A 109,569-nucleotide genomic window follows, 5' to 3' on the forward strand; every position below is an offset into this window, starting at 1 on the left:
CTCTACGGTGAAGGCCAGTATGTTGGAGATGTTCTGCGGCGAAAGGAAGTCGGGATTGATGCCCCAGAAGACGACCAGCTCGATGACGAGCAGGACGAATGGCCCGAATTCCGGCCTGCTGACCAGGCTTTGGACGAGGGAACGATTTTCCACGAGCAACCCGCGACATGAAAGGAATGGGCTGAGACCTGCACCGCAGACGCGGCGGGCTCCGGCGACGATAGTCCAGTGCCGCGCGTCGAAAGAAACGCGGCACTGGTAGTCGTGGGTTTATTTGCCGGACAGGATCTTGTCGTACACTTCGGCGGTGTCCTTTTCGTAGAGCGCGCCGGTGATGACGTTGAAGCCCGGAGGAATGCCGCTCGCAGCCATGTTGGCCAGCGAAAGCGCGACATAGCTGGTCGCCTGCGGATCCTGCCACTGGCCGGCATTGACGTAGCCGTTGAGCACTTCCTGGGTGGTGTCGAGCGAGTTGCCCCAACCGACGACCGGAATTTCGCCCGGCTTGACGCCGACCTGGTCGAACACCCGCTTGATCGAGCCGGTGACGAGGTCGCCGAGGCCGATGATCGCCTTGACCTTGGCCTTGTTGGCGGTGAGGTAGTCGACCATGCGGCTGATCACTTCGGCCTGGTCAAGCGTCGCTTCGGTGATTTCATAGGTGATGCCGAGTGGGCCGAAGACGCTCTTGATGCCTTCCTCTTCCTGAACGCCATAGGTGGCGCCGGGAACTTCGACCGGCATCCAGACGAAATCGCCCTTCTTCACCAAGCCCTTGTCGACCAGATACTGCGCCCAGTGCTTGCCGAAAGTGACGTTGTCACCGCCGACATAGGCGTTGAAGTTGGCCTTCGGGTCAGGCGTGTTGAAGTTGATGATCGGGATGTTGGCGGCGCGCGCTTCCTTGACGATCTCGACCAGGCTGCCCGGGTCGGGGCTGGTGGTGACGATGCCGTCGGCCTTGGCCGAGATGGCGGCGCGCACCGCCTCCTGCTGCGAGGCCACGTCACCATTGTGAAACGAGGTGTTGACGGTGTTGCCGGTGTCAGTCGCCCATTGCTTGGCACCGGCCAGGAAGTAGGTCCAGACCGGGTCGGCCGGGCCGCCATGCGAAATCCAGTAGAACGTCTTGGCTTGCGCCATCGCCGGAATGGCAACGAGCGCGATCAAGCCAAGCACGAGCAGTCTTAGCCTCGACAGCATTTGATTTCCTCCCATGTTGAAAACGACCTTCCCATCAGGCGCGAAGCGGTCAACAGACCGCATCTCCTGCCAGCGCCGACCGGACGCTCCCAGCGCATTCCCTTTTTCGGGGACTGGCAAGCCTCCACCAGCCAATGGACGTTGGCGCACGACGCTGCGCCATCAGCAATCCCATCAGATCGCATCAGTTGCGGTGATATTTTCCGGGCAACCGGAGCTTCATCGGATTGGCCTGTCGTCCTCGCCGCCGAAGCGTCCGGCATTCAACAATGAAAGGGGTGAGACGCTCCCGGTCGCAGCGGGCGGCTAGATCAAACCGGCCTTGGCGAGGTCGCGCATCAAATGGCTGGCGCCATAGGTCCAGTGCGGACAGTCGGGCGACAGCCGGACACGGTTGACCAGCGCGCCGAATTTCTCTGACGAGATGGTGACGATGTCGCCAACCTTGTGGGTAAAACCCTTGCCCTTCTCGCCGCGATCCTTCGACGGCACGAACATGGTGCCGAGATAGAGCGCCAACCCATCCGGGTACTGGTGGTGCGGCCCCATTGCGGCGGCGACCAGCTCTTCCGGCGAACGGCTGATCTCGGCCATCGAACTGGCGCCCTCCAGTGAAAACCCGTCCTCGCCCTCGACCTTCAGGCGCACGATGGCCTGCTTCACGTCGTCGATGGAGAAGGTGTCGTCGAACAGCCGAATGAGCGGGCCGAGCGAGGCCGAGGCGTTGTTGTCCTTGGCCTTGCCGAGCAACAGCGCCGAGCGTCCCTCGACATCGCGCAGATTGACGTCGTTGCCGATGGTGGCGCCGACGATCTTGCCGCTGCTGGCGGCGATCATGGCGATCTCCGGCTCCGGATTGTTCCAGGTCGACACCGGATGCAGGCCGACATCGGCGCCGAAACCCACCGAGGCCATCGGCTGGCACTTGGTGAAGATCTCGGCATCCGGGCCGATGCCCACCTCCAGATATTGCGACCAGGCACCGCGCTGGATGAGTTTGGCCTTGATCTCCATCGCTTCGGGCGAACCAGGCTTCAGCTTGGACAGATCGTGGCCGATCAGCCCGGCAATGTCGGCACGGATGGCATCGGCCTTTTCCGCCGAGCCGCGCGCCTGCTCTTCTATGACGCGTTCGAGCAGGCTGACGACGAAGGTGACGCCCGACGCCTTGACCGCCTGCAGGTCGACCGGGGAGAGCAGATAGGCTTTTGCAGGATCGCGCGTGGCCGCGAAACTGTTGGCGGCAATCGCGTCGAGCGAACCTATCGGCTTGCCGTTGGCGGCGCGAACATGGCCGGCCGGGTCAGCCAGCTCGCAAATGTCACGCACCGTCGGGGCCGCGCTCGAGGTGATGTCGAAGACCATGCCGTCGCGCACCGTGACCACCAGCGGATAGGACGCGTCGCCTGCCCTGGCGCGGCCGATGAAGAGGCCGTCGGCGGGCAGGTGGCTTGGATTGGTCATGACTTGTGGTCCTCTGTTTGCTTGTCCTGCCGCCAGCACGCAGACGGAGGGTCAACCGTGGCCTGGCCGGCGGCGCGGCACTTTCAACGGATTCCTGTCAAAGGTCTATCCCATCCTGGAACCGAGCTTTCTCGATTTCTCCGGCGCCGGCGCACTGGACCCCCACACGCTCATCGCGTGCCCCAATCGCAAGGCGAATGCGCCTCTTTCAAATCAATGAAATCGTCACTAGGATTTTCATTTTCAAGCGCGTTCAGGTGAGCCTTGCCCTTTTCCGATCCGATCTGGCAAAAGCCCAAAGCGATAAGCGCATTCCCGTCACTTTTCCCGGCCGGCAGCCCTGTCGATGTCGTCATCGTCGGCGGCGGCATCATGGGTCTGTCGACCGCCTTGCACGCCGCGCGCCTCGGTCTCGCCGTTCAGGTGCTGGAGGCCGGCGCGATCGGGGAGGGCGCGTCGGGGCTGAATGGCGGCCAGGTCATCCCCGGCCTCAAATACGATCCGGAATGGCTCGTCGAGCATTTCGGTCCGGCGCGCGGTGCGGCACTGGTCAATTTTGCCGCCTCGACGGCCGATGCGGTGTTCAGCCTGATCCGCGACGAAAAGCTGGCGGTGCCGTTCACGCGCAACGGCTGGATCCAGGCCGCGCACACCGAGACCGCGCTGAAGGCGGCCGCCAGCAGGGACCGGCAGTGGCGGGCACGCGGCGCCGATGTCCAGCTTCTGAGCCAGACGGAAATCGCGGCGATGACCGGCGCGCAAGGTTATCTCGGCGGCTGGCTCGACCGCCGCGCCGGAATCATCGACCCGCTCGCCTATACGTCGGAACTGGCGCGGGTCGCCACGGCCGCCGGCGCCCGGATCGCCGAACGCCAGAAAGTGGTGAAACTCGCCAAGGACGCCGGACTTTGGCGCGTCTCGACGGGAAATGGCGCCGAATTGCGGGCGAAGGCGGTTGTCCTTGCAACCAACGCCTATACCGGCGGACTGCTTCCCGGCCTCGCTCAGACGATCGTGCCGCTGCATTCCTTCCAGATCGCGACGGCGCCGCTGTCGTCCAATCTCGCAGCCACGATCCTGCCGGAAGGCCAAGCAGTGTCGGATTCGCGCCGCATCCTCGTCTATTACCGCAAGAGCGCCGACGGCCGGCTGGTGCTCGGCGGCCGTGGCCGTATGGCGCTGCCGACCAGTGAGGGTGACTGGGCGCATCTCGAACGGGCGCTGGTCAGGCTCTATCCAGTGCTTGCCGGCGTCGCGATAGAAAAACGCTGGTTCGGCCGTGTGGCGATGACGCCGGACCATCTGCCGCATATCCACGAGCCGGAGCCGGGCTTGCTCGCCGTGGTCGGCTGCCAGGGCCGCGGTGTCGGCCTGATGACCGCGCTAGGTGGGCGGATGGCGAGCTATCTTGCGAATGGCGACATCAGCCAGTTACCGTTCCCGCTGTCGCCGATCCGGCCGATCCCGTTCCACGCCTTCCGCCAGATTGGCGTCGCCGCGACGATCGCCTGGTACCGGATGTTGGACGCCTTCGAGCGCTGATTTTGACGTCGGCGGTTCTGGCGCCTCGCGATTCAGCTTGACAGTTTCATGAATATGAAAAAAGCTAAGTCGATTTCATAATTCCGTTGGACAGTTCGATGTCGACCATCGCAGCAGGGCAGTCGCTGCCGGAATCCCGGTCTTCACCGGCTTTCCGTTTCGCGATGTTGCTGCCGGGCGGACTGGTCACTTTCTTCCTCATCCTGTTCGCCCTCGGCCTCGTGCTCTTCCTCGCCTTTCGCGGCAATAACGGCTCGCTGCTCGGTGCCGGCCTCACCGTGGCGAACTTCGCCACCGTGGCGTCCGATCCGCTCTACTGGACGGTGACGCTGCGCTCGCTGGCAATCGCCGGCCTGGTGACGCTTGCGACGGTTGTGACCGCTTATCCGGTCGCCTATTATCTCGCCTTCCATGCCGGGCGGCGGCGCGGCCTGCTGCTGTTCCTGGTGACGCTTCCGTTCTGGACCAGCTATCTGCTGCGCGTCTTCGCCTGGAAGATCGTGCTTGCCTATAATGGTGTGCTCAACTCGGCGCTGATCGAAAGCGGCATCTGGTCGGAGCCGACGCTGGCCTTCCTCAACACGCCGGCGGCCGTTGTTGTCACGCTCGCCCATGCCTATGCGCCCTTCGCCATCCTGCCCATCTATGTGGCGCTGGACACTATTCCAAAATCGCTGCTCGAAGCTGCGTCCGACCTTGGCGCAAAACCTTTCACCAGCTTCCGCCGCGTCGTGCTGCCGAACTCGATGCCGGGCGTGCTGGCGGCAGCGCTCGTTGTCTTCGTGCCGACGGTCGGCGACTATGTCACCCCGGCCATGGTCGGCGGTCCGGCCAGCACCATGATCGGCTCGCTGATCCAGTCCGAGTTCGGCAAGGCCAATGACTGGCCGTTCGGGGCGGCACTGTCGGTCTGCGTCATGCTGGTCATCCTGTGCGTGGTTCTGGTCGCGCGCGACGCCGACCGCCGATTTGGCAGCCGCACATGAGCGCGGCGCGCTCCGAGGCCAATGCAGGCGGCAGCTGGCTCGGCCTCTACGTGCTTGCCTATCTGGTCTTCCTCTATCTGCCGATCCTTCTGATCCCGCTGTTTTCCTTCAATGATTCGATCCAGGCGGCGTTTCCGCTGCAAGGCTTCACGCTGCAATGGTACGCGACGCTCTACGGCAATCCGGCGCTCTCAAGCGCACTCGCCAACAGCCTCGTCATCGCGGCAATAGCCGCTTCCGGCGCCACGCTCTGCGGCATCACCGTGTCCTACATGGACCTCTACGGCCGTTCGCCGCTGGCCGCCACCATCAGCGCCATCGCCCGGCTGCCGATCCTCATTCCCGGCGTCATCGTTGGCATTTCGCTGCTGATCCTGGTCAATCTCGTCGGCTTCGGCCCGTCGCGCCTCGCCATCGTGCTCGGCCACATATTGGTGGCGCTGCCGACGACCGTGGTCGTCATGCGCAGCCGCTTCGCCGCTATCCCGAAAACCATCCGCGAGGCGGCGCTCGACCTCGGCGCCTCCGACTGGACGACGTTCCGGCGCGTCATGCTGCCGCTCAGCCTGCCGGCCGTGCTGTCGGCCTTCATGCTGGCTTTCCTGACGTCCTTCGACGAGTTCATCGTCGTCTTCTTCCTGGCCGGCACCGAGCCGACGCTGCCGCTCTACATCTGGAGCCAGCTGCGCTTCCCGCGGTCGCTGCCAACCGTCATGGCGCTGGGCACGGCGATCCTGGTCGTGTCCTTCGTCATCGCCGGCCTGGCTGAAATTTTGCGCCACCGCGGGCTCGGTGCCTCCCGCCGGACAGCCGCCGTCAATCCAGCCTGACATAACAACGAAGAGGAGAACGAAAATGGCATTCGACCTGAAATTGATAACCGGAACCAAGGCACGGGCCGGCCTCGCCGCTCTCGCGCTGGCACTGTCGTCGACCGTCACCTTCGCTGCCGACAAGCTGCAATACTTCACCTGGTCGGGCTATGAACTGCCCGACTTCAACAAGAGCTTCCTTGCCGCCCATCCGGATGGCGTCGAGGCCTCGATCTTCGGCGATGACGACGACGCCTTCACCAAGGTCAAGGCCGGTTTCCGCCCCGACATTGCGCATCCCTGCTACGACAAGGTGGCGCGCTGGAACAAGGAGGGCCTGCTGCAGCCGATCGACACCAAGCGCATCAAGAACTGGGACTCGATCTTCCCGGTCTTCAAGAACCTGCCTGATTTGCAGGCCGGCGACGGCAAGGTCTGGATGGTGCCATGGGACTGGGGCAACACCTCGATCCTCTACCGCACCGATCTGGTGAAGAATCCCGAAGCGAGCTGGAACCTTTTGTGGGACAAGCAATATGCCGGCCGCATGGCGACGATCGACGCCGTGCATGACACGCCCGTCGTGGCGGCACTTCTCGCCGGCGTCAATCCGTTCGACATGACGCCGGAACAAATGGACAAGGTGGCGGAAAAGCTGCGCGAACAGCGCCCGCTGCTCTCCAATTACACCACCGACATGACCTCGGTGGAGCAGGCGCTGGCCAGCGGCCAGCTGGTCGCCGCGATGACCTGGAACGCGTCGGCCACCTCGCTGAAGAAGCAGGGCGTGCCGGTCGAGTTCATGAAGCCGAAGGAAGGCATGCTGACCTGGGCCTGCGGCTTCGTCATGCTGAAGGACGCCAAGAACGTCGACCTCGCCTATGATTTCATCAACAGCCGGCTGGAGACGGATTCGGGCAAATACCTGATCCAGGCCTATGGTTATGGCAGTTCGACCAGCTCGGCCTTTGCCGCCGTGCCGAAGGAGGAACTGGACAAGCTGCAGCTGCCGTCCGATCCGGAGGTCATGCTGAAGACCACCGTCTTCACCGGACCGATGAAACAGAATGACGACCTCGCCAAGATGTTCGAGAAGGTCAAGGCGGGTGGGTGAGGCCGGTCTTCCCTTCTCCCCTTGTGGGGCCCGAAGGGCGGGCGAGACAAGTGACTCGCCCCGGGCGGTGGATCGGCGCGCAGCGCCGAGACGGTTGAGGGGTGCGTGACGGAGTGCCGTCATCGCCAAGCTGGAACACCCCTCATCCGTCGCCTTCGGCGACACCTTCTCCCACAAGGGGAGGGGGAGCCCTACAGGGCAGTGCCGATATCGAGACTGCAACGAGGACCGATTGATGGACATGCTGGACGAGGCGGCCGACAGGCCGAAGGACGATGCCGACGTGCGGGTCGGCCGGCGCGTGCGGGCGCTGCGGCTGGAGCGCAAGCTGTCGCTTGCCGAGCTGGCCGCCAAGGCAGGCGTGTCGATCGGGGCGCTGAGCCAGATCGAGCGCGGCATGTCCTCACTCAGGGTCAAAGTGATCTGGCCGCTCGCCGCCGCTTTGGACATCGAACCGTCGGCGCTGATCGCCGACGGCCATGATGCGGGGAACGATCTCTACTGCGTGCGCGCCGACAAGCGGCGGCAGATCCCGGTCAAGTCGGAAGGCATCGCCAAGGCGCTGCTGTCGCCACCGGCCGCCACGCTCACCGGCATGCTGGTGACCGTCGAGGCCGGCGGCGGTACCGCCGAGGCCTATGCCCATGCCGGCCACGAGTTCGGCTACGTCCTGTCGGGCGAGGTCGAGCTGGTGGTGGATTCGACCACCTACGGGCTGAAGACCGGCGACAGTTTTGCGTTCAAGAGCACGCTTCCGCACGCCTTCCGCAATCCGGGTGCCGAGCGCTGCCAGATCCTCTGGGTCAACACGACAAAACCGTCCGAGGTGCGCGATGGCGCCTGATCCACTCGTCCGGCTGGATGCAGTGTCGAAGATTTTCCCCGGCGGCATCGTCGGGCTCGACACTGTCGATCTCGACATCGCTCGCGGCGAGTTCCTGACCTTGCTTGGGCCCTCCGGCTGCGGCAAGACCACCAGCCTGCGCGTCATCGCCGGTTTCGAAAGTCCGTCGAGCGGCAAGGTGCTGCTCGAAAGTCGCGACATCACCGCGCTCCGGCCGTTCGACCGGCCGGTCAACACCGTATTCCAGGACTACGCGCTGTTCCCGCACATGAACGTCGCCGAAAATGTCGGCTTCGGCCTGTCGCTGCGCAAGCTGTCCGGAACCGAGCAGGCCAAGCGCGTCGGCGAAGCGCTCGACATGGTCGGCCTCGGCGACAAGATCGGCGCCCGCGTGTCAGAGCTGTCGGGCGGCCAGCGCCAGCGCGTTGCGCTCGCCCGCGCCATCGTCTGCGAACCGCGCGTGCTTCTGCTCGACGAGCCGCTGTCGGCGCTCGACGCACATCTGCGCGAACAGATGCAGGTCGAACTGAAGCGCCTTCAGTCAAGGCTCGGCACCACCTTCGTCATGGTCACCCACGACCAGACCGAGGCGCTGTCGATTTCAGACCGCATCGTCGTCATGAACAAGGGCCGCATCGAGCAGATCGCCCCGCCGGCGACACTCTACGACCGGCCCGCCACCAAATTCGTCGCCAGCTTCATCGGTACGATGAACCTGCTGCAGTCGCGCTTTGTCGGCCGCGATGGCGATCGCCTGCGCTTCACCGCAGGCCCCTTGCCGCTGGAGGCCGTGTCGGAAACCGGCGAGGCACCCGGCGAAGGTTCTGTGCGCACCATCGGCGTGCGTCCGGAAGACCTGCTGGTGGCGACCGAGGCCGAACCCGGCACCGCGCCGGCGCGGGTCAACAGCATCGTCTTCCACGGCCGCACCTTGCGTCTGCATGCCGAACTGGGGCAGGGGATGCCGGTGGTGATCGACGCGCCGCGCCGGGCCGAGGGTTTTCAATTCAGCGTCGGCGACGTGGCGTATATCAGCCTGCGCCGTGGCGCCAACTGCCCTATGCTCTCCAGCTAATTTCCTCGCCATTTCCAGATAACGGAGCCCTATCATGAGCAATCACCTGAACTTTTTCATCGACGGCAAATGGGTGGCGCCCGTGGCGCCGGCGACGCTGGATGTCATCGATCCGTCGACCGAAGAGGCCTACACGAAGATCTCGGTCGGTTCGAAGGCCGATGTCGACAAGGCGGTCGCTGCCGCCAAGGCCGCCTTCCCGTCCTTCTCGCAGACCAGCAAGGCCGAACGCCTGAAGCTTCTGAAGCGCATCCTCGAAGTCTACAACGAGCGCTACGAGGACATTGCCCAGGCTGTCTCGCAGGAGATGGGCGCGCCGATCACCTGGGCGCGCGAAGCACAGGCCTGGGCGGGCAAGGCGCATATGGAAGCCACCATCAAGGCGCTGGAGGACTACGATTTCTCGGAGAAGCGCGGCGGCACCATGGTGGTCAAGGAGCCGATCGGCGTCTGCGCGCTGATCACGCCATGGAACTGGCCGCTCAACCAGATCGTCTGCAAGGTAGCCCCCGCCATCGCCGCCGGCTGCACCGTGGTGCTGAAGCCGTCCGAGATCGCACCGATCAGCGGCATCGTCTTCTCGGAAGTGATGGAGGCAGCCGGCACGCCGAAGGGCGTCTACAACATGATCAACGGCACCGGCCCCGATGTCGGCCAGATCATGGCCGGCCATCCCGATGTCGACATGGTATCGTTTACGGGTTCCACCCGCGCCGGCATTATCGTCGCCAAGACGGCGGCCGAAACGGTCAAGCGCGTGGCGCAGGAGCTGGGCGGCAAGTCGGCCAACATCGTGCTGCCGGATGCCGATTTCGAGGCCGCCGTGCGCCAGGGCGTCAACGCCTGTTTCGGCAACAGCGGCCAGTCCTGCGATGCGCCGACGCGCATGCTGGTGCCGGCCGGCCGCCATGACGAGGCGCTGGCCATCGCCAAGACAGCAGCCGAAGCCCACAAGGTCGGCGATCCGCGCTCGGAAGAGACCAAGCTCGGACCGGTCGTCTCCAACATCCAGTTCGACAAGATCCAGCGGCTGATCGAGGCCGGCATCAAGGAAGGCGCCACGCTTGTCACCGGCGGTCCCGGCCGGCCCGAGCATCTCAACCGCGGCTATTATGTGCGTCCGACCGTGTTCGGCCACGTCACGCCGGGCATGACCGTCGAGAAGGAAGAGATCTTCGGCCCTGTGCTCTCGGTCATTTCCTACAATGACGAGGACGAGGCGGTGAAGATCGCCAACGACACCGTCTACGGCCTTGCCGCCTATGTGCAGTCGCTGGACATCGAGCGTGCGCGCAAAGTGGCCGCACGCCTGCGTGCCGGACAGGTGTCGATCAACTATCCGGAGTGGGACACGTTCGCGCCGTTCGGCGGCTACAAGCAGTCGGGCAACGGCCGCGAATATGCCGACTGGGCCATCCACGATTTCCTCGAGGTCAAGGGCATCGTCGGCTGCGGCGCCTGACATCGACCAGTTGGTTCTCCCACCGTCAGGACGCCTTGGCGAAAAACCCCTGATAGTCTGATTTGGCCTGCAGCAGGCGCAGGATGTTTTCGCGAGACCCGCGCACATGCGCGCGGGCGCGCTCGCCTGCCAGCGCGACGTCCCCCGCGCAGATCGCATCGACGATGCCGGTGTGTTCCTCGCGGGTGAGCTGCCACTCGTCGAGCCACAAAAGTTCCGTCCACACATATTGCTGGCACTTGTCGAGGATGCCGCAGAGCATGCCGTGCAGCATCTCGTTGCCGCCGATCTCGGCGATGACGCGATGCAGGTCGATGCCGACCTGCAGCTCCTCGAATTGCTCCCTGGTGCTGCGGTCGGGGATCGCCGCCAGCCGCTCGCATTCGGCCAGCATGTCGCGCAGCCGCGCCTTGTCGGCCGCGGTCGCATTGGCCGCGGCGAGTTCGGTCGCGCGGCCATCCAGCATTTCGCGAATGTCGAAGGCTTCGCGGAACATGGTGAGGTTGAATTCCGTCACCACATAGCCCTGGCGCGGCCGGCCAACCACCAGCCCGTCGCGCTCGAGCCGGTTGAAGGCTTCGCGCACCGGGGTGCGGCTGACGTTGAGGCGCGCCGCCATGTCGTTTTCCGTCACCCGGGCGCCGGGCGGAATTTGCCCGGTGATGATCAACGCCTTCAGCGACTCGAAGACCGAGTCGCGCAGCGTGTTCTTCCTCTCCTTGCTCAAGCGTCCCGCCTCCAACGGTCTGTCATGGATTCGCAATCTAGAGCCTTTTAGCAAACGTTTCGAGAAGGGCTAAAAGCTCTGAACTGACGCTCCCATTTCTGCCGCGAAAAAACGTATGCCGTGTTGACATCGGCCTTCGGCGGGCTACACTCAAAATTGTATACAAATTCGCATACCAAATCAACGATAATGGGAACACCGGTTGGAGAAGCGAAAATGACCAGGATATCTTGCATTCACAGCCTTGCGCTCGCGGGGTTGCTGGCGTCGACGGCCGTTCCGGCATTGGCGGCCGATACGATCACAGTCGCCTCATGGGGCGGCACCTACCAGGAGGCGCAGACCAAGGCCTTCTTCAAGCCGACGGCCGACGCACTCGGCATCACCATCAAGGAAGACACCACCAACGGCCTCGACGATGTCCGCCTGCAGGTCACCGGCAATGCAGTCAAATGGGACATCACCGAACTCGGCGCCGACGAATGCGCGCGCGGCTCCAAGGAGGGCCTGTTCGAGAAGCTCGACTACAGCGTCATCGACAAGAGCGGCATCAACCCGAAGCTCGTCCATGACGACTGGGTCGGCATCTCTTACACATCCGTCGTGCTGATCTACCGTACCGACGTTTTTGGCGACAAGGGGCCGAAGACATGGGCCGATTTCTGGAACGTCGATAAATTCCCGGGCCGCCGCGCGCTGAGCGGCGCCCAGGCGACCGAGACGCTGAGCGTGGCAGCGCTCGCCGAGGGAATCCCGATCGACAAGGTCTACCCGGTCGACATCGACGGCGCGCTCAAATCCGTCGACAAGATCCGCGGCCATGTCGATGCCTGGTGGACCTCGGGCGCGCAGGCGATGCAGCTGGTCAAGGACGGCGAAGTCGACATGGCAAGCATCTGGAACGGCCGTGCGGGCACCTTGAAGAAAGAGGGCGCTCCCGTGAGCTTCTCCTTCGATCAGGGCGTTCTCACCGCCGACTGCATGGTCATACCCAAGGGCTCGAAGAACAAGGACATCGCCATGAAGGCGCTGGCCAAATTCGTCAGCCCCGATCTGCAGGCGAACCTGCCGCTCTATGTCGACAACGGGCCGGCCAACGAGAAGGCCTTCGAGACCGGCAAGATCCCGCCGGAGCGCATCAAGGACATCAATTCATCTCCCGAGAACGTCAAGAAGCAGGTTCTGCAGGATCCCGAATTCTGGCGCGACACTCTGGTCGAGGCGACGGAGAAGTTCAACAATCTGGTCCAGCAATAGACAGCCAGCCCGATGGAACGGAGCGGCGCGCCAAAGGCGCTGCTCCATTCCGTCTGCGCCACGAAGGATCCGGAGCCCAGGGAGATGCTTTTGTCCATTGCGCCGTCCGCGCTTCCCATCGGTATCAGCGGCATCGAAAAACGCTTCGGCGGCGTCTCGGTGCTGCGCGACCTCTCGCTCGATGTTGCCGCCGGCGAATTCCTGACGCTGCTCGGTCCTTCCGGCTCTGGAAAGACGACGCTGCTGATGATCCTGGCCGGCTTCGTCAGGGCGAATTCCGGAAGCATCAAGGTCGGCGGCGAGGAGATCATCACCACGCCGCCGCACAGGCGCAACATCGGCATGGTGTTCCAGAATTACGCGCTGTTCCCGCATATGAACGTCTTCCACAACATCGCCTTTCCGCTGAAGCAGCGCCGCGTGTCCGCTGCCGACACGGCTGAGCGTGTCGAAAGGGCGCTCGATCTCGTGCAGTTGAAAGGCCTCGGCGAGCGTCGCGTCGACCAGCTTTCGGGCGGCCAGCGGCAGCGTGTGGCACTCGCCCGCGCCATCGTCTTCGAGCCGCGCATCGTGCTGATGGACGAGCCCCTGTCGGCGCTCGACAAGAGCCTGCGCGAACATATGCAGATCGAATTGCGCAACCTGCACCGCCGGCTCGGCATGACGACCGTCTATGTCACGCACGACCAGCGTGAGGCGATCACCATGTCGGACCGCATCGCGGTCATGAATGTCGGGCGCATCGAGCAGATCGACCGCCCCGAAGTGCTCTACGCCAAGCCGCAGACCCGGTTCGTCGCCGGCTTTATCGGCGACTCCAATTTCATTCCGGTCGAATGCCGCAATGGCAGCGTCTGGTACGAGGACAGGAAGATCCGCATGGCGGCAGTAGCGCCGTCATCCGGCAGTCACCTGATGGTGGTGCGGCCGGAAAAGCTGCGCCTGGTCACCGACGCCGAACCGGCGGGCAGCATCAACGTGATCCCGGCGACGGTCGGAGACGTCATCTATCAGGGCGACAGTTTCGTCTGCTACGCGGTGCTCGAGGACGGGCAACAGGTGACGCTGCGCGACTATTGCCGCAGCGACGTGCTGGCGAAGCTGCCAAGGCCCGGCGAGCCGGTCAATCTCGGCATCGATGCCGAGGACGTGGTGCTGGTGGCGGCGGACTGATGAGCATGCAATCCGCACGTTTGGGAGATTTCGGCGCCGGCCAGGACGGGACGTTGAACGCGACGGCGTTACGTGCCGATGCACGTCGGGAATCGTTCGGCCTGCTGGCCTTGCTGTCGCCCGGCCTGCTGCTCGTCTTCACGGTCATCATCATCCCGATCGGCTGGCTGTTCTGGCTGTCGCTGTTCGATGAGGGCGGCGCGTTCAGCGCCGCCAACTATGCGCGCTTCTTCGAGCAGGCCTCCTACATCAGGACTTTCATCACCACCTTCAAGGTCGCCTTCTTCGTCACCGGCGCCTGCGTGCTGCTGGGTTATCCTTTGGCCTACATGCTGTCGCAGTTGCCGCGCCGGGTGGCATCGATCTGCCTGATCTTCGTCATCCTGCCGTTCTGGACCTCCGTGCTGGTGCGCACCTATGCCTGGCTGGTCATCCTGCAGCGTAAGGGCCTGATCAACAGCTGGCTCATCGACCTCGGCGTCATCAGCCAGCCGCTGTCGCTCGCCAACAATTTCGCCGGCGTCGTCATCGGCATGACGCACATCATGCTGCCGTTCCTGGTGCTGCCGCTCTATGCCTCGATGAAGACCATCGACACCGATTGCCTGCGCGCCGGGATGAATCTCGGCGCCAGTCCGGCCGCCACCTTCCGGCAGATATTCTTCCCGCTGTCGCTTCCAGGCCTCGCCTCCGGCGTGGTCATCGTCTTCGTGCTCTGCCTTGGCTTCTTCGTCACCCCCGCGCTGATGGGTGGCGGCAAGGTCATCATGTGGGCGATGCGCATGGAGCAGACCACGAGCCTCTATTCGAATTGGGGAGCAGGTGCCGCCCTCGGCGTCGTGCTGCTCGCCGTCACGCTGGCGCTGCTCGGTCTTTTCCAGTGGCTTCTCGGCGCGCGCGCCACCGGCGTGTGGAGCTCGCGATGAGTTCGGAAACCAGCCTGCCCATCTCGCACCGGCAACGCCTCTGGCTCTATGGGCTCGGTACCCTTGTGCTGCTGTTCCTGATCGCGCCGTCGGTCATCATCGTCATCATGTCCTTTTCCGGCTCGACGCTGCTGCAATTCCCACCGCAGCAATGGTCACTGCGCTGGTACGAGAGCTATTTCGGATCGGTGGAATGGCGCGACGCCACCATCGTCTCGGTCAAGGTAGCGGTCATGACGATGATCGTGGCGACGCCGCTCGGCACCGCCGCCGCCTATGCCATCAACATCGGCACGCTGCGAATGACCGGCGCCATCAACGCGCTGCTGACCGCTTCGCTGATCATTCCGGTGATCCTCATCGGCATCGGCACCTTCTTCCTCTATGCCCGTATCGGTCTCACCAACACGCTGACCGGCCTCGTCATCGCGCACACCGTGCAGGCTCTGCCGCTGGTGGTGCTGACAGTGCTTTCCGGCCTGAGGTCCTACGACATGAACCAGGAGAAGGTGGCGCGCAGCCTTGGCGCCAATCGCTTCTCGGCCTTTCGCCAGGTGACGATGCCGCAGATACGCTTTTCGATCGTGTCGGGCGCGCTGTTTGCCTTCATCACCTCCTTCGACGAGGTGGTGGTGTCGCTGTTCATCTCGGGTGGCGAGACCACGACGCTGACGCGCCGCATGTTCAATGCGTTGCGCGACCAGATCGATCCGACCATCGCCGCCATTTCGACTTGCCTGATCGTGCTATCGATCGTTTTGTTGTCCGCCGCGCAGATCTTCGGCCGCGGGCGTTAAGCAGGGATATCCAGAAAGCATGCGTGATTTCCAGTTTCCAGGCCGCTCGCCGGTCCGTGCCACCGAAGCGATGGCCGCGACCTCGCATCCCCTCGCGACGCTTGCCGCCATCGACATGCTGCGCTCCGGCGGCAACGCCATGGACGCCGCCGTCTGCGCCGCCGCCGTACAGGCCGTGGTCGAGCCGCAGTCGACCGGCATCGGCGGCGACTGTTTTGTCCTCTACTGCCCGAAAGGGCAGGGCGAGGTGCTGGCCTTCAACGGTTCCGGCCGCGCACCGGCCGCCGCAACTGTCGAGTGGTATCTGGAGAACGGCTTCAGCGAGCTTCCCAAGCAAGGCCCGCACGCGGTCACCATTCCCGGCGCCGTCGACGCCTGGTGCCGGCTGCTGGAAGATCATGGCCGCAAGGGCATTGCCGACGCGCTGGCGCCTGCCAGCCACTACGCCGAGAACGGCTATGTCGTGCACGATCGCGTTGCTTTCGACTGGGAAGATCCGGAGACGGACCTTTCTCTGGACGAGGCGGCCGCACGCATCTTCCTGCCCGGCGGCAAGCCGCCCAGGGCGGGCGACGTCCACCGTCAGCCGGAGCTCGCCGAAACGCTGCGCATCATCGCCAGGAGCGGCCGCGCCGGTTTTTATGAAGGGGCGGTGGCCGAGGACATTGTCGGCCGGCTTCGCCATCTTGGCGGGCTGCATACGCTCGATGATTTCGCCGCGACAAAGGGCGACTACAAGACGCCGGTCGGCATCTCCTATGGCGGCTACGGCATCCATCAGATGCCGCCGAACAATCAGGGCCTGACGGCGCTGCTGATGCTGAACGTGCTCTCCGGCTTCGAGCTCAGCGCGCTCGATCCCAATGGCGCCGAGCGCCTGCATCTGGAGATCGAGGCGGGGCGGCTGGCTTACCGCGATCGCGACAATCTCATCGGCGATCAGGACCATGTCGCCGTGCCGGTGAAGGAGCTTCTGTCCGGCGCCTATGCTGACAGGCTGCGCGCCGCGATCGACCGCGAGCGCGCCATGACGAATCTGCCGCGCCTCGAACTGCCGGGCAGCGACACCGTCTACATCTCCGTTGTCGACCGCGACCGTAACGCGGTGAGCTTCATCAACTCTACCTACTATTCGTTCGGCAGCGGCGTGGTTGGCCCGAAGACCGGCGTCGTGATGCAGAACCGTGGCTCCAGCTTCCGGCTCGATCCGAACCACCCCAACAGCATCGCGCCCGGCAAGCGGCCGATGCACACCATCATGCCCGGTATGATGACCAAGAATGGCCGCGCGGTGATGCCGTTCGGCGTCATGGGCGGCGGCTACCAGCCCTTCGGCCACGTTCACCTGCTCACCAACATGATCGACTTCGGCATGGATCCGCAGCAGGCGCTGGACGCGCCGCGCGTGTTCTACAACAACGATGTCGTCGAGACGGAGCGAAATGTCCGCGCCGATGCGGTCGAGGGTCTGCGCAGCCGCGGCCACCAACTGGTGGAACCACATCACCCGCTGGGCGGCGGGCAGGCGGTGCTGATCGATTGGGAAAAGGGAACGCTGACCGGCGCGTCCGACCCGCGCAAGGACGGACTGGCGCTCGGCTATTGAGGCCATACGATTCTGGCGCCCGACAGGATCACGCTCACCCCATGACGGGCTGAGCCGACTGATCGTCGAAACGGCAGCGCAGTTACTATTCAGCCGCCTCATGTGCCGGAATCAAACGCCGACCAACCTGCACCAGATGCAGGCGCATCGCGGCCGCGGCGCCCGCAAGATCGCGGTCGGCAATCGCCGCCACGATCTTCTCGTGGTCGGCGAAACTGTGATGGTCGGCCGGGGGGCGCGTGCCATCGGCACGCAGACGGCCCCAGACCACGGTACGCCGCACCGCGTTCAGCACGTCGAACAGGCCGAGCAGCACGTTGTTGCTGCTCGCCTCAGCGATCTGGCGGTGGAGCAGATTGTCGATGTTTTCATACTGCCGCCACGTCGCCGCTTCGCGGGTCTGAGCGAGGGATTTCCGCATCGCGGCTATATCGTCAAGCGTGGCGTGCAGGGCTGCCTCGCGCGCGATTTCCGGCTCGATGATAAGGCGCGCGCGCATCACATCGGCGGGGTTGGTGCGCCCGGCGATTTCCGAAATGCCAATCGTCTCTTCGATCGGGCCGCTTCCGACGAAGGTGCCCTTGCCGACGTGACGCCAGATGCGGCCGTCCTTCTCAAGCACCGCCAGAGCTTTGCGCAAATCGCCCCGCGAAACGCCGAGACTTTCGCAAAGCTCCCGTTCGGCCGGCAGCCGCGTCTCGCCGGAAAGGTCCATCTGCGCCAGATAGGCCTGAAGCTGTACCAGCGCTGCGTGACCGCCGTCTCCGACAATGTCCATTGGTTTAACCAATTCGTCGATTGATTCCTATCCTTGGTGATAAATCGATAGCGTGAGGCCGTCAATATCTGAACTGCGAACCGCGGATCGTGTGTTAACTCGGTCGAATGCGAATTATTGCTTGACCAATCTGACCAAAATCCTTAACCATTTGCAATATTGGTTACAAGAAAAACGGGAGGAATCAACATGACCAAGCTGTCCAGACGTGCCGTCCTTGCAACAGCGCTCGCCGCGGCGATCGGCAGTGCAATGTCGATCGAGGCTGCCAGCGCCGGCGATATGCGGATCGCGTTCGGGGATTTGCCGGGAATCGAATCCATCCAGACGCTCACCGCCATCGAACGCGCGAAGGAACGCGGAGTAAACGTCGAACTGATCGTGCTCAACGATGAAGACCTGGCCGCCCAAGCCATCGTCGGCAACCAGGCAGATGTCGGCATCGGTGCACCCTACACGCTGATCCAGAAGGCGGGCGTGCCTATTCGCCTGTTCGCGCAGATTTCGACGCTGCGCTTTTTCCCGGTGGTCAACAGTGAGTTCTACAAGGAGTGGAAGGATCTGGACGGACAGGACGTGGCGGTGCAGGCGCGCGGCTCCGGCACCGAGGCCGTCATGCTGCTAATGGCCAAGACCCACGGCATCAAGCTCGGCACTGTCAGCTACGTCCCCGGCTCCGAGGTCCGGCGCAATGCGCTTATCCAGGGCACCCTGAAAGCCTCGATCGTCGACGCAGCCAATCGGCGCGCGCTCGAGGCCGAAGCGCCCGGCAAGTTCATCGTGCTGCCGGTCGATGACCTCAGCGCCACCGACGAAGGTCTGTTCGCCACCGCCGACTATCTGAAGAACAATGCCGCCGATGTCGATATCCTCGTCGAGGAACTGATGAAGACGGGGCGCGAGATCACCGAGAACCCCGCGGTCGCAGTCGAGTTTCGCAACAAGTACAAGCTGCTGCCCGACCTTGGCGCAGACGCTGACGCGGAAATTTCCGAGTACTACAAGGAATCGGCCACCGCCGGCAGCCTGGTGCTGAACGGCGGCGGAGCGGAGGCCGCTGCCGACGATTTTGCTTTCTTCAGCCTTGCCGGCCAGATCGAAGGCGAGCCGGCCTCGCTCAAGGTCGAGGATTTCTGGGATGTCGCTGCTATCGACCGCGCCGTCGCCAAGCTCGGCAAGAAATAGGTCTGGCGGATGGCGACCGGCATCAGGACGGAGAGCGAGGCCGTCGGCCTCGCGACCCGTTCGACACGCGGCGAAGTGGGTGGATGGCGGGACCAGCCAGTTCTCTTGAGGCTGGTCTCGATCGCCCTTTTTGCGGGCATCTGGGAAATCGCCGGCCGCATACCGGTGAGCTTTGCGTTTCCAACCTTCTCGGCCACTTTCACCGCATTCATCGGGCTGATCGCCGACGGCAGCCTGCCGTTGGCGTATGTCTCGACGCTGCAACCCTTGCTGCTCGGTATAGTGCTGTCGGCTTTCCTCGGCGTCGGCCTCGGAACGCTGTGCGGCTTGTGGCGCACCGGTGAATGGCTGCTGATCCCGGTGTTTATCGTGCTCCAGGCCGCGCCCGTCGCCGCCTTCATCCCGATGGTGACTTTCGTCTACGGCATCGGCATGACCGCCAAGACGCTTGCTGTGATGATACTGGCTTTGCCGGTCATCGTGCTCAACACCTATAAGGCGGTGCGAAACGTCAACGAGTCGCTCGTCGTCATGTGCCGCTCGTTCCTCGGAACGCGCTGGCAAGTGGTCACACAGATCGTCCTTCCTGACGCCAGCCCGGTCATTTTCGCGGGTCTGCGCCTGGGTGTGGCGGCGGGCTTCGTCGGCGTCGTGCTGGCCGAACTGCTGATCACACCGACCGGAATCGGCGACCTGATCACCTTTCACCGCTCACGCGCCGACTATGCCGAAATGTATGCAACGATTGCCTCGATTATCGCGCTTTCGACCCTGACGCTGATTGTGCTGCAGTGGATCGAGGTCCGTGTTTTCAGGCCCGAGACAAGAGGAGCCTGAGATGCGCGCTGCTGTACTGCGAAAGGAACCGTCATCGATGCCCGCACCAATCGATCCGATCGTCGAGGTGAGGGGAATCTCCAAGAGCTACGGGAGTACCGAAGCTTTGCGCGGCATAGACCTCGACTTTCCGCGTGGCAAGCTGAGTAGCCTGCTCGGCCCGAGCGGCTGCGGAAAGACGACGCTTCTCAAGATCATCGCCGGGCTGATCAAGGCCAATGCCGGCTCGATCGCGGTCGACGGCAAGGTGGTCACCGCGCCGGGCCCCGAGCGTGCCTTCGTATTCCAGGATTTTGCGCTGATGCCGTGGGCAACCGCGCTCCGCAACGTCGCCTTCGGGCTCGAACTGCGCGGCAAGGCAAGAGCCGAGCGCGAGGAGATCGCCCGCCACTACATTGCCGAGGTCGGGCTCGCCGGGTTCGAGGATAAATATCCACATCAGCTTTCGGGCGGCATGCGCCAGCGCGTCGGTCTGGCGCGCGCCTTGTCGGTCGATGCCGACGTGCTGCTTCTCGACGAACCGTTCTCGGCTGTTGACGAGCAGAACCGGCGGAAATTTCAGGAAGACCTGATCAGGTTGCGCAGCAACCAGAACAAGACCTTCATCTTCGTCACGCACTCGATCGAGGAGGCGGTTTATATATCCGATCGCATCGTGCTGCTGTCGCCCCGGCCGGGCAGGGTTTCGCAGATCATCGAACCTGAGATCGACCGCTCCGGCGACCCGGACCTCATCCACCGCGACAAGCACTATCTCGATACGGTCCAGGAAATCTGGCAGGGGTTGAAGCAATATGCCGAATGAGGCCCTGAGATGACCCTGTTCGGCTACCGCGTCCCGATGATGGCATCGCTGCTCGTCTGGTGCGTGCTGTGGGAGATCGTCGGCAGGCTCGACCTGGTCTTCCTGCTGCCGCCACTAAGCGAAGTGCTGAGCGCGGCTGTAGGTCTGGTGCAGACTCCGTCCTGGCAGAGCGCGACGGTCACGACGCTGCGCGCCTTTTTCACCGGAATGGTCCTGTCGATCGTTATCGGCGTGCCGCTCGGCATTCTCATGGGCCGCGTGAAGATCGCCGACGACCTGCTCGGCATGTGGGTCAACATCTTTTCCAGCGCCCCGCTCTCGGCCCTGGTGCCGGTGCTGATGATCCTGTTCGGCTTCGGCGAAAGGACGATCGTCGCGGCGGTGTTCCTGTTTGCGATCTGGATCATCGTCCTTGATACCCGCGCCGGCGTACGGCACATCTCGCCGTCGCTCATCGAGATGGCGCGATCCTATGGCGCCTCGCGACGGGCGCTGTACCTGAAAATCATCCTCTGGGCGGCGCTGCCGGAAATCCTCGCCGGCATAAGGCTCGGCCTCATCCGCGGCGTGAAGGGCGTTGTGATCGGCCAACTTCTGGTCGCCATCGTCGGCTATGGCGCACTCTTCGAGACCTTCTCGCGGAACTTCCGCATGGCCGAGTTCTGGGCCCTCACCATCATCCTTTTCGCCTTCGCCCTCCTGATCGCCGAACTGATCGAGCGGGCCGAAGCCAAAGTCGAATACTACGCAGGAGCAAGATAATGAACATTCACGGCGCAGACTACGCAATCGAACCGACCACGATCCCGGCCATCCCGGTCGCTCAGTCCGACAAGCTGTTTCCGGTGCATCGGGTCTATTGCGTCGGCCGCAACTATGCGGCGCACGCCGTCGAAATGGGCCACGATCCGAACAAGGAGCCGCCTTTCTTCTTCCAGAAGAACCCCGACAACCTCAACACATCCGGAGAATTTCCCTATCCGCCGGCTTCCAGCGACGTCCACTATGAGATCGAGATGGTCGTGGCGTTGAAAAGCGGCGGCAAGGACATTCCGGTGGACAAAGCGCTCGACTGCGTTTTCGGCTACGGCGTCGGCCTCGACATGACGCGGCGCGACCTGCAGGCCGTGGCCAAGGATCTCGGTCGGCCCTGGGAGGTCGGCAAGGCCTTCGAGGCGTCGGCGCCATGCACCCCGCTGGTTCCTGCAAGCGCGATCGGCCATCCCGCCCAAGGTGCGATCTGGCTGGACCTGAACGGGCAGCGCAAGCAGACGGGCGATCTCAACCAGATGATCTGGAAGGTGCCTGAAATGATCAGTTACCTGTCTGGCCTATTTACGCTCATGCCCGGAGACATTATCCTTTCGGGGACGCCGTCCGGCGTCGGCGCCGTCCAGCGCGGCGACATTCTCACCGGCCATATCGACAGTGTTGGCGACATCGAGGTCAGGGTTGTCTGAAACGAATTCGATCATCGCGCGGATCGCCGCAGGTACAGACGGCGCGCCGGCGATTTCGGCACCCGACCGGACAACCCTCACGCATGGCGGATTGCGCCGCCTGATCCGCGAGACGGCGGCGCGGCTCAACGCGCTGGGTCTCGGCCGTGGCGATCGAGTTGCCATCGTCCTGCCCAACGGACCGGAGATGGCGACGGCCTTCGTCGCGGTGGCGGCCGCCGCTTCGACCGCGCCGCTCAACCCGGCCTACCGGGCCGACGAGCTCGATTTTTATCTCTCCGACATCGGCGCCAAGGCGATCCTCGTCGCCGCGGATGAAAGCGGTCCGGCGGTCGGCGTTGCCGAGCGCCTCGGCATCCGCGTGCTGCGGCTCGTTTCGTTGTCCGATGCGCCGGCCGGCAGCTTCACCATCGAGGGCGAACCGGTCGGTCCGTCTGTTTCGTCCGGGCTGGCGGAGGATGGCGACATCGCGCTGTTGCTGCACACCTCGGGCACCACGTCGCGCCCCAAGCTGGTGCCGCTCAGCCAAGCCAACCTTGCTGCGTCCGCCGCCCATATCGGCGCGACGCTCGGCCTGGCCGCCGACGACCGCTGCCTCAACATCATGCCCCTGTTCCACATCCATGGGCTGATCGCCGCGGTGCTGTCATCGCTCGCCGCCGGCGGCAGTGTGTTCTGCACGCCGGGCTTCAACGCCCTGCGCTTCTTCCATTGGCTGAACGAGGCAAAACCGAGCTGGTACACGGCGGTGCCGACCATGCACCAGGCGATCCTGCCGCGCGCCGCGCGCAACGCCGATGCGCTGGCGACTGCACCCTTGCGCTTCATCCGCTCGTCTTCGGCATCGCTGCCGGCGCAGGTGATGGCCGAGCTCGAATCGACCTTCTCTTGCCCGGTGATCGAATCCTACGGCATGACCGAGGCCGCGCACCAGATGGCGTCCAACCGCCTGCCGCCTGGCCAGCGCAAGCCGGGCAGCGTCGGCGCAGCCGCCGGGCCGCAGCTCGCGGTCATGGCTCTCGACGGGCGCTTGCTCGAAGCCGGCGAGACCGGCGAGATCGTCGTTCGCGGCCCCAACGTCTCTGCCGGCTATGAGAAGAACCCGGACGCCAATGCCAGTGCCTTCGCGCATGGCTGGTTCCACACCGGCGATCAGGGCGTGCTGGACGAGGACGGCTATCTGCGCGTCACCGGCCGGTTGAAGGAGATCATCAACCGCGGCGGCGAGAAGATTTCGCCGCTCGAGGTCGACGGCGTGCTGATGGACCATCCGGCGGTAGCGCAGGTCGTCACTTTCGCCATGCCGCATGACAAGCTCGGCGAAGATGTCGCGGCCGCCGTCGTGCTGCGCGAAGGTTTGAGCGCAAGTGAAGCCGACATCCGCTCTTTTGCCGCCACGCGGCTCGCCGATTTCAAGGTGCCGCGCAAGGTTCTCATCCTCGACGAAATCCCCAAGGGCGCGACCGGCAAGTTGCAGCGCATCGGCCTTGCCGCCAAGCTCGGTCTCGGCTGATGCGCGCTACCGTTTTCGGCGCCGGCGCCATAGGCGGCTACCTCGCCGCGAAGCTTGCGATCGCCGGCAAGGTCGATCTCTCGATCGTGGCGCGCGGCGCGCATCTCGATGCGATCAAGGCTGATGGCCTTCGGCTGATTGAGGACGGCCACGAATCCGTTGCTCCGGTTAGGGCCGCTGCGCGCGCCGAAGAACTCGGCATGCAGGATTATGTCGTGCTGGCGTTGAAGGCGCATTCGGTTGCTCCGGCGCTCGACCAGATCTCGCCGCTGCTTGGGCCTGACACCGCCATCGTCACCATGCAGAATGGCGTGCCATGGTGGTATTTCTACAAGGCGGGCGGACCGCTTGAAGGCACCCGCATTCAAGCCGTCGATCCCGGCGGCACGATCTGGGACCGGCTCGGACCGGAGCGCGTCATCGGCTCCGTCGTCTACCCCGCCGCCGAGGTCGATGCGCCCGGGCTGATCCGCCATGTCGAGGGCGCGCGCTTTTCGCTCGGCGAACCTTCGGGCGAAAAGAGCGAGCGCGTCACGCGGCTCGCCAAGGAATTGGTCGCGGCGGGCTTGCAGGCGCCGGTCCGCGACGACATCCGCAGCGAGATTTGGGTCAAGCTCTGGGGCAATCTCTCCTTCAACCCGATTTCGGCGCTGACCGGCAGCACGCTGGCGTCCATCGTCGCCGACGAGGCGACGCGCACGCTGGCCCGCGCCATGATGCTGGAAGCGCAGGCGATCGGCGAAAGCCTCGGCGTGCGCTTCCCCGTCGCCGTCGATCGGCGCATCAAGGGCGCCGGCGATGTCGGCGAGCACAAGACCTCGATGCTGCAGGATCTCGAGCGCGGCCGCCCGATGGAGATCGACGCGCTGGTCACGGCGGTACAGGAACTCGGCCGGCTGACCGGCCAACCAACACCCACCATCGACAGCGTGCTGGCGCTGGTGCGCCGCCTCGCGATCGAACGCGGCTGCTATCAGGCATAGCGGAGCCGGTTGCTCCAAAACGGATCGCAACTGATAGGCCGGCAACATATCAACGACATCGTGTGAAAAGGCCGGTGCAGCACCCTAGCCAAGACCCCAACTGCACCGGCCCTGCGAGACGAGCAACCCGCTCTGAAGCCATTTTATAGCAGATTAGCAATCTCTCAAATGAGACTGAGGGCCCAAGGTCGCTGGGCACAAAGACGCAAGGCGAGCCAGCAGCCGTAGGAATGGCCGGTGCAACGGGGGCTCCTTGGGGGCGCGCCGCACCGGCCACTGCGGGTGGTGGCAACCAATTCCCCGCGCTGATCAATTTATGAGCGCACATTAGAACTCGCTCAATTAAGACTGAGTGCCTAGTTCGCCGGGCCTAAGGGCTCCACCGGGCTTGTCCCGTTACAGCGGATGAACGCCGCATCCTTGCCGGTGATGTCTTTCACCGTCTTCAACAGCGCCTCATGCAGTGTCCGCGTAGACAGATAATCCGCAGATAGTCCGTCCATGCTGGCATGAGTTGTCAGCTATCGGCTGGCCGGCGGTGGAAGGCCAGCAACGGGCTCCCTACTTGGAAAGCGTCTGAACAGGAGGAACACATATGATCACCGCGGAAATTGCCAAGGATTTCACAGAGCTCCTTAAGCAAGGCAGCAACGAAGCCGCTGCTGAGAAGTACAACGCAGACAACATCGCCAGCTACGAAGCCATGGAAGGGCCGATGGCCGTCTGCGAAGGCAAGGACGCCGTCAAGCAGAAGGGCCAGTGGTGGCAAGAAAACAACGAAGTCCATGGCGGCTCGGTCGAGGGTCCCTACGTCAACGGCGACCAGTTCGCGGTCCGCTTCAAGTTTGACATAACGCCCAAGGCTACCGGCGAGCGTGTCACCATGGATGAGGTTGGCCTGTACACGGTCAAGAACGGCAAGATTACCGAAGAGCGCTTCTATTATTGAAGCCGGAACACCACCGGCTTGCTGATGGTCGATCTAAAGTTAGGCGGCCAGGACGGTTGCCCTGGCCGCCATATGTCAACCTCAGATCGTCTTCACAAAGTCCGCAAGCTGGTCGAGCACCGTGCCCCAGCCATCGTAAAAACCCATCTCTTCGTGGTTCTTGCGCGTCGCCTCGTCCCGGTGGATGGCGGTCGCGGTGTAGCGCGTCGCCTTGCCCTCCGGCTGCAAGGATATCACTGCGGTGATGAAAGGCTTGCCCGAAGGCCGGTAGCCGGGCAGCAGCGCATCGGTCCACACCAGCCGCTCGTTCGGCACGATCTCGAGATAGCAGCAATGGCGGTCGTTGACTTCCTTGCCGTCAGGCGACTGCATGCGCGTCCTGAAAAGTCCGCCGGGCCGAAGGTCGATCTCGCAGTCGGTGATGACCCATGGCTTCGGCGTGAACCATTGCTTGACGTGCTGCGGCTGTGTCCAGGCGGTCCACAACAATTCGCGCGGCGCATCGACAACGCGCTCCAGCATGAGGTCCAGTCTCGGGTCCAGCTTGAACGGATAGCTCACTTTTCTTTCTCCTTGAGGGTCATGACATAGGCGTCGAACTGGTCGAGGCGGCGCTCCCACAGCGTGCGCTGCTCGGATAGCCAGTTTTCAACCAGCTTCAGCGGTTCGGGCGAAAGCCGGTAGGTCCGGACGCGGCCGGCCTTTTCCGAATGCACCAGCCCGCTCCCTTCCAGCACCTTGAGGTGCTCGATGAAGGAGGGCAGGGCCATGTCGAAGGGCTCGGCAAGCTCGCTGACCGAGGCCGGGCTCCGGTTCAGCCGCTCCATCACAAGGCGGCGCGTCGGATCGGCGAGCGCGCGGAAAATGCCGTCGATCGGTGGCGAGCTGGGGCTGGCGATTTGCAGGCTCATGACCTCTTCTTTCCGGCGTGTATCGCGCCGCCACAGGCGTTTCGCAAAATTACTTAGGTAAAAACCTTAGTGTTGGCAAGTCCGAAATTCGAAGGCGTGGGCAAAGCCGTTGGCAAAGCGGGCAGGGCGGGCCTAGCCTGCCGCCAGATTCGTAATCCATCAGTTCGAGGGTTCTGCTTTGACGATCACCATGTACGGCATCACCAACTGCGACACGATCAAGAAGGCGCGCGTCTGGCTGGAGCGGCATGATGTTGCCTACCGCTTTCATGACTACCGAGCCGAAGGGCTGGAGGCGGACCGGCTCAATGGCTGGGTGGGCAAGGTCGGCTGGGAAGTCCTGCTGAACAAGGCAAGCACGACGTTCCGCGAACTGGCGGACAACGAAAAACAATCGCTCGACGAGAAGAGGGCCAAGGCGCTGATGCTGGCCAAGCCGACGATGATCAAGCGGCCGGTGCTGGAGGTTGGCGACCGCATTCTCGTAGGGTTCAAGGCGGATGTTTATCAGGCGGCGGTGGGTAGGGTGCCCTAAGCCCGCTCTCACTTCGTCGTCCTAGTGGTTGGGATCTATCGCTTGGTACCCGATCGTGAGCGGCGCGATGTCTGACGTCAGATGGCCGCAAATGTTATATCTATCGATCCGTCCCTTGATCGAAGAAGGATCGCACCGGTGGATGACTGGAGAATCGGGGATATTTGGGTAACCAGAATTCTGGAGATGTGCGACCCTCTGCGGACGCCATCGGAATGGTTCCCCGACTGCACCGATGAAGCACTCGAACCGCATCTTCATTGGCTCACGCCCAGATCGATATCGCCGGCAACCGGTCGGATTATTCTTCCCATCCAGAGTTTTCTGGTTCGTACCGGACGCCACACCATTCTGGTCGACGGTTGCGTCGGCAACGACAAGACGATCGCAGACTTCCCGCATTGGCATCGCCGCAATGACGGCACCTTTTTGAAGCGGCTGGCAAATGCCGGTGTTGCTCCCGAGCAGATCGACTATGTGCTGTGCACCCATCTTCACGTCGACCATTGCGGCTGGAACACACGATTGGTGGACGGACGTTGGATACCGACATTCCCCAACGCCCGCTACATCATGGCGCGGCGCGAGTACGAGGCCGCACAGGCGGCCTCCGGCGATGCCACACGGACCTATGAGGACAATGTACTGCCAATCGTCGAGGCTGGTCGGGCTGTGCTTGTCGATATGGACCATGAACTCGATGACGAAGTGTGGCTGGAGCCGACCCCGGGCCACACCCTGGGGCACGTAGCCATCGGACTGAGATCTCAGGGCGTAGGGGCAGTGTTTTCCGGCGATCTCATGCATTGGCCGATGCAGTGCATTTACCCCGACTGGAACTTTCGGTACGACACGGACCCTGACCAGGCACGTCGGACGCGGTGGGCATTCCTGGAGGCTTGCTCGGACAATGGCCGCATCGTCATGACGTCGCATTTTCCCTTGCCGTCGGTGGGAACTATCTCGCGACGCCACTCATCATTCTGGTTCGATGATTATCAGCCGCGGTAATCGCCGAGGACGCCGACCACGCCAACCCGAACGGCGGGGACGATCGCGCCCGGCTGCTCGGCATGTCCGACGCGCGAACCGCCAGAAGGCCGCCTGGAGGCTCAGCGAACGCCAGGCTGGCGCTCGCTATGGCGTGCATCAAGCCCGAGGATGACGAAGTAGGTACCCCGCCAGCGCCACCGCATTGTTGTGCGCCTCATCATGCGCACCAAACAGCAGCGTCACCCGACCCTTGTCGAGCAAGGCGCGCAGTTTCGCTACCACGTCCTCATTCCCATCAAGCTCGGCGCCATATCGCTTCTGGAACTCTGTCCAGCGCGCCGGCTCATGCCCGAACCATTTGCGTAGTTCGTCGCTCGGCGCGATCTCCTTCAGCCAAAGCGTCAGCGCCGCGTCCTTCTTGGCAACTCCGCGTGGCCAGACGCGGTCTACCAGCACCCGCTGGCCGTCGCTCTTCTCTGGCGCTTCGTAAATGCGCTTGACCGCGATATCGAAGGCCATGGCAACCTCCGCAGTGCGATCCGCTCAGGCCCATTCGCCCTTGCGCATCACCGGCACGCGGCTGCCGTCCTTGCCGACGCCGTCTATGTCGATCTTGTCCGAGCCGATCATCCAGTCGATGTGGATGAAACTCTTGTTGCCGCCGCGCTGGGCGATCTCGTCCTGGCTGAGCGAGGCGCCGTCGACGAAGCATTTCGAATAGCATTGCCCGAGCGCAATGTGGCAGGCGGCGTTCTCGTCGAACAGCGTGTTGAAGAACAACAGGCCGCTCGCCGAGATCGGCGAGGAATGCGGAACCAGCGCCACTTCGCCGAGACGGCGCGCGCCCTCGTCGGTGTCGAGCACCTTCTTCAGCACGTCTTCGCCCTTCGAGGCCTTGGCCTCGACGATCCTGCCCTCCTCGAAGCGCACCGAGATCTCGTCGATCAGCGTGCCCTGGTAGGACAGCGGTTTGGTCGAGGAGACGTGGCCCGAGACGCGCCTTGCATGCGGCGTGGTGAACACCTCTTCGGTCGGGATGTTCGGGTTGCAGGTGACGCCGTTCTTGGCGGTCGAGGCGCCGCCCATCCATTCATGGCCGTCGGCCAGTCCGACGGTGAGGTCAGTGCCCGGCCCGGTGAAATGCAGCGCATGGAAATCATGGCCGTTCAACCATTCGGTGCGGCTGCGCAAGGCCGCATTGTGCGCCGTCCAGTTGCCGATCGGGTCTTCCACGTCGACGCGCGAGGCGGCGAAGATGGCGTCGGCGAGTTTTACCACCGCGACGTCGTCGGCGTCATCGGGAAACACCTGCTTGGCCCAGGCGAGATCGGGATAGGCAACGATGTTCCAGTTGATGTCGAAGCCGGTGATCTTCTCCAACGCCGGCTGGTAGGCCATCGAATTCGCCTTGTTGGCCCGCGCTACCTTCGAAGGATCCTGCGCCGACAAAAGCGACGGGTCCTCGCCGCGCACGGCGAGCCGCGCCGCGTTGCCGGCGAAGGCCTTGGCCATGCCTTCATAGAGCCAGCCGGTTGCGCGGTCGAAACCGGCATCGGCGCCGTAGCGGAAGCGCGCCAGCGTGATTTCGTCGTCGTTGAAGATCGGCGTCACCAGCCCGGCGCCGGCCTTGTAGGCATGCTCGACGATGCGCCGCGTCAAGGGCAGGGCCGCGATCGACGAGGTCAGCACCAGGTCCTGTCCAGGCTGCAACTGCAGCCCGACCTTGATGGCGACCTCGGCCAGCCTGTCGAGCTTCACCGGGTCGATCGTTGCGGAAACGCCGCGCGAATGTGTGGTCATGATCCTGCCTGCCGTGATGTGGGGTCTGATCCATACATAGACCGCTGCCGCCATCCTTTCCACCGCATTGCGGTGGACCAGGCTCAGGCCGCGCTGTCGAGCGACTGGAATTGCGCCATCGTCGCCTCGATCTCTTCGCGGATCCAGGCCTTGAAATCGCGCACCTTGCGGCTTTCGGCCTTGGTTGCCGAGGTCACCATCCAATAACCCAGCCCGCTCTCGGCGCGCACGCCGAAGGGCGCCACCAGCCTTCCGTCGGTGAGAGCGTCGGCCGTCAGCAATTGCCAGGCCAGCATAACGCCATGGCCGGCGATCGCCGATTCCAGGCAAAGCATCGGGTCGGTGAAGCGCGCGCCCTTGAGGAAGGTCACAGGCTCGACGCCCGCCGCTTCGAACCAGCTGTCCCAATTGATCATCGACCGCTCGTCGGTGATCGCGCAGGTCTGCGCCAGATCCTCAATCGAGCTGAGCTTGGCCGCGATCGACGGCGCGCAGACCGGGAAGACCTCCTGCGCCAGCAGCAGTTCCGCGCGCACGCCCGGCCATTTGCCGTCACCCATCCGAATGCCGATGTCGATGTCGGAATGGTCGAGATCGGCGATCCGACCCGAAGCGTCGATGCGCAGCAGCACTTTCGGATGCCGGGCAAAATGCCGCGACAGCCTGGGCAGCAGCCATTTCGAGGCAAAGGCCGGCGCAACCGAAACCACCAGCGTGCACTGGCTCGCCTCGTCGGCCAGCGCCACTGCCTGGGCAAGCTCGCGGAAGCCCGTACCCAGTCGGGCCGTAAAGACAGCCCCGAACTCCGTTGGAACCAGTCCGCCCGGTGTCCGTTCGAACAGCGTCTGGCCGAGCTGCTTTTCGGTGCGCTTGATCTGCTGGCTGACGGCGCTGACGGAAACGTTGAGCTCGGAAGCCGCCGCAGCGAGCGATCCCAGCCGAGCGACAGTTTCCACGGCGCGCAGGCCATTCAGATGGACGCGGTTGAGCAGAACCATGAAGTTTTTCTAAACTGAAATGGCCGAAATCTCAATTGAAATACCGGGTAGAAAGGCAGATTTTATGGAGGCAAGCCAGACGTTGGAGGCAAAGACGATGAAGATTTTATCATTGCTAAAAGTCTTTTCCGTTTCCGGTACAGGGCAAAACCCGCGCCATGACGAGATCGCCCGCTGGGTTATCGACCCGTTGTCGCACCCGGTGCTCGACACCATGTCGGAGCGTGAACTGGGCGACGTGCCGTTCCGCCTGACAGCGCGGCGCACGGCCTACGAGACGGTGACGGCAGGCTGCGGCTAAAGCCTTCGTGGTGGATGCGTGGGCCAAACGGCTGGCGGCCGCTTACCGTTAGCAGTCTGCGGTCGCGCTGGCCCAAGGCAAGCAGATTGTCTCACCGGCGCATGCACCTATTGTGCCTGCAATGAAAATCGCTTCGCCCTTGCGCCTCGCCATCGCCGGCATGCTTGCGCTTGCTGTCGCCATGGGCATCGGCCGTTTCGTCTACACGCCGATCCTGCCCGGCATGATGGACGAGCTTGGCCTGACGCCGGCGGATGCCGGCTGGATCGCGTCCGCCAACTATCTTGGCTACCTCGTCGGCGCGCTGGCTGCGGCCGGCGGCTGGGCGCATGGGCGCGAGCGCCTGCTGATGCTGTCGAGCCTCGCCGCCAGCACCGTGCTTGCCGGGCTGATGGGGTTCAGCGAAACCATGGCCGCTTTCCTTGTCATCCGCCTTCTTGCCGGTCTCGCCAGCGCCTTCGTCATGGTGTTCATGTCGAGCATCGTCTTCAGCCATCTCATCCGGGCCGACCGCCACGATCTGCAGGCCCTGCATTTCGGCGGTGTCGGCTTGGGCATCGCGGCCTCCTCGGCGCTGATGGCGGTTCTCGTCACCGACCATGCCGGCTGGGCGGCGGGCTGGCTATGGTCGGCGGTACTCCGCTTGCGGGCTGGTGGTCGTCGCCTGGCTGGTCGGCTCTACTTCTACCGCCAATGGCGTCGCCGGTCGCGAGCCGCCGCTGCCGAAGGACAGGCCGCTGCTGAAGATGATCGTCGCTTATGGCCTGTTCGGTTTCGGCTATGTGGTGACGGCAACGTTCCTGGTCGCCATCGTCCGCCAGGGCGGCGGCGGGCGCGTCTTCGAGGCAGCGGTCTGGATGGTCACCGGCCTTGCCGGTCTTCCCTCGCTCTGGCTCTGGCAGAAGGTTGCTGCAAGGGTTGGCCTTTACGCGGCCTACGCTCTGGCCTGCCTCGTCGAGGTGGTCGGCGTCACCGCCAGTGTCGCCGTCGGCGGCCATGCCGGGCCGCTGCTGGCCGGCGTTCTGTTCGGCGGCACCTTCATAGCTCTCACCGCGCTCGGCCTGCAGACGGCAAGACAACTGGTTCCCCAGGCGCCTCGCCGTGTCCTGGCGATGATGACTGCCGCCTTCGGCATTGGCCAGATCATCGGCCCGATCGCCGCTGGCCTGCTCGCCCAGGCCTCCGGCAATTACGTGCTCGCTTCGATCATGGCGGCCCTCATCCTTTTGGCGTCCGGTTTGATTGCGTGGTCGGCTGCGCCAAAATCGCCATGATTTGTGGGCTTGCTCGGTGCCGGGCATCGGGCACGGGCATTTTCTTTCCCCCTAATGTGTGAACTTATGCCCGCTGACAGCAACCTCGCTGATTTGCGATTCGACCGAGGAACCCGCCACAGTGTTCGTATCCTTTTTCCCGCAGCCGAAGCTCTTTTTCACCTCGGCTGCCGTCTGGAGCCTTGCCGCGATCCTGTTCTGGTTCTTCGGTGGCGAGCAAGTTGGCGCCATGCTTGGCCTGCCACCTGCTGCCGCCGGTGCTCCGCCCATCATCGGCATCGCCGTGCTCTGGTCCAAGCCATTCCTATGGTTCTACATCTACTTCGTACTTTGTGTCGCTGCCTTCTACGCCTTCTGGGCCTGGTATTCTCCGCATCCCTGGCAGAACTGGTCGATCCTGATGACGGCCGTCATCCTGTTCTTCATCTATTTCAACGTTCAGGTCAGCGTCGCGGTCAATGCCTGGTATGGCCCATTCTTCGACTACGTGCAGGGACTGATGTCGGGTACGGGAAAGTCGACCGATAGCGAGTTCTATCTCGGATTGGCCGATTTTTCGTGGCTGGCGCTGGTCGGTATGAATGTGCAGGTGGTCAATGCCTTCATCGTCAGCCACTGGATCTTCCGCTGGCGCACGGCGATGAACAACTATTTCGTCGAGAATTGGAGCAGGCTGCGCCACATCGAAGGTGCCTCACAACGTATCCAGGAAGATACGATGCGGTTCTCGCAGATCATGGAGGATCTGGGTTCCAGCTTCGTCCAGTCGATCATGACCTTGATCGCCTTCCTGCCGGTCATGATCCAGTTGCAGGCCCACATCACTGAGTTGCCGATTGTCGGAGCAGTCCCCCAGCCGCTTGTTGTCGCAGCACTTGCCTGGTGTCTGTTCGGAACGATTTCAGTGATGGTTGCGGGTCTGAAGTTGCCGGGATTGCAGTTCCGCAACCAGCGCGTCGAGGCCGCCTATCGCAAGGAACTTGTCTACGGCGAGGATTATGCCGACAGGGCTCAGCCGGCGACCACCGCCGAGCTGTTCGCCAATGTTCGTCACAACTACTTCAGGCTCTATTTCCACTACATCTATTTCAATGTGGTCCGGTACACCTACCTGCAGGCCGACAACATCTTCTCCCTGCTGATCCTCGGCCCCTCGCTCGTGGCGCACAAGATTACCTTCGGAGCCCTGAACCAGATATCGAACGCATTCGGCAAGGTGACGGGGTCGCTGCAGTTCCTGCTCAGCTCGTGGTCGACCATCGTCGAGCTTCAGTCGGTGCACAAGCGACTGCGTGCCTTCGAAGCGACGCTGGAAGGCGAACCGCTGCCTGAAATCGATCAGCGCTACCTTGAACGTCAGGGCGCAGAAGACCCGGCCTGATCACATTTTGGTTAGGAGAAGCGTGGGCGGTTCAGCCGCCCACCACCGCCTGTCTGTCGCCGGCGCGTTGCCGCGCGACATAGTCGCGAAAGCTGATGCATTCGACATCCGCTTTGACGCAGACGTCGCCGGCAAAGCGCTCCAGCGCATTCCAGTAGGCGCCGCCATTCATCAGCGTGAAGTGGAAGCCGAGTTCCAGCGGGATACGCTTGCCCTGGTATTGCCTGTCGAAGGCGGCGCGGAACGCTTGATAGGTTCGGTCAGCGAATTCGCCCGCCATGCTCGGCCGCTCGAAGCCGCCGGAATGGCGGACATAGAGATTGTAGTCCATGGCGATCACCGGCCTTGCCTTCGGGCCCTCCGGTATCTGCGGCAGCGAAAAACGCGTTATGCCGTTTCTCTCCGTTGGCTGGGCCGGGCCTTTCGAGACTCCGCTGGCGTCGAACTCGAAGCCGGCCGCGGGAAGTGCCTCGTAAAGCGCCTTGTTCGCTGACAGATAGGGCGCGCGAAAGCCGACCACCGCATGCCGCGCGAAAGCGCGCCAGCTTGATGGCTCGGGCGCAATGCCGTTGATCGAATAGGCATTCTCGAGGATGTGTTCGAACGAGCCGAACTCGGCGAGCCAGTCGGCCTTGCTCCAGCCCTTGCCGTCGAAATGACCGCAGCCATGGCTGCCTATGTCGTGGCCTTCCGAAGCGGCCAGCCCGATCTGCTCGAGCCGATCGGCCACGTCCTGCTTCGAGGCGGCAAAGCCGATATTCGATTTGCCGGCGCTCTTGCCCGGCGCAGTGTATTCCGTGCGCGTTTGTGGCGAGAGCAGGAAGACGCAGGACAGAAAATAGGTGAAATGCGCGCCGGTGCGCTCAGCCAGCGCCCGGCTGCGTTTCCATTGCGAAATGTCGCGGGCGCTGTCGAAGGAGATGATGATGACCTGCTTCGGCCTTGCCGGCGCCGCGGGCGGATCGGCGATAGCCGTGCCGGCCATTGCCAGCAAGGCAAGAGAAGACGCAACAACGCGGGACAGAAGGGGCATCGGCTCTGGTCTGGACATCGGAAGGTTCGAGGACCGGCTACCGGCGAAATGTGGCGCGGGTACGGTCACCTGCACGGGGCGTCTTTGCCGAGCCTGGACCTCTATCCGCCGATTTTCCTGCCAAGCCCCTTCCATGCCGACAAAATTTCGCTAAAACGCGGGCTCAAGAAGCGCCCCGGCCGGGGCTGCAATGGTTTTGATGATGTCGGACGACAGTTTTATCCGCGAAGTCAACGAAGAGATTCGTCGCGAACAGGCGCACGCGCTGTGGGACCGTTTCGGTCCGGCCCTGCTTGTCCTTGCCATCCTGGTGGTGCTCGGCACCGCCGCCGTCGTCGGCTACCGCTATTGGGACGAGAGGCGCGCCAACCGCTCGGGTGACGCTTTCTCGCAGGCGCTGAAGCTCGCCAATGACGGCAAGAGCGACGAGGCGCTGGCCGCGCTGGATTCACTGGAGAAGGACGGCTACGGCGCCTATCCGCTGCTCGCCCGCATGCGCGCCGCGACCGTCAAGGCCGACAAGGGCGATGTCGATGCGGCTGTCAAGGATTTCGACGACGTTGCCGCCGACACCGCCATTCCCTCGGGCATCCGCGACATGGCGCGCCTCAGAGCAGCACTCCTGCTCGTCGATCACGGCACGTTCGCCGACGTCTCCAGCCGCGTCGAGGCGCTGACCGCAGACACCAACACGCTGCGCCACACCGCGCGCGAAGCGCTCGGTCTTGCCGCCTGGAAGGAAGGCAAGTCTCAGGATGCGCTGAAACTGTTCGACCAGATCGCCTCGGATGACGGTGCCCCGCGCAATGCGCGCCAGCGGGCGACTTTGATGTCCGAGCTGATCCGCGGGTCGGGCAGCGCGTCGTGATGCATGAGTTTCAAAGTCGCCATCATCGGCCGGCCTAACGTCGGCAAATCGACTCTTTTCAATCGGCTGGTGGGAAGGAAGCTGGCGCTTGTCGACGACACGCCGGGCGTCACCCGCGATCGACGCGTCCATGCGGCCAAGCTCTACGACCTGCATTTCGACGTCATCGACACCGCCGGCTTCGAGGACGCGGCGGCCTCGACGCTGCCTGGCCGCATGCGCGCGCAGACCGAGATCGCCATCCGCGAAGCCGATCTGATCTTCTTCACCATCGACGCCAAGTCCGGCCTGCTGCCTGACGACAGGACCTTTGCCGAAATCGTGCGCAAATCCGGCAAGCCGGTCGTGCTGGTTGCCAACAAGGCCGAGGCGAAGGGCGCCCAGGGCGGCATGCTGGAAGCCTGGGAGCTCGGTCTCGGCGAGCCGATCCCGGTCTCGGCCGAGCACGGCCAGGGCATGCCTGATTTGCGCGACGCCGTGATCGCGGCGCTTGGCGAGGAGCGCGCCTTCGGCGAGGAAGAAGAAGATGACGAAGAGGTCGCCGCCAGCGAGGTGCTGATCGGCGAGGATATCGCCGATCCGGATGCCGAGCCGAGCTACGACGACACCAAGCCGATGCGCATCGCCGTCGTCGGCCGCCCGAACGCCGGCAAGTCGACGCTGATCAATGCGCTGATCGGCGAAGAGCGGCTTTTGACCGGGCCGGAAGCCGGTATCACCCGCGATTCCATCTCCGTCGACTGGGACTGGCGCGGCCGCCGGCTAAAACTGTTCGACACCGCCGGTATGCGCCGCAAGGCCAGGATCCACGAGAAGCTGGAAGTAATGTCGGTGCAGGACGGCCTGCGCGCCATCCGTTTCGCCGAGATCGTCATCATCGTTCTCGACGCCACCATCCCCTTCGAGAAGCAGGATCTGCAGATCGCCGACCTGATCATCCGCGAGGGCCGCGCGCCGGTGATCGCCTTCAACAAATGGGACCTGATCGACAGACCGCAGGAACTCCTGGCGGAACTGCGTGAGAAGACCGAGCGGTTGCTGCCGCAGGCACGCGGCATGCAGGCGGTGACGGTCTCGGCCGAGACCGGGCGCGGCCTCGACAAGCTGATGGATGCGGTCATCAGGACGCACAAGGTGTGGAACAGCCGCGTCTCGACCGGCAAGCTCAACCGCTGGCTGGAAGGCATTTTGGCGCATCATCCGCCGCCCGCCGTCGCCGGCCGTCGGCTCAAGATCAAATATGTCACCCAGGCGAAGACCCGCCCGCCGGGCTTTGTCGTACAGTGCTCGCGGCCTGATGCGATGCCGCAATCCTATGTACGCTATCTCTCGAACAGCCTGCGCGAAGCCTTCGACATGCCGGGCGTGCCGATTCGCATCGCCTTGCGCACCTCGGACAATCCCTTTGCCGGCAGGGCCAAGAAGCGCTGAGCGGCAGCGCCTTGGCGATTAGCGGAAACGCCCATCGCTTCGTCATCCTGGGGCGGAGCAAGGAGCGCAGCGACGCCGCAGATCCCAGGATCCATGCCGTAACTTCAGAGCGCTGCTGCGGTGCAGAATTCTGCTCCGCTCATTCTTCGACCCAGGTCACGGAATGGATCCCAGGTCTCCGCGACGTCGCTTTGCTCCTGCTTGGCCCTGGGATGACGAAGCTGAAGGCTAAGCGACATTCCTCAGGCCTTCATCGGCCTCGGCGCTTTCGGGCAGCGCCTGCAACGCCGCCTGCAACAATATGTCGGCAAGGCGCGCCGCCACCGGGTCCAGCTCGGCCTCTTTCTGGTGCAGGACCAGCGCCATTTTTGGCAGCGCGGGCAGCCCAAGCACCTGCGGCGCCATTGCCCTGACACTGGCGGGCAGGCCGATATCGGTGCGGATCGTCAGGCCGAGCCCGGCGGCGACCGCCGCCCAGATGCCGCCAAGGCTGGGGCTTGAGAAGGCCATCCGCCACGACAGGCCGGCGCGGTCGAGCGTCTCCGTCGCCACCGTGCGCAGCAGGCAAGGCGCTTCCAGCGCCACCAGCGGCAGCGGCTCGCCTTGGCGCAGTCCGGCCTCGATCAGCCTTGCCGGGCCGACCCAGCGCATCTGCACGTCGGCGACATGCCGGCTGTAGGGCAGCGTCGCGCCATTGTGCCAGGCCAGCGCGATGTCGAGGCTGCCCGCCGTGATCCGTTCGGCAAGCTCATGGCTGCGCGCGATCCGCGCCTCGATCTTGACCTTGGGATGGGCGCGGGCAAAACGCCCCAGCACCTCCGGCAGCACCGCTTCGCCGAAATCCTCCTGCAGCCCGAGCCTTACCCAGCCTTCCAGCTCGACGTCGTGGATGGCGGACGCCGCCTCGTCGTTGAGCTCGATCAGCCGGCGGGCATATCCAAGCATCGTCTCGCCGGCTTCGGTCAGCGCCAGGCCGCGGCCAGCCTTGCGGAAGATTGGCGTCGCCGCCTGTTCCTCCAGCTTCTTCAATTGCGCGCTGACCGCCGAGGTCGAGCGCCCCAGCCGGTCGGCCGCCTTGGCGAAGCTGCCCAGCTCCATGCCGGTGACGAAGCTTCTGAGGACGTCGAGGTCGAAGGTTACGCGTCGCATGATAATAATCCTGTTTTTCGGGAATGAATGTTAAAAACTTCCCAATATTCAGGATGAATCTATGGCGGTAGAGACGGTGCGTCAAGGTCCCAGTCCATCGCAGGAGCCGAGCCATGTCGGTCATCGTCACACACGCAAATCGCCTCCCGGGCCGGTCCCGGCCGGGGATCGCCACGTCTCCCGAGGCGGCTTCTCCCAATAGGCATCACCGCTGGAAGGTGCTCGGCATCGGCGTCGCCGCCAACGCCAGCTTCTCCACCATCTTCAGCGGCATTCCGGCAACGGCGGTGTTCATGCGCCAGGGCTATCACCTGGGCAACGGCCAGCTCGGCCTCGCACTTGGCCTTCTCGGGCTGGGTGTCGCGCTGAGCGAACTGCCCTGGGGCCTGCTCACCGATCGCTGGGGCGATCGCGGCGTGCTGCTGACCGGGCTTGGTGCGACCGCGGCCTGGCTCCTGCTCATGGCGTTCTTCATTGTGCCGTCGGCATCGCATGTTCCCGACGTTGCCGTGCTTGCCGCCAGCCTGCTGGTTGCAGGTCTGCTTGGCGGCAGCGTCAATGGCTCCAGCGGCCGCGCCATCATGGCCTGGTTTCAAGAGGGCGAGCGCGGCTTTGCCATGAGCATCAGGCAGACCGCGGTGCCGCTGGGCGGTGGGCTCGGCGCGCTTGTCCTGCCGTCGCTGGCGTCGGCCTACGGCTTTGCCGTGGTCTTTGGTCTTTTGGCGTCGGCGTCGGCGGTCTCGGCTTTCTTCGCCTGGCTTTGGTTGCATCAGCCGCCGGCGGGAGACGATGCCGGCAATGCGGTCGCGGCAAGACCAGCCGGTCCGGCGCCGCTGCGCAACCTCGAGGTCTGGCGCCTCGCGACGGCCATCGGCCTGCTCTGCTTTCCGCAGGTGGCGGTGCTTACCTTCGCGTCCGTCTTCCTGCACGATTTCGCCGGCATGGGCACGCTGGTGATCAGCGCCAGCCTCGCCGCCGTTCAGGTCGGCGCCATGGTCCTGCGCGTCTGGAGCGGCCGCTTCACCGACCGCCACCGCAACCGCCGCCCGTTCCTGCGGCTCTGCAGCGCGTTGAGCGCGTTTGCCTTCGCCGGTCTTGGCCTGCTGGTCCTGGCGGCCGCCGCCACGCCCGGCTGGCAGCCCGTGCTGATGCCGGCGGTTGCGGTGGTGCTGGTCGTTGCCGGCATCTCGGTCTCCGCCTGGCATGGTGTCGCCTATACCGAGCTCGCCACGCTTGCCGGCGCCAGCCGTGCCGGAACGGCGCTCGGCCTCGCCAACAGCTTCGTCTTCATCGCCTTCTTCCTGGTGCCGGCGGGCATTCCGGGATTGCTGCTGCTCTCGTCATGGGCGGGCGTATGGCTGGCGGCGGCCGTCTGCGCACTGATCGCCTGGCCGATCTTTCTCCGACCGCCTGGTTGAGGGGGGCGGACACGTCCCTTTTCGGATCAACATCAAAAAAACACGATCGAACTCGTTAACGCCCCATCAAGGTTAATGCATCATTTTGACTCTCCAGAGGGTCAGTTGCGTTTCTGGAGAGTTCCGTGCATCGACGTGTCTTGAAGCGGCTGGCCGCCGTCGCCGGTGAGAAAAGACGTTCGTTCCTGTCTCCGCTGATCATCGGGCTCGGCATCTGGGTCGGCTTCCCGACCGTCATTGCCTATCAGGACATGACCAGCCTGGTCTCCGGCCTGGAGAAACCGAACGCCCGCTGGAACGCCTATGTCGAGAAATCCGTCGCCGGTTCTGTGCATGCCGCCGAAATGCCGTTCGTCGATTCCGTCTCCACCGGCTCGATCTCCGGGTCGGGCGTCAAGTTGCCCGGCATTGGCGCCGTATCGTTTCGCGGCAAGGGCAACGTCGCCGGCACGATGCCAGACGAGGATCGTATCATGCGCGCCGACAAGAAGGGCCGCATCGTCCATATCTCGCCGGTGGCGCCTCCAAAGAACTTCAACGCCGGCTCGATCTTCGAGCGCACCTCCTCGCTGCTGCGCCCGAGCATGGACAGCGGCCTGAAGCTCGCCTTCGCTAAGCCTGGCATCAAGGGCAAGGAGATCCAGATCGCCCAGGCCTTCCACGTCCGCGAGGACGAGAAGCCAGATCCTGGCGTCCCAGCCATGCTCGCGGCTCTCGTCAACAATGACAAACCGGATGTACTGGCCACCGCCTATGCGCAGGCCGAACCCGATTACGCCAAGGCCTCGCCCTTCGAGGCCCTGCTGCAGGACGAACAGCCGAACAGCGGCCGCTTCATCCCGCCGATGAGCAAGGGCGATCACTCGTGGATCCAGAACCCGCTGCCGGCCAGCGTCTTTTCCAAGCCGGAGCAGGCATGCCTTGCCAACGGCATCTACTTCGAGGCGCGCGGCGAATCCGTGCGCGGCCAGGCCGCCGTCGCCCAGGTCATCCTCAATCGCGTCCGCAACCCGGCCTATCCGAATTCGATCTGCGGCGTCGTCTACCAGAACGACCATTGGTACAATCGCTGCCAGTTCTCCTTCGCCTGCGACGGCCGCAAGAAGCGCATCGAAAATCCTGTCGCCTACAAGACCGCCCAGGATGTCGCCATGGCCGTCACCGCCGGCAAGATCTTCATTCCGGAAGTCGGCTCCTCGACCCATTATTACGCTAACTATGTCCATCCGGGCTGGGCGCGCACGATGAAGAAGATGACCAAAATCGGCCTGCATATCTTCTATCGCACCTATGGCGGCGGCTGGAGCTGAGCGGTCACCGGCCGGGCGTTTCCGGCGAGCCGGAAAGGCTTCAGGGCCCGGCAGCCAAAGACCCGTCACCGCAAGGATTCGGCAGGTACATGCCCGCAACTGCGGCGGGCACGATGTCGCACCTAAATAAGTGATTGATTTAACTAGGAAAAATACATCACATTGAAGTTCGGCCCGTGGCTTGACGGGCGCGGACCCTCTAACTATGTTGCCGGCGACTTTGGTAGCGGACGGACGGCGACGATCTGACCGGGCAGGGGGGTTGCGATGGCCGACAAAAACGGGCCAGACGGAACCGGAGAAACCGGCCGCGGCAAACAGCACGAAGCCGACATCCGCGACGACGATCTTGAGCGCCGCCGGCGCGATCTTGAAGCATCGCTTGCGACAAGACGGCCGGACCGGCTCGAGGGGAAAGACGCGAAAGTGGGCAGTGTGGCCGGATATGGCCAGGCGCTCAAACTATCCAGCGAGTTCATCGCCGGCATAGTGGTGGGCGTCGGCCTTGGCTGGTTCTTGGACCGTATGGCGGGAACATCGCCATGGGGTCTTATCATCGGTCTGCTGCTGGGTTTTGGCGCCGGCGTGCTCAATGTCCTGCGCTCGGCGGGAATGATGGCGGAATTCGGACAGGGCGATAAAACGCGCGATCCGAAAGACTAAGACGAGGCGCTGTCAAAGGCGCGAAAACAGGACACTGAAGCCGCACGCGGCTTTGACGGGGATGTAAAGTGGCTGCTGACAAGGTCGATCCGATCCACCAGTTCCATATCGTCAAGTTGATTCCGATCAACATCGGCGGCTACGACCTGTCCTTCACCAATTCGGCGCTGTTCATGGTCGCGACGGTCGCCGTCGCATCGGCGTTCCTCTATCTGACCACCGCGAGCCGCAGCCTTGTTCCGGGCCGCCTGCAGTCGGTTTCGGAGATGGCTTACGAGTTCGTCTCCAACATGCTGAGGGACGCTGCGGGAACGCAGGGGTTGAAGTTCTTCCCCTTCGTGTTTTCGCTGTTCATGTTCGTGCTGGTCGCCAACCTGCTCGGCCTGTTTCCCTATTTCTTCACCGTCACCAGCCACATCATCGTCACCTTCGGCCTCGCCGCGCTGGTCATCGGAACCGTGGTCGTCTACGGCTTCATGAAGCATGGCCTCGGCTTCCTGAAGCTGTTCGTGCCGCATGGCGTGCCGGTGTTCCTGCTGCCATTGGTGGTGCTGATCGAAGTGATCTCCTTCGTGTCGCGCCCGGTCAGCCTCTCGGTTCGTCTGTTCGCCAACATGCTGGCCGGCCACATCACGCTCAAGGTGTTCTCCGGCTTCGTCGTCAGCCTCAGCGCGCTCGGCGCGGTCGGCGTCGCCGGTTCGGTTCTGCCGCTGGCCATGGCCGTGGCGCTGACGGCGCTTGAACTGCTGGTCGCCTTCCTGCAGGCCTACGTGTTTGCCGTGCTGACCTGCATGTATCTCAACGACGCCCTGCATCCCGGGCACTGACAACAAGTTTCCGGCATTGCCGCCGGATGGAAATGCAACGGAATTATAGATCCAAAGGAGTTTGAAATGGACGCAGAAGCAGCAAAGTACATCGGCGCTGGTATCGCTTGCCTCGGCATGGGCGGCGCGGGCATTGGCCTCGGCAACATCTTCGGCAGCTACCTGGCGGGCGCTCTGCGCAACCCGTCGGCCGCCGATGGCCAGTTCGGCCGCCTGATCTTCGGCTTCGCCGTGACCGAAGCTCTGGGCATCTTCTCCCTTCTCATCGCGCTTCTGGCCCTGTTCGGCTGAGCACTCGGGAAGATTGGGCAGGCCGGCCGCGATCCTGCGGCAGGCCTGATATCAGGGGATAGTCCATGTTCGTGACATCTGCCTTTGCAGAAGAGTCAGCGCCGGCTGCCGAAGGCACCGCCGGTGCGGGAGCCGAAACGCATGCCGGCACCGCGGTGCCCGGAGAGGCGCACGGCACGTTCCCGCCATTCGATCCGGCGACGTTCCCGTCGCAGCTTCTGTGGCTGGCGATCACCTTCGGGCTGTTCTACCTGTTCCTGAAGCGGGTGGTGATGCCGCGTCTCGGCGGCATCATCGATGTCCGCAACGACCGCATCACCCAGGACCTTGACCACGCCGCCAAGCTGAAGGGCGAGGCCGACGCCGCCGTTGCTGCTTACGAGCAGGAACTGGCGGAAGCCAAGACCAAGGCCAACGCCATCGGCCAGCAGGCCAACGACGCCGCCAAGGCCGAAGCCGAGATCGCGCGCAAGAAGGTCGAGGCTGCCCTCGACAAGAAGCTCGGCGAGGCCGAAGCCAGCATCGCTTCCATCAAGGCCAATGCCATGAAGGAAGTCGGTTCGATCGCCGAGGACACCGCTTCGGCCATCGTCGAGGCGCTTGTCGGCGGTAAGGCCAGCAAGGCCGAGATCGCGGCCGCGGTCAAATCCGTGGCCCGGTGAGGAGCGCATCATGGACGCCACATCTCTCGCGACAGTCTGGGCCACGGTTGCCCTGTTCATCTTCCTCGGCGTTGCCGTCTACATCAAGGTGCCGCGCCTGATCGCCAAGGCACTCGACGCCCGCGCCGCCAAGATCAGCAACGAGCTCGAGGAAGCCCGCCGGTTGCGCGAAGAGGCCCAGCAGCTGCTCGGCCAGTACCAGAAGAAGCGCAAGGAAGCCGAGCAGGAGGCCGCCGACATCGTCGCCGCCGCCAAGCGCGAGGCCGACCTGCTCGCCGCCGAGGCGCATAAGAAGACCGAGGACTATGTCACCCGGCGCACCGCGTTGGCCGAGCAGAAGATCGGCCAGGCCGAGCGCGAGGCAGTCGCCGAAGTGCGCGCCAGCGCCGTCGACATCGCCGTCGAGGCAGCGCGTACGCTGCTTGCCGGCAAGATCGACGCCAAGGCCGGCGCCGACCTGTTCAAGGCCTCGCTGCAGGACGTGAAGGCCAAGCTGAACTAAGTCACAGCAGCAAGCACATCATCGAAAGCCGCCCGGGCAACCTGGCGGCTTTTTTGTTGTCTCGTCGATCGTCATCCTAGGGCGAAGCAAGGAGCGAAGCGACGCGGCGCAGACCCTAGGATCCATGCGTGACCTGCGTACGCCGCAACGATGCAGAAACTCTGATGGGTCGCATTCCTCGGCGACCGTCACGGCATGGATCCTCGGGTCAAGCCCAAGGATGACGAAGTGCCGCCCCTTCAATCCAGCCCTGCTAGCCCCTCTTCGTCGGCCACCTCAGCTCCGCCCAGCCGGAACGGCGCGAACGACACGCGGTGCAGCCGCGCCACCGGGCCGTGCGCTTCGATCGCGGTGCGATGGCGGGCCGTGGCATAGCCCATATGGACCTCGAAGCCGTAGCTGTCGTGGTGGTTGCCGCAGCCGCACATCATGCGGTCGCGCATCACCTTGGCGACGATGGAGGCGGCGGCGATCGACTGCGAGCGCTGGTCGCCCTTGATCAGCGCGCGCCCGGCGCAGGTGAGGCCCGGCGGCACGTCGCGGCCGTCGGCTAGCGCCAGCTTCGGCTGCACGGAAAGACCGGCGACAGCGCGGCGCATCGCCTCCAGGCTGGCTTTGAGGATGTTGCTGCCGTCGATGCCTTCGGCGCTGATCGAGGCCATCGAGACGGCAAAGGCCGATCCCAGGATCCTGGCGAACAACGCCTCTCGCTGCAGGTGGGTCAGGCGCTTGGAATCGTCGAGACCTTCCGGGATGTTGGCTGGATTGAGCACCACCGCTGCCGCAACGACCGGTCCGGCCAGCGGGCCGCGCCCGGCCTCGTCCATCCCCGCCACAGGCCATAGGCCTTCGGCCATCGCCTTCGTCTCGAAGGAGAAGTCGGGCTTCTCGACGATTTCGAAAAGAAGCGGAGAATCGGAACGCGCGCGAGCCATATTGCGGCGAGGTTCGCATCGGCTCCGATTCTCCGCAAGTCCCTCCGGGTCGGGTGGGGCACCTGGACCGGGAGGGCACCGTCTGCAGGCCGGGGGGACAGGGCCGGACGGGATTCTTTTCTCATGCACCGGCCAGCGAAGGCCGGTGCCCGATCTTCCTAAAGCAGCATCAACTGCTCCGTGGCATTGGCAGCGGCGACGAACTGGTCTGTCCTGAGCGTCCGCCGCTCGGCGTTGAGGCCGAGCCGCTTGGCGGTGATCTCGAAGCGGCGGCCGATCTGCCAGGCATAGGGTCCAGCACCCTTCATGCGCTTGCCCCATTCCGAATCGTAGTCCTTGCCGTCGCGCATCGAACGGATCAGCGACATGACGTGCCGGTAGCGGTCGGGATAATGCCGCAGCAGCCAGTCCTTGAAGATCGGGGCCACCTCCAGCGGCAGGCGAAGTATGACATAGCCGGCCTCACGCGCGCCGGCGGCGCGTGCCGAATCGAGGATGCGCTCCATCTCCGGATCGGTAAGGCCGGGTATGATCGGCGCCACCATGACGGAAGCCGGAATGCCTGCGTCCGAAAGTTGCCGGATCGCTTCCAGCCGCTTGGTCGGCGTCGACGCGCGTGGTTCCATGGTGCGCGCCAGCATGCGGTCGAGCGTCGTCACCGACAGCGCCACCTTGGCCAAGCCCCGTTCGGCCATGCGCGACAATATGTCGATGTCGCGCGTCACCAGCGCCGACTTGGTGACGATGCCGACCGGATGGCCGCGCGCCTCCAGCACTTCGAGGATCTCGCGCATGATCCGGTACTGCTTCTCGATCGGCTGGTAGGGATCTGTGTTGGTGCCGATGGCGATGGTGCGCGGCTGGTAGCCGGGCTTCGACAATTCCTTGTCGAGCATCCGTGCCGCGTCCGGCTTGGCGAACAGCTTCGATTCGAAGTCGAGCCCCGGCGACAGGCCCATGAAGGCGTGCGTCGGCCTGGCGAAGCAATAGACGCAGCCATGTTCGCAGCCGCGATAGGGGTTGATCGAGCGGTCGAAGGAAATGTCGGGCGACTCGTTGCGGGTGATAATCGTGCGCGGCTTCTCGACCTGCACCTCGGTCTTGAACGGCGGCAGGTCCTCCAGCGAATTCCAGCCGTCGTCGAAGACATGCCGGCTGACCGGCTCGAAGCGGCCGGACGGATTGATGCCGGCAGAGCGGCCGCGATTGCGGTCCGGCCGCACGCGCATGCCGCTCTGCTCGATCATCGCATTCGCCATCTCGGCCCTCCCGGCCCCGAAGGCTGCAATGTCGGCACGCACGATCTGTTCCATCTTTGCCCTCTCCCAGGGACTGTCGGCAGGCTGTCGAATCGCTCTATTCATGAAACTATTCCTATTTTGTCGACGAGAACAAAGCAAGAACTTTCTATGCTGCGATGCAAAAACTGGCGCGGCGTGCGGCTTTCCGCTATTCGGCTAAACATGCTCAGCGTTCTCATCGAAACCCTGAATGACGAAGAGGGCCTTGCCCGCACGCTCGCCTCGCTGATCGGCGGCGCGGTCGAGGGCGTGGTGCGCGATGTCATCGTCTGCGACAACGGTTCGACCGACCAGACGCACCGTGTCGCCGAGCATGCCGGCTGCCACTATGTCGTCGGCGGCATCGCGGCCGGCATCAGGCAAGCCAAGGGCGACTGGCTGCTGTTGCTGGAGCCCGGCGCGCGGCTTTCGGAAGGCTGGATCGACGAGCTTGTCGCCCACACCGCGAGGCAAACCATGCCGGCGCGGTTTGCGCGGGCGCGGGGCAGCCGTACGCCGTTCCTGGCACGGGTCTTTTCGGGCAACCGGGCACTGGCCGAGGGGCTGGTGATCAGCAAGCGCCAGGCCGCCGCCCTCTCGAAAAGCGCCCGCAGCGCCGAGGCCATTGCGCGCGGCCTTGCGACCAGGAGGCTCAACGCGGAGATCTGGGTCGCGCCATCGAAATGAGGCCCTTTGCCCCGCCTTCGCGAACGGACGGAGCTTCACTCGTTCCCACGGCCAGGTGAATTTGTTGCCGGTGCGTTGTCTATTGTGCATTGCACAAAATATGACGGGGGCGTAGCATTCCCTCCACGCGGGACAATCGGGTTTGGGTAATGCCGGAGCGGTGAGCAACCGACGCTGCGTCGGCGCCGCATTCATACCCGAGGACCCGATGACCTTTACAAGCCCAGACAAATCCGGCGCCGCCAGCTTGGAGGCAATTGCGCGAAATGGCAGCATGTTGCGCCGCATGGCAGCGCGCATCCCGACCTATCTGACCGATCTTCGCGAAAATCCCGCCTGGTTGCCGATGTTCGTCCTCGCCCGCACCATGCCGGGTCGGCGCCTGCACTGGCTCGGCGCCAAACAGGCCAAGCCGACACGCAACGAGGATACGATGTTTGCCGGCGTCGACCGCGCCGCGGTTGTCGGCGCATTGAAAGCGGACGGGTTGTTTTCAGGGCTGGTGCTGCCGCAGGCCATTCACGAGGAAATTGCCAGCTTCGCCGAGCGCACGCCTTGCTTCGGCAATTTCGACCGTCGTCTCGAGTTCATGCCAGGCGAGCATGCCGAGGCCGAAAAGCGTTTTGGCCGCCCGTTGCTCAGCGGCCATTTCTTCGAGCGTATCCTCGATTGCGATGCCGCTTTGGCCATTCAGCACGACCCGCTGCTGCTTGATATCGCCGCGCACTATCTCGGCGGCCAGGCGAAATTGATCACGACGCGCGTCTGGTGGAGCTTTCCGACTGGTGCGGCCTCGGATGCCGACAAGAACCTTGCCTCGCTCGGCAAATACCACTTCGACCTGGACGACTGGCGGATGCTGAAATTCTTCTTCTATCTCAAGCCCGTCGATGCCGACACCGGTCCGCATGTCTATGTCCGCGGCAGCCATAACCGCCGCGCCGTGAAACACCAGCTGACGCTGCTCGTCGGCCATCCGGCGCCGGATGTGCTCGGCGTCTACGGCGACGACAGCCCGGTGACGCTGACCGGCGAAGCCGGTCTCGGCTTCGTCGAGGATCCGTTCGGCTTCCACATGGGCACCGTGCCGACGCGCACGCCGAGGCTGATGATGGAAGTCGGTTTCGGCGTCTCGTCACCGTCACGCCGCCGCTTCCACGGGGAACCGGTCATTCGCTGAAACGCATCTCGATCGGCATCCAGAACGAGCGCCGCCGGGCGAGGCGGCTCTCCCTGCTTTCGGCATCGAAATTCACGGCGACAGGCTCGCGGCTGAACTGCATCCGGCCGTCCAGCGCGTTGATGTTGACGATCGCCCTAGCGTCGCTCTTATCTCCGGCAATGGCGGCGACATAGACGCCGCATTCCCGGCAGATCAGGTAATCGGCGGTCCGCAGTCCGAACTGGTATTTCCGCAATCGCGTTTCGTCCTTCACCGCGATGATCAGCCTGCCGGCCGGATCGGCGGCGGCGCGCGAGCCATGTCTGGTACAGAAGGAGCATTGGCAGGCGCGAACCTCGATTTGCGGCGGTTCGATCTCGCTTTCGAATGTCAGGTGTATATTGCCGCAATGGCAGCCGCCGGTGTGTCGGTTCATCGCATGTCTCGCTCACGAAGGTCGTGGCGCAGACTATTTTTCCGGCGTCCGATTGGGAATGGCGCTTCGAAGGCGCAAGCGCGGTTCTGCCTGGCAAACCAAAAGTCGCGGCAACGAATTGCCTGCGACCTGGCCATCCTTCATCCGCGCCTGAGATGCTCGTCCAGGCGCGGCATGATCTCGACGAAGTTGCAGGGCATGTGGCGGTAGTCGAGCTGCGGCTTCAGGATGCCGTCCCAGGCGTCCTTGCAGGCGCCGGGTGATCCCGGCAGCACGAAGACGAAGGTGGCGTTGACGACGCCGCCGGTCGCCCGGCTCTGGATCGTCGAGGTGCCGATCTTGTCGTAGGAGATGCGGTGGAACACTTCGGAAAAGCCGTCCATTCGCTTTTCGAAGATCGGCTCCAGCGCCTCCGGCGTCACGTCGCGGCCGGTGAAGCCGGTGCCGCCGGTGGTGATGACGACATCGATGTCCTTGTCCTGCGACCAGCCAAGCACCTTGTCGCGGACCTTGTCACGGTCGTCGGTGACGATATCGCGGGCGGCAAGGATGTGGCCGGCCTCCGTGATGCGGTCGGCCAGCGTCTGGCCGGACTTGTCGTCGGCAAGGCTGCGCGTATCGGAAACGGTCAGAACCGCAATGCGCACGGGAATGAAGGGACGGCTTTCGTCAATCCTGGCCATGGGCGTCAGCCTCCATGCTTCGTGTCGCGGCGACGAACCAGTCGGGATGGCGGCTGCGTATGTCGAGTGCGGCACGCTTGGCGACATTGCCGGTCTCGAACAGCCCGAAGCAGGTGGCGCCGGAGCCCGACATCCGGGCAAATCCCGCTCCAGCCTTGTTCAGCACCGACAATGTCTTGCCGATGGCCGGCTGGATCGCGCGCGCCGCCGGTTCGAGATCGTTGCGGGTGATCTCCAGCCAGTTGCGGACGCTGTGGAAGTCGATTCTGCTGGGCAGCGGCGGCAGCCCGTTATTGTCGCGGCTGGCGAGCGCTTTGAACACCTCGGCCGTCGAGACGGCGGTGCCGGGATTGACCAGCACCAGGCCGAGCGCCGGAAAATCCGGTACGCTCGACAACTCGTCACCGATACCGCGCGCGACGAGGGGTTTTGCCGCCAGGCACATGGGAATGTCGGCGCCAAGCGTAAGCCCGATGCGCGCCAGTTCGGCCTCATCGATATCCAGCCTCCAGGCATCCACGAGCCCGCGCAGTACCGCCGCCGCATCGCTCGATCCGCCGCCGACGCCTGAGGCAACCGGCAGGTTCTTTTCCAGCCTGATGGCGACAGGCGGCGTCCGCTGCGGGCCGGCTTCCCGCCGCAGCGCCTCGCGCGCCTTCACCACCAGATTGCTGTCGTCGAGTGGGACCGCGGACGCGTACTTGCCGGAAGCGGAAAAAAGATCGCTGTCGGCGCGCTCGATCTCGACCCTGTCGCCGAAGCGGGTGAAGACGGCGAGGCTCTCGATCAGGTGATAGCCGTCGGCGCGCCTGCCGGTGACATGCAGCGCCAGATTGATCTTGGCGGGCGCAAGCCAAGTCCGGGCCGCTGCCTCGGAGTTCAATGTGTCGGTTGCAAGGGAAATGCTGTCAGTCCTTGGCCAAGCGGTATTCGCCGGTCTTGGGGTCCTTGACCAGTGTTCCCATCGTACCGTTGGCCGCCTGCTTTTCGGTGCGCCGGATCTTGGCCGTCACGCGTTCGGCTTCCCTGACGAAGGAGCGGTAGCCGACATAGGCAAGCACGCCAATGGTGACGAAGAAAATGATCTGCGGCATCTCAAACTCCTCCCTCGAAAAGGCGGCGAAGGCGGCCGGTCGGGTCGGTCAAGGCGATATGCTAGACGGTTTCACTGTTTTTTCAAAGCCCGAAGCGCGCCCACAGCGCGCGCTCTTCCGCCGCATCGATGATGCCACTGGCAGCCGCTGCGGCAATGTCGGGCGCCGAAAAGCCTTTGCTCGAGCCGAACAGGCCAAAACGGCCGAACAGGCCGCGCGGCGCCGTGATCAACTTGAGCTGTGTCTTTGGCCCGAACCGGGTCTTGAGCACCGTGCGCATATCGCCCAGCGCGTCGACAAGGCCGAGCTCAAGACCCTTCTTTGCCGTCCAGAACAGGCCGGTGAACAGATCCGGGTCGTCCTTGAGCCTGGTGCCGCGCCGTTCCTTGACGAGATCGATGAAGGTCTCGTGCACCTCGAGTTGCAGGGCTTTCAGCCGCTCGACGTCTTCCTTCTTCTCCGGCTTGAACGGGTCCAGTACCGCCTTGTTCTGGCCGGCCGTGTGCACGCGGCGCTCGACGCCGATCTTTTTCATCAATTCGGGAAAGCCGAACGAGGCCGACACCACGCCGATCGAGCCGACGATGGAGGAAGGATCGGCAAAAATCTCGTCGCCGGCAACGGCGATCATGTAGCCGCCCGATGCCGCCACGTCCTCGACGAAGACCAGCACCTTCTTGTTCTTTTCCGTCGCCAGGTCGCGGATGCGCTTGAAGATCAGCCGCGACTGCACTGGCGAGCCGCCCGGTGAATTGATCGAGATGGCAACCGCCGGCGCATCGAAGGAAAACGCCTTTTCGATCAGGCCGGCGGTCGACGCCAGCGAGAGGCTCGGCCGGAACTGGCCGCCGCCTGCCATGATGATCCCCTGCAGCCGGATGACCGGAACGGTGACGACGGTGGAGCGCCAGGATTTCGGCAGCAGGCGGTTCAAGAGGCGTTTCACGAGGGCGTTGTCTCCGGTCAATGTGCAAAGAGCAGGATCAGGTCAGGTTTGGTCTTATGTTTCTGGGACGGCGCAGCGAACTTGCTCCGGGCATGTAGGGATTTTCCAGCCAACAGCAATGCTATGTGGCCGGCGGATCAGTCGCCGAACAGCGACGCCAGTCCGTTGTTGATCATCTCGGTCCGCTCCGCTGGTCCGTTGCCCGATTGCGCATGCAGCATCAGCGGCGGGCGGATCGACAGTTTTCCGCGCGCGCCGAGTGCCGCCCTGACGACGATGCGGATCGCCGATGCCTCGGGGCGCGGGTGGACCGAGAGCAGTTCGGCGTCGCCGAAGCGGCCCTCGATCGCATCGAGAAGCGCGCCGAGCTGCTCCGGCCGGGCAATGACGGCGAGCCCGCCGCGCGGCCTCACGACCGCGGCGGCACTGCGGATCCAGCTCTCGAACAGCCCGTCCTCCATCACGTGGGCCTGCTTGCGCAGCGGATCTGGTGTGGCGCGATCCTCGGCGGCGTTGAAGGGCGGATTCATGATGACGAAATCGAAGGAATTGTCGGCAAGGCCGGCGTCGCCTCTCGCCTTGCCCGACAGCGTGACGTCGGCGGCCAGCACCGAGGCGCGATCGCCGAGATGGGCGTTGCCGGGATGGGCAAGCGTGGTCGCAGCGAATCCCGCCATTTCCTCGGAGCGTTCGACCAGCACGGCCCGGGCAGACGAACAGCGCGACAGCACCGCCAGGCCCGCGGCGCCGGCACCGGCGCCGAAATCGGCAAGCCGGCCGGCAAAGGCGGACGGCACGGCGGCGGCCAGCATCATGGCATCCATGCCGGCGCGGTGGCCGCCCGCCTGGGGCTGCACCAGCCAGAAGCGACCGCGATGGAAGGCATCGACCGTGTGGGCGGGCGTATCCGGAACAAGGGCGGCGGGCGAAGCGGACATTATTTTTGGCGGATCTCGTTGGCGATGCCGGCATCCGTCAGGATGCGCCGCGCCGCATCCGCCTGGTCGGCGTCGACCATGACGCGCCGGGGCAGGATGCCGATCGAACCGTCGAGCACGCTCATGTTCTGGTCGGCGACGAAACAGGCAATGCCGGCATCGCGCATCAGCGATTCGACAAAGGAGATGATCACGGCATCGTTGGTGCGAATGAGCTCTATCATCGGACGAAAATCGCAGGTTGCGGCGTTCCTGTAAACGTGGGCGGTCGCCTTGCCGGTTGCAACCGCGCCAATTCGCCTCTTGCCGTGCCCGTGGGTGCCGCCCTAGAGTCCATCAGGGACAGGGTGCCGTCGTGCGCATGGAATAGACGGGAGTGTTTGTGGTGGGTGTCGTTCTCAATATCGAAAACGGGAAGCGGGAAGCCGCCTCCATCAAGGACCTGATCGACCTGACGGCGGCCGATATGGGGCGCGTCAACGAACTCATCCTGTCGAAGGCCGGTTCCGACGTCGAAATGATCCCGGAAGTCGCCAACCATTTGATCTCGTCCGGCGGCAAAAGGCTGCGGCCGATGTTGACGTTGGCGGCCGCGCAGATGTTCGGCTATTCTGGCGAGGGCCACGTCAAGCTCGCCACGTCGGTCGAATTCATGCACACGGCAACGCTCCTGCACGACGATGTCGTCGACGAGAGCGGCATGCGCCGCGGCAAGAAGACCGCACGCATGATCTGGGGCAACCAGGCCAGCGTGCTGGTCGGCGATTTCCTGCTCGGCCAGGCTTTTCGCATGATGGTCGATGTCGGCTCGCTGGAAGCGCTCGACATCCTGTCGAGCGCCGCCTCCATCATCGCCGAGGGCGAGGTGATGCAGCTTGCCGCCGCCAAGAACTTAGAGACCACCGAGGACGAGCATTTCGCCGTCATCAAGGCCAAGACCGCGGCGCTGTTTTCGGCCGCCGCCGAAGTCGGCCCGGTCATCGCCCAGGCAACACGCAACGATCGCGCCGCACTGCGCTCCTACGGCATGAATCTCGGCCTTGCCTTCCAGCTCATCGACGACGTGCTGGATTATGGCGGCTCCAGCAAGGAGCTGGGCAAAAATGTCGGCGACGATTTCCGCGAAGGCAAAGTGACGCTGCCGGTCATCCTCGCCTACCGGCGCGGCACCAAGGCCGAACGCACCTTCTGGAAGCGCGCCATCGAGGACAATGTCACCGACGATGCCGGGCTGGAAAAGGCGATCGGCCTGATGAGCCGCCATGGCGCCATCGCCGACACGATCGGCCGTGCTCGCCATTTCGGCGAGATCGCCCGCGACGCGCTGGCGCCGCTGGAGGCGACGCCGCAGAAATCGGCGCTGATCGACGTCATCGATTTCTGCATCAGCCGGGTGAACTGAAAGGCAACTTTGCCGCGAAATCACGCGACCGCCGTCTCGACAAGCCGTCGCGATGCAAATTATCTACAAATCATGGCAAAAACCGCAGACGACACCATCGCCGTCCGTATCAGCAAGGTGCTGGCGGACCGCATCATATCGGGCGCGATCGAACCGGGTGCCCGGCTGCGGCAGGACCATATCGCCGAGGAATTCCAGACCAGCCATGTCCCGGTGCGCGAAGCGTTCCGGCGTCTGGAGGCGCAAGGCCTGGCGATCGGCGAGCCGCGCCGCGGCGTGCGTGTCGCGTCTTTCGACCTCGGCGAGGTCAGGGAAGTCGCCGAAATGCGGGCGGCACTCGAAGTGTTGGCGCTGCGCCATGCGGCGCCGCACCTGACCGTAGCCATTCTCGATCTCGCCGAGGAGGCGACCAAGGCCGGCGACAAATCCCGTGACGTCCGCTCCTGGGAGGAGGCTAACCGCACCTTCCACCGGCTGATCCTTCAGCCATGCGGCATGCCGCGCCTTCTCGCCACCATCGACGATTTGCACGCGGCAAGCGCCCGCTTCCTGTTCGCCGCCTGGCGCTCAGAATGGGAAATCCGCACCGATCAGGATCACCGGGCGATCCTAGGCGCGCTCCGGCAAGGCAATGTCGAATCCGCAGCGGCCACCCTTGGCCGGCATGTGCAATGGATCGGCCAGAAGCCGGTCAAGACGGCCTCCGGCAGGACCCGCGACGCCTTCGCCATCGTCGGCTAGGGATCTAAAAATCAGCTGAAGGCCTGCGCCAGGCGTAAATGCCCCAATGCGATCTCGGAGCTTTTTCGGGACGAGGGGGTTGTCATTGGCTCGGAAATATGGATTCGATAATAGATCGAATGCAGAAATTATCTATAATTTCAAACCAGTCAGGGAAGCCGGCGTGACCGACATCGCTTTTTCGTCCTCAAAGCCGTCCTTCAGCCCGCTGCGCCTGCAAGGCCGCTCGCTTGGCTGGCAGGCCGTCGCCGTCGTCCTCGGCACGCTGTTTCTGGCGCTGTCGTCCTATATCGAAGTGCCGATGGTTCCGGTGCCGGTGACCATGCAGACCTTCGCGGTGACGCTGATCGGCGCGCTCTACGGCTGGCGGCTTGGCGCCATCACCATCACCGCCTGGCTTGTCGAAGGCGCGGTCGGCTTCCCGGTATTGGCTGGCGGCGCTGCCGGCGTGCAGCATTTCCTCGGGCCGACTGGCGGCTATATCTTCGCCTTCCCGCTCACCGGCGCACTGGTCGGCTGGCTGGCCGAACGCGGCTGGAACGGCCACCGGGTCATGCTCGCCTTCGCCGCCATGGTGCTCGGCAATCTCGCCTGCCTGGTTCTCGGCACGGCGTGGCTTGCCGTCATGATCGGCGCCGAACAGGCCATCACCTTCGGCTTCCTGCCCTTCATCGTTGGCGGCTTGCTGAAGTCGGCGCTCGGCGCCGCCACGCTGAAGCTGTTTTCCGGCAACAAGGCGAACCCGGCCAAAACCGCATCATAACCGGCGATGACCGTCAGGCTGCGCGCCCATCATCTGCTTTGCCTGCTGACCTATGTCGGCAAGGGATACAGCGCCGCCTTCATCGCCAATTATGACGGCATCGCAGAGCGTCTTCGCCGGGGCGAGGACATCCTGATCGTCTCGGGCCCCGACGACATCTGCGCCCCGCTGCTCGGCGAACCGGAACCGCACTGCCTGCGCGAAAGTGCTGCCGAGCGGGACCGGCTCGCGGCACGCGACGTTGGCAAATTGCTGGCCCGGCCGATCCGAGTCGGCGCCCGCCTGAGCCTCGACACGGCAACCCTGGCCAGCATGCGCACCGCCTTTTCAGCCGGGTTGACGCGTGAGGCCTGCCAGGACTGCGAGTGGGCCGGCCTGTGCACCACTGTTGCCATCAACACCTATCGCGATACCAGGGTGTAGGGTCCGCAGCCGCAATCTGCTATAATCCGCCGTCGCCATGGTTTGTTGATCGGGTGACCCGATTGTGAATTCGGCCCGGATTGAAGCCTGACCCCAAAAAGGCCATGCTTTACCCGGAAAAGTGCGAGTCTATGGCGGTCCCACCGACTTGGGGATTGCGTCTGGCTGAAAGGGATACGATGCGGCAAGGACGTGCGCGCTGGCTCACAGGGCTGGCAATTGTGGCGGGCATGGCGATCTCGGCTCTGCCGTCGCATGCCAAGGCAACCACCGAGCCGGTCAAGATCACATCCTTCTCGGGAGCCTATCTCGCCGCGCGGATCGCCGAGGGCGACAACGACCTCGACAGCGCCATCGCCTATTACAAGCAGGCGCTAGCCTTCGCGCCCGGCGACACGGCACTGCAGCAGAGCCTGATGCTGTCGCTGATCGCGCAAGGCCGCTTCGAGGAATCCCTTGTCTATGCCGACAAGCTCAAGGAAGTGCCCGATGTCGAGCGCTTCTCGCGGCTGGCGCTGGCCGTCGATTCCTTCCACAAGAAGGATTTCACCAAGGCGCAATACTGGCTGAAGCTGTCTCTCGAATCCGACCTCGATCGGCTTCTGTCCGGGGTCATGAGCGGCTGGGCCCAGGAAGGCGCTGGTGAGGCCAGCGACGCCATGGCGTCCATCGACAAGCTGCAGGGGCCGGACTGGTTCGGCCTGTTCAAATCATACCACCGCGCCTTGATCGCCGATGCCGCGGGCCTGCCCGAAAAGGCCGATCAAATCTATTCCGCGACCTTGGCAGACACTGCCGCCGGTGGTGCGGCGCCCGAAACATGGATGCGCAACGCGCAGGCCTATGCCTCCTTCCTGTCCCGCAAGGGCGACAAGGCCAAGGCGGTTTCCGTGCTCGACCAGGCCGAGGCGTTTGCGCCGGGCAAGCTGGAAATCACGACGCTTCGCGACAGGATCAACAAGGGCGACAAGATCGAGCCTCTCGTTGCCGGCCCGTCCGAGGGCGCCTCCGAGATCCTGCTTGATCTGGCCACCGCGCTCAACCGCGGCGGCGGCGAGCCGTTCGTGCGTCTCTATCTGCAATATGCGCTGGCGCTGAAGCCCAACAGCGATGCTGCCCTGGTACAGCTCGCCGCCGTAGCCGAGCAGTTGAAGGACGGCGAGGGCGCGATCGCGCTCTATCGCCGTATTCCCGATTCTTCGCCGCTGAAGGAGCTTTCCGATCTGCAGCTCGGCCTTAACCTCGCCGATCTCGACCGCCATGAGGAGGCGATCGCCCATCTGAAGGCGTTCGTCGACAAGCATCCCAACGATATGCGCGCCTATCTGGCGCTTGGCGGCGTCTATTCTTCCAAGGACGATTTCCGTTCTGCCGCCAATCTCTACGACAAGGCGGTCGAGGTGCTGAAGACGCCGACCAGCGCCAACTGGAACATTTTCTACCAGCGCGGCATCGCCTATGAGCGGCTCAAGGAATGGCCGAAGGCGGAGCCGAATTTCCGCAAGGCGCTGGAACTGCTCCCCGACCAGCCGCAGGTTCTGAACTATCTCGGCTATTCCTGGGTCGACATGAACATGAACCTCAAGGAAGGCCTGGCAATGATCCAGAAGGCCGTCGACCTGCGGCCAAGCGACGGCTACATCGTCGACTCGCTGGGTTGGGCCTATTTCCGTCTCGGCAGGTTCGACGACGCCGTGCGCGAAATGGAGCGTGCCGTGTCGCTTAAGCCGGAAGATCCGGTGCTGAACGACCATCTCGGCGACGCCTACTGGCGCGTTGGCCGCAAGCTGGAAGCCACCTTCCAGTGGAACCAGGCGCGCGACCTGAAGCCGGATCCCGATGTGCTTGCCGCCGTGCAGCAGAAGCTGCTGAAAGGCCTGCCGCCGATCGAATCCAACACGGCGCAGGAGACTCCGAAGGTCAAGCCGGAGCCGACGCCGGCGCCGAAGGGGTAAAGAATCTCAATATTGGCTGCAAAAACGGGGCTCGCTAGGCCCCGTTTTCGTTTTCAGAACAGCTTCCGATAAACCACAAACCCCGACCGCTCACCGATCTTGTCGTAGAGCTGGATCGCCGTGTGATTGGTCTCATGCGTCAGCCAATAGACACGGCCCGAGCCGGCCGCCTTGGCGCGCTCGTAGACAGCGTTGATAAGCGCCCGGCCGACGCCTTTGCCACGTGCGGCCTCGGTGGTGAAAAGGTCCTGCAGATAGCAGTTCGGCGCGATCGCCGTCGTGCTCCGGTGGTAGAGATAGTGCACCAGGCCGAGCAGGCGTCCCTCGCTCTCGGCCACCAGCGCGTGCACCGGCTCGTAGGCATCGAAGAAGCGCGACCAGGTCATCTGGGTGATCTCGCCGGCGAGCGCGGTCTCGCCCGACCGTCCGTAAAAGGCATTGTAGCCATCCCAGAGCGGCAACCATTCCTCGTAGTCCTGTTGCTCGATAGGGCGCACGATGGTCTGGCCGGGCATGGCTGAATCCTTGTCGTTGAAGCTGCGGGTGAGCAAACGGCCCGTGGACCGTGATCGGCAATGGGCCAGCCGATCGCAATGCGTTCAACCTCCCGGCGGTCAAGACGGCAGTGTCTTACTGAGACACTACGGTCAAGGCACCCCGCCTTGACGCTCGCCGGCCCGGCAACTAGGGAATGCTTCATTCCGCGCTTTCCGAGGCCGCCGTGACGATCGACATCCCAGCCCATATGCATCCCAGCCGCTCCTTCCAGGGGCTGATTCTGACCTTGCACAATTACTGGGCGGATTATGGCTGCGTCATCCTCCAGCCTTACGACATGGAAGTCGGCGCCGGCACCTTCCATCCGGCAACGACGCTGCGCGCACTGGGGCCAAAGCGCTGGAACGCCGCCTATGTGCAACCCTCGCGCCGGCCCAAGGATGGGCGCTACGGCGAGAACCCGAACCGGCTGCAGCACTACTACCAGTACCAGGTGATCCTGAAGCCCAACCCGCCCAATTTGCAGGAGCTCTACCTCGGTTCGCTCAAGGCGATCGGCGTCGACCCGCTGCTGCACGACATCCGCTTCGTCGAAGACGATTGGGAAAGCCCGACACTGGGCGCCTGGGGGCTCGGCTGGGAGTGCTGGTGCGATGGCATGGAAGTCTCGCAGTTCACCTATTTCCAGCAGGTCTGCGGCATCGAATGCGCGCCGGTGGCGGGCGAGCTCACCTACGGGCTGGAGCGGCTGGCCATGTATGTGCAGGGCGTCGACAATGTCTACGACCTCAACTTCAACGGCCGCGACGGCGCCGAGAAGGTCACCTATGGCGATGTCTTCCTGCAGGCCGAGCAGGAATATTCGCGCCACAATTTCGAACATGCCAACACGGCGATGCTGCTGAGACACTTCGAAGACGCCGAGGCCGAGTGCAAGGCGCTGCTCGATGCCGGCGCGCCTGCGTCGAACGACAGTCTTGCGATGCACCGCATGGTCTTGCCGGCCTACGACCAGTGCATCAAGGCCAGCCACGTCTTCAACCTGCTCGACGCGCGCGGCGTAATTTCCGTGACCGAGCGGCAAGGCTACATCCTGCGGGTGCGCAATCTGGCCAAGGCCTGCGGTGAGGCGTTTTTGCTGACGCAGGCCGGCGGGCTGGCAGCCTAGTTCAAGGCGCTTTGCGCAATTTCGAGCGAGGCGGTGATCGGCGGCATGCTCTGGCTGCTCGCGCCGTCGATTGTCCGCAGCGCTTGCCTGACACCCGGCATCGAGAAAGCACCGTGAGCCTGCGCGGCGAAGCAGGCGCTAAGTGCGAGGATCTGCAGTAATCTTGATGCCGTTTTCATCGTCGTTCAGCCAATAGTTCCCTGCCTGAGCGTTGGTCGCTTCAGCGCTGTGTTTGGTTCATGGGAATTTCTGCCCTAAGGACGGGCGGGTTCCCTCCGTCCCGACAACAGCCATGAAAATTTCCGGAAATAGGTCGAACAGGCGATCGGCATGCAGGGTGACAGCGGCCAGCCGAGTTGCTATGCCCGCCCAACCCCTTCGCCAGCATGAGCTGACCCTATGCCCGACTTGCTCTTAGAACTTCGCTCCGAGGAAATCCCTGCCCAGCCGCGCGCCCGCAGTGCCGAAGGCGCGAGGAAACAGGAAAACGGCATGCGGGTGGAGAAACTCTGATGCCGGACCTATTGCTCGAACTTCGCTCCGAGGAAATCCCCGCGCGCATGCAGCGCAAGGCGGCGGATGACCTCAGGAAGATGCTGACCGACGGTCTGGTCGAGTCTGGCCTGACCTATGAGGCGGCGCGCGAGTACTGGACGCCGCGGCGGCTGGCGCTCGACATCCGCGGCCTGACCGCGCGCTCGAAGGACATCCACGAAGAGATCAAAGGTCCCGCGACCTCGGCGCCGGAACAGGCGGTGCAGGGTTTTCTGCGCAAGGCCGGCCTTGCCTCGGTTGCCGAGGCGCATGTCCACTCCGATCCGAAGAAGGGCGATTTTTATGTCGCCCACATTTCGAAGCCGGGCCGGGCGGCGGAGGAGATCATCGCCGAACTGGTGCCGGGCATCATCCGCGGCTTCCCCTGGCCGAAATCGATGCGCTGGGGGCCGGCCTCGGCAAAGCCCGGCTCCTTGCGCTGGGTGCGGCCGCTGCAGTCGATCCTCTGCACCTTCGGCCCAGAGACCGAAGAGCCGGTGGTCGTCGATTTCGAGATCGACGGCATCCGCTCCGGCAATGTCACCTATGGCCACCGCTTCCATGCGCCGGGCGAAATCACCGTGCGCCGCTTCGACGACTATGTGTCCAAGCTGGAGGCGGCCAAGGTCGTGCTCGATGCCGACCGCCGCAGGGAGATCATCCTGGCCGACGCGCGCAACCTCGCCTTCGCCAACGGGCTCGACCTGGTCGAGGACGAGGGACTGCTGGAGGAAGTGTCCGGCCTGGTCGAATGGCCGGTCGTATTGATGGGCGAGTTCGAGCAGGATTTCCTCGCCATTCCCGCCGAGGTGATCCGGCTCACCATTCGCGCCAACCAGAAGTGCTTCGTCAGCCGGCCGCAGGGCGCCGTCGAGGATCTTTCCAACCGCTTCATCCTTACTGCCAACATCGAGGCGAAGGACGGCGGCAAGGAGATCGCCTACGGCAACGGTAAGGTGGTGCGCGCGCGCCTCTCCGACGCGCTGTATTTCTGGAAGACCGATCAAGGCGATCTGCCAGATCTCGACCAGCTCAAGTCATCGGCGGAAAAGTTCGGGCTTGATCCCAAAAAGCCGCTCGACCAGCGCATGGCCCGCCTCGACCATCTCGGCGTCACGTTCCATGCCAAGCTCGGCACGCAGGGCGAGCGGGTCGAGCGGATCAAGAAGCTGGCCGAAGAACTGGCGCCGGTCGTCGGCGCCGATCCCGCGCTCGCCGCTCGTGCCGCGGTGCTGGCCAAGGCCGATCTGCAGACCGAGGTCGTCGGCGAATTTCCGGAACTGCAGGGCGCCATGGGCCGCAAATATGCGCTGTTGCAGGGCGAGCATCCTTCCGTCGCCGCTGCCATCGAGGAGCACTACAAGCCACAAGGCCCATCCGACCGCGTGCCGACCGACTCTGTTTCGATTGCCGTGGCGCTCGCCGACAAGCTCGACACGCTGGTCGGATTCTGGGCCATCGACGAAAAGCCGACCGGGTCGAAGGATCCCTATGCGCTGCGCCGCGCAGCCTTGGGGGTCGTGAGGGTCGTCCTCGAAAACAAGATCAAACTCTCCTTCAGTAAGGCCATTGCCGCGACGGTCGCGGCAGCACTTTTTGCCTATGAACGTTTGGGTGAAGGCGCTGAGAGTCGTGGCGTCGTGGCAATGCTGGATGCCCGAATTCAAGACTACCGAGGGGAAAGTCGTCTGCTTCCGGAAGCGGGTCTTGTCGCCGAGTTGATGAAGCAAGGTCTTCAAAAGGCAATATCCGAAACCTCTGGCGCTGCTGACTCGGAACGGGAGTTCTTCGACGGGCAGCGTATAATGGAACTGCAAGCCTCTTTGGCTCCGTTCACAGATGACCTCCTGTCGTTCTTCCATGACCGCCTGAAAGTCTACCTGCGCGACCAGGGCGCTCGGCATGACCTGATCGACGCAGTCATCACGCCGCAGTCCGACGACCTCTTGCAGATCGTCCGCCGGGTCGAAGCGCTGGGCTCCTTCCTCGATACCGACAATGGAAAAAACCTGCTCGCCGGGACCAAGCGCGCGGCGAACATTCTGGCCGCCGAGGAGAAGAAGAGAACGGCGATAGCCGAGACTGTTGAGCAGGCACTGTTTCGCGAGGATGCCGAGAAATTGCTGTTTGCCGCGGTGAATCAGGCCGAGAAGGAAGCCGGCGAAGCGATTCAAAACGAAGACTTTTCCGCAGCCATGCTGGCGCTTAGCGTGTTGCGTGAGCCGGTTGATTCATTCTTTGAACGCGTTCTCGTGAATGATGAGGACCAGGCCGTGCGCGCCAACCGCCTGGCGCTGCTGGCCCGCATCCGCGCTGCGACCGGTAAGGTCGCGGATTTCTCCAGGATCGCCGGCTAGAGCATGATCCCGAACCCTCGGTTCGGACAAAGATCATTCTCAACAAAGCAGCTGAAAAATTTCTGATCTGCCGGCCATTCGAGCCGGCTTACAGTCATATGACGATGATCTCCCCGTGGCAAAACGGACACGTTCCCCAACCCACGGAGGCTTCCATGAATTCCGATCACGAAATCGAAGTGATTGAAGAGACTCCGGTTGCCACCGAGGCGACCGAATCCGCTTCCGAAAACATCCTCGATCAGGCTGCCGCCGCCGCGGTCGAAGCCGCCGATCCGTCCGACGACGATGAGGAAGGCGACGACGAAGACGGCGACGACGCCGACAAGGAAGCCACCCTCTCGGACCACGACGAGGATGAAGACGGCGAGGACGACCAAGAAGACGACGAGGACGAAGACGAAGACAGCGTGAAGGCCGAAGGCGGCGGCGCTGGCGAAAAAGACGAGTCCGAGGACGAAGACGACGAAGAGGACGACGACAAGGAAGAGGCGGCCTGAGCCATTTCCGCAGGCCGAGTTGCGAAGAGGGCGGCGCTTGTGCGCCGCCCTCTCTGCGTTAGTCTTCCAGAAGTTGACTTGGTCAATCTTCCAGGATGCTGACGCGTACGCTGCGTGAATAGACATCGACCTGGATCAGCGGCTCGCCATTGACGATGGCGCGCCGTGTCGAGGAACTCATCGCGCCGCCGCGCTCCAGCATGCGTTGCAGATCCGCGCGGTTGTCATTGCTCCTGAACCAGTCGTCGCCCTCATCGTCGCTGTCGCGCCGGTGGAACTTGTGCCAGTTGGCGCGGTCCTGCCGCACCATCTGCGCCGCACTGTCCAGCGCAAAACCGTCACTGGCGTGATGGTCGCGTTCGGAAATGCGCGCGACATAGGATCCGAGCATGTCGTCGGCCTTCGCCGCACTTGTGCCCAGCGCCGACGCCAGCAACAGCCCGGCGACGGCAAACGCTCTTGCCTTGTTCATGATGCCCCCTTTGAAAAATCCGATTTCTCCTGCCGGAGCCGCTCGAGCAAATTCGAGCGGGCCGCGACAAAAAGACTGGAGAAGAGGATCGCACTCCGGATACCTGCACCGGACAATCGACCCGCCTCCGCCGGCAGCTTACATGGCTTTTCCGACAGGGGCTATCGGTGACGGCTGCGCTGCTGCCGGCTCTGGCTGCGACGCGGGCTGTTGCTCGGGTGAGCCGTTCGAGGCGGTTGCCGTCGCCGGCTTGCCGTCGGCCGCGGCTGTGGTGTCTCCCGCTGCCGGTTCGGTGGCGGCAGTAGCTTTGGCCGGTGCGGTAGCGGGCGTTGCAAAGGCGCCGCCGACGATGCCGCCGCGAATGATCATCGGGCTCTGCATGTGCTTTTGTTCGGGCTTTTCGGGTATCGCCGCCACCTTCTCATCGGTGACGTCCGGCACCGCCTCTCCCAGCGCCACGATCGATGGCGCCGAGGCGACCTTCATCGGCTCAGGCGCACCGAGCTTGACGACGGATGGCGTCGAGGTCGACGCGCCGAGGACGAGAATGGACGAGGCCTGCGCCCCGCCGGCCGTTGCCGCCAGACTGATGCCAAGCATTGCAAGCATACGCATCGACACGATGAAAACTCCCCAACCCATGGAGCCGACATCCTATTCCCGGGGGATTGATGCCCGCTTGCGCGAAAACATAGCATTTTAGGGATTGATAATTCGCCAACGCCCGGACTTGCCCCGTGGACGCCGCCGTACTACGCAGCCCGGCATCTGTAGAGGTGACGAGATTGGCTGAGATACTTGCCGTGGGCGAGGCGATGGAGCGGGCGCTGGCTCTGCTTGAAGGCGGCGATGTCGTCGCCATCCCGACCGAGACCGTCTACGGGCTGGCCGCCGATGCCACCAACGGCATCGGCGTCGCGCGCATTTTCGAGGCCAAGGGCCGCCCGCGCTTCAACCCGCTGATCGCCCATGTCGCTGACATCCCCATAGCCGAGCGCATCGCGCTGTTCGACCCCCTGTCGAAAAGGCTGGCTAAGGCATTCTGGCCGGGGCCGCTGACGCTGGTGCTGACGCAGCGGTCCAGCAACGGCATCCATCCGCTGGTCACGGCAGGGCTGGACACGATCGCGCTGCGCATGCCCAGGGGTTTTGGTGGCGAGCTGATCGCGCGACTTGGCCGCCCGCTGGCCGCGCCCAGCGCCAATTCCTCGGGCCGGATCAGCGCCACCACGGCCGAGGCCGTGGCTGCCGACCTCGGCGCGAAAATCAGGTTGGTCGTCGATGGCGGTGCGACGCCGGTCGGGCTGGAATCGACCATCGTCAAGGTCGAGGGCGAAGGCTTGCGCTTGCTGAGGCCCGGCGGCGTTGCCGCCGAGGAGATCGAGGCGGTGGCCGGCGTCAAGCTGCTGCGTGGCGTGGCCGCAGGAATCGAGGCGCCTGGCATGCTCGCCTCGCACTATGCGCCTTGCGCCGCGGTGCGGCTGAATGCCGGACAAGTCGCCAGCGGCGAAGCGCTGCTCGCCTTCGGCAGTCGCCGCGCCGGCGGCTGGCAGGATGCCGCGGCCCTGCGCAACCTGTCGGAGAGCGGCGACCTGCGCGAAGCGGCCACCAACCTGTTTGCCCATCTGCAGGCGCTCGACCAGAGCGGTGCCGCGACGATTGCCGTCGAGCCGATCCCGTTCGACGGGCTGGGCGAGGCGATCAACGACCGGCTCTTTCGCGCCGCCGCCCCACGTGACAAGGCCGATTGAGGGCCATAGTTTCTGCCCATGAACGATGCCCCTCCCGATCTCGCTCCCGCCCTCATCGACCGCTTCGCGGCGATCGTTGGCGAGAAATACGCCCTGCGCGACCAACAGGACATCGCGCCCTACCTCACTGAGCGCCGCGGCCTTTGGCACGGCCGGACGGCGCTGGTGCTGCGGCCGGGCAGCGTCGAGGAGGTGAGCCGTATCATGCGGCTGGCGACCGAGACCGCCACGCCGGTCGTGCCGCAGAGCGGCAACACCGGGCTGGTCGGCGCCCAGGTGCCCGATGCCTCCGGCCGCGAGATCCTGTTGTCTCTGTCGCGGCTGAACCGCATCCGCGAGATCGACGTGCTCTCCAACACGGTAACTGTCGAGGCCGGCGTCATCCTGCAGACGCTGCAGGAAGCGGCCGACGCTGCCGGCCGGCTGTTTCCGCTGTCGCTGGCAGCACAAGGCTCCTGCCAGATCGGCGGCAATCTGTCGTCCAACGCCGGCGGCACCGGCGTGCTTGCCTACGGCAACGCGCGCGAGCTCTGCCTTGGTGTCGAAGTGGTGTTGCCGACCGGCGAGGTGTTCGACGATCTGCGCAAATTGAAGAAGGACAACACCGGCTACGATTTGAAGAACCTGTTCGTCGGCGCCGAAGGCACGTTGGGCATCATCACCGCCGCCGTGCTGAAACTCTTCCCCAAGCCGAAAGGTAGGGAAGTGGCCTTTGCCGGCCTGTCGTCGCCCGAGGCAGCGCTTTCCCTGTTCAGCCTGGCGATGGACCGGGCCGGTGCTTCGCTCACCGCGTTCGAGCTGATCGCCAAAAGACCCTACGACTACACGCTGAAGCATGCGCAAGGCGTGACCCGGCCGCTGGCCGAGGACTGGCCCTGGTATGTGCTGATGCAGGTGTCCTCGGGCCGTTCGGAAGCGGACGGCAGGGCGCTGATCGAGGAGGTGCTGTCGGCCGGGCTGGAGCAAGGCGTCGTCGGCGATGCGGTGATCGCGGCAAGCCTGGCCCAGGGCGACGCCTTCTGGAATTTCCGCGAGGTGCTGCCCGAGTGCCAGAAACCCGAGGGCGCCTCGATCAAGCACGACATTTCCGTGCCGATATCATCGATCCCCGAATTCATTGGCAAAGCCGCCGGCGCGGTCGCTTCGGTCAGTCCCGATGCGCGCGTCGTCTGCTTCGGCCACATGGGGGACGGCAACCTCCACTACAACATCTCCCGGCCGGAAGGTGGCGACGACGAGGCCTTCCTCGGCCTCTACCACACCATGAACAAGGCCGTGCACGACGTGGTGCGCTCCTTCCACGGTTCTATCTCTGCCGAGCATGGCATCGGCCAGCTGAAGCGGGATGAACTGATCGCGACGGCGCCGCCGATGGCTATCGATCTGATGCGCCGCGTCAAGGCGGCCCTCGATCCGGCCGGCATCATGAATCCCGGTAAGGTTATCTGATCCTTCCAACATGTTGCTGTTGGTCGCATTCCGATAACCATCGCCTGAGATCAGCAAAATTTAACCGACTTTCTTAAGCGCGGCGGTAAGAAGCCCGCGCTAATGTTCCTGCACAAACGAGGTCGGAAAAACCGGCCCGGAGAGAACCGGAAAACGGCCCTCAGGAGTAACAGGAAGGCATTCGATGAACACTGGACTGAAGCCAGTCTGGGCCGGGCGTAACATGCGTCTCGACCCATTCCGCCTGCCGCAAATGGTGAGCTATGCGACACGCGACGACTATGGCGACGTTAGCTTCACCATCGATCAGCGTGGCGCCGTCATTCGCCGCATGCTGGAGATGAGCGGCGTGCCGGCGATCATCGCGCTGCCCGCCAACGCGTTTCGCGGCGTCGCCGCCCGCGCGATGGAGGATCCGGATGGCAACGTCACGGTGACGCTCGAGCTTCTTCACAATGATCCGATGCTGTCGGTGCCCCTGTTGGTGGCCGACGATCTCGACGACGTTGCCGCCGACTGGCGCGCCTGGGCCGACGCCTACCGTCTGCCGATGCTTCTGATCGAAGCCGACGGCATCGCCCGCACGCTGGAGGAATCGCTCGGCGCCGCCATCAAGGCGCTGCCGCCGCAGGATCGCCGCAAGGGCCGCGTCTCGACCATGCGCCGCCCGCGCTTCCTCGCCCGCCGCCGGGCCGGCGATCTCGGCCTCAGGCTGATCATCGACGGCCAGGAGATTATTGCGCGCGAATAGAACGGGCCTTCCTTCTCCCACAGGAGAAGGAAACGAGCCCCCTACACCAGCGGCTTCAGCGCCACCCAGAGCGAACCGCCGATCAGGCCGAGGAAGATCAGCCAGCCGACCTGGTTGTTCGACCTGAACAACCGCAGGCATTGGTCAGGATTGTCGATGTCGAGCACGGCGATCTGTCGTGCCATATGCGCGCCGGCGGCGATCAGCCCGGCCAGCGCCGGCACCGGCGCCTGCGCCGAGGCGAAGGCGATGGCGAAGCAGATCAGCGCCCCCCCGTAGAGCCCAACCAGCCAGATCTTGGTGTTGTCGCCGAACAGCCGCGCGGTCGAGCGCACGCCGACGATGGCGTCGTCTTCCTTGTCCTGATGCGCATAGATCGTGTCATAGCCGATCACCCACAGGATCGAGCCGATATAGAGCATGATGGCGGGGCCATCGAGGTCCCCGAATTCGACCGCCCAGCCCATCAGCGCTCCCCAGGAGAAGGCGAGGCCAAGTACGAATTGCGGCCAGTTGGTGAAGCGCTTCATGAACGGATAGATGGCGATGACGGCGAGCGAGGCGATGCCGAGCGGAATGGCAAAGCTGTTGAACTGCAGGAGTACTGCCAGCCCGATCAGCGCCTGGATGACCAGGAACACCCAGGCCTGCTTGCGCGTCACCTTGCCTGCCGGCAGCGGCCGCGACCGCGTGCGCTCGACCTGGTTGTCGATGTCCTCGTCGACAATGTCATTATAAGTGCAGCCGGCGCCGCGCATGGCGATGGCGCCGATCAGGAACAGCAGCAGGTACCAAGGCGCCGGCAGTAGCGTCAGCAGCGGATCGGTGGGACGGGGATAGGCGCTCGCGGCAAGCGCGGCGGACCACCAGCACGGCCATAACAGCAGCTGCCAGCCGATCGGCCGATCCCAGCGGGCAAGCTGCGCGTAGGGCCAGAGCCAGCGCGGCAACACCCGATAGGCCCAATGGCCGCTCGGCGCATCGGCGACACGACCCTGGGCTGCTTTCGACTGGATGGGTTCCATGCTGCTGGAGTGGCAGCCGCGGTGGGCGCCGTCAAGCGTCAGGCGAAGCCATCACCCGGTGAAAACATCGTGACTAGAAAACCATTCCTTCGCCACCTCGGTGAACGCCAGTGCCGCCTTCGACAGCCGCTGGCGCGTGTCGTGGGCAAGGATGATGCGCTGCATGGGCAGCGCATCGGACAGCGGCTTGCAGACCAGCGGCAGGCCGTCGTAACTCAGGTCGCCATGCGGCCTGGTATAGCTGACGGCGACGCCGAAACCGTTGGCCACCATGCTGCGCTGCAGTTCGAACGAGATCGTCCTGGATTGGGTGACGGGTGACAGGCCGCGGCTGAGGAACAAGTCCAGCATATGCTGCCAGCTATGCGGCTGGTCGGTAGTGATCAGCGGATGGGCTGCAAGGTCGGCGAGGCTGACCGTCGCCTGGCTGGCCAGCACGTGGCCTTGCGGCAGAAGCGCATGCGGCCGCAGCTCATGCAGCGGGATGCGGGCGAAATGCGCCGGCAGGCCGAGATCATAGGTGAGACCGAGATCGATGGCGGAATCGCCGAGCCGTCGCGCCAGCGTCTCGAAGGTCTCGTCGCGGACGATGACGGTGACGGCGGGGCAGCGCTGCGAAAACGAGCGGATCAGCGCCGGCGCGAAATGGGGCGCGAGATCCTCGAAACAGCCAAGCACCAACTCGCCGGCGACATCGTCGTCACGCGTCCCAAGTCCCATCAGTTCGTCTGCCTCGGCGAGCACCTGTTTCGCCTTGGCGACAGCGCCACGGCCGAACGAGGTCAGCGCAATGCCGCTGCCGCGCTGGCGCACGAACAGTTTCTGGCCAAGCGTCGCTTCGACATTGTCGATCGCCACCGAGATCGACGGCTGTGAGACGTTGAGCATCCTTGCGGCCGCGGTGACGCTGCCATGGCGCGCCACGGCGACGAGGTAACGCAGCTGGGTGAGGGTCACGGTCATAGGCCGAACCTATAAGTGAAATGATAAGTTATTATTTTACGCGATGTTCTGGGGCTGCGATAGTCGGGCCATCAACCAAGGAGAATTGCGGTGGCCGCCCAGATCGATGCTGAGACAATCGCCAATTACCAGCGCGATGGCGCGGTCTGCATCCGCGGCGCCTTCAAGGACTGGGTCGACACGATCGCGGCCGGCATCGAGCGCAACCTCCAGAACCGCAGCACCACCGCCTCCGACATCGCCAATGGCCGCGGCAGCTTCTTCGACGACTATTGCAATTGGGAGCGTATTCCCGAATTCGTCGATGTGGTGCGGAACTCGCCGGCCGCCGAACTGGCGGCGGCTGTGATGCAATCGCGCAGCGCCCAGTTCTTCCACGACCACGTGCTGGTCAAGGAGCCGGGCACGCAGAAACCGACGCCCTGGCACCAGGACATTCCCTATTATTTCGTCGACGGAAGGCAGACCGTAAGCTTCTGGATTCCGATCGATCCCGTGAAGGAAGCGACCTTGCGGCTGATCGCCGGCTCGCACAAATGGGACAAGATGATCCTGCCGGTGCGCTGGCTCGACGACAGCAATTTCTACACCGGCGAGGGCGACTATCTGCCGGGGCCCGATCCCGACAAGGATTCCTCGATGAATGTCCTCGAATGGGAGATGGAGCCGGGCGACGCCATCCTGTTCGACTTTAGAACGGCGCATGGCGCGCGCGGCAATTTGACCGCGGCCCGCCGCCGGGCACTCTCGCTGCGCTGGGTCGGCGACGACGCGCGCTATGTCGAGCGTCCCGGCCGCACGTCTCCGCCCTATCCCGGTCATGACATGAAGCCTGGACAGAAACTGCGCGAGGACTGGTTCCCAGTCGTCTTCCAGAGCTGATTGCAACCTGCAAACCACATCCGGCGGCATCTCGTGCTGCTGGATGCGTGCCATGTTCCCGTGCGCAACTGCCTTCGAGCCAGCCAAAAGTCTTGACCCGCCGCCATCAGGGCAATAGCGCAGTGCCTGTCGTGAAATGACAAGGGACATCGGCATGCGCGTTTTGTTGATCGGATCCGGCGGCCGCGAACATGCCCTGGCCTGGAAGATCGCCGCCTCGCCGCTGCTGACAAAACTCTACGCGTCGCCTGGCAATCCGGGCATTGGCCGTGAAGCCGAACTGGTCAAGCTCGATATCGCCGACCACTCCGCTGTCGCCGCCTTCTGCCAAGAGCAAAAGATCGACCTGGTCGTCGTCGGGCCGGAAGGCCCGCTGGTGGCCGGCATTGCCGACGATTTACGCGCCTGGGGCATCCGCGTCTTCGGTCCGTCCAAGGCGGCGGCGCGGCTCGAAGGTTCGAAGGGTTTCACCAAGGACCTTTGTGCCAAATACGACATCCCAACCGCCGCCTATGGCCGCTTTGGCGACCTGGCTTCGGCCAAAGCCTATGTCGAGAAGATGGGCGCGCCGATTGTCATCAAGGCCGATGGGCTGGCCGCCGGCAAGGGCGTCACCGTGGCCATGACGCTGGAGGAGGCGCTTGCCGCACTCGACGCCTGTTTCGACGGCTCCTTTGGCGCCGCCGGCGCCGAGGTCGTGGTCGAGGAGTTTTTGACCGGCGAGGAGGCGAGCTTCTTCTGCCTGTGCGACGGCACCACCGCGCTGCCCTTCGGCACCGCGCAGGATCACAAGCGCGTCGGCGAGGGCGACACCGGCCCCAACACCGGCGGCATGGGCGCCTATTCGCCGGCACCGGTGATGACGCCCGAGATGGTCGAGCGCACCATGCGCGAGATCATCGAGCCGACGATGCGCGGCATGGCCGAACTCGGCGCGCCGTTTGCCGGCGTTCTCTTTGCCGGGCTGATGATCACGGACAAGGGGCCGAAGCTGATCGAATACAACACTCGTTTCGGCGATCCGGAATGCCAGGTGCTGATGATGCGGCTGAAGGACGATCTGCTGGTGCTGCTCAACGCCGCTGTCGATGGCCAGCTTGCGCATAGTTCGGCGCGCTGGCGCGACGAGGCGGCGCTTACCGTGGTGATGGCGGCGAGGGGCTATCCTGGCACGCCGGAAAAAGGCTCGGTCATCCGTGGCCTCGATGAAGCCGCCGCCGACGGCGCCCAGATATTCCACGCCGGCACCGCCATCAATGGCGGCGCGCTGGTTGCCAATGGCGGCCGCGTGCTCAATGTCACGGCGACCGGCGCCACGGTGGGTGAGGCGCAGAGCCAAGCCTACGCCGCGCTCGACCGCATTGACTGGCCGCAAGGTTTCTGCCGCCGCGACATCGGCTGGCAGGCGGTTGCACGCGGAAAGGTTGGCGCCAGCTAGGTTCGGCGCCCTGCGGGCGGAGCCTTCAACGCTGGCTGCGGTCGATTTCGGTTGAGGCGGTGCTGACCGGGTCGGCCGCCACGGCGAAGGCGGCCTCGAGCTGCGCGGTTGAACGCTGGTCTGTCCGCTTCCAGGCGACATAGTCAGCAATGCCGAAGCGCGGGCGCCGCGGCACCGTCTTCACCACGGGCATGCGGAAGCCGTCGCGGAATTTTTCCCAGCGCGCCCCTAACACCGCGACCATTTCCTCGACCGTCGGCGGCGTCGCCACATCGGCATAAATGATGGTGAATTTGCCGGCGAGCCCAGCCTCGCGCGAGACCGGCACAGGGATCGAAGCGAGATAGTCCGTCGGCACATCGATCAGGCTGCCGAAGGCCCATTGCGCACGCAACTGGTCGCCGTTCATCGCTGCGACATTGACGTCGATGTCATTCGGCGTGCCCGCGACCCGGTAGGGACAGCGGAAGCGCCCGCAATTGGCTTGCGCCGAGAATTGCCAGAGTGCATAGCCCTGCCAGTTGCCCATCGGAAAATGCACGTCGATGTCCGGCTTATAGCGCGCATACCAGAGCGGCAGCCGCGACAGCAGCCGGTATTGGTAGCGGTTGTCGGCGATGTACTGGGCGGTCTTGCCGTTGGTGTAGAGCACCGGGAAGCGGCCAACACGCCGATGCACCTGGCGCACGAACTCCTCGGCATCCACCAGCGACATCCACTGCGTCGGGTCATTGCCCTCGAGGTCGAGGGCCATTAGCTCGTCCGGCGCCGGCTCGGCGAAATCGATGAAATTGTTGGCCTGCTCGACCGGATTGCCGGGACGCGCAAGATGATAGGCGCCCCATTTCAGGCCGAGCGCCTTGGCCACCACCTTGCGCGTCTGGAACAGTTCGCGCGTTACCGCATGACGCTTCCACAGCGCCTTGCAGAGCCGCACCTCCGTCTCGTCGCCCGAGCAGAAATAGGGCGGCGGCAGCCCGTCGGAGGCCTTGTTGATGAAGCCGACGACGCGCTTGTCGGTGGCAAGCTCAGCCCAGTCGATGGAATTGTATTCGTAGGCGTCGATCACCAGCGCGCGGTCGGCATTCTTCCACGGCTCGGAGAAATCCGAGGCCTTTGCTGCCGTGCCCAGCACCATCGCCATCGCGAGGAGTGCCAGGCGGCGAAGAGGGCGCGCCGGCGTTTTCAATCAGGGTGTCCCCACTGACCAGGGATCGATCCTGAACCGCTATGGTTAAGGAAGTGCTTTAATGCCTGGCGGTTCTGTGGCGAGTAATTGCCTAGGTGGGCACCGCCCCTCATTGCCCTGCCAGGCATTTCTCCCCGTGAACGGGGAGAAAGAAGCTGGCCGCAGCCTTGGCGTTCGTTCTGCAACGCTGGAGATTGGCGAAATCTTCGATGACAGCGTCCTTCTCCCCGTCACTAAACGGGGAGAAGATGCCGGCAGGCAGATGAGAGGCAGCGCCAGCGGTTAGAATGGGCGAATTCAAACCTTGACGGCTCCCGTCACCTGCCCAAGAGCGATCGCATCTCGAACGGATCGGGCGCCGGCTCTTGCGGCAACGTGCCCTCGGCCGCGCGCTTGCGATGGTGGGCGAGAGAGCATTGTGGCGAGCACAATATGCCGCGATCCGACCAGTAGGCGGCGCCGTTCTCCAGTCTGCCATGATGATACCAGAATCCCGCAGCCCGGTAGGGCAGGTCGCATTCGATGCAGCGATAGGCGTCCGGTCTGGCAAGCATTGTTGGGTTCCGATCCGGTCTGTCACCCGCTGAATGTCGGGCTGGCCGAAATCTAATACGCCCCGCCGCGATTGCAAAATCCGCGTGACAAAGTTTGACGTTTACGTAAAAAGAAGATGGGAGACAGCCCGAAGGGCGAATGGTTTTGCGGCCGCGCCGGCCCTAGGGTCGGCTGGCGGAAGCTGAGGAGGATAGCGGCATGTATCGGGCACCGGTCGAGGACATCGCCTTCACGCTCAAGCACGTGGCCGGCCTAAAGCCGGCTCTGGACGCCGGCACGTTCGGCGATCTCGGCGAGGATCTGGTCGATGCCATCCTAGCCGAGGCCGGCCGCTTCGCCAGCGACGAAGTGGCGCCGCTCTACAAGGTCGGCGACGAGCAGGGCGCGGTACTGAAAGATGCCGCCGTCACCATGCCGCCCGGTTGGAAGGATCTCTACCGGCGTTGGATCGAGGGCGGTTGGAATGCGCTGTCCGGACCGGAAGAGTTCGGCGGCCAGGGCTTGCCGACCATGCTCGGCGTCGCCGCGCTCGAAATGTGGAACTCCGCCGCCATGGCCTTTGGCATCGGCCCGACGCTGACCATGGGAGCGGTCGAGGCGCTCGACAAGCACGCCTCCGAAGCGCTCAAGGCAAAGTACCTGGCAAAGCTCGTTTCCGGCGAGTGGATGGGCACGATGAATCTGACCGAGCCGCAGGCGGGCTCCGACCTCGCCGCCCTGCGCAGCCGCGCCGAGCCGGCCGGCGACGGCACCTACCGCATCTTCGGCCAGAAGATTTTCATCACCTATGGCGAGCACGATTTCACCGACAACATCATCCATCTGGTGCTGGCGAGGCTGCCCGACGCACCAGCCGGCACGCGCGGCATCTCGCTGTTCCTGGTGCCGAAATTCCTGGTCGGCGACGATGGCGCGCTCGGCGCACGCAACGATGTTTTCTGCTCGGGCATGGAGCACAAGCTCGGCATCCATGCCTCGCCAACCTGCACCATGATCTATGGCGACGGTTTCCAGGACACGACCCCTGGTGCCATCGGCTGGCTGGTCGGCGAGGAGAACAAGGGCCTGGCCTGCATGTTCACCATGATGAACAATGCCCGCCTCTGCGTCGGCATGCAGGGCGTGGCGGTGGCCGAGACGGCGACGCAGAAGGCGATCGCCTATGCCAATGAGCGCCGGCAGGGCAAGGCCGCCGACTACGCCGGCGCCGGCATGGCGCCGATCGTCCATCACCCAGACGTGCAGCGCAACCTTTTGACCATGCAGGCGCTGACCCAGATCGCGCGCGCCATCAGCTATTGCTGCGCCCATGCCATCGACCGCGCCCGTGTTGCCGAGGGCGAGGCCGCCGCCAACTGGCGCGACCGCGCCAATCTGCTGACGCCACTCGCCAAGGCCTTTTCAACCGATGTCGGCGTCGATGTCGCGTCGCTCGGCGTCCAGGTGCATGGCGGCATGGGCTTCATCGAGGAGACGGGCGCGGCAGCACTCTATCGCGACGCCCGCATCGCGCCGATCTACGAAGGCACCAACGGCATCCAGGCGATCGATCTCGTGGCGCGCAAGCTGCCGCTCTGCGGCGGCGAGCATGTGCATCGCTACATCGGCGAGCTGAAGGCTGTGGCCGATGCAGTGCGGATCTCCAATGTCGCGGGCTTTGGCCGCACCGCCGACAATCTCGACCGGGCGTTCGCCGATCTCGATGAGGCGACGCGCTTCCTGCAGCGGCTGCTGGCGGAAGGACGTTCGGACGAGGCATTGGCCGGCGCCACGCCCTATCTCAGGCTGATCTCCCTTGCCGCCGGCGGCGCCTATCTGGCGCAAGGCGGCCTCGCCGACCATGGCCGCGTCGCGCTCTGTCGCTTCTTCGCCGAGAACCTGCTTGGCGAGGTGCGTGCCTTGAAGGAACGCGTCGTCGGTGGCGCCGAAAGCCTTGCCACCGCCGGCAAGGTGCTGATCTCAGCCTGACGTTCACAAGGAAAAAACCGTGACAGACCATATCCTCGTCGAGCGCCAGGGCGCCATCCAGATCATCCGCATGAACCGTCCGGACAAGAAGAACGCGCTGACGCGCGCCATGTACGCGACAATGTCGGCCGCTCTCGCCGAAGGCGACGCCGATCCGGCGGTCCGCGTGCATGTCTTTCTCGGCGTGCCCGGCGCCTTCTCCTCCGGCAACGACCTCGCCGATTTCATGGTCATCGCCACCGGCGGCGAGGGCGGGACGGAGGTCTGGGATTTCCTGATGGCCCTGGCCAAAGTGGAAAAGCCCATAGTGTCGGGCGTCGACGGCATAGCGGTCGGCATCGGCACCACGATCAACTTGCATTGCGACCTGACCTTCGCCACCCCGCGCACCGTCTTCCGCACGCCTTTCGTCGATCTAGGCCTTGTGCCGGAGGCGGGGTCGAGCCTGCTCGCGCCACGGATACTGGGGCAGCAAGGCGCTTTCGCGCTGCTTGGTCTCGGCGAGGGCCTTTCCGCCGAGCGGGCGAAGGCCGCCGGGCTGATCTATGAGGTAGTCGAGGAGGGCGCGTTGGAAGCCGCCGTGCTGGAAGCGGCCGGGCAGATCGCAGCCAAGCCACCACAGGCGCTGAAGATCGCGCGCGACCTGATGCGCGGCTCGCGCGAGGATCTCGTCGCCCGCATCGGGGTGGAGAGCGAACACTTCCGCGAGCGCCTGAAATCCGATGAGGCCCGCGCCGCTCTCACCGCCTTCATGATGCGCAAGAAGGCGGGCTGAGCGAGCTATCGCCGCGTGGCCCTCTGGCATCACGAGGGCACGGCAGAGTTGCGTCCTATCTGGGGAAACTCGCGCATGGCGTGATTTTGGCCTGTACATGCAACGCCTCGCGCCCTATCTGACAAGCGGGCGGTTGGGGTGTCCTGCGAGGTGGAGAGGACATGACCCAAGACGTTGCCATCAATGCGCGATCTGCCGAAATGACTGCCGGCGCCCTTTGACGCGTTGAACGCCTCGATATGCTTGCCGATGCCGTAAAGCCGCTCGGGCTGACGTTGAAGCTCTGGTGGCGCTTCTGGCCGCAATTGGTCGCCACCGTGCTGCTGGGAATTGTGTTCGGTGACCTGTTCATGCAGGTCGCCGCGCGCATTGCCTTTCTCAACCACATGGCAGGGCTGGCCTTGCTGACGCTCGTCGCCTTGACGCAGCTCATCGTCACGGTCGCCATGTTCCAGACATTGCTGCCGGCACTGCCCGCGACACGTGCCGCGCAACAGGCGGTACGCGACGAAAGCTCGGGCGAGGCGCGCGGCGGCAGCGCCCGGCTGGCACGCATGGTGACCGTCGCGCTGCTGCCCTTCTTCGCCTACTATGCCGCCTGGGGTTTTCTAGGCGATACGGTGCGGCAATATTCGCGCGTCACGCTCGACATGGCGCCGTTCGGTGAAAGCGCAGGCAACGTGCTCGATGTCCTCGATTCGCGATGGCTGGCCTTTTCCGTTGCGATCTCCTGGCTGATCCGGCGTTTCGCCACCACGATGCAGAAGCGCGGCGGCGGGCGATCCTTCTGGCAGATCGTCGTGGTGATCTGCGAGACCAACTGGATCTTTATCGGTCTCTACGTGATCTCGCGCTGGAAGGACGAAATCCTCGGCTGGATCATGAGCCGCAACATCTTTTCCGTCCTGCAGGCCACGGCGGACAGCATGGCCAACCCAATCGCAAGCGCCTTCGCCAAACCGATGGTTCCCGTCGAGGTCACCTCCATCGACACGACGACCAAGCTGATCAACCTGTTCTTTTTCATGCTGTTGCCGGTGATCTGGCTGGTGCTGGCCGCGCTCATCTACGGCTACGATGTCCGCGACGACAAGGAGCTGATGCGCGTGCACCAGCGCGTCGAACGTCTCGGTGAGCGTTACCGCGCCATCCCGAAATTCCTGCGCGATTTCGCCGAGCACTTCATCTCCGGCTATCGCTCGCGCTACCTGCCGATTGCCAATGGCGTGCGCATCACGCTGAGCTCCGGCCTCGTGCTCATCGTCACGCTGGTCGTCGGTTATCGGCTGATCGACTGGCTGGCGGCCTGGGCTTGGCTGGGCATGACGCGCCTCATCGGCCCGCATGATCTCGACACCTGGCAGGTGCTTTCCGAGGGCGTCTCGTTGCTGTTCGGCAGCCCGTTCCAGGACAGCTCGACCGGCATCCTCGTCGAGCCGCTTCGCATCTGCTTCCTCGCCGCGATCCTCGAAACCGCATTCGCGCTGCCAAAGCGCCAGACCGATGATCGCGCGCAACCGTCCGATCCGAAGGGCAGGGTCGAGGCTCACAATGTTTGAGAACGCCGGTTCCCGCCTGAAAGCCTGGCTGGTGGCCGGCATCGGCACCGCGGCTGCGTTGGCCCTCGCCGGTGTGCTGGGCGCGTTCGGCGCGAAGCATGAGCCGATGCAGCTCCTGGCGCCGACCGGCCGGATCGAAACGGGCCAGTGGCTGCTGCGGCCGCTCCGGGCCTATACCGCCGAAGGCGAGAACCTCTATAGCGCGCCACTCAAGCCTGGTGCCAAGGCGCTGGTCTTCGAGGTCGAAATGACGAACCGCACGGCGAAGTCCAGCAAGGATTATTTCGATATCCTGCAGGCGAGCCAGGCCACAGTCGATCCCTCGTCCAAGCCTTTCATAGTGCTAACCCGCGATTCCACGCTCTCGCCGGAATTGCACCCCGGCATGCCGGAGCGCATGGCCTATATTTGGGAGCTACCGGGCGGGTCGGCTCCGCCGGCGAGCCTCGACCTTAGGGTGATTGGCAAGACCTACAAGCAGCGAGACAACCTCTACGGCTTGCCAGGCTGGTTCAATCCGGCGCCGGTCGGCACGCTGACGCTTCCCGTCGGCGCCGGGTCTGACACTGCGAACATCCAGCCATGATGCGCAAGACAGCCAACATCGTCCTGCTGCTTGTTGCGGTGGCGTTTTGCTACGGGCTGCAATTGTCGAAGCCGCATTATGGTGACCTGATCGGACCGATCCCCACACGCGGCAGGACGGGTGAGACGATCGTTGGGCGGAACTTCGAGGCGCGTGCCGAAAAGGTAGTATTCGCCCGGAACCTCAAGGCGGATCGGTACGGTGAGACCAAGATACTGACGACCGGCGGCGTCTGGGCCGTGGTGACGGTGGAGTTTGCGGCGCGGGCGCAATCGACGTCCGTTGCGGTCGCGTCCTGGCGCGGTCCGACTGGCCTTGCCTATGACCAGACCGAGCGGATGTCCTTTGCCGACGGGCTTCTTCCCGTAACCATCGACCCCGGCCTGCCGAAGAAGGCAAGGCTGGTCTTCGAGTTGCGGCCGGACGAGGTCAGCAACGCGATCTTGCTGATTTCGGAGAAGCTGATGTCGGCGCTCGATTCGCAGGCCGAGATTTCGCTCGGGCCGGTCGCCACCGCATCCGACAGTCTGCCCGCTGGTACCGTCGACACGCTCGATCTGACACAACCGATGTGAATGACAGGCATCCGATGACAGCACGGGATCTGGTTCAGCAAAGTGGGCTCGGCGAGCGGAAATGGCGACGCCGCAGCCTTTGGGCGCTGCTTTTGCTGATCCCCTTGACCTTGGCCGTCGAGGCCTATGACAGCATCAAGGCGCTGCTGGCCGACAATGACCTGTTTGCGCGCCGCGTCGCCTGGGGCCAGAGCGTGCATTTCGGCGGCAGCGACTGGAAACTGACTAATCTGCGCGGTGCCTTCGGCATGGCGAACCTGCCGCCGGATTCCGTGCCCGTGCTGGCTGACTTCTCGGTAAAAGTCGGCGATCCCGATCTGCAAAAACTCTGGCTTGGCTGCAAGGTGATGCTGATCGACGCCGCCGGCCGGCGCTGGTCGCCGACATCGGCGGTGACGCTGAAGGCGCCGGCCGACGTGCAGACCTGCACGTCGGCGATCTTCTCCGGCGCCAAGAGCGGCGACACGCTCAATTTACGCGAGACCTTCCTGGTGCCGAAGGACGTAGCGAAGTCGATACGGCCGGCGGTCGGCCTCGCCAGCGAGCGGCCGCATTTCCTGCTGTTCCAGCTGGAGCGGGATTGACGGTCAGGGATAAAGCCGCGTCTTATCCCAGTCGCCCTTGGCGTTGCGCGAAAACACGAGGCGATCATGCAGCCGGAACGGCCGGTCGTGCCAGAACTCGATCGTCTGCGGCACGATGCGGAAACCCGACCAATGTTTCGGGCGCGGAATCTCGCCGATCGGATAGCGCGCCGTGTATTCGGCGACCGCCTTTTCCAGCGCGAAGCGGCTTTCCAGCGGCCGCGACTGTTTGGAGGCCCAGGCGCCGATGCGGCTGCCGCGCGGCCGCGTCGCGTAATAAGCATCCGCCTCCGCGTCGCTGACGATCTCCACCGGTCCGCGCACGCGCACCTGCCGGCGCAGCGATTTCCAGTGGAAGCACATCGCCGCCTTCATGCTGCCAAGAATCTCGCGGCCCTTGGCGCTCTCGAAATTCGTGTAGAAAACAAACCCGCCTTCATCGAACCCTTTGAGCAGCACCATCCGCACATCCGGCATGCCATCGGCATCGACGGTCGCCAGCGCCACGCCGTTGGCGTCGTTGATCTCGCCCTTCGTCGCGTCGTCGAGCCATGCCCCAAACAGTCGGAACGGCTCGGAGGCCTCGGTAAAGTCACCGGTTGTTAACTCAGTTTCGCTCATAGTTTTTCTCAAATTGTCACGATGGCTGGGGAGGTTGCCGATTGTTGCGTATCGCGCAAGCTTTTGACAGCAGGCAATGGGGCGTTATCGCTTCGGCCAGCGCCAAGGCTGCGCTCGTGTTGGTCGCCTTGCCACTTGCGGCGTGTGGCGCCGGCGGCTTCAGCCTGGAAAAGGCCGAGGTCGACCGTTCGATCCTGACCAGCAGCACACCTGCTTCCGCCACTCCGACCGATCAGGACCGCGATTCGGACCAGACCACGATCGGCAATGCGGTGTCTTCCGCCGACATCGAGGGGCTCGGCGGCCAGGCGGTGCCATGGGCCAACGCCGGCACCGGATCGCGCGGCTCCATCACCGAACTGGTCGAACTGAAGGACGCAGGCCAGACCTGCCGCCGCTTCACCGCCTCGCGCGAAAGCTTCGACGGCGTCTCGATGTTCAAGGGCGAATTGTGCATGTCCGGCGCCGGCGGTTGGCACATGCAGGACTTCAAGGCGCTCTGATTTTCCACCGCCATTTCTCTCCTTGCGCCACTGGAATTTCTTCCTATGCGGGCGCATATAGGGGGCAACTATGGACTCACTCCTTCTCCAGGGCAGGAAGCATGCGCGACCCCTATGAGGTCCTGGGCGTTGCCAAGAACGCATCGGCCAAGGACATAAAATCGGCGTACCGCAAACTCGCCAAAAAACATCATCCGGACCAGAATCCGAATGATCCCAAGGCGAAGGACCGTTTTGCCGCCGCCAACCAGGCTTACGAGATCGTCGGCGACGAGAAGACCCGCGCCGCCTTCGATCGCGGCGAGATCGACGCCGACGGCAAGCCGCGCTTCCAGGGTTTCGAAGGCGCGGCCGGCGGTGCCGATCCTTTCGCAGGCTTTCGCCGCCAGCAGGGAGCCGGCGGCTCGCGCTTCGAGTTTCGCTCGGGCCGTCCAGGCGGCGATCCGTTCGACGGCAACAGCGACATCTTCAGCCAGATCTTCGGCGACGCCTTCTCCGGCGCGCGCGGGCCCGGTGCGGGCGACCGCCGCCAGCCGGCGGCAGGCGCCGACCTAAACGTGACGCTCGACGTCACCATCGAGGAGGCGGCCACCGCCGAGAAGGTGACGGCGATGTTCCCCGACGGCCGCAAGGTGGCGGTCAAGCTACCGGCCTATGTCGAGGACGGCCAAACAATCCGCCTGAAAGGGCAGGGCGAGCAGGGGTCGGGACAGCCGGGCGACGCGCTGGTCAAGATCCGTTTCCGCCGCCATCCGCGCTACCGTCTCGAGGGCCGCGACCTGCATGCCGATCTGCCGGTGGCGTTGGCCGATGCCGTGCTGGGGGCCAAGGTGGCGGTCGAAACGCCGACCGGCCGGCTGGCGGTCAATATTCCGGCATGGTCGAGCTCGGACAAGGTGCTGCGGCTGAAGGGCAGGGGCCTGCCGGAAAAAACCGGTGGCCATGGCGATCTCTATGCCCATGTCAGGCTGATGCTGCCCGAGGGCGGTGACAGCGAGCTCGAGGCGCTGATGCGCCGTCGAAAAGGTTGATCGAGAGACTTTTCTCCCCTGAACTGTCCGTTTTGAACGCTTGATGGGACTCTGTGCCTGTGCGATAGGGCTCTCCACAAAGCAGACATTCTTGCGGAGAGTGCTCACATGGCGGGTGGACAGGGCCTGATGGCCGGCAAGCGCGGGCTGATCCTCGGCGTCGCGAACAATCGGTCGATCGCCTATGGCATCGCCAAGGCCTGCGTCGATCACGGCGCCGAAATCGCGCTGACCTATCAGGGCGAAGCCTTCAAGAAGCGCGTCGAGCCGCTGGCAGCGGAATTGGGCGCCTTCGTCGCCGGCCATTGCGACGTGACCGATCCGGCGAGCCTCGACGAGGTGTTTGCCAATGTCGCCAAGCACTGGGGCAAGCTCGACTTCCTCGTTCACGCCATCGCCTTTTCCGACAAGGACGAGCTGACCGGCCGCTATGTCGAGACGACGCGCGACAATTTCCTGCGCACTATGGACATTTCGGTGTTCTCTTTCACCACCATCGCCAAGCGCGCCGAGCCGCTGATGACCGATGGCGGTTCGCTGCTGACGTTGACCTATTACGGCGCCGAAAAGGTGATGCCGCACTACAACGTCATGGGCGTCGCCAAGGCGGCGCTCGAAGCCAGTGTGCGCTATCTGGCCGTCGACCTCGGCGCCAAGAAGATCCGCGTCAACGCTATCTCGGCCGGTCCGATCAAGACGTTGGCCGCATCCGGCATCGGCGACTTCCGCTACATCCTGAAGTGGAACGAATACAATTCGCCTCTGAAGCAGACGGTCACCCAGGAGGAAGTCGGCGATTCCGGCGTCTATTTCCTGTCCGACCTGTCGCGCGGCGTCACCGGCGAGGTCCATCATGTCGATTCCGGCTACCATGTCGTCGGCATGAAGGCGGTCGACGCCCCCGACATTTCGACCGTCAAGGACTAGTCTTCCGACTGAACCCCTTGCCACCAAGTCTGGCCTGACCCTTGGAAGACCTGATGTATCCGCTCGTCTACTTTGTGCGCCACGGCCAGACGCAATGGAACGCCGAGTTCAGGCTGCAGGGACAGGCCGACACCGACCTCAATGCGCTCGGCCGCGAGCAGGCGAGCCGCAACGGACACCGGCTGGCCGAACTCGTCCATAATCCGGAAGATTTCGACTTTGTCGCCAGCCCGATGCGGCGCACGCGCGAGACGATGGAGCGCCTGCGCGCCGCGAGGAAGCTCGATCCGCACGCCTATCGTACCGAGCCGCTCCTCGTCGAGCTGAGCTTCGGCGACTGGCAGGGTTTCACCTTTGCCGAACTCGAGGCTAGGGATCCCGGCTCGACCAGGCAGCGCAGCCTCGACAAATGGAATTTTCAACCGCCCGGCGAGGGCGCCGAAAGCTACCAGATGCTGCTCGAGCGGGTGAAGCCGTGGTTCGACGCGCTCGATCGCGACACGGTCTGCGTGACCCATGGCGGCGTCGTGCGCGCGCTGTTTCGCGTAGTGCTGGGGATGTCCGCGCGAGAGGCGGTCAGGATGGACGTGCCTCAGGATCGCCTGCTCCGGCTGCAGGGCCGGAGCCTGGAGTGGCTGTAGCTGTCATTCGATGTAGGTCACCGCACCCGTTTCGAGATCGTAGATCGCCGCAACGATCTTCAGCTTCCCGTCCCGGGTGAGGTCTGCCAACAGCTTGCTCGAAACGGTGAGGCGCCTCGCGGTCCTGCGCGCACTCTCCCTGGCGGTGTTGTCGACGAAATCGCCGGCGTCGCTCCGCACGGCGATCGCCGCGGGCAGGATTGGTTCGATCATCGGGCCGATCGCACCCGGATAGGTCGCGTTCTTGGCGACCACGTCGCAAGCTGCCTTGACGGCGCCGCAGCTTGTGTGCGCGAGGACGACGATCAACGGCGAGCCGAGCACCGCCGCGCCGTATTCGACCGTGCCGAGCGTCGCTGTGTCGACGAGATTGCCGGCATTGCGGGCGACGAACAGTTCTCCAATGCCGTGGCCGCCGAAGATCAGTTCCGGCGGGACGCGACTGTCGGCGCAACTGATGATCGTGGCCCAGGGCGCCTGATGTCCGGCGACGGCGTTCCGCTGCGCGGCAAGGTCGATCGAGCAGAGTTCCGGGTGGCTGACATAGCGTTCGTTGCCGGATTTCAGCGCAGCAAGCGCTTCATCGGGGGGTAGCGCGGGCGCAGCAGTCTCTGCGGCGCGTGCCGACCAGGAAGCTCCGCCAAAACCGATCGCGACGAGCCCCGCACCGGCCTTGAGGAAATCCCTCCGGCCGACCCGCTTGCCCTCGCAGTCGCTCCACATTGTTCGGCCCCGCCGCCGATCTTTCGGCTGTGGTCGAAATTCACCGGTGGCTTATCAGCGGGCTGAGATTGCTCCCAAGAAACGGCGCTGGCAAGGGCCAGCCCCAAGCGCCTCAGCGCCGGGAGTCGAAAAGGGTGATGACAGAAGGCGGCTGGCGCCCGCCAACGGAGAGCCCCGAAAGTCCTACTCGGTGTCCGGCAGTTCCATGTCGGTGACGACATTCTCGCCATTCGTCACGTCATAGGCGAGGACGATGTCCATGCCGGGCTTCAGTGCATCGAGATCGGTCTCGGCGTTCAGCTTGTAGGACTTGCCGTCTTCCAGCGTCAGCGTCAGCGTATCCTTGTCGATCTTCTTGATCAGGCCTTCTGTCTGGCCAGCGAAGGCGGCAGTGGAAATCAGCAGCGTGGCGGCAACAGCGCCAATCAGGGTACGCATCGTCGTCCTCATTATCATTGCGCCGGCATGGGTAGCGGCGGATCCTCAACGGCGGATGGAAGAGAGCAGAAACCAACCGAATGTGTCAAAACTAAAACCGCCAGATCACAGTTTGACCACTGTGGAAAACGCCAATAGAAGGCAGACCTGAACCGGCTCCGCAGCCGGGCAGGGTCACTTTCATGTCGCACAACACGTTCGGCCACCTGTTCCGTGTCACCACCTGGGGCGAAAGCCATGGCGCCGCGCTCGGCTGTGTCGTCGATGGCTGTCCACCCGGCATCCGCTTCACTCAGCGAGAGATCCAGGCCGAGCTCGACAAGCGCCGGCCGGGACAGTCACGTTTTGTGACGCAGCGTCGCGAACCCGACGAGGTCAAGATCCTGTCTGGCTTCATCTTCGACGAGGACGGCGAGATCATGATCACCACCGGCACGCCGGTGTCGATGCTGATCGAAAATGTCGACCAGCGCTCCAAGGACTATGGCGAGATCGCTCGCCAGTATAGGCCGGGCCATGCCGACTACACCTATGACATCAAATACGGTCTGCGCGACTATCGCGGCGGCGGCCGTTCCTCGGCGCGCGAGACGGCGGCGCGCGTGGCGGCCGGCGCGCTCGCCCGCAAGGTCGTGCCCGGCATGGTGGTGCGCGGAGCGCTGGTCTCGATGGGCGAAAAATCGATCGACCGCGCCAACTGGAACTGGAACTTCATAGGCGACGCCGAAAATCCGTTCTTCACTCCCGATCCGGCTTCCGTTCCCGTTTTCACGCAGTATCTCGACGGCATCCGCAAGGCGGGCTCCTCGGTCGGCGCGGTGATCGAGATCGTCGCTGACGGTGTCCCGGCCGGCCTCGGCGCTCCGATCTATGCCAAGCTCGACCAGGACATCGCGTCCGGCCTGATGTCGATCAATGCCGTCAAGGGCGTCGAAATCGGCAACGGCTTCGAGGCCGCCCGCATCACCGGCGAACAGAATGCCGACGAGATGCGCATCGGCAATGACGGCAAGCCGGTCTTCCTGGCCAACAATGCCGGCGGCATACTGGGCGGCATTTCGACCGGGCAGGCGATCGTCGCCCGTTTCGCCGTCAAGCCGACCTCCTCGATCCTGACGCCGCGCAAATCGATCGACAAGGACGGCAAAGACGTCGAGGTCATGACCAAGGGCCGTCATGACCCTTGCGTCGGCATTCGCGCCGTGCCGATCGGCGAGGCGATGGTTGCCTGCGCGATTGCCGATCACTATCTGCGGCATAGGGGACAGACGGGGCAGGGAGTAGGCATTAGGCAGTAGGCAGTAGGCAGTATGTCAGCCTGGTCGCCCGACAAAGCCATTTTTTCCTTTCCCCTACTGCCTTACTGCCCTATTCCCTGCGAGCGAAGCGAGCCAATGCCATACGACCAGAAGAAAATCGTCGAAGCCCTGCGCGCCTTCGAACGCGGCGAGATCGTCGTCGTCATGGACGATGACGGCCGCGAGAACGAGGGCGACCTGATCGTCGCCGCCGTCCACTGCACGCCGGAAAAGATGGCCTTCATCATCCGCAACACTTCCGGCATCGTCTGCACGCCGATGCCGCGCGAGGAGGCAAGGCGCCTCAACCTGGCGCCGATGGTGGCCGACAATGATTCCGCCCACACGACGGCTTTCACCGTCAGCGTCGATTTCAAGCACGGCACCACGACCGGCATCTCCGCCGACGACCGCACGCTGACGGTGCGCAACCTTGCCAACGGCAATGTCGGCGCCTCCGATTTCGTCCGTCCCGGCCACATCTTCCCGCTGATCGCCCGCGAGGGCGGTGTGCTGATGCGCTCGGGCCATACCGAGGCCGCGGTCGACCTCTGCAAGCTCGCCGGCCTGCCGCCGATCGGCGTCATTTCCGAGCTGGTCAACGACGACGGCACCGTCAAGCGCGGCCCGCAGGTGCAGGCCTTCGCCGAGGAGCACGGCCTGAAGCAGATCTCGGTCGCCGACCTCATCGCCTACCGCCAGCGCAAGGAAACGCTGGTCGAACGCGTCGCCTGCTCCGACATCGATACGGCGGGCGGCAAAGCGCAGGTCTTCACCTACACGCTGCCCTGGGATTCGATGCATCACGTGGCGATCGTCTTCGGCGACATCCGCGACGGTGAAGAGGTTCCGGTGCGGCTCCATTCCGAGGATGTGGTGAGCGACGTGTTCGGCACCAGCCATCGGCTGGACGGCATCATGAAGGCGATGGGCGAGCGCAAGCGCGGCGTCATCGTCTATCTGCGCGAAGGCTCGGTCGGCGTCGCCCATCAGGAACGCAAGCGCCCGGCGAGCGGCGAGCGCGAAGACCATGAAGAGGCGCGCCGCCGCGAGAACGAATGGCGCGAGATCGGCCTCGGCGCCCAGATCCTGAAGGATCTCGGCATTTCCTCGATCAACCTGATCGCTTCGCGCGAGCGCCACTATGTCGGCCTCGAAGGCTTTGGCATCCACATTGCGAAGACCGAGATTCTCTAGAGGATCGACCGCTAGAGGATAGCGCCCGGTCCACTCGAAACCGGCGCTTCATGGATCATTCCGCGGGAACAGCGGCCGCTTCGCAACCGGCGAAATCGCAATCCGGCGCGCCAAGGCTACGCTGGCCGATGAGCACGGTGGCCAGTGCGATCGCACCCGCCGCCACTGATACAAAGAACCCGCTCTGGGCGCCGAATGCGTCCACCACCGCGCCGGCGGCGAAGGAGCCGAGCGCCATGCCGATGCCGATGCCCGTCGTTACCCAGGTAACGCCTTCGGTCAGCATCGCTTCCGGCACGCGCCGCTCGATCAGGCCGAATGCCGTGATGAAGGTCGGCGAGATCGCCACGCCACTGACGAACACCGCCAGCGCCAGAAGCGGCACCGTGTCGGCGACGAGCAGCGGCAGCGTGGTGAGCGCGATGATGGCGATCGCGATTGCCAGCTGGCGTTGCAGCGGCATCCTCAGGTTCAGCGCGCCGATGACAATGCCGAGGACGAACGAGCCGAGTGCGTAGACGCCGATGATGAGGCTGGCGGCGCCCGGCTGGCCCAGTTCCTTGGTGATTGCCACGGTGCTCACTTCCGTGGTCGCGAAGGTCGCGCCGATGAAGATCAGGGCGAAGGTGATGATCTGAACTGGCCGCAGGCGGATTGCCGAGCCATGCGAACCATGTTCCGTCGGTCGCACGCGCGGCTCCGTCGAGCGCTGCAGGATGAAGGCCGTAGAGCCCAAGGCGAGGAACAATGTGCTGACCAGCATTCCCGCTTCCGGGAACAGGGCGACGCTCAGGCCCACTGACAGTGATGCCCCGGCGATATACACCAGTTCGTCCGCCGCCGACTCGAAAGCGAACGCGGTGTTCAGCCCCGGACGATCGCGGAAAATCTCGGTCCAGCGCGCGCGCACCATAGCTGGGATGCTGGGCATGGCGGCGGCCAGCAGCGCCGAGGCGAACAGCGTCCATATCGGCCAATGGCGGTTGGCCGCCGCAATCAGCACCACGAAAGCAAGCACGGAGATGATGGTGGTGGGCACGACAATCCGCGTCTGGCCGAGGCGGTCGACAAGCCTCGAGATCTGCGGCGCGACGAATGCGTTGGCCAGCGCGTATGTCGCGGAGAGGGCGCCGGCCAGCCAGTACTCGCCGTTCGTCTGCGACAGCATGGCGACGATGCCGATCGGCGCCATGGCGATCGGCAGCCGGGCAATGAAGCCGGCCGTGGCGAAGCCTTTGGTGCCGGGAGCGTGAAAGATTTCCGAATAGGGGTTTTGCATGGTCTGGCTCCTCGACAATTGCAGCATCGACAATTACATACGTAGCGTATGAGTATCAAATAATCCCATACGCCGCGTATGTCAATTGGCATACGCAACGTATGTTAATAGGGCCAGACCATGCACAGACCCCGCAAGGAGAAGATCGCCGAGACACGCGCCAAGCTGATCACGGCCGCCCGCCATGCCTTCGGCACTATCGGCTATGCGGAAGCCTCGATGGATGATTTCACCGCCTCGGCCGGGCTGACGCGCGGCGCGCTCTATCATCACTTCGGCGACAAGAAGGGACTGTTGCAGGCGGTGATCGCCGAGATCGACGGCGAGATGGCGGTGCGGGTCAACGAGGTGGCGGCGATGGCGCCGACCCGCTGGCAGAGCTTCGTCGACGAATGCACCACCTATATCGAGATGGCGCTGGAGCCGGAAATCCAGCGCATCATGTTCCGCGACGGTCCGGCGGTGCTGGGCGATCCGGCACAGTGGGCGAACGCCAATGCGTGCGCGGCTTCGATCACCGGTCACCTGACCAGGCTGCAGGAGGAGGGAGTGGTCGTCGCCGACCTCGACCCCGAGACCGCCGCGCGACTGATCAACGGCGCGAGCAGCCAGGCGTCTCAGCGGATCGCCAATTCACAAGACCCCGAGGCGACGTCGAAGAAGGTGGTGGCGGCCTTCAAGCAGTTGCTCGAAGGCTTGCTCAAAAAGGCCGACGGTCCCGCCGACTAGCGTTGATAAGCCAAGGATGTGCACCGGTTTTGCGGCCGCGCGGCGCTACCCGAGATTGACAATCGCAAGGTTGAGATCATCCTCTGCGACCATCTCTGAGGCGGGGATTCGGCGATGTGGGACTTCAGCATCGGCAGGTCGGTGTCCATCATGATCAGGACATGGCCCTTCATCGTCTTCCGCATGATCGTCTATTTCGGCATCACGCTGGCCTACATCATGGCGACCGGTACCGGCGCCAGTGTCGGCTACGGCGTCGGCCACATCTCCACCGACCCAGATGGCCCGCTGTCCTTTGCGCTGTGGGGCGGCGTGGTCGGCTTCGGCGTCGTCTCGATCGCCGTCTACTGGACCCGCGAATACATCCTCTACATCGTCAAGGCCGGCCATGTCGCGGTCATGGTGCATCTGATCGACGGCCAGGATGTGCCTGGCGGCCAGGACCAGATTTCCTATGCCAGGGCCGTGGTGACCGAGCGTTTCGCCGAGGCCAATGTGCTGTTCGTGCTCGACCAACTGGTCAAGGGCGCCATCCGCGCCATCACCGGCCTGATAGGCGGCATCGCCGCCTTCCTGCCCATTCCGGGCCTGAGCGGCCTGGTCAGCTTCATCAACACCGTCATCCGCATGTCGCTGACCTATGTCGACGAGATCATCCTCGGCTACAACATCCGCGTCAATTCCACCTCGCCCTTCGAGACGGCCAGGCAGGGCATCGTGCTCTACGCGCAGAACGGCAAGATCATGGTCAAGAACGCGATCTGGCTGGCGGTGATCATGTGGGGCGTGTCGTTCGTCATTTTCCTGCTGATGCTGGCGCCCGCCGGCGCCATCCTCTGGTTCATGCCGGGACAGCTCGCCGGCTGGGCTTTCGTGCTGGCCATCGTCTTTGCCTGGGCCTTCAAGGCAGCCTTCATCGAGCCCTTCGCCATCGCCTCTCTGATGCAGGTCTATTTCAGGACCATCGAGGGCCAGGTGCCCAATCCCGAATGGGACCGGCGGCTGTCGGAAGCCTCCTCGAAATTCAGGGACCTCAAGGACAAGGCGCTGGCTTCGTTCGGCGGCTCGCGCTGGAGCCAGCCGGCGCCCAATAACCAATAGCCCCACCTAATCCCTGTTGAACATCACGCCACGCAGGCGCGAAAACATGGTCAAAGCGCCCGCACGCGCCTATATCGGGGCATGGTTACCAAGCTTTACACCCATCCGATCTTCCTCGAACACCTGACGCCATCAGGCCATCCGGAGCGACCAGACCGCTTGCGCGCCATCGAGCGCGTGCTCGATGACGAGGCCTTTGCCGCGCTCGACCGGGTCAAGGCGCCTGAAGGCGACGAGGCAACCATCCTTTATGCCCACCCTGAGGACTTCGTCGCCCGCGTCCGTGCCGCGATCCCCGAGACCGGCATCGTCTCGATCGACGCCGACACCAGCGCCAGCCCCAAAAGCTGGCAGGCGGCGGTGACGGCGATCGGCGCCGCCAATGCCGCCGTCGACGATGTCTTCGAGGGCCGCGCCGCCAATGCCTTCGTCGCCGCGCGGCCGCCCGGCCACCATGCCGAGAAGACCACGGCGATGGGCTTCTGCCTGTTCAACACCGCGGCGATCGCGGCGCGCTATGCGCAAAGGAAACATCAGGCCGAGCGCGTCGCCGTCGTCGACTGGGACGTCCACCACGGCAACGGCACGCAGGACATTTTTTGGGACGATCCGTCGGTGCTTTATTGCTCGACGCACCAGATGCCGCTCTATCCCGGCACTGGCGCGAAGAACGAAACCGGCGCCGGCAACATCGTCAACGCGCCGCTGGCGCCGCGCACCGGCAGCGAGGTTTTTCGCGACGCCTTCCTGTCGCGCGTCCTGCCGGCGCTCGACGATTTCGCCCCCGACCTGATCATCATTTCCGCCGGTTTCGACGCGCACCATCGCGATCCGCTGGCCGAGATCAACCTGACCGAGGAGGATTTCGACTGGGCGACCGGCCAGCTGATGGAGCGCGCCGGGCGCCACAGCGGCAACCGCCTCGTCAGCCTGCTCGAGGGCGGCTACGATCTGCAGGGATTGGCATTTTCGGTCGCCGCCCATGTCGGGCGGCTGATGAAGGGATAGGGTATGGCAGGCGAAGGCAATGACGACGTCAAGGTGATGAGCTTCGAACAGGCGCTCGACGCGCTGGAGAAGATCGTCGACGATCTGGAGCGCGGCGACGTGCCGCTCGACCAGTCGATCCGCATCTACGAGCGCGGCGAAGCGCTGAAGGTGCATTGCGACCGGCTGCTGAAGGCGGCCGAAGACAAGGTCGAGAAGATCAGGCTGTCGCGCGATGGCAAGCCGGTGGGAACGGAGCCGCTGGACGCCGACTAGTTGGAAAAGGGGCGGGGCAAAGGAAAACAGGCAAGGAGCTCAAGCGATGTGCAGAAACATCAAGACCCTGTTCAACTTCGAGCCGCCGGCGACGAATGACGAGGTGCATGACGCAGCACTGCAGTTCGTGCGCAAGCTGAGCGGCTCGACCAAGCCCTCGAAGCGCAACGAGCATGCCTTTAACCATGCCGTGGAAGCAATCACGGCCGCTGCGCGCGAGCTGCTCGATTCGATGGAAACCACGCAGGAACCGCGCAACCGTGAGGAAGTGGCGGCCAAGGCGAAAGCCAAATCCGCGCTTCGCTTCGCCTGAGGAGACCTGATGAGCTTCTTTCCCGGCAACGATCCTTCGCCTGGCGATGCCTTCGCTTGCGACCAGATCGAGCTGATGGTCATTCCGAATGCCAAGGACATTGGCGGGTTCCAGGTCCGCCGCGCTTTACCGACCGCCAGGCGGCGGCTGGTCGGCCCCTTCATCTTCTTCGACCGCATGGGCCCGGCCATCCTGCGGGCCGACCAGGCGCTCGACGTGCGTCCGCATCCGCACATCGGCCTGTCGACGGTGACCTATCTGTTCGACGGCAAGATCAGGCATCGCGATTCGCTCGGCACCGAAATGGTGATCGAGCCCGGCGACGTGAACCTGATGACCGCTGGTCGCGGCATCGTCCATTCCGAGCGCACGCCGGAGGAATTGCGCGGCGCGCCGATGTCGATCTCCGGGCTGCAGACCTGGCTGGCACTGCCCGACGGCAAGGAGGAGGTCGCCCCGGTCTTCGAGAACACCGCCGCCCTTCATCTGCCTGAGATCGATGCCGAGGGCATCAGCGGTCGCGTCGTCATCGGCGCGCTTTCCGGGCTGCGGTCGCCGGTCACCACCGCCTCGGAGACGCTCTACGCCGATCTGAGGCTGGCCCCGGGCGCCAGCGTGAAAATCCCCGCCGATGCCGAGGAGCGCGCCATCTACACGCTGGAAGGTGAGGTTTCGATTGCCAGTGACCGGTTCCCGGCCGAGCGGCTTTTGGTGTTCAAGCCTGGCGACGAGATCGTCGTTTCGTCCGAGAACGGCGCCCATTTCATGCTGTTCGGCGGCGCCTCGCTTGGTTCCAAGCGCTATATCTGGTGGAATTTCGTTTCGTCGTCGAAGGAACGCATCGAACAGGCGAAGGAAGAATGGAAGACCGGCCGCTTCGATATCGTTCCTGGAGACGAGGAAGAGTTCATTCCGTTACCGAACAATTAACGCCAGAGCTACCCGCGTCACTGACACGCATTTACATTCGCCGGCGGGCGGCATATTTCGCCAATGATCAACGCGCATGAACATCAAGCTTCAGCAGGCTCCTAAACAGTGAACGCAACGCTGCATACGCCGCTTCTCGACAAGGTCCGCATTCCGGCCGACCTCAGGACGCTTGACGAAGGCCAGCTGCCGCAGCTCGCTTCGGAGTTGCGCGCGGAGCTGATCGATGCCGTTTCGCACACTGGCGGGCATCTCGGCGCCGGCCTTGGCGTGGTCGAACTGACGGTAGCACTGCACTATGTCTTCAACACGCCGGACGACCGGCTGATCTGGGATGTCGGCCACCAGGCCTACCCGCACAAGATCCTGACCGGCCGCCGCGACCGCATCCGCACGCTGCGCCAGGAGGGCGGCCTTTCCGGCTTCACCCGCCGCGCCGAGAGCGAATACGACCCGTTCGGCGCCGCCCACTCCTCGACCTCGATTTCCGCCGGCCTCGGCATGGCGATGGCGCGCGACCTCTCCGGCGGCCGCAACAACGTCATCGCCGTTATCGGCGACGGCGCCATGTCGGCCGGCATGGCCTATGAAGCGATGAACAATGCCGGCGCGCTCGACGCCCGCCTGATCGTCATCCTCAACGACAACGACATGTCGATCGCCCCGCCGACCGGTGCGATGAGCGCCTATCTGGCGCGTCTGGCTTCCGGGAGGACCTATCTCGGCCTGCGCGATTTCGGCAAGAAGCTGACCTCCTATCTCGGCAAGCGCGCCGACCGCGCCATCACCCGGGCGGTCGAGCATGCGCGTGGCTACGTCACCGGCGGCACGCTGTTCGAGGAGCTTGGATTCTACCACATCGGCCCGATCGACGGGCACAATCTCGAGCACCTGATCCCGGTGCTGAAGAACGTCCGCGACAATGGCGACGGCCCGGTGCTGATCCATGTCGTGACCCAGAAGGGCAAGGGCTATGGCCCGGCCGAGGCCGCCGCCGACAAATATCACGGCGTCAACAAATTCGACGTCATCACCGGTGCACAGGCCAAGGCCCCTGCCAATGCGCCGAGCTACACCAAGGTCTTCGCCGAAAGCCTTGTCCAGGAAGGTCGCGAGGACGACCGCATCGTCGCCGTCACCGCCGCCATGCCGAACGGCACCGGCCTCGATCTCTTCGGCGAGGCGTTCCCGTCCAGAACCTTCGACGTCGGTATCGCCGAGCAGCACGCGGTGACCTTCGCCGCTGGCCTTGCCACCGAAGGCTACAAGCCCTTCGCCGCCATCTACTCGACCTTCCTACAGCGTGCCTACGATCAGGTCGTCCACGATGTGGCGATCCAGAAATTGCCGGTGCGCTTCCCCATCGACCGCGCCGGCTTCGTCGGCGCCGATGGCGCCACCCATTGCGGCGCCTTCGACACCACCTTCCTGGCGACGCTGCCCGGCTTCGTCGTCATGGCGGCGGCCGACGAAGCGGAGCTGCGTCACATGGTGCGCACCGCGGCGCACTATGATGACGGCCCCATCGCCTTCCGCTATCCACGCGGCAATGGCGTCGGCGTCGACATGCCGGAACGCGGCTCCGTGCTCGAAATCGGCAAGGGCCGCATCGTCAGGGAAGGCACCAAGGTGGCGCTGCTGTCCTTCGGCACGCGGCTGCAGGACTGTCTGCTGGCTGCCGAGGAGCTTGGCGCGGCCGGTCTTTCCACCACGGTCGCCGACGCCCGTTTCGCCAAGCCGCTCGACGAGGATCTGATCCGCCGGCTCGCCCGCTCGCATGAGGTGCTGGTGACGGTGGAAGAGGGTGCGGTCGGCGGCTTCGCCAGCCATGTGCTGCAGTTCCTCGCCCATGAAGGCTTGCTCGAAAGCGGGCTCAAGGTGCGTCCGCTGGTGCTGCCGGACGATTTCACCGACCACGCCAAGCCCGAGAAGATGTATGCCGATGCCGGGCTGGACTCGACCGGCATCGTGCGCACGGTCTTTGCCGCGCTCGGCCATACCGCCCACGCGCAGCGGGCTTGAATCAAAACCTCAAGCCTCTGAATCAGTTTGCCGGCTTGCGGCTGTAACGCCCTGTTTACGCTGCCATTTGGCGTTTTGCTTACCCTGTCTTTTGGCCGTTTCTCAACGTCGCCCTGCTAGAAGGCAGTCCGGCGGGGAACGACAAGACATGAAAACGCTTTTCTACGGCATGACCATTTCGGCCGCCATCGCAGCACCAGCGATGGCCGAAACGCGCTACGACCGCAATCTCGAAAAGGCGGCGATGGACATCGTCGCCGGCAAGATCGGGGGCATTCGCGGCGGCTTTTCCTATAAGCAGCGTCCGCAATTCGTCGTCGTGCCGGACGCCGTCGAGCCGCCGTTGGTTCCCGCCGAGCGCCCGGGCAGGCAAGCCTCCGGCGACAGCAATGACGGTCTGGCGCCGGCCGTCGAGCGGCCGATTTCGCGAACCGTCTTCTAGATCTGCGGCTTCCAACATCCTTGCGTTCATCACCCGCTTTCGCCATGAAGGCCGATGAACTCCCCTCTGCCAGCCAGCAAGCGCCAGCGGCTCGACGAACTGCTCGTCGAACGCGGCCTGTTCGCCAGTCGCTCTCGTGCCCGCGACGCGATCGAGCGCGGCACGGTGACGGTCGATGGCACCATCGCCCGCAAGCCTGGTCAGACCGTCCTGCCGCAATGCCTGATCGCGATCGACGACCCGGCGCAGGGTTACGTGTCGCGTGCGGCGCTGAAGCTGATCGCCGGGCTCGACCATTTCGGTTTCGGACCCGCCGGCTGCGAAGCGCTCGACATCGGCGCTTCGACCGGCGGCTTCTCACAGGTGCTGCTCGAACGCGGCGCGGCACATGTCACGGCGATCGATGTCGGCCACGGCCAGATGCATCCCGACATCGCAGGCGATCCGCGCGTGACGGTCATCGAGGGCCTCAATGCTCGCGACCTCACTGTCGCCGATCTCGGCGGCCGCATTCCGGATTTTATCGTCTGCGATGTCAGCTTCATTTCGCTGAAGCTGGCGCTGCCGTCGGCGCTTGCATTGGCCTGCAGCGGCGCTCGCGCGGTGCTTCTGGTCAAGCCGCAATTCGAGGCCGGCCGCGCGGCGATCGGCAAGGGCGGCCTGCTTAAGGATCCCTATGACGCCGCCCGCGTTGCCGGCGTGCTGCAGGACTGGTTCGACAGCATGCCTGGTTGGCGCTCGCTGGGGCTGCATCTGTCGCCGATCGAGGGTGGCGACGGCAATCGTGAATTCCTGCTTGGTGGGATCAAGGATCGATGAGCGCGCGCTTCACCATCGCAAGGCTGGGCTCGCAAGGCGACGGCGTCGCCGCGACCGAAACCGGCGAGGTCTTCATTCCCTTCACGCTGCCGGGCGAAACCGTCACCGCGGCGCGCGAAAAGGATCGCGCCACTTTGATGTCGGTGCTGGAGGCCTCGCCGCTCAGGATCGATCCGGCCTGCCGGCATTTCACCGAATGCGGCGGCTGCGCCGTCCAGCATCTGGAAGTCGAAGCCTACCGCCAATGGAAGCGCGACAAGGTCGTGCATGCGCTGAAGAGCAAGGGCATCGTTGGCGATATCGGCGCCTTGGTGCCGTGCGCGCCGGCGACGCGCCGCCGCGTCGTCTTCTCCGCCCGGCGCACCGAGGCCGGCATCCGGCTGGGCTTCGTGCGCGCGCTGTCGTCGGAAATCATTGCCATCGAGGAATGTCCGATCTCGCTGCCCGTGATCGTCGCCGCGCTCGATTGTCTGAAGAAACTTGCCGAGCTGGTCTGCGCCACCACCAAATCGTTCCACATGACGGTGACGGTCACCGGGTCCGGCCTCGACGTCGCGGTCCACGAATCCGGCAAGCTCGGCGAGAACCAGCGCCGCATCGCTTCGAACTTCGTCATCGCCGAGGGACTGGCCAGGCTTTCGGTCGACGGCGAGATCATCGTCGAGCCGAAGAAGCCGGTGGTGCTGTTCGGCGGCGTCGCGGTCGCGGTGCCGCCGGGCGCCTTCCTGCAGGCCACCGAGGCGGCAGAGCAGGCCATGGCCGACATCGTCGGCCAGCATCTGTCGCGCGCCAAGAAGGTCGCCGACCTTTTCGCCGGTTGCGGCAGTTTCGCGCTACGCCTGGCCGCGAAGTCGGAGGTCCACGCAGCAGAAGGCGACGCGCCAGCGCTTGCGGCGCTCGACCGCGCCTTCCGTTTCGCCAATGGCCTGAAGCGGGTGACCAGCGAACGCCGCGATCTGTTCCGGCGCCCGCTTACCTTCAAGGAACTGAATGCCTTCGACGGCCTTGTCCTCGACCCGCCCCGCGCCGGCGCCGAGGACCAGTCGAAGCAGATCGCCCGCTCGGATGTGCCGTTCGTCGCCGCCGTGTCCTGCAATCCGGTGACGCTCGCGCGGGATTTGCGCATCCTCATCGACGGCGGCTATGCCTTGAAGAGCGTGACGCCGATCGACCAGTTCCTGTGGTCGCCGCATGTCGAGGCTGTCGCGCTGCTGGAAAAGCCAAGGCGGCGGCGGTAGATCATTCGCGAGTTTGGCGACGCGGTGCTTCGACGAGCACGCCTGCGTCCATTTCTCTTAAGGTTTTCGGCTTGCCTTTTTTGGGCAGGGACCCGAACACATCCTCTGGTCGCGTTGTAGGAAAGACCGGAGCAGGTTATGTGACCTCGCTCTCGGTCAAACCGGTGACTACGAACTTTTCTCCAGTGGCCATCGCGTCAAACCCTGGTGCCACCCACCGTCATCTGGTTCATCCTGAGATGTGGCTGGCCGACGCCGACCGGCACGCCCTGTCCGGCCTTGCCGCACATGCCGATGCCGTTGTCGAGCTTCATGTCGTTGCCGACCATGCTGACACGATGCATGGCGTCAGGCCCGTTGCCGATCAGCATCGCGCCCTTGATCGGCTGCGTCACCTTGCCGTTCTCGATCATGTAGGCCTCGGTGCAGCCGAACACGAATTTTCCAGAGGTGATGTCGACCTGGCCGCCGCCGAACGAGACGGCATAGATGCCGTTCTTGACCGAGGCGATGATCTCGTCCGGGTCGATGTCGCCCGAGGTCATGTATGTGTTGGTCATGCGCGGCATCGGCTGGTGCGCATAGCCTTCGCGCCTTCCGTTACCTGTCGCCTTCATCCCCATCAGCCGGGCGTTCTGGCGGTCCTGCATGTAGCCGACCAGCTTGCCGTCCTCGATCAGCACGTTGCGGGCGGACGGCGTGCCTTCGTCGTCGACGGTCAGCGAGCCGCGCCGCTCAGCAATGGTTCCGTCATCGACGACGGTGACGCCTTTGGCCGCCACCTGCTGGCCGAGCAGGCCGGCAAAGGCCGATGTCTTCTTGCGGTTGAAGTCGCCTTCCAGCCCATGACCGACGGCCTCGTGCAGCATGACGCCCGGCCAGCCGCTGGAGAGCACGATGTCGAATGTGCCGGCGGGTGCCGGGATCGCCTCAAGATTGACCAGCGCCTGGCGCAGCGCCTCCTTTGCGGCGTGCTTCCAGCTCTCCTCAACCAGGAACTCGCCGAACGCCTTGCGCCCGCCCATGCCGTAGGAGCCGCTCTCCTGGCGGTCGCCGCTGCCGACGACGACGGAGACATTGATGCGGACCAGCGGGCGGATGTCGCGCACCATCTGGCCGTCGGCGCGCACGATCTCGACATGCTGCCAGGAGGCGGCGAGCGAGGCTGTTACCTGCCGCACGCGCGGATCCTCGGCGCGCAGCCAGGCATCGATTTCCTGAAGCAGCTTGGCCTTGGCCTCGAAGGAAGGCGAGGGGATCGGGTTCTCCTCGCCATAAAGATGGCGGTTGGTGCGCGCCGGTGCGGCGGCAAGCGTGCCGGAATAGCCGCCCTTGACGGTAGAAACGGCGTCGGCCGCGCGCAGCAGCGAGGCCTCGGATAGATCGCTCGAATGCGCATAGCCGCAGGCCTCGCCGGCAACTGCGCGCAAACCGAACCCCTGGTCGGTGTTGAAGTTGGCGGTCTTCAGCCGGCCGTTGTCGAACATCAGCGCCTCGCTCTCGCTGTATTCGAGGAACAGCTCGCCGTCGTCGGCGCCGTTGATGGTCTCGGCGACGATGCGCTTGATGCGATCGTCGGAAATGTCGAATTGGCCGATCAGGCTGTTCATGGCGCAGGCCCTTCAGTAAGCTGTTTCATGGGATGTAGGCGCCGGGGCGCCGTTCGGCAATCTTCACGATGGAACACAGAAGCCCCTAAGTCAGGCGCCGCGCCATCACGATTTCGTAGATCTCACGGCCCTCGTGAAGAATGCCGGCAGGTATGCAGCCGATTTCGTGAAAACCCTCACGTTGATAAAATCGTATTGCCGCCGGATTTTCCGCGCTTACGGCCAGTTCGACCTGCCTGATGCTCAATGCGCGGGCGTGGTCGAGCAAAAGATTTAGCATCGCGACGGCGTGTCCGCTGCCGCGCTCGGTGTCGCGCAGATAGACCATGACGATGGTGGCGCGGTGCGTCATCTTGCTGGCCTGCTGCCGCATCAGGCCCATTATGCCGACAGGCTCGTCGCCGTTAAAGCTGACGACAACCGGATTATTGGTCAGGCGCCGCCGCCACTCCTCGTCCGGCAGGCTTTCCCAATCCGCCAGGCTGCTGGCGAAGGCCTTGGGACAAACGCGCAAGGCCTCCAGGTTGAAGATCTCGACGTCGTCTGGATTGAGCAGTCTCAGGGCAGCGCCGCAAAACCGTCGGCAAAGCCCTTGAGGTCGACGGGAATGCCGATGCCTTCCTCAGGCGTCTGGAAGACGATGAAAGTGGCCGAGGTGCCGGTCTTCAGCGTATCGAGCAGTGGCTTTTCGAGAATGACCTCGGCATAGCAGCCGTCCTGGAAGCAGCGCACGAAATAGGCCCGGCCAATATCCTTGCCGTCGACATTGAGGCCAAGCCCGTTGGGCAGCAGAACGCCGAGCGGTGCCAGCACGCGCAGGATCTCGGCCTTGTTGTCCGCGGTGCGCAGCACGACCACCGACAGCCCCATCTCCGGACGGTCCTCGGCGACGACGTTCTGCATCATCACGCATTGTTCTGAAGTCGCGCCGGCAGGTGTGTCGCAGATGATAGACCAGGCGCCATGCGTCGAGCGCACCGTGCCGCTAGGCTGGGCGGCGTTGGCTGGGCCGATGCCCGACAGGCCGGTACCAAACAGGGCGGCAAGAAAAATGGCCTTGGCCAAAGTTCTCGAACACCCACGTTTTGAAAGCCAAGAGATCATGACGGCTCCATTGCGAATCACGGCACTTTAAGCCGCGCCAAGGCCAAGTAAAGGACGAGACCGCCGCCCGTCCGCCCGGACACCGGCAATAATGCGCTTTTCCAAGCCAAATTCGCCCGAATTGCGACCGCTCGGGGGATAGTGCCAAGCAATCCGGAAAGTAGCGGTTGGCGTCCGTGCGTCAACGATCGGCGAAAGGCCTCATGCCGCCAAAAGCGACGGTCGGGGCTTGCGCGCAAAAATGCCGCACGGTTTCGGCCGCTCCTTTCTTGCGGAGGGAAATAGAGTATGGTTTGAACCACCCTTGGGACTGTCCGGGATTCCCATCCCGGCGTGGTTCGTTATTCTTGCGGTCCGATCGCGAGGAACTGGGAGATGATGAGGGCGATGAGAAAATTCCTAGCTGGCGCCAAGTCTCTTGCAAGTGCCAAGTCTCTAGCAAGTGCGACAGCCGCTGCCATGGTCGTGGCCGGTGCGAGCGCCGCCCACGCGGCCCAGCCCCAGCCGTGGGAGATCGGTTTCCAGCCGCCCGCGACCGACATGATGCGGCAGATCGAGTGGTTCGGGAACTATACGATGTGGTTCATCGTCCCGATCACCATCCTGGTGCTTGTTCTGCTCGCCGTCTGCATCTGGAAATTCCGCGCAAGCGTGAACCCTGTCCCTTCGCAGACCAGCCACAACACGCTGATCGAAGTGCTCTGGACGGTCGGTCCGGTCGTTATCCTGCTCTTCATCGCCATCCCTTCGTTCCAGCTGCTGACCGCGCAATACACGCCGCCGGAAGAAGCCAAGCTGACCATCAAGGCGACGGGAAACCAGTGGAACTGGGACTATGAGTACCAGGTCGACAAGACGCTTTCCTTCAACTCGGCCATCCTTCAGGACGGCGATCGCAAGGCCGCCGGCAAGGAAGATCGCAAGGTCTATCCGCGTCTGCTCGCCGTCGACAACGAGCTGGTGGTGCCGGTCAACACCATGACCCGCGTTCTGGTCACCGCAACCGACGTCATCCATTCCTTCGCCATGCCCGCGTTCGGCATCAAGATGGACGCGGTTCCCGGACGCACCAACGAAACCTGGTTCAAGGCGGAAAAGGAAGGCCTCTACTACGGCCAGTGCTCGCAGCTCTGCGGCAAGGACCACGCCTTCATGCCGATCGCGATCCGCGTCGTCTCTGATGCGCAGTACAACACCTGGCTGGCGGCAGCCAAGACCGACCTTCCCGGCGCCAACAAGGCGCTGATGGCCGAGGTCGACGGCACAAACAAGGTAGCGGCCGCCGGCAACTGATGCCGCGACCGAAATAAGATCAGGGAACGGAGCCGAACATGGCAGACGCTGCAGCTCACGACGATCACGACCACAAGCCGTATCACGGCTGGGTCCGGTGGGTGTATTCGACCAACCACAAGGATATCGGTACGCTCTACCTGATCTTCGCGATCTTCGCGGGCATCGTCGGCGGCGCCCTGTCGGTCGTCATCCGCATGGAGCTGCAGGAGCCGGGCATCCAGATCTTCACCGGTCTGGCGCAGATGGTCTACGGCATGAACGGCGATGCCGCGATCGATGGCGGCAAGAGCATGTACAATGCCTTCGGCACCGCGCACGCGCTGATCATGATCTTCTTCATGGTCATGCCGGCGCTGATCGGCGGCTTTGCCAACTGGATGGTGCCGATCATGATCGGCGCCCCGGACATGGCCTTCCCGCGCATGAACAACATCTCCTTCTGGCTGCTGCCGCCGGCCTTCATCCTGCTGATCGCTTCGGCCTTCATGCCGAGCGCGCCGGGCGCCTATGGTGTCGGCGGTGGCTGGACGCTCTATCCGCCGCTGTCGACCTCCGGTCAGCCCGGGCCGGCCATGGATCTGGCGATCCTGTCGATCCACATTGCCGGCGCCTCGTCGATCCTCGGCGCCATCAACTTCATCACCACCATCTTCAACATGCGCGCGCCGGGCATGACGTTGCACAAGATGCCGCTGTTTGCCTGGTCGGTGCTGATCACCGCCTTCCTGCTGCTGCTGTCGCTGCCGGTTCTGGCCGGCGGCATCACCATGCTGCTCACCGACCGCAATTTCGGCACCACCTTCTTCGCACCGGACGGCGGCGGCGACCCGATCCTGTTCCAGCATCTGTTCTGGTTCTTCGGTCACCCGGAGGTCTACATCCTGATCCTGCCGGGCTTCGGCATCATCAGCCACATCGTGTCGACCTTCTCGAAGAAGCCGGTGTTCGGCTATCTCGGCATGGCCTATGCCATGGTCGCCATCGGTGCGGTGGGCTTCATCGTCTGGGCGCATCACATGTACACGACCGGCCTGTCGCTCGACACGCAGCGCTATTTCGTCTTCGCCACCATGGTCATCGCGGTGCCGACGGGCGTGAAGATCTTCTCCTGGATCGCGACGATGTGGGGCGGGTCGATCTCGTTCAAGACGCCGATGCTGTGGGCGTTGGGCTTCATCTTCCTGTTCACCATCGGTGGCGTCACCGGCGTCCAACTGGCCAACGCCGGCCTCGACCGCTCGCTGCATGACACCTATTTCGTGATCGCCCACTTCCACTACGTGCTGTCGCTCGGCGCGGTCTTCGCCATCTTCGCCGGCTGGTACTACTGGTTCCCGAAGATGACCGGCTACATGTACTCGCCGGTCATCGCCAACACCCATTTCTGGGTCACCTTCGTCGGCGTTAACCTGATCTTCTTCCCGCAACACTTCCTCGGTCTCGCCGGCATGCCGCGCCGCACCATCGACTATCCGGACGCTTTTGCCGGCTGGAACTGGGTGTCGTCCATGGGATCCTATATCTCGGCCGTCGGCGTGATGATCTTCCTCTATGGCGTGTTTGAAGCCTTCCAGAAGAAGCGGATCGCCGGCGCCAACCCTTGGGGAGAGGGTGCAACGACGCTGGAATGGCAGCTGCCTTCGCCGCCGCCCTTCCACCAGTGGGAACAGCTGCCGAAGATCAAGTAAGCGGCTGCCCGCGAATACGAAACCGCCGGCACGCCGGCGGTTTTGGCCAACGGAATGATGGACTTAAGTACGCATGGCCCTTGTCGACAAACCATTGATTGACGAAGCGGGCTTTCGCATGTCGGAAGCCACCGCGGGCGATTTCTTCGCCCTGCTGAAGCCGCGCGTCATGTCGCTGGTGGTGTTCACGGCCTTTGTCGGGCTGGTCGCGGCGCCGGTGACCATCAACCCGTTGCTGGCGGTGATCGCGATCCTGTCCATCGCCATCGGTGCAGGCGCCTCCGGCGCGCTCAACATGTGGTACGACGCCGACATCGATGCGGTCATGACCAGGACCGCAAGCCGTCCCGTCCCTGCCGGCCGCATCCAGCCCGGCGAGGCGCTGACCTTCGGCCTGGTGCTCTCGGTGCTATCGGTGATGACGCTCGGCGTCCTCGTCAACTGGCTGTCGGCGAGCCTGCTGGCCTTCACCATCTTCTTCTACGCCGTCATCTACACGATGTGGCTGAAGCGCTGGACGCCGCAGAACATCGTCATCGGCGGCGCCGCCGGCGCCATTCCGCCTGTCATCGGCTGGGCCGCGGTGACCGGCACGGTCAGCCTCGAAAGCCTTGTCCTGTTCCTGATCATCTTCCTGTGGACGCCGCCGCATTTCTGGGCGCTCGCGCTCTTCAAGTCCGAGGACTATGCCAGGGCCGGCATCCCGATGATGCCGAACGTCGCCGGCCAGGCTTCGACCCGGCGCCAGATCTTCGCCTATGCGCTGATCCTTGCGCCCATTGGCGTGCTGCCATGGGGCCTCGGCTTCACCACTTCTGCCTACGGTATCGCCGCGCTGCTGCTCGGCGCAGGCTTCGTCTGGTATGCGTGGAAGGTGCTGCGCATGAACGACGGCGATCGTGAGATGAAGCCGGCCAAGGCATTGTTCGGCTACTCGCTGCTCTACCTCTTTGCCATCTTCGCCATTTACCTTGCCGACAGCGTCGTCAGCCGCGCTCTTGATATCGGCGGAGCATGATCATGGTCGACAAGAAACTCGAGCTCATCACGTTGACGGAGCGCCAGAAGAAAGCCCAGCGCAACCGCTCCGCTGCCATTGGCCTGGCGCTGGCGGTGCTTGTCGTCATCTTCTACGTCGCCACCATCGTGAAATTCGGTCATCCCGGCGGCGCGTCGATGTGAGGCCGAAGATGACCCGCCAGACAGTCACCGATCCCGCAAAGAAGAACACCAACCGCATTGTCGCGGGCGTCTGCATTGCCTTCTTCGCCGGCATGATCGGCATGGCCTACGCCGCTGTGCCGCTCTATGCGATGTTCTGCCAGGCGACCGGTTATGGCGGCACGACCAAGCGCGCCACGCAACAATACGCCAACCGCGTGCTCGACCGCGATGTCGCCATCCGCTTCGACGCCAACACCGCCGGCGTGCCCTGGCAGTTCCAGCCGGTCACCCGTTCGATCACCATCAAGATCGGTGAGACGGTCCAGGCGCACTACACCGCGACCAACAAGTTCGACCGCCCCGTCACCGGCCGCGCGACCTTCAACGTGCAGCCGGAGTTGGCGGGGCCCTACTTCAACAAGGTGGAGTGTTTCTGCTTCACCGACACGACGCTGAAGCCTGGCGAGACGCTGGACATGCCGGTCGTATTCTACGTGGATCCCGACATCGTCAACGTGCCGGAACTGAAGGACTTTAAGACCATCACCTTGTCCTACACCATGTTCCCGGTCGAAAAGAACAAGCCGGTCGCGTCGTCAGCGCCGGCCGCAAGCAGCAACAAAGTTTCAGATACCGAAGCAAATCTCGGGGGTTGATATGGCCGACGCGCACACAAAACCACAGCATGACTACCATCTCGTCGACCCGAGCCCGTGGCCCTTCCTGGGCTCCATCGGCGCGCTGGTGACCGCCATCGGCGGCGTCGCTTATATGCAGTATCTCAAGGCCGGCGATTTCCCGATCTTCGGCTACAACATCGCCAATCCGTGGCTGTTCTTCATCGGCCTCCTGATCGTCATCTACACGATGTTTGCCTGGTGGTCGGACACCATCAAGGAAGCGCATGAGGGCCATCACACCCGCGTCGTGTCGCTGCATCTACGCTACGGCATGATCATGTTCATCGCTTCGGAAGTGATGTTCTTCGTCGCCTGGTTCTGGGCCTTCTTCGACGCCAGCCTGTTTCCGGGCGAAGTCCAGAATTACGCCCGCACCACCTTCACCGGCGGCGTCTGGCCGCCGAAGGGCCTCGAGGTCCTCGATCCCTTCCACCTGCCGCTCTACAACACCATCATCCTGCTGCTGTCGGGCACGACGGTCACCTGGGCGCACCATTCGCTGCTTCACGGCGACCGCAAGGGCCTGATCAACGGCCTGGTGCTCACCGTCGGCCTCGGCATCCTGTTCACCATGGTGCAGGCCTACGAATACATGCACGCGCCGTTCGCCTTCAAGGATTCCATCTATGGCGCCACCTTCTTCATGGCGACCGGCTTCCATGGTTTCCACGTCATCATCGGCACCATCTTCCTGGCTGTCTGCCTGGTGCGCGCCATGAAGGGCGATTTCACCCCGAAGCAGCATTTCGGCTTCGAGGCGGCGGCCTGGTACTGGCACTTCGTCGACGTGGTCTGGCTGTTCCTGTTCGCCTCGATCTATGTCTGGGCCTCTAACGGCGCGCTGATCGAAGGCCACTGACAGCTTTTGCTCGGAAATCGACAAGGCGGCTGCGGCAACGTGGCCGCCTTCTTCATTTCGGCATAATCATCGCCGATCGATGGCGATGCGTTCGAGACACCTTTTTGTCATTTGTGCCGGCTTTGTCGCGACGGCCCCAGCCTTCGCAAGCGAACGCGTCGACCTGGTGCGCGTCGACAAGTCGGAACGGCGCCTGGAACTGATCGGCGATGGCAAAATATTGCGCACCTACGGCATCGCGCTGGGTGGCGACCCTATCGGGCACAAGCACAGGGAAGGTGACCAGCGCACGCCCGAGGGGCGCTATTTGCTGGATTGGCGCAACCCCGACAGCATCGCCCGCAAGTCGATCCACATCTCCTATCCGAATACCGTGGAGATGGCGGCTGCGAAGGCGGCTGGCGTCGATCCCGGCGGCATGATCATGATCCATGGCCAGCCCAACGGCTATGGCTGGTGGGGCTGGCTGCTTCAATTGGTCGACTGGACCGACGGCTGCATTGCCGTTACGGACTCCGATATGGATGAAATCTGGACCATGGTGGCCGATGGAACGCCAATCGAGATCGAGCCGTAAAGCATGAGCGACGACAAGGCGATCTGGCCACCCATCGAACCGATCTCGGCGGGCCTGCACGGCCGCTGTCCGCGCTGCGGTGAAGGACGGCTGTTTTCCGGGTTCCTGACCGTCGGCAAGCGATGCACGAATTGCGGCCTGGATTATTCCTACGCCGATGCCGGCGACGGACCGGCGGTGTTCGTCATCCTGATCATCGGCTTCATCGTCGTCGGGCTTGCGCTGTGGGTGGAGGTGACGCTGAGCCCGCCGCTGTGGCTGCATCTGCTGATCTGGATACCGTTGGCGCTGGCTTTGTGCCTGACGGCGCTCAAGCTGATCAAAGGCGTGCTGTTGACGCTGCAATACGCCAACAAGGCGGCCGAGGGCCGGCTGGACCGCGGCGAATGAGCCAGGCATCGGCCAAGCGTGTCGGCCGTTCGCGGCCGAAGACGGCATTGCTGCTTGGCCTCGGCCTGGTCGTGTTCGTCATCCTGCTGGCGCTCGGCACCTGGCAGCTCCAACGCCTGCACTGGAAGGAAGGCCTTCTCCAGACCATAGACCAGCGCACGCATTCGGCGCCGCGGCCACTGGCCGAGGTCGAAAGTCAGTTCGCTTCCTCCGGCGATGTCGACTATACGCCGGTGACGGTGTCAGGCACTTTCCTGCACCACGGCGAGCGGCACTTCTATTCGACCTGGGACGGTGCTGCCGGTTTCGACGTCATCACGCCTTTGCGACTGGATGGCGGCCGTTTCGTGCTGATCAACCGCGGCTTCGTTCCCTACGACCTGAAGGACGCCGCCAAGCGACCGCAGGGGCAGGTGGCAGGCAAGGTGACGTTGACGGGCCTTGCGCGCAACCCGCTGCTGGCGAAGCCATCGATGATGCTTCCCGACAACGATATCCAGAAGAACATCTTCTACTGGAAGGATCGCGATGCGATGGCTGCGAGCGCCAATCTCCCAACAGCTGCAGTGCTGGTGCCGTTCTTCATCGATGCCGACAAGACGCCAAACCCCGGCGGCCTGCCGGTCGGCGGCGTCACCATCATCGACCTGCCGAACAGCCATCTGCAATATGCTTTCACCTGGTACGGCCTTGCCGCTGCCCTTGCCGGCGTCCTCCTCTTCAGGCTTCGCCGTCCGGCGAAAGCGGAATGATCGTTGCCACCGCCCTTGACAGGGCAGGGGTGCGCACCTCATTTCGGCTCTGAACAACCGGCCCGGATTCATGCTTCACACCACGACCAAGCCCCCATTGACGATAAGGCTCTGCCAGCCGCGCGGCTTTTGCGCCGGCGTCGACCGCGCCATCCAGATCGTCGTGCTGGCGCTGAAGAAATACGGCGCGCCGGTCTATGTCCGCCACGAGATCGTGCACAACCGCTACGTCGTCGAGGGCTTGCAGAGCCTGGGGGCGGTGTTCATCGAGGAACTTTCGGAGATCCCGGCCGAGCATCGCCAGAGCCCGGTCGTGTTTTCGGCGCATGGCGTGCCGAAATCGGTGCCGGCCGACGCGCAGGCCCGCAACTTGTTCTATCTTGACGCCACCTGTCCGCTGGTCTCCAAGGTCCACAAGCAGGCAATGCGCCACCAGCGACTCGGCCGCCACGTGCTTTTGATTGGCCATGCCGGGCATCCTGAGGTGATCGGCACCATGGGCCAACTGCCGGACGGCGCCGTCACGCTGATCGAGACCGAGGCGGACGCCGCGAAGCTTGCGCCTGCCGATCCCGAGGCACTCGGCTTCGTCACCCAGACGACGCTGTCGGTCGAGGACACCGCCGGCATCATCCGGGCACTGCAGGATCGCTTTCCCACTCTGCATGCGCCGGCAGCGGAATCGATCTGCTATGCCACCACCAACCGCCAGGAGGCGGTCAAGGAGACCGCCGCCGGCGCCGACCTCTATCTGATCGTCGGCGCGCCCAATTCCTCCAATTCGCGCCGTCTTGTCGAAGTCGCGGAGCGCGCCGGCGCCACGATGTCGCTTCTCGTGCAGCGCGCCTCTGAAATTCCGTGGAATGACATCGCCGGCATCTCGACGCTCGGCCTGTCGGCTGGCGCGTCGGCGCCGGAAATCATCGTCGACGAAATCATCGATGCCTTCCGCCAGCGCTTCGATGTAACCATCGATCTGGCGATCACGGCAACGGAAACGGAGGACTTTCCGGTCATGCGGGTTTTGCGCGATGTCGAACTGACGAAGGCCGATATGGCTTTCGTCAACGGAGCCGCGTGAACAGCCCATGGCGGTCTACACCGACGTCAGCGAGGGCGAGCTCGGCACGTTCCTGCAGGCCTATCCGGTCGGCGAACTCCTGTCCTACAAGGGCATTGCCGAAGGCACCGAGAACTCGAATTTTTTGCTGCATACGACGAGCGGCTCCTACATCCTGACGCTTTACGAGAAGCGCGTCGACAGGGCCGACCTGCCGTTCTTCCTCGGCTTGATGGGCCATCTCGCCAGGAAGGGCATTTCCTGCCCGCTTCCGGTAACCGCGCATGACGGCACCGTCATAGGTGCGCTGGCAGGCCGCCCGGCGGTCATCATCACCTTCCTCGAGGGCCTGTCGCTGCGGCGGCCGACTGCGGCGCATTGCGGCGAGGTTGGCAAGGCACTGGCCGAACTGCATCTTGCCGGCCAGGATTTTTCCATGACCCGCCCGAATGCGCTTGCCATCGATGGCTGGCGCAAGCTGTGGAATGCCTCCCATGCCCGCGCCGACGAGGTCGAGCCGGGGCTGGCCGCGGAGGTCGATGCCGATTTCGCCGATTTCGAACGCAACTGGCCGAAGGACCTGCCGCAAGGCATCATCCATGCCGACCTTTTTCCGGACAACGTCTTCTTCCTCGGCGAGAAACTCTCCGGGCTGATCGACTTCTATTTCGCCTGCGATGACCTCTATGCCTATGACGTCGCCACCTGCCTCAATGCCTGGTGCTTCGAGAAGGATTTTTCGTTCAACCTGACCAAGGGCACCGCGCTGTTGGCCGGCTACCAGAGCGTGCGGCCCTTGAGCGGCGAGGAAAAAGCCGCGCTGCCGATCCTGGCGCGGGGATCGGCGCTGCGCTTCATGCTGACGAGGCTCTATGACTGGCTGACCATTCCGAACGGCGGGATGGTCATGAAACGCGACCCGACCGAATATATCCGCCGCATGCGCTTTCACCGGGCGATCCAATCTCCCTCCGAATACGGACTGACATGACCGACATGACCAAGCGTGTTGAAATCTTCACCGACGGCGCCTGTTCGGGCAATCCGGGCCCCGGCGGCTGGGGAGCGATCCTGCGCTTCAACGGCAAAACCAAGGAACTGTCGGGCGGCGAGGCCGAGACGACCAACAACCGCATGGAGTTGCTCGCTGCCATCTCGGCGCTCAATGCGCTGAAGGAGCCGTGCGCGGTCGATCTGCACACCGACAGCAAATACGTGATGGACGGCATTTCCAAGTGGATCCATGGCTGGAAGAAGAACGGCTGGAAGACCGCCGACAAGAAGCCGGTCAAGAATGGCGAGCTCTGGCAGGCGCTGGACGAGGCCAACAGGCGCCATCAGGTGACCTGGAACTGGGTCAAGGGCCATGCCGGCCATGTCGAGAACGAGCGCGCCGACGAACTGGCGCGGGAAGGCATGGCGCCGTTCAAGAAAGGCCCGTCGAAGCCCGCTGTTGCGCCGCAGCCAACTGCACGGGCAAAGCCGCCAGCGGTCGCAAAGGCGCGGCGCTCGACCCAGAGCTATTGAATTTCGGCACGGGTCCGCTGACTGGTAGAAAGACCCCCAATCGTGCCTGTCGCATACTACATCACGCATCCCCAGGTTCAGATCGATGCTGGTATTCCGGTGCCGCAGTGGGGGCTATCCGACATCGGGCGAGCGAGAGCCGCTGCAATGCTCGACCAGCCATGGATAGGGTCGATCCGGCGTATCGTGTCGTCAGGCGAACGCAAGGCGATAGAAACCGCCGAGATCCTTGCAAGGCATCTGCGCCTTGCGGTCGAGGTCAGGGAACGGATGCATGAGAACGACCGGTCGGCAACGGGCTTTCTGCCGCCGCCGGAGTTCGAAGCCGTTGCGGACCAATTCTTCGCCAATCCACACAGCAGCATTCGCGGATGGGAGCGGGCTATCGACGCCCAGCATCGTATTGTGAGCGAGGTCGACACTGTACTTGGCACCAACGGCGCCGACGACATTGCCTTGGTGGGCCATGGCGGCGTGG

Annotated in this window: 120 protein-coding genes and 1 pseudogene (2 of these 121 running past the window's edge); 84 read left to right on the top strand and 37 right to left on the bottom strand. The window is 63.9% G+C overall.

Features of this window, described 5'->3' with window-relative positions; genetic code table 11:
* From D3227_RS11190 to D3227_RS42635, 4 genes are all read right to left on the bottom strand, one after another.
* Positions 1 to 153: the start of an ABC transporter permease gene (locus D3227_RS11190; protein ID WP_120014312.1), read on the bottom strand. The gene continues 834 nt to the left of window position 1, outside the view; only the first 153 of its 987 coding nucleotides appear in the window; its start codon is at positions 151 to 153; its stop codon lies off the left edge, out of view.
* 117 nt (positions 154 to 270) lie between these two features.
* On the bottom strand, positions 271 to 1,203 hold the full coding sequence (locus D3227_RS11195; protein ID WP_120014173.1) for a substrate-binding domain-containing protein: 933 nt from the start codon (positions 1,201 to 1,203) through the stop codon (positions 271 to 273).
* A gap of 306 nt (positions 1,204 to 1,509) precedes the next feature.
* Entirely contained in the window at positions 1,510 to 2,667 is a 1,158-nt protein-coding gene (locus tag D3227_RS11200) for a fumarylacetoacetate hydrolase family protein (RefSeq protein ID WP_120014174.1), read from the bottom strand.
* 170 nt (positions 2,668 to 2,837) lie between these two features.
* Positions 2,838 to 3,041, bottom strand: a complete 204-nt coding sequence (locus D3227_RS42635; protein WP_245451726.1) for a hypothetical protein — start codon at positions 3,039 to 3,041, stop codon at positions 2,838 to 2,840.
* Between D3227_RS42635 and D3227_RS11205 the strand changes: the two genes are divergently transcribed.
* The 7 genes from D3227_RS11205 (at position 2,971) to D3227_RS11235 (ending at position 10,502) form a co-directional block, all read left to right on the top strand.
* On the top strand, positions 2,971 to 4,209 hold the full coding sequence (locus D3227_RS11205) for an NAD(P)/FAD-dependent oxidoreductase (protein WP_425374499.1): 1,239 nt from the start codon (positions 2,971 to 2,973) through the stop codon (positions 4,207 to 4,209). The genes D3227_RS42635 and D3227_RS11205 overlap by 71 nt on opposite strands.
* A 98-nt stretch (positions 4,210 to 4,307) precedes the next feature.
* Entirely contained in the window at positions 4,308 to 5,195 is an 888-nt protein-coding gene (locus D3227_RS11210; protein ID WP_120014176.1) for an ABC transporter permease, read from the top strand.
* Complete coding sequence (locus D3227_RS11215; RefSeq protein WP_120014177.1) at positions 5,192 to 6,025, top strand: ABC transporter permease; 834 nt, start codon at positions 5,192 to 5,194, stop codon at positions 6,023 to 6,025. Before D3227_RS11210 ends, D3227_RS11215 begins: the two co-directional genes overlap by 4 nt.
* Positions 6,026 to 6,050: 25 nt before the next feature.
* Entirely contained in the window at positions 6,051 to 7,121 is a 1,071-nt protein-coding gene (locus tag D3227_RS11220; RefSeq protein ID WP_120014178.1) for an ABC transporter substrate-binding protein, read from the top strand.
* Between the two features lie 235 nt (positions 7,122 to 7,356).
* Positions 7,357 to 7,965, top strand: a complete 609-nt coding sequence (locus D3227_RS11225; protein ID WP_120014179.1) for a cupin domain-containing protein — start codon at positions 7,357 to 7,359, stop codon at positions 7,963 to 7,965.
* On the top strand, positions 7,955 to 9,040 hold the full coding sequence (locus D3227_RS11230) for an ABC transporter ATP-binding protein (RefSeq protein ID WP_120014180.1): 1,086 nt from the start codon (positions 7,955 to 7,957) through the stop codon (positions 9,038 to 9,040). The genes D3227_RS11225 and D3227_RS11230 overlap by 11 nt, the downstream gene beginning before the upstream one ends.
* A gap of 34 nt (positions 9,041 to 9,074) precedes the next feature.
* Positions 9,075 to 10,502: an aldehyde dehydrogenase family protein gene (locus D3227_RS11235; RefSeq protein WP_120014181.1), complete on the top strand. Its 1,428-nt coding sequence runs from the start codon at positions 9,075 to 9,077 to the stop codon at positions 10,500 to 10,502.
* A gap of 25 nt (positions 10,503 to 10,527) precedes the next feature.
* Here the strand turns inward: D3227_RS11235 and D3227_RS11240 are convergent, their stop codons facing one another.
* Positions 10,528 to 11,229, bottom strand: a complete 702-nt coding sequence (locus tag D3227_RS11240) for a GntR family transcriptional regulator (protein ID WP_167480667.1) — start codon at positions 11,227 to 11,229, stop codon at positions 10,528 to 10,530.
* 216 nt (positions 11,230 to 11,445) lie between these two features.
* On the opposite strand from D3227_RS11240, the gene D3227_RS11245 reads away from it, so the two are divergent.
* The 5 genes from D3227_RS11245 (at position 11,446) to ggt (ending at position 16,988) form a co-directional block, all read left to right on the top strand.
* Positions 11,446 to 12,486 (top strand): ABC transporter substrate-binding protein, encoded by a 1,041-nt coding sequence (locus D3227_RS11245; protein WP_120014183.1) that lies wholly within the window; start codon positions 11,446 to 11,448, stop codon positions 12,484 to 12,486.
* A 90-nt stretch (positions 12,487 to 12,576) separates the two neighbouring features.
* On the top strand, positions 12,577 to 13,659 hold the full coding sequence (locus D3227_RS11250; RefSeq protein ID WP_120014313.1) for an ABC transporter ATP-binding protein: 1,083 nt from the start codon (positions 12,577 to 12,579) through the stop codon (positions 13,657 to 13,659).
* Positions 13,659 to 14,585 (top strand): ABC transporter permease, encoded by a 927-nt coding sequence (locus tag D3227_RS11255; RefSeq protein ID WP_120014184.1) that lies wholly within the window; start codon positions 13,659 to 13,661, stop codon positions 14,583 to 14,585. Before D3227_RS11250 ends, D3227_RS11255 begins: the two co-directional genes overlap by 1 nt.
* Positions 14,582 to 15,382, top strand: a complete 801-nt coding sequence (locus D3227_RS11260) for an ABC transporter permease (protein ID WP_120014314.1) — start codon at positions 14,582 to 14,584, stop codon at positions 15,380 to 15,382. Before D3227_RS11255 ends, D3227_RS11260 begins: the two co-directional genes overlap by 4 nt.
* 19 nt (positions 15,383 to 15,401) lie before the next feature.
* Positions 15,402 to 16,988, top strand: coding sequence for a gamma-glutamyltransferase (gene ggt, locus D3227_RS11265; protein ID WP_120014185.1), 1,587 nt, complete (start codon positions 15,402 to 15,404; stop codon positions 16,986 to 16,988).
* Positions 16,989 to 17,073: 85 nt separating this feature from the next.
* Here ggt and D3227_RS11270 read toward each other — a convergent pair whose 3' ends face one another.
* Positions 17,074 to 17,766, bottom strand: coding sequence for a FadR/GntR family transcriptional regulator (locus tag D3227_RS11270; RefSeq protein WP_120014186.1), 693 nt, complete (start codon positions 17,764 to 17,766; stop codon positions 17,074 to 17,076).
* 189 nt (positions 17,767 to 17,955) lie between these two features.
* Between D3227_RS11270 and D3227_RS11275 the strand changes: the two genes are divergently transcribed.
* The 8 genes from D3227_RS11275 to D3227_RS11310 all read left to right on the top strand — a co-directional run bounded on the left by D3227_RS11275 (position 17,956) and on the right by D3227_RS11310 (position 25,498).
* Complete coding sequence (locus D3227_RS11275) at positions 17,956 to 18,951, top strand: ABC transporter substrate-binding protein (RefSeq protein WP_120014187.1); 996 nt, start codon at positions 17,956 to 17,958, stop codon at positions 18,949 to 18,951.
* A gap of 9 nt (positions 18,952 to 18,960) precedes the next feature.
* Positions 18,961 to 19,788: an ABC transporter permease gene (locus D3227_RS11280; RefSeq protein ID WP_120014188.1), complete on the top strand. Its 828-nt coding sequence runs from the start codon at positions 18,961 to 18,963 to the stop codon at positions 19,786 to 19,788.
* Between the two features lies 1 nt (position 19,789).
* Entirely contained in the window at positions 19,790 to 20,593 is an 804-nt protein-coding gene (locus tag D3227_RS11285; RefSeq protein WP_120014189.1) for an ABC transporter ATP-binding protein, read from the top strand.
* A 9-nt stretch (positions 20,594 to 20,602) separates the two neighbouring features.
* On the top strand, positions 20,603 to 21,355 hold the full coding sequence (locus D3227_RS11290) for an ABC transporter permease (protein ID WP_006206628.1): 753 nt from the start codon (positions 20,603 to 20,605) through the stop codon (positions 21,353 to 21,355).
* On the top strand, positions 21,355 to 22,053 hold the full coding sequence (locus tag D3227_RS11295; RefSeq protein WP_167480668.1) for a fumarylacetoacetate hydrolase family protein: 699 nt from the start codon (positions 21,355 to 21,357) through the stop codon (positions 22,051 to 22,053). Before D3227_RS11290 ends, D3227_RS11295 begins: the two co-directional genes overlap by 1 nt.
* The gene (locus D3227_RS11300; protein WP_120014190.1) at positions 22,046 to 23,566 is read left to right on the top strand and encodes an acyl--CoA ligase; all 1,521 of its coding nucleotides are present in this window, start codon (positions 22,046 to 22,048) and stop codon (positions 23,564 to 23,566) included. Before D3227_RS11295 ends, D3227_RS11300 begins: the two co-directional genes overlap by 8 nt.
* Complete coding sequence (locus tag D3227_RS11305) at positions 23,566 to 24,549, top strand: 2-dehydropantoate 2-reductase (RefSeq protein WP_120014191.1); 984 nt, start codon at positions 23,566 to 23,568, stop codon at positions 24,547 to 24,549. Before D3227_RS11300 ends, D3227_RS11305 begins: the two co-directional genes overlap by 1 nt.
* Positions 24,550 to 25,144: 595 nt before the next feature.
* Entirely contained in the window at positions 25,145 to 25,498 is a 354-nt protein-coding gene (locus tag D3227_RS11310) for a nuclear transport factor 2 family protein (protein ID WP_120014192.1), read from the top strand.
* An 81-nt stretch (positions 25,499 to 25,579) separates the two neighbouring features.
* Here D3227_RS11310 and D3227_RS11315 read toward each other — a convergent pair whose 3' ends face one another.
* On the bottom strand, positions 25,580 to 26,059 hold the full coding sequence (locus D3227_RS11315; RefSeq protein ID WP_120014193.1) for an SRPBCC family protein: 480 nt from the start codon (positions 26,057 to 26,059) through the stop codon (positions 25,580 to 25,582).
* The gene (locus tag D3227_RS11320) at positions 26,056 to 26,409 is read right to left on the bottom strand and encodes an ArsR/SmtB family transcription factor (RefSeq protein ID WP_120014194.1); all 354 of its coding nucleotides are present in this window, start codon (positions 26,407 to 26,409) and stop codon (positions 26,056 to 26,058) included. The genes D3227_RS11315 and D3227_RS11320 overlap by 4 nt, the downstream gene beginning before the upstream one ends.
* Before the next feature lie 178 nt (positions 26,410 to 26,587).
* On the opposite strand from D3227_RS11320, the gene D3227_RS11325 reads away from it, so the two are divergent.
* Both D3227_RS11325 and D3227_RS11330 read left to right on the top strand, forming a co-directional pair.
* Complete coding sequence (locus D3227_RS11325) at positions 26,588 to 26,944, top strand: ArsC family reductase (protein ID WP_120014195.1); 357 nt, start codon at positions 26,588 to 26,590, stop codon at positions 26,942 to 26,944.
* Positions 26,945 to 27,025: 81 nt separating this feature from the next.
* Positions 27,026 to 27,955, top strand: coding sequence for an MBL fold metallo-hydrolase (locus tag D3227_RS11330; RefSeq protein ID WP_120014196.1), 930 nt, complete (start codon positions 27,026 to 27,028; stop codon positions 27,953 to 27,955).
* Positions 27,956 to 28,093: 138 nt separating this feature from the next.
* On the opposite strand, the gene D3227_RS11335 is transcribed toward D3227_RS11330, so the two are convergent.
* From D3227_RS11335 to D3227_RS11345, 3 genes are all read right to left on the bottom strand, one after another.
* Positions 28,094 to 28,456: a DUF488 domain-containing protein gene (locus tag D3227_RS11335; RefSeq protein ID WP_120014197.1), complete on the bottom strand. Its 363-nt coding sequence runs from the start codon at positions 28,454 to 28,456 to the stop codon at positions 28,094 to 28,096.
* 24 nt (positions 28,457 to 28,480) lie between these two features.
* Complete coding sequence (locus D3227_RS11340; RefSeq protein ID WP_120014316.1) at positions 28,481 to 29,737, bottom strand: aminopeptidase; 1,257 nt, start codon at positions 29,735 to 29,737, stop codon at positions 28,481 to 28,483.
* 83 nt (positions 29,738 to 29,820) lie between these two features.
* Complete coding sequence (locus D3227_RS11345; protein WP_120014198.1) at positions 29,821 to 30,735, bottom strand: LysR substrate-binding domain-containing protein; 915 nt, start codon at positions 30,733 to 30,735, stop codon at positions 29,821 to 29,823.
* A 97-nt stretch (positions 30,736 to 30,832) separates the two neighbouring features.
* Here D3227_RS11345 and D3227_RS11350 point away from each other — a divergent pair, with 97 nt between their 5' ends.
* The 3 genes and pseudogenes from D3227_RS11350 to sbmA all read left to right on the top strand — a co-directional run bounded on the left by D3227_RS11350 (position 30,833) and on the right by sbmA (position 33,691).
* Complete coding sequence (locus tag D3227_RS11350; protein ID WP_167480669.1) at positions 30,833 to 31,036, top strand: hypothetical protein; 204 nt, start codon at positions 30,833 to 30,835, stop codon at positions 31,034 to 31,036.
* 160 nt (positions 31,037 to 31,196) lie between these two features.
* Positions 31,197 to 32,310, top strand: a pseudogene (locus tag D3227_RS11355) (YbfB/YjiJ family MFS transporter).
* Between the two features lie 121 nt (positions 32,311 to 32,431).
* Positions 32,432 to 33,691, top strand: a complete 1,260-nt coding sequence (sbmA, locus tag D3227_RS11360; protein ID WP_120014200.1) for a peptide antibiotic transporter SbmA — start codon at positions 32,432 to 32,434, stop codon at positions 33,689 to 33,691.
* Between the two features lie 31 nt (positions 33,692 to 33,722).
* Here the strand turns inward: sbmA and D3227_RS11365 are convergent, their stop codons facing one another.
* On the bottom strand, positions 33,723 to 34,724 hold the full coding sequence (locus D3227_RS11365) for a polysaccharide deacetylase family protein (protein ID WP_120014317.1): 1,002 nt from the start codon (positions 34,722 to 34,724) through the stop codon (positions 33,723 to 33,725).
* A gap of 202 nt (positions 34,725 to 34,926) precedes the next feature.
* Between D3227_RS11365 and D3227_RS11370 the strand changes: the two genes are divergently transcribed.
* Positions 34,927 to 35,592 carry a tetratricopeptide repeat protein gene (locus D3227_RS11370; RefSeq protein WP_120014318.1) on the top strand — a complete coding sequence of 222 codons (666 nt, stop codon included), beginning with the start codon at positions 34,927 to 34,929 and terminating at the stop codon, positions 35,590 to 35,592.
* A gap of 3 nt (positions 35,593 to 35,595) precedes the next feature.
* Positions 35,596 to 37,023: a ribosome biogenesis GTPase Der gene (der, locus tag D3227_RS11375; protein WP_120014201.1), complete on the top strand. Its 1,428-nt coding sequence runs from the start codon at positions 35,596 to 35,598 to the stop codon at positions 37,021 to 37,023.
* A 228-nt stretch (positions 37,024 to 37,251) separates the two neighbouring features.
* Here der and D3227_RS11380 read toward each other — a convergent pair whose 3' ends face one another.
* Entirely contained in the window at positions 37,252 to 38,172 is a 921-nt protein-coding gene (locus D3227_RS11380; protein WP_120014202.1) for a LysR substrate-binding domain-containing protein, read from the bottom strand.
* Positions 38,173 to 38,285: 113 nt separating this feature from the next.
* On the opposite strand from D3227_RS11380, the gene D3227_RS11385 reads away from it, so the two are divergent.
* The 7 genes from D3227_RS11385 (at position 38,286) to D3227_RS11415 (ending at position 43,845) form a co-directional block, all read left to right on the top strand.
* The gene (locus D3227_RS11385) at positions 38,286 to 39,590 is read left to right on the top strand and encodes an MFS transporter (RefSeq protein WP_120014203.1); all 1,305 of its coding nucleotides are present in this window, start codon (positions 38,286 to 38,288) and stop codon (positions 39,588 to 39,590) included.
* 125 nt (positions 39,591 to 39,715) lie between these two features.
* Positions 39,716 to 40,900 carry a cell wall hydrolase gene (locus tag D3227_RS11390; RefSeq protein WP_120014204.1) on the top strand — a complete coding sequence of 395 codons (1,185 nt, stop codon included), beginning with the start codon at positions 39,716 to 39,718 and terminating at the stop codon, positions 40,898 to 40,900.
* 267 nt (positions 40,901 to 41,167) lie between these two features.
* Positions 41,168 to 41,563 carry an AtpZ/AtpI family protein gene (locus D3227_RS11395; RefSeq protein ID WP_120014205.1) on the top strand — a complete coding sequence of 132 codons (396 nt, stop codon included), beginning with the start codon at positions 41,168 to 41,170 and terminating at the stop codon, positions 41,561 to 41,563.
* A gap of 68 nt (positions 41,564 to 41,631) precedes the next feature.
* Positions 41,632 to 42,390, top strand: coding sequence for a F0F1 ATP synthase subunit A (locus D3227_RS11400; RefSeq protein ID WP_120014206.1), 759 nt, complete (start codon positions 41,632 to 41,634; stop codon positions 42,388 to 42,390).
* Between the two features lie 66 nt (positions 42,391 to 42,456).
* On the top strand, positions 42,457 to 42,681 hold the full coding sequence (locus D3227_RS11405) for a F0F1 ATP synthase subunit C (RefSeq protein ID WP_006206606.1): 225 nt from the start codon (positions 42,457 to 42,459) through the stop codon (positions 42,679 to 42,681).
* Positions 42,682 to 42,746: 65 nt separating this feature from the next.
* Positions 42,747 to 43,343 (top strand): F0F1 ATP synthase subunit B, encoded by a 597-nt coding sequence (locus tag D3227_RS11410; RefSeq protein WP_120014207.1) that lies wholly within the window; start codon positions 42,747 to 42,749, stop codon positions 43,341 to 43,343.
* Between the two features lie 10 nt (positions 43,344 to 43,353).
* Positions 43,354 to 43,845: a F0F1 ATP synthase subunit B gene (locus tag D3227_RS11415; RefSeq protein WP_120014208.1), complete on the top strand. Its 492-nt coding sequence runs from the start codon at positions 43,354 to 43,356 to the stop codon at positions 43,843 to 43,845.
* A 239-nt stretch (positions 43,846 to 44,084) separates the two neighbouring features.
* On the opposite strand, the gene D3227_RS11420 is transcribed toward D3227_RS11415, so the two are convergent.
* Both D3227_RS11420 and D3227_RS11425 read right to left on the bottom strand, forming a co-directional pair.
* Positions 44,085 to 44,780 (bottom strand): ribonuclease HII, encoded by a 696-nt coding sequence (locus D3227_RS11420; protein ID WP_120014209.1) that lies wholly within the window; start codon positions 44,778 to 44,780, stop codon positions 44,085 to 44,087.
* Between the two features lie 158 nt (positions 44,781 to 44,938).
* Positions 44,939 to 46,093: a PA0069 family radical SAM protein gene (locus D3227_RS11425; RefSeq protein ID WP_120014210.1), complete on the bottom strand. Its 1,155-nt coding sequence runs from the start codon at positions 46,091 to 46,093 to the stop codon at positions 44,939 to 44,941.
* 150 nt (positions 46,094 to 46,243) lie between these two features.
* Here D3227_RS11425 and D3227_RS11430 point away from each other — a divergent pair, with 150 nt between their 5' ends.
* Positions 46,244 to 46,747 (top strand): glycosyltransferase, encoded by a 504-nt coding sequence (locus D3227_RS11430; RefSeq protein ID WP_120014211.1) that lies wholly within the window; start codon positions 46,244 to 46,246, stop codon positions 46,745 to 46,747.
* A 208-nt stretch (positions 46,748 to 46,955) separates the two neighbouring features.
* Positions 46,956 to 47,927, top strand: a complete 972-nt coding sequence (locus D3227_RS11435; protein WP_120014319.1) for a hypothetical protein — start codon at positions 46,956 to 46,958, stop codon at positions 47,925 to 47,927.
* Here D3227_RS11435 and D3227_RS11440 read toward each other — a convergent pair.
* The 7 genes from D3227_RS11440 to D3227_RS11470 all read right to left on the bottom strand — a co-directional run bounded on the left by D3227_RS11440 (position 47,917) and on the right by D3227_RS11470 (position 52,230).
* The gene (locus tag D3227_RS11440) at positions 47,917 to 48,345 is read right to left on the bottom strand and encodes a GFA family protein (RefSeq protein ID WP_120014212.1); all 429 of its coding nucleotides are present in this window, start codon (positions 48,343 to 48,345) and stop codon (positions 47,917 to 47,919) included. The genes D3227_RS11435 and D3227_RS11440 overlap by 11 nt on opposite strands.
* Positions 48,346 to 48,485: 140 nt before the next feature.
* Complete coding sequence (moaB, locus tag D3227_RS11445; protein ID WP_120014213.1) at positions 48,486 to 49,028, bottom strand: molybdenum cofactor biosynthesis protein B; 543 nt, start codon at positions 49,026 to 49,028, stop codon at positions 48,486 to 48,488.
* Positions 49,015 to 49,911, bottom strand: a complete 897-nt coding sequence (locus D3227_RS11450) for a 4-(cytidine 5'-diphospho)-2-C-methyl-D-erythritol kinase (protein ID WP_120014214.1) — start codon at positions 49,909 to 49,911, stop codon at positions 49,015 to 49,017. Before D3227_RS11450 ends, moaB begins: the two co-directional genes overlap by 14 nt.
* A gap of 25 nt (positions 49,912 to 49,936) precedes the next feature.
* Complete coding sequence (locus D3227_RS11455) at positions 49,937 to 50,122, bottom strand: hypothetical protein (protein ID WP_120014215.1); 186 nt, start codon at positions 50,120 to 50,122, stop codon at positions 49,937 to 49,939.
* An 82-nt stretch (positions 50,123 to 50,204) separates the two neighbouring features.
* Positions 50,205 to 51,068 carry a S49 family peptidase gene (locus D3227_RS11460; RefSeq protein ID WP_120014320.1) on the bottom strand — a complete coding sequence of 288 codons (864 nt, stop codon included), beginning with the start codon at positions 51,066 to 51,068 and terminating at the stop codon, positions 50,205 to 50,207.
* A gap of 137 nt (positions 51,069 to 51,205) precedes the next feature.
* Positions 51,206 to 52,006 (bottom strand): tRNA1(Val) (adenine(37)-N6)-methyltransferase, encoded by an 801-nt coding sequence (locus tag D3227_RS11465; RefSeq protein ID WP_120014216.1) that lies wholly within the window; start codon positions 52,004 to 52,006, stop codon positions 51,206 to 51,208.
* Positions 52,006 to 52,230 carry a putative signal transducing protein gene (locus D3227_RS11470; protein ID WP_120014217.1) on the bottom strand — a complete coding sequence of 75 codons (225 nt, stop codon included), beginning with the start codon at positions 52,228 to 52,230 and terminating at the stop codon, positions 52,006 to 52,008. Before D3227_RS11470 ends, D3227_RS11465 begins: the two co-directional genes overlap by 1 nt.
* Positions 52,231 to 52,391: 161 nt before the next feature.
* Here D3227_RS11470 and D3227_RS11475 point away from each other — a divergent pair, with 161 nt between their 5' ends.
* The 5 genes from D3227_RS11475 to D3227_RS11495 all read left to right on the top strand — a co-directional run bounded on the left by D3227_RS11475 (position 52,392) and on the right by D3227_RS11495 (position 57,290).
* A complete protein-coding gene (locus D3227_RS11475; protein WP_120014218.1) occupies positions 52,392 to 53,408 on the top strand; it encodes a polyprenyl synthetase family protein in 1,017 nt (338 codons plus the stop codon).
* A gap of 72 nt (positions 53,409 to 53,480) precedes the next feature.
* On the top strand, positions 53,481 to 54,149 hold the full coding sequence (locus D3227_RS11480) for a GntR family transcriptional regulator (protein ID WP_120014321.1): 669 nt from the start codon (positions 53,481 to 53,483) through the stop codon (positions 54,147 to 54,149).
* Between the two features lie 163 nt (positions 54,150 to 54,312).
* The gene (locus D3227_RS11485) at positions 54,313 to 54,912 is read left to right on the top strand and encodes a biotin transporter BioY (protein WP_120014219.1); all 600 of its coding nucleotides are present in this window, start codon (positions 54,313 to 54,315) and stop codon (positions 54,910 to 54,912) included.
* A gap of 6 nt (positions 54,913 to 54,918) precedes the next feature.
* Positions 54,919 to 55,335 carry a DUF1284 domain-containing protein gene (locus D3227_RS11490; RefSeq protein WP_120014220.1) on the top strand — a complete coding sequence of 139 codons (417 nt, stop codon included), beginning with the start codon at positions 54,919 to 54,921 and terminating at the stop codon, positions 55,333 to 55,335.
* Between the two features lie 179 nt (positions 55,336 to 55,514).
* The gene (locus D3227_RS11495; protein ID WP_120014221.1) at positions 55,515 to 57,290 is read left to right on the top strand and encodes a tetratricopeptide repeat protein; all 1,776 of its coding nucleotides are present in this window, start codon (positions 55,515 to 55,517) and stop codon (positions 57,288 to 57,290) included.
* 53 nt (positions 57,291 to 57,343) lie between these two features.
* Here D3227_RS11495 and D3227_RS11500 read toward each other — a convergent pair whose 3' ends face one another.
* Positions 57,344 to 57,805: a GNAT family N-acetyltransferase gene (locus tag D3227_RS11500; protein ID WP_120014322.1), complete on the bottom strand. Its 462-nt coding sequence runs from the start codon at positions 57,803 to 57,805 to the stop codon at positions 57,344 to 57,346.
* Between the two features lie 176 nt (positions 57,806 to 57,981).
* Here D3227_RS11500 and D3227_RS11505 point away from each other — a divergent pair, with 176 nt between their 5' ends.
* The gene (locus D3227_RS11505; protein WP_425374496.1) at positions 57,982 to 58,956 is read left to right on the top strand and encodes a glycine--tRNA ligase subunit alpha; all 975 of its coding nucleotides are present in this window, start codon (positions 57,982 to 57,984) and stop codon (positions 58,954 to 58,956) included.
* Here D3227_RS11505 and D3227_RS11510 read toward each other — a convergent pair.
* On the bottom strand, positions 58,953 to 59,135 hold the full coding sequence (locus D3227_RS11510) for a hypothetical protein (RefSeq protein ID WP_120014222.1): 183 nt from the start codon (positions 59,133 to 59,135) through the stop codon (positions 58,953 to 58,955). The genes D3227_RS11505 and D3227_RS11510 overlap by 4 nt on opposite strands.
* 333 nt (positions 59,136 to 59,468) lie before the next feature.
* Between D3227_RS11510 and glyS the strand changes: the two genes are divergently transcribed.
* Both glyS and D3227_RS42180 read left to right on the top strand, forming a co-directional pair.
* Positions 59,469 to 61,847: a glycine--tRNA ligase subunit beta gene (gene glyS / locus D3227_RS11515; protein WP_120014223.1), complete on the top strand. Its 2,379-nt coding sequence runs from the start codon at positions 59,469 to 59,471 to the stop codon at positions 61,845 to 61,847.
* Positions 61,848 to 62,002: 155 nt separating this feature from the next.
* Positions 62,003 to 62,347, top strand: coding sequence for an ATPase (locus D3227_RS42180; protein WP_120014224.1), 345 nt, complete (start codon positions 62,003 to 62,005; stop codon positions 62,345 to 62,347).
* Between the two features lie 82 nt (positions 62,348 to 62,429).
* On the opposite strand, the gene D3227_RS11525 is transcribed toward D3227_RS42180, so the two are convergent.
* Both D3227_RS11525 and D3227_RS11530 read right to left on the bottom strand, forming a co-directional pair.
* Positions 62,430 to 62,819 carry a hypothetical protein gene (locus D3227_RS11525; protein WP_120014225.1) on the bottom strand — a complete coding sequence of 130 codons (390 nt, stop codon included), beginning with the start codon at positions 62,817 to 62,819 and terminating at the stop codon, positions 62,430 to 62,432.
* A 138-nt stretch (positions 62,820 to 62,957) separates the two neighbouring features.
* Positions 62,958 to 63,461 (bottom strand): hypothetical protein, encoded by a 504-nt coding sequence (locus D3227_RS11530; protein ID WP_120014226.1) that lies wholly within the window; start codon positions 63,459 to 63,461, stop codon positions 62,958 to 62,960.
* Positions 63,462 to 63,604: 143 nt separating this feature from the next.
* Between D3227_RS11530 and D3227_RS11535 the strand changes: the two genes are divergently transcribed.
* The 3 genes from D3227_RS11535 to D3227_RS11545 all read left to right on the top strand — a co-directional run bounded on the left by D3227_RS11535 (position 63,605) and on the right by D3227_RS11545 (position 66,770).
* Positions 63,605 to 64,570 carry an L-threonylcarbamoyladenylate synthase gene (locus D3227_RS11535; RefSeq protein ID WP_120014227.1) on the top strand — a complete coding sequence of 322 codons (966 nt, stop codon included), beginning with the start codon at positions 63,605 to 63,607 and terminating at the stop codon, positions 64,568 to 64,570.
* An 18-nt stretch (positions 64,571 to 64,588) separates the two neighbouring features.
* Positions 64,589 to 66,019, top strand: a complete 1,431-nt coding sequence (locus D3227_RS11540; RefSeq protein WP_120014228.1) for an FAD-binding oxidoreductase — start codon at positions 64,589 to 64,591, stop codon at positions 66,017 to 66,019.
* Between the two features lie 184 nt (positions 66,020 to 66,203).
* Positions 66,204 to 66,770, top strand: a complete 567-nt coding sequence (locus D3227_RS11545; RefSeq protein ID WP_120014229.1) for a DUF6101 family protein — start codon at positions 66,204 to 66,206, stop codon at positions 66,768 to 66,770.
* 41 nt (positions 66,771 to 66,811) lie between these two features.
* On the opposite strand, the gene ubiA is transcribed toward D3227_RS11545, so the two are convergent.
* Positions 66,812 to 67,795 (bottom strand): 4-hydroxybenzoate octaprenyltransferase, encoded by a 984-nt coding sequence (ubiA, locus tag D3227_RS11550; RefSeq protein ID WP_120014230.1) that lies wholly within the window; start codon positions 67,793 to 67,795, stop codon positions 66,812 to 66,814.
* A 51-nt stretch (positions 67,796 to 67,846) separates the two neighbouring features.
* Positions 67,847 to 68,758: a LysR family transcriptional regulator gene (locus D3227_RS11555; RefSeq protein WP_120014231.1), complete on the bottom strand. Its 912-nt coding sequence runs from the start codon at positions 68,756 to 68,758 to the stop codon at positions 67,847 to 67,849.
* Positions 68,759 to 68,842: 84 nt separating this feature from the next.
* Between D3227_RS11555 and D3227_RS11560 the strand changes: the two genes are divergently transcribed.
* Both D3227_RS11560 and purD read left to right on the top strand, forming a co-directional pair.
* Complete coding sequence (locus tag D3227_RS11560) at positions 68,843 to 69,640, top strand: phytanoyl-CoA dioxygenase family protein (protein WP_120014232.1); 798 nt, start codon at positions 68,843 to 68,845, stop codon at positions 69,638 to 69,640.
* 154 nt (positions 69,641 to 69,794) lie between these two features.
* Entirely contained in the window at positions 69,795 to 71,078 is a 1,284-nt protein-coding gene (gene purD, locus D3227_RS11565; protein ID WP_120014324.1) for a phosphoribosylamine--glycine ligase, read from the top strand.
* Between the two features lie 25 nt (positions 71,079 to 71,103).
* Here the strand turns inward: purD and D3227_RS11570 are convergent, their stop codons facing one another.
* Both D3227_RS11570 and D3227_RS11580 read right to left on the bottom strand, forming a co-directional pair.
* Entirely contained in the window at positions 71,104 to 72,222 is a 1,119-nt protein-coding gene (locus D3227_RS11570; protein WP_425374500.1) for a glycoside hydrolase family 25 protein, read from the bottom strand.
* A 362-nt stretch (positions 72,223 to 72,584) separates the two neighbouring features.
* Complete coding sequence (locus tag D3227_RS11580) at positions 72,585 to 72,821, bottom strand: hypothetical protein (protein ID WP_120014233.1); 237 nt, start codon at positions 72,819 to 72,821, stop codon at positions 72,585 to 72,587.
* Between the two features lie 199 nt (positions 72,822 to 73,020).
* Here D3227_RS11580 and D3227_RS11585 point away from each other — a divergent pair, with 199 nt between their 5' ends.
* From D3227_RS11585 to D3227_RS11610, 6 genes are all read left to right on the top strand, one after another.
* The gene (locus D3227_RS11585) at positions 73,021 to 74,790 is read left to right on the top strand and encodes an acyl-CoA dehydrogenase family protein (protein WP_120014234.1); all 1,770 of its coding nucleotides are present in this window, start codon (positions 73,021 to 73,023) and stop codon (positions 74,788 to 74,790) included.
* 19 nt (positions 74,791 to 74,809) lie between these two features.
* Entirely contained in the window at positions 74,810 to 75,565 is a 756-nt protein-coding gene (locus tag D3227_RS11590; protein ID WP_120014235.1) for a crotonase/enoyl-CoA hydratase family protein, read from the top strand.
* A 239-nt stretch (positions 75,566 to 75,804) separates the two neighbouring features.
* Positions 75,805 to 77,124: a hypothetical protein gene (locus D3227_RS11595; RefSeq protein WP_120014236.1), complete on the top strand. Its 1,320-nt coding sequence runs from the start codon at positions 75,805 to 75,807 to the stop codon at positions 77,122 to 77,124.
* Complete coding sequence (locus D3227_RS11600) at positions 77,117 to 77,710, top strand: hypothetical protein (protein WP_120014237.1); 594 nt, start codon at positions 77,117 to 77,119, stop codon at positions 77,708 to 77,710. The genes D3227_RS11595 and D3227_RS11600 overlap by 8 nt, the downstream gene beginning before the upstream one ends.
* Positions 77,707 to 78,285: a hypothetical protein gene (locus tag D3227_RS11605; protein ID WP_120014238.1), complete on the top strand. Its 579-nt coding sequence runs from the start codon at positions 77,707 to 77,709 to the stop codon at positions 78,283 to 78,285. Before D3227_RS11600 ends, D3227_RS11605 begins: the two co-directional genes overlap by 4 nt.
* Before the next feature lie 14 nt (positions 78,286 to 78,299).
* Positions 78,300 to 78,869 (top strand): hypothetical protein, encoded by a 570-nt coding sequence (locus tag D3227_RS11610; protein WP_120014326.1) that lies wholly within the window; start codon positions 78,300 to 78,302, stop codon positions 78,867 to 78,869.
* Positions 78,870 to 78,872: 3 nt separating this feature from the next.
* Here the strand turns inward: D3227_RS11610 and pdxH are convergent, their stop codons facing one another.
* On the bottom strand, positions 78,873 to 79,502 hold the full coding sequence (gene pdxH, locus D3227_RS11615) for a pyridoxamine 5'-phosphate oxidase (RefSeq protein WP_281034904.1): 630 nt from the start codon (positions 79,500 to 79,502) through the stop codon (positions 78,873 to 78,875).
* Between the two features lie 29 nt (positions 79,503 to 79,531).
* Here pdxH and D3227_RS11620 point away from each other — a divergent pair, with 29 nt between their 5' ends.
* The 4 genes from D3227_RS11620 (at position 79,532) to D3227_RS11635 (ending at position 82,592) form a co-directional block, all read left to right on the top strand.
* Positions 79,532 to 79,993, top strand: coding sequence for an RT0821/Lpp0805 family surface protein (locus D3227_RS11620; protein ID WP_120014240.1), 462 nt, complete (start codon positions 79,532 to 79,534; stop codon positions 79,991 to 79,993).
* A 101-nt stretch (positions 79,994 to 80,094) separates the two neighbouring features.
* Positions 80,095 to 81,024 (top strand): DnaJ C-terminal domain-containing protein, encoded by a 930-nt coding sequence (locus D3227_RS11625; protein ID WP_120014241.1) that lies wholly within the window; start codon positions 80,095 to 80,097, stop codon positions 81,022 to 81,024.
* A 108-nt stretch (positions 81,025 to 81,132) separates the two neighbouring features.
* Complete coding sequence (gene fabI, locus D3227_RS11630) at positions 81,133 to 81,951, top strand: enoyl-ACP reductase FabI (protein WP_120014242.1); 819 nt, start codon at positions 81,133 to 81,135, stop codon at positions 81,949 to 81,951.
* 53 nt (positions 81,952 to 82,004) lie between these two features.
* On the top strand, positions 82,005 to 82,592 hold the full coding sequence (locus D3227_RS11635; protein WP_120014243.1) for a histidine phosphatase family protein: 588 nt from the start codon (positions 82,005 to 82,007) through the stop codon (positions 82,590 to 82,592).
* A 3-nt stretch (positions 82,593 to 82,595) separates the two neighbouring features.
* Here D3227_RS11635 and D3227_RS11640 read toward each other — a convergent pair whose 3' ends face one another.
* On the bottom strand, positions 82,596 to 83,315 hold the full coding sequence (locus tag D3227_RS11640; protein WP_120014244.1) for a carbonic anhydrase: 720 nt from the start codon (positions 83,313 to 83,315) through the stop codon (positions 82,596 to 82,598).
* Positions 83,316 to 83,498: 183 nt separating this feature from the next.
* A complete protein-coding gene (locus D3227_RS11645; protein ID WP_006204310.1) occupies positions 83,499 to 83,753 on the bottom strand; it encodes a DUF1344 domain-containing protein in 255 nt (84 codons plus the stop codon).
* A 182-nt stretch (positions 83,754 to 83,935) separates the two neighbouring features.
* On the opposite strand from D3227_RS11645, the gene aroC reads away from it, so the two are divergent.
* On the top strand, positions 83,936 to 85,051 hold the full coding sequence (aroC, locus tag D3227_RS11650) for a chorismate synthase (protein ID WP_120014245.1): 1,116 nt from the start codon (positions 83,936 to 83,938) through the stop codon (positions 85,049 to 85,051).
* Positions 85,052 to 85,147: 96 nt separating this feature from the next.
* On the top strand, positions 85,148 to 86,248 hold the full coding sequence (gene ribB / locus D3227_RS11655) for a 3,4-dihydroxy-2-butanone-4-phosphate synthase (protein WP_120014246.1): 1,101 nt from the start codon (positions 85,148 to 85,150) through the stop codon (positions 86,246 to 86,248).
* A 55-nt stretch (positions 86,249 to 86,303) separates the two neighbouring features.
* On the opposite strand, the gene D3227_RS11660 is transcribed toward ribB, so the two are convergent.
* On the bottom strand, positions 86,304 to 87,527 hold the full coding sequence (locus D3227_RS11660; protein WP_120014327.1) for an MFS transporter: 1,224 nt from the start codon (positions 87,525 to 87,527) through the stop codon (positions 86,304 to 86,306).
* Between the two features lie 120 nt (positions 87,528 to 87,647).
* Here D3227_RS11660 and D3227_RS11665 point away from each other — a divergent pair, with 120 nt between their 5' ends.
* The 10 genes from D3227_RS11665 to D3227_RS11710 all read left to right on the top strand — a co-directional run bounded on the left by D3227_RS11665 (position 87,648) and on the right by D3227_RS11710 (position 96,384).
* On the top strand, positions 87,648 to 88,256 hold the full coding sequence (locus D3227_RS11665; RefSeq protein WP_120014247.1) for a TetR/AcrR family transcriptional regulator: 609 nt from the start codon (positions 87,648 to 87,650) through the stop codon (positions 88,254 to 88,256).
* 114 nt (positions 88,257 to 88,370) lie between these two features.
* Entirely contained in the window at positions 88,371 to 89,357 is a 987-nt protein-coding gene (locus D3227_RS11670; protein WP_120014248.1) for a hypothetical protein, read from the top strand.
* Positions 89,358 to 89,438: 81 nt separating this feature from the next.
* A complete protein-coding gene (locus tag D3227_RS11675; protein ID WP_120014249.1) occupies positions 89,439 to 90,365 on the top strand; it encodes a histone deacetylase family protein in 927 nt (308 codons plus the stop codon).
* Positions 90,366 to 90,368: 3 nt separating this feature from the next.
* Positions 90,369 to 90,620 (top strand): exodeoxyribonuclease VII small subunit, encoded by a 252-nt coding sequence (locus tag D3227_RS11680; RefSeq protein ID WP_120014250.1) that lies wholly within the window; start codon positions 90,369 to 90,371, stop codon positions 90,618 to 90,620.
* A 46-nt stretch (positions 90,621 to 90,666) separates the two neighbouring features.
* On the top strand, positions 90,667 to 90,933 hold the full coding sequence (locus D3227_RS11685; RefSeq protein WP_120014251.1) for a DUF2277 domain-containing protein: 267 nt from the start codon (positions 90,667 to 90,669) through the stop codon (positions 90,931 to 90,933).
* 9 nt (positions 90,934 to 90,942) lie between these two features.
* On the top strand, positions 90,943 to 91,863 hold the full coding sequence (locus D3227_RS11690; protein WP_120014252.1) for a pirin family protein: 921 nt from the start codon (positions 90,943 to 90,945) through the stop codon (positions 91,861 to 91,863).
* Positions 91,864 to 91,971: 108 nt separating this feature from the next.
* Entirely contained in the window at positions 91,972 to 93,885 is a 1,914-nt protein-coding gene (gene dxs, locus D3227_RS11695) for a 1-deoxy-D-xylulose-5-phosphate synthase (protein ID WP_120014253.1), read from the top strand.
* Between the two features lie 148 nt (positions 93,886 to 94,033).
* Positions 94,034 to 94,327: a hypothetical protein gene (locus D3227_RS11700; protein ID WP_120014254.1), complete on the top strand. Its 294-nt coding sequence runs from the start codon at positions 94,034 to 94,036 to the stop codon at positions 94,325 to 94,327.
* Between the two features lie 54 nt (positions 94,328 to 94,381).
* On the top strand, positions 94,382 to 95,146 hold the full coding sequence (locus tag D3227_RS11705) for a TlyA family RNA methyltransferase (protein WP_120014255.1): 765 nt from the start codon (positions 94,382 to 94,384) through the stop codon (positions 95,144 to 95,146).
* Positions 95,143 to 96,384: a class I SAM-dependent RNA methyltransferase gene (locus tag D3227_RS11710; RefSeq protein WP_120014256.1), complete on the top strand. Its 1,242-nt coding sequence runs from the start codon at positions 95,143 to 95,145 to the stop codon at positions 96,382 to 96,384. Before D3227_RS11705 ends, D3227_RS11710 begins: the two co-directional genes overlap by 4 nt.
* A 197-nt stretch (positions 96,385 to 96,581) precedes the next feature.
* Here the strand turns inward: D3227_RS11710 and tldD are convergent, their stop codons facing one another.
* From tldD to D3227_RS11730, 3 genes are all read right to left on the bottom strand, one after another.
* Positions 96,582 to 97,994: a metalloprotease TldD gene (gene tldD / locus D3227_RS11720; protein ID WP_120014257.1), complete on the bottom strand. Its 1,413-nt coding sequence runs from the start codon at positions 97,992 to 97,994 to the stop codon at positions 96,582 to 96,584.
* Between the two features lie 85 nt (positions 97,995 to 98,079).
* On the bottom strand, positions 98,080 to 98,508 hold the full coding sequence (locus tag D3227_RS11725) for a GNAT family N-acetyltransferase (protein WP_425374497.1): 429 nt from the start codon (positions 98,506 to 98,508) through the stop codon (positions 98,080 to 98,082).
* A gap of 44 nt (positions 98,509 to 98,552) precedes the next feature.
* Positions 98,553 to 99,098 carry an invasion associated locus B family protein gene (locus tag D3227_RS11730; RefSeq protein ID WP_120014259.1) on the bottom strand — a complete coding sequence of 182 codons (546 nt, stop codon included), beginning with the start codon at positions 99,096 to 99,098 and terminating at the stop codon, positions 98,553 to 98,555.
* Between the two features lie 375 nt (positions 99,099 to 99,473).
* On the opposite strand from D3227_RS11730, the gene coxB reads away from it, so the two are divergent.
* The 13 genes from coxB to D3227_RS11795 form a co-directional block, all read left to right on the top strand.
* The gene (gene coxB / locus D3227_RS11735; RefSeq protein WP_425374498.1) at positions 99,474 to 100,391 is read left to right on the top strand and encodes a cytochrome c oxidase subunit II; all 918 of its coding nucleotides are present in this window, start codon (positions 99,474 to 99,476) and stop codon (positions 100,389 to 100,391) included.
* Between the two features lie 38 nt (positions 100,392 to 100,429).
* Positions 100,430 to 102,082 carry a cytochrome c oxidase subunit I gene (gene ctaD / locus D3227_RS11740; RefSeq protein ID WP_006206344.1) on the top strand — a complete coding sequence of 551 codons (1,653 nt, stop codon included), beginning with the start codon at positions 100,430 to 100,432 and terminating at the stop codon, positions 102,080 to 102,082.
* A gap of 73 nt (positions 102,083 to 102,155) precedes the next feature.
* The gene (locus tag D3227_RS11745; RefSeq protein ID WP_120014261.1) at positions 102,156 to 103,100 is read left to right on the top strand and encodes a heme o synthase; all 945 of its coding nucleotides are present in this window, start codon (positions 102,156 to 102,158) and stop codon (positions 103,098 to 103,100) included.
* Positions 103,101 to 103,102: 2 nt separating this feature from the next.
* Positions 103,103 to 103,264: a hypothetical protein gene (locus D3227_RS11750; protein ID WP_120014328.1), complete on the top strand. Its 162-nt coding sequence runs from the start codon at positions 103,103 to 103,105 to the stop codon at positions 103,262 to 103,264.
* 8 nt (positions 103,265 to 103,272) lie between these two features.
* Positions 103,273 to 103,902, top strand: coding sequence for a cytochrome c oxidase assembly protein (locus D3227_RS11755; protein ID WP_120014329.1), 630 nt, complete (start codon positions 103,273 to 103,275; stop codon positions 103,900 to 103,902).
* A gap of 1 nt (position 103,903) precedes the next feature.
* Entirely contained in the window at positions 103,904 to 104,785 is an 882-nt protein-coding gene (locus D3227_RS11760) for a cytochrome c oxidase subunit 3 (RefSeq protein ID WP_120014262.1), read from the top strand.
* An 85-nt stretch (positions 104,786 to 104,870) separates the two neighbouring features.
* Positions 104,871 to 105,362: a L,D-transpeptidase family protein gene (locus D3227_RS11765; RefSeq protein ID WP_120014330.1), complete on the top strand. Its 492-nt coding sequence runs from the start codon at positions 104,871 to 104,873 to the stop codon at positions 105,360 to 105,362.
* A 3-nt stretch (positions 105,363 to 105,365) separates the two neighbouring features.
* Positions 105,366 to 105,752: a DUF983 domain-containing protein gene (locus tag D3227_RS11770; protein WP_120014263.1), complete on the top strand. Its 387-nt coding sequence runs from the start codon at positions 105,366 to 105,368 to the stop codon at positions 105,750 to 105,752.
* Positions 105,749 to 106,504: an SURF1 family protein gene (locus D3227_RS11775; protein ID WP_167480670.1), complete on the top strand. Its 756-nt coding sequence runs from the start codon at positions 105,749 to 105,751 to the stop codon at positions 106,502 to 106,504. The genes D3227_RS11770 and D3227_RS11775 overlap by 4 nt, the downstream gene beginning before the upstream one ends.
* 70 nt (positions 106,505 to 106,574) lie before the next feature.
* Positions 106,575 to 107,585 carry a 4-hydroxy-3-methylbut-2-enyl diphosphate reductase gene (gene ispH / locus D3227_RS11780; RefSeq protein WP_120014264.1) on the top strand — a complete coding sequence of 337 codons (1,011 nt, stop codon included), beginning with the start codon at positions 106,575 to 106,577 and terminating at the stop codon, positions 107,583 to 107,585.
* Between the two features lie 7 nt (positions 107,586 to 107,592).
* Positions 107,593 to 108,555: a homoserine kinase gene (locus tag D3227_RS11785; protein ID WP_120014265.1), complete on the top strand. Its 963-nt coding sequence runs from the start codon at positions 107,593 to 107,595 to the stop codon at positions 108,553 to 108,555.
* Between the two features lie 5 nt (positions 108,556 to 108,560).
* Positions 108,561 to 109,091 carry a ribonuclease HI gene (gene rnhA / locus D3227_RS11790; protein WP_120014332.1) on the top strand — a complete coding sequence of 177 codons (531 nt, stop codon included), beginning with the start codon at positions 108,561 to 108,563 and terminating at the stop codon, positions 109,089 to 109,091.
* Between the two features lie 42 nt (positions 109,092 to 109,133).
* Positions 109,134 to 109,569 carry the 5' portion of a histidine phosphatase family protein gene (locus D3227_RS11795; RefSeq protein WP_120014266.1) on the top strand. 167 nt of this gene lie beyond the right edge of the window, so 436 of the gene's 603 nt are visible here — the first part of the coding sequence; its start codon is at positions 109,134 to 109,136; its stop codon lies beyond the right edge, outside the window.

Origin of the sequence: Mesorhizobium waimense (assembly GCF_003601975.1) — a bacterium.
GTDB lineage: Bacteria > Pseudomonadota > Alphaproteobacteria > Rhizobiales > Rhizobiaceae > Mesorhizobium > Mesorhizobium waimense.

Excerpts from the sequence above, each read along its gene's own strand:
- D3227_RS11710 (WP_120014256.1), top strand. The coding sequence starts at position 95,143 with ATGAGCGCGCGCTTCACCATCGCAAGGCTGGGCTCGCAAGGCGACGGC.
- D3227_RS11245 (WP_120014183.1), top strand. The coding sequence starts at position 11,446 with ATGACCAGGATATCTTGCATTCACAGCCTTGCGCTCGCGGGGTTGCTG.
- D3227_RS11395 (WP_120014205.1), top strand. The coding sequence starts at position 41,168 with ATGGCCGACAAAAACGGGCCAGACGGAACCGGAGAAACCGGCCGCGGC.
- moaB (WP_120014213.1), bottom strand. The coding sequence starts at position 49,028 with ATGGCCAGGATTGACGAAAGCCGTCCCTTCATTCCCGTGCGCATTGCG.
- D3227_RS11495 (WP_120014221.1), top strand. The coding sequence starts at position 55,515 with ATGCGGCAAGGACGTGCGCGCTGGCTCACAGGGCTGGCAATTGTGGCG.
- coxB (WP_425374498.1), top strand. The coding sequence starts at position 99,474 with ATGATGAGGGCGATGAGAAAATTCCTAGCTGGCGCCAAGTCTCTTGCA.
- D3227_RS11625 (WP_120014241.1), top strand. The coding sequence starts at position 80,095 with ATGCGCGACCCCTATGAGGTCCTGGGCGTTGCCAAGAACGCATCGGCC.
- D3227_RS11230 (WP_120014180.1), top strand. The coding sequence starts at position 7,955 with ATGGCGCCTGATCCACTCGTCCGGCTGGATGCAGTGTCGAAGATTTTC.
- D3227_RS11435 (WP_120014319.1), top strand. The coding sequence starts at position 46,956 with ATGACCTTTACAAGCCCAGACAAATCCGGCGCCGCCAGCTTGGAGGCA.
- D3227_RS11345 (WP_120014198.1), bottom strand. The coding sequence starts at position 30,735 with ATGGTTCTGCTCAACCGCGTCCATCTGAATGGCCTGCGCGCCGTGGAA.
- D3227_RS11555 (WP_120014231.1), bottom strand. The coding sequence starts at position 68,758 with ATGACCGTGACCCTCACCCAGCTGCGTTACCTCGTCGCCGTGGCGCGC.
- D3227_RS11425 (WP_120014210.1), bottom strand. The coding sequence starts at position 46,093 with ATGGAACAGATCGTGCGTGCCGACATTGCAGCCTTCGGGGCCGGGAGG.
- D3227_RS11500 (WP_120014322.1), bottom strand. The coding sequence starts at position 57,805 with ATGCCCGGCCAGACCATCGTGCGCCCTATCGAGCAACAGGACTACGAG.
- D3227_RS11490 (WP_120014220.1), top strand. The coding sequence starts at position 54,919 with ATGACCGTCAGGCTGCGCGCCCATCATCTGCTTTGCCTGCTGACCTAT.
- D3227_RS11685 (WP_120014251.1), top strand. The coding sequence starts at position 90,667 with ATGTGCAGAAACATCAAGACCCTGTTCAACTTCGAGCCGCCGGCGACG.
- D3227_RS11330 (WP_120014196.1), top strand. The coding sequence starts at position 27,026 with ATGGCCGCAAATGTTATATCTATCGATCCGTCCCTTGATCGAAGAAGG.
- D3227_RS11335 (WP_120014197.1), bottom strand. The coding sequence starts at position 28,456 with ATGGCCTTCGATATCGCGGTCAAGCGCATTTACGAAGCGCCAGAGAAG.
- D3227_RS11235 (WP_120014181.1), top strand. The coding sequence starts at position 9,075 with ATGAGCAATCACCTGAACTTTTTCATCGACGGCAAATGGGTGGCGCCC.
- D3227_RS11415 (WP_120014208.1), top strand. The coding sequence starts at position 43,354 with ATGGACGCCACATCTCTCGCGACAGTCTGGGCCACGGTTGCCCTGTTC.
- ubiA (WP_120014230.1), bottom strand. The coding sequence starts at position 67,795 with ATGGAACCCATCCAGTCGAAAGCAGCCCAGGGTCGTGTCGCCGATGCG.
- der (WP_120014201.1), top strand. The coding sequence starts at position 35,596 with ATGAGTTTCAAAGTCGCCATCATCGGCCGGCCTAACGTCGGCAAATCG.
- D3227_RS11530 (WP_120014226.1), bottom strand. The coding sequence starts at position 63,461 with ATGGGTTGGGGAGTTTTCATCGTGTCGATGCGTATGCTTGCAATGCTT.
- D3227_RS11580 (WP_120014233.1), bottom strand. The coding sequence starts at position 72,821 with ATGCTTGCCAGACCGGACGCCTATCGCTGCATCGAATGCGACCTGCCC.
- D3227_RS42635 (WP_245451726.1), bottom strand. The coding sequence starts at position 3,041 with ATGATGCCGCCGCCGACGATGACGACATCGACAGGGCTGCCGGCCGGG.
- D3227_RS11225 (WP_120014179.1), top strand. The coding sequence starts at position 7,357 with ATGGACATGCTGGACGAGGCGGCCGACAGGCCGAAGGACGATGCCGAC.
- D3227_RS11665 (WP_120014247.1), top strand. The coding sequence starts at position 87,648 with ATGCACAGACCCCGCAAGGAGAAGATCGCCGAGACACGCGCCAAGCTG.
- D3227_RS11310 (WP_120014192.1), top strand. The coding sequence starts at position 25,145 with ATGATCACCGCGGAAATTGCCAAGGATTTCACAGAGCTCCTTAAGCAA.
- D3227_RS11430 (WP_120014211.1), top strand. The coding sequence starts at position 46,244 with ATGCTCAGCGTTCTCATCGAAACCCTGAATGACGAAGAGGGCCTTGCC.
- D3227_RS11410 (WP_120014207.1), top strand. The coding sequence starts at position 42,747 with ATGTTCGTGACATCTGCCTTTGCAGAAGAGTCAGCGCCGGCTGCCGAA.
- D3227_RS11405 (WP_006206606.1), top strand. The coding sequence starts at position 42,457 with ATGGACGCAGAAGCAGCAAAGTACATCGGCGCTGGTATCGCTTGCCTC.
- D3227_RS11420 (WP_120014209.1), bottom strand. The coding sequence starts at position 44,780 with ATGGCTCGCGCGCGTTCCGATTCTCCGCTTCTTTTCGAAATCGTCGAG.
- D3227_RS11295 (WP_167480668.1), top strand. The coding sequence starts at position 21,355 with ATGAACATTCACGGCGCAGACTACGCAATCGAACCGACCACGATCCCG.
- D3227_RS11340 (WP_120014316.1), bottom strand. The coding sequence starts at position 29,737 with ATGACCACACATTCGCGCGGCGTTTCCGCAACGATCGACCCGGTGAAG.
- D3227_RS11785 (WP_120014265.1), top strand. The coding sequence starts at position 107,593 with ATGGCGGTCTACACCGACGTCAGCGAGGGCGAGCTCGGCACGTTCCTG.
- ribB (WP_120014246.1), top strand. The coding sequence starts at position 85,148 with ATGCCATACGACCAGAAGAAAATCGTCGAAGCCCTGCGCGCCTTCGAA.
- D3227_RS11760 (WP_120014262.1), top strand. The coding sequence starts at position 103,904 with ATGGCCGACGCGCACACAAAACCACAGCATGACTACCATCTCGTCGAC.
- D3227_RS11210 (WP_120014176.1), top strand. The coding sequence starts at position 4,308 with ATGTCGACCATCGCAGCAGGGCAGTCGCTGCCGGAATCCCGGTCTTCA.
- D3227_RS11365 (WP_120014317.1), bottom strand. The coding sequence starts at position 34,724 with ATGCCCCTTCTGTCCCGCGTTGTTGCGTCTTCTCTTGCCTTGCTGGCA.
- D3227_RS11440 (WP_120014212.1), bottom strand. The coding sequence starts at position 48,345 with ATGAACCGACACACCGGCGGCTGCCATTGCGGCAATATACACCTGACA.
- ggt (WP_120014185.1), top strand. The coding sequence starts at position 15,402 with ATGCGTGATTTCCAGTTTCCAGGCCGCTCGCCGGTCCGTGCCACCGAA.
- D3227_RS11775 (WP_167480670.1), top strand. The coding sequence starts at position 105,749 with ATGAGCCAGGCATCGGCCAAGCGTGTCGGCCGTTCGCGGCCGAAGACG.
- D3227_RS11195 (WP_120014173.1), bottom strand. The coding sequence starts at position 1,203 with ATGCTGTCGAGGCTAAGACTGCTCGTGCTTGGCTTGATCGCGCTCGTT.
- D3227_RS11385 (WP_120014203.1), top strand. The coding sequence starts at position 38,286 with ATGTCGGTCATCGTCACACACGCAAATCGCCTCCCGGGCCGGTCCCGG.
- D3227_RS11480 (WP_120014321.1), top strand. The coding sequence starts at position 53,481 with ATGGCAAAAACCGCAGACGACACCATCGCCGTCCGTATCAGCAAGGTG.
- D3227_RS11645 (WP_006204310.1), bottom strand. The coding sequence starts at position 83,753 with ATGCGTACCCTGATTGGCGCTGTTGCCGCCACGCTGCTGATTTCCACT.
- D3227_RS11465 (WP_120014216.1), bottom strand. The coding sequence starts at position 52,006 with ATGTCCGCTTCGCCCGCCGCCCTTGTTCCGGATACGCCCGCCCACACG.
- D3227_RS11255 (WP_120014184.1), top strand. The coding sequence starts at position 13,659 with ATGAGCATGCAATCCGCACGTTTGGGAGATTTCGGCGCCGGCCAGGAC.
- D3227_RS11215 (WP_120014177.1), top strand. The coding sequence starts at position 5,192 with ATGAGCGCGGCGCGCTCCGAGGCCAATGCAGGCGGCAGCTGGCTCGGC.
- D3227_RS11285 (WP_120014189.1), top strand. The coding sequence starts at position 19,790 with ATGCGCGCTGCTGTACTGCGAAAGGAACCGTCATCGATGCCCGCACCA.
- rnhA (WP_120014332.1), top strand. The coding sequence starts at position 108,561 with ATGACCAAGCGTGTTGAAATCTTCACCGACGGCGCCTGTTCGGGCAAT.
- D3227_RS11585 (WP_120014234.1), top strand. The coding sequence starts at position 73,021 with ATGTATCGGGCACCGGTCGAGGACATCGCCTTCACGCTCAAGCACGTG.
- purD (WP_120014324.1), top strand. The coding sequence starts at position 69,795 with ATGCGCGTTTTGTTGATCGGATCCGGCGGCCGCGAACATGCCCTGGCC.
- D3227_RS11270 (WP_120014186.1), bottom strand. The coding sequence starts at position 17,766 with ATGGACATTGTCGGAGACGGCGGTCACGCAGCGCTGGTACAGCTTCAG.
- D3227_RS11200 (WP_120014174.1), bottom strand. The coding sequence starts at position 2,667 with ATGACCAATCCAAGCCACCTGCCCGCCGACGGCCTCTTCATCGGCCGC.
- D3227_RS11505 (WP_425374496.1), top strand. The coding sequence starts at position 57,982 with ATGCTTCATTCCGCGCTTTCCGAGGCCGCCGTGACGATCGACATCCCA.
- D3227_RS11320 (WP_120014194.1), bottom strand. The coding sequence starts at position 26,409 with ATGAGCCTGCAAATCGCCAGCCCCAGCTCGCCACCGATCGACGGCATT.
- D3227_RS11600 (WP_120014237.1), top strand. The coding sequence starts at position 77,117 with ATGTTTGAGAACGCCGGTTCCCGCCTGAAAGCCTGGCTGGTGGCCGGC.
- fabI (WP_120014242.1), top strand. The coding sequence starts at position 81,133 with ATGGCGGGTGGACAGGGCCTGATGGCCGGCAAGCGCGGGCTGATCCTC.
- D3227_RS11260 (WP_120014314.1), top strand. The coding sequence starts at position 14,582 with ATGAGTTCGGAAACCAGCCTGCCCATCTCGCACCGGCAACGCCTCTGG.
- D3227_RS11765 (WP_120014330.1), top strand. The coding sequence starts at position 104,871 with ATGCGTTCGAGACACCTTTTTGTCATTTGTGCCGGCTTTGTCGCGACG.
- D3227_RS11280 (WP_120014188.1), top strand. The coding sequence starts at position 18,961 with ATGGCGACCGGCATCAGGACGGAGAGCGAGGCCGTCGGCCTCGCGACC.
- D3227_RS11470 (WP_120014217.1), bottom strand. The coding sequence starts at position 52,230 with ATGATAGAGCTCATTCGCACCAACGATGCCGTGATCATCTCCTTTGTC.
- D3227_RS11750 (WP_120014328.1), top strand. The coding sequence starts at position 103,103 with ATGGTCGACAAGAAACTCGAGCTCATCACGTTGACGGAGCGCCAGAAG.
- glyS (WP_120014223.1), top strand. The coding sequence starts at position 59,469 with ATGCCGGACCTATTGCTCGAACTTCGCTCCGAGGAAATCCCCGCGCGC.
- D3227_RS11705 (WP_120014255.1), top strand. The coding sequence starts at position 94,382 with ATGAACTCCCCTCTGCCAGCCAGCAAGCGCCAGCGGCTCGACGAACTG.
- D3227_RS11690 (WP_120014252.1), top strand. The coding sequence starts at position 90,943 with ATGAGCTTCTTTCCCGGCAACGATCCTTCGCCTGGCGATGCCTTCGCT.
- D3227_RS11220 (WP_120014178.1), top strand. The coding sequence starts at position 6,051 with ATGGCATTCGACCTGAAATTGATAACCGGAACCAAGGCACGGGCCGGC.
- D3227_RS42180 (WP_120014224.1), top strand. The coding sequence starts at position 62,003 with ATGAATTCCGATCACGAAATCGAAGTGATTGAAGAGACTCCGGTTGCC.
- aroC (WP_120014245.1), top strand. The coding sequence starts at position 83,936 with ATGTCGCACAACACGTTCGGCCACCTGTTCCGTGTCACCACCTGGGGC.
- D3227_RS11770 (WP_120014263.1), top strand. The coding sequence starts at position 105,366 with ATGAGCGACGACAAGGCGATCTGGCCACCCATCGAACCGATCTCGGCG.
- D3227_RS11675 (WP_120014249.1), top strand. The coding sequence starts at position 89,439 with ATGGTTACCAAGCTTTACACCCATCCGATCTTCCTCGAACACCTGACG.
- D3227_RS11290 (WP_006206628.1), top strand. The coding sequence starts at position 20,603 with ATGACCCTGTTCGGCTACCGCGTCCCGATGATGGCATCGCTGCTCGTC.
- D3227_RS11755 (WP_120014329.1), top strand. The coding sequence starts at position 103,273 with ATGACCCGCCAGACAGTCACCGATCCCGCAAAGAAGAACACCAACCGC.
- D3227_RS11570 (WP_425374500.1), bottom strand. The coding sequence starts at position 72,222 with ATGGCGATGGTGCTGGGCACGGCAGCAAAGGCCTCGGATTTCTCCGAG.
- D3227_RS11610 (WP_120014326.1), top strand. The coding sequence starts at position 78,300 with ATGACAGCACGGGATCTGGTTCAGCAAAGTGGGCTCGGCGAGCGGAAA.
- ispH (WP_120014264.1), top strand. The coding sequence starts at position 106,575 with ATGCTTCACACCACGACCAAGCCCCCATTGACGATAAGGCTCTGCCAG.
- tldD (WP_120014257.1), bottom strand. The coding sequence starts at position 97,994 with ATGAACAGCCTGATCGGCCAATTCGACATTTCCGACGATCGCATCAAG.
- D3227_RS11455 (WP_120014215.1), bottom strand. The coding sequence starts at position 50,122 with ATGCCGCAGATCATTTTCTTCGTCACCATTGGCGTGCTTGCCTATGTC.
- D3227_RS11370 (WP_120014318.1), top strand. The coding sequence starts at position 34,927 with ATGTCGGACGACAGTTTTATCCGCGAAGTCAACGAAGAGATTCGTCGC.
- D3227_RS11525 (WP_120014225.1), bottom strand. The coding sequence starts at position 62,819 with ATGAACAAGGCAAGAGCGTTTGCCGTCGCCGGGCTGTTGCTGGCGTCG.
- D3227_RS11730 (WP_120014259.1), bottom strand. The coding sequence starts at position 99,098 with ATGATCTCTTGGCTTTCAAAACGTGGGTGTTCGAGAACTTTGGCCAAG.
- D3227_RS11595 (WP_120014236.1), top strand. The coding sequence starts at position 75,805 with ATGCTTGCCGATGCCGTAAAGCCGCTCGGGCTGACGTTGAAGCTCTGG.
- ctaD (WP_006206344.1), top strand. The coding sequence starts at position 100,430 with ATGGCAGACGCTGCAGCTCACGACGATCACGACCACAAGCCGTATCAC.
- D3227_RS11660 (WP_120014327.1), bottom strand. The coding sequence starts at position 87,527 with ATGCAAAACCCCTATTCGGAAATCTTTCACGCTCCCGGCACCAAAGGC.
- D3227_RS11640 (WP_120014244.1), bottom strand. The coding sequence starts at position 83,315 with ATGTGGAGCGACTGCGAGGGCAAGCGGGTCGGCCGGAGGGATTTCCTC.
- D3227_RS11350 (WP_167480669.1), top strand. The coding sequence starts at position 30,833 with ATGAAGATTTTATCATTGCTAAAAGTCTTTTCCGTTTCCGGTACAGGG.
- D3227_RS11275 (WP_120014187.1), top strand. The coding sequence starts at position 17,956 with ATGACCAAGCTGTCCAGACGTGCCGTCCTTGCAACAGCGCTCGCCGCG.
- D3227_RS11510 (WP_120014222.1), bottom strand. The coding sequence starts at position 59,135 with ATGAAAACGGCATCAAGATTACTGCAGATCCTCGCACTTAGCGCCTGC.
- D3227_RS11700 (WP_120014254.1), top strand. The coding sequence starts at position 94,034 with ATGAAAACGCTTTTCTACGGCATGACCATTTCGGCCGCCATCGCAGCA.
- D3227_RS11670 (WP_120014248.1), top strand. The coding sequence starts at position 88,371 with ATGTGGGACTTCAGCATCGGCAGGTCGGTGTCCATCATGATCAGGACA.
- D3227_RS11745 (WP_120014261.1), top strand. The coding sequence starts at position 102,156 with ATGGCCCTTGTCGACAAACCATTGATTGACGAAGCGGGCTTTCGCATG.
- D3227_RS11635 (WP_120014243.1), top strand. The coding sequence starts at position 82,005 with ATGTATCCGCTCGTCTACTTTGTGCGCCACGGCCAGACGCAATGGAAC.
- D3227_RS11380 (WP_120014202.1), bottom strand. The coding sequence starts at position 38,172 with ATGCGACGCGTAACCTTCGACCTCGACGTCCTCAGAAGCTTCGTCACC.
- D3227_RS11545 (WP_120014229.1), top strand. The coding sequence starts at position 66,204 with ATGAACACTGGACTGAAGCCAGTCTGGGCCGGGCGTAACATGCGTCTC.
- D3227_RS11605 (WP_120014238.1), top strand. The coding sequence starts at position 77,707 with ATGATGCGCAAGACAGCCAACATCGTCCTGCTGCTTGTTGCGGTGGCG.
- D3227_RS11540 (WP_120014228.1), top strand. The coding sequence starts at position 64,589 with ATGAACGATGCCCCTCCCGATCTCGCTCCCGCCCTCATCGACCGCTTC.
- D3227_RS11680 (WP_120014250.1), top strand. The coding sequence starts at position 90,369 with ATGGCAGGCGAAGGCAATGACGACGTCAAGGTGATGAGCTTCGAACAG.
- D3227_RS11305 (WP_120014191.1), top strand. The coding sequence starts at position 23,566 with ATGCGCGCTACCGTTTTCGGCGCCGGCGCCATAGGCGGCTACCTCGCC.